This is a genomic window from Cupriavidus sp. GW821-FHT07C08 (assembly GCF_059419025.1).
Map to the genome: position 1 here is coordinate 1 of NZ_JBWKQZ010000006.1, position 90,284 is coordinate 90,284.

Genomic DNA, 90,284 nt, shown 5'->3' on the forward strand with positions numbered 1-90,284 from the left:
TCTGTGTGGAAGCCTCGCGGCTCCCTCGCTCTTTCGAGCGGTCGCTCACTCTCAGAAAACTGACTGACCAGATCCGAAGACCCAGTCACGTTTTGCTGTGCGAGCACTGTATAACTTGTGAAGCAACACTGTCCGAAGACAGCGGCGTCCGCTACCCAGCGCCCACACTTATCGGTTGTTTGGTTGTTAAAGAACTTCGCTGCCGGCTTTGCCGTTCAGCGCTGCTGCGTTGTCTGCAGCAGAGAAACGAGATTATGCAGAGCTTTCTTCGTTTCGTCAACCGTTTCAGCAACTTTTTTCGCTGCGGTCAGCGCTGCAAACTTCGCTGCGCCAACCTACCCGGTCGACCCCGCAACCCTTGCTGCGTCTGCTTTGCAGCGCTGCGTTGTGTTGCGAGGGGGCGAATATTAAGTGACCGCGGCGGGGTTGGCAAGGGGTTTTTGAAAACTTCTTCGTGCCGCCGTCAGCGCGCCCTTAAAATCGGCAGATGCCTGACATGCCTACCTACCTGCCGTCGCGCCTGCCAGCGGACGGTGCGCGCCTGCTCGACGCCCAGTCTCTCGCCGCGGCGCTGTCGCGCCCTATTGTCTTTGTCGACCTGGAGACCACCGGCGCGGACGCCCAACGCGACCGCATCACCGAGATCGGCGTGGTCGAAGTCGGCCCGGACGGCATCATTGAATGGGACACCCTGCTCGACCCCGGCATGTCGATCCCGCCGTTCATCCAGCGCATGACCGGCATTACTGAGGAGATGGTACGCGGTCAGCCGACCTTCGAGTCACTGGCGGAATCGCTTGCCGAGCGCCTGCAAGGCCGCTTGTTCGTGGCGCACAACGCGCGCTTCGACTATGGCTTCCTGAAGAACGCCTTCCGGCGTGCCGGCGTGACCTTCCGGGCCGACGTGCTGTGCACGGTCAGGCTGTCGCGCTCGCTGTTCCCTTCCGTGGAACGCCACGGCCTGGACGCACTGATTGCACGCTTCGGCCTGACGCCCAAGGGCCGCCACCGCGCGCTGGCCGATGCCGAGCTGCTGTGGCAGTTCTGGCAGAAGATCCATGCCACGTATTCCGTCGAGCTGGTGGAATCGGCCGTGCGCACGCTCGTGCGGCGGGCCAGCCTGCCGGCCGGCCTGGACGAAACCGCGCTGGAAGACGTGCCGGCGGCGCCCGGCGTCTATATCTTCTATGGCGACCAGGACGTGCCACTCTATGTCGGCAAGAGCGTGCACCTGCGGCAACGGATCGGCGCCCATTTCTCCGGCGACTACCGGTACGGCAAGGACATGCGGCTGGCCCGGCTGGTTCGCCGCGTGGAATGGCGCGAGACCGGCGGCGAGACCGGCGCGCTGCTGCTGGAAGCCCGGCTGGTCAAGGCGATGCAGCCGGTGCACAACCAGCTGTTGCGCCGCAATGCCCGACTCTTTGCCTGGGAACTGCCGCAGCAGTTGCCGGTGCCACGGCTGCGCTCGGATCGCGATACGGACTTCTGCCGGCATCGCGACCTGTTCGGCGTGTTCGGCAGCCGCGGCGCGGCCGAGGCTCGCTTGCGCGCACTGGCGCAAGAGCACGGCCTGTGCCTGGCCATGCTGTCGCTGGAGAAAACCACCCGTCGTGGCAGCCCCTGCTTTGCGCGCCAGGTCCATCGCTGCGCCGGTGCCTGCGTCGGCGCCGAGCCGTCGAGCGCGCACCGCGCCCGGCTAGCCGCCGCGCTGGCGCCGATCGCGCTGATGCCCTGGCCCTTCGATGGCCCGGCCGCCTGGCGCGAGCAGCACGACGGACGCGCCTGGTGGCATGTCGCCGACGACTGGTGTTACCTGGGCTGCGCAGCCACGCTGGAAGAAGCGCAGGCGCTGGCGGCGGCACCAGCGCATTTCGACCTCGATACGTACCAGATCCTCGCGCCGCGGCTGGCGCAATGGATGCCACAGGCGATGCCGCTGTCCGTGCACAGACCGTTCACGCTGACCGCCCCCGAGGCCCCCACCGAGGCACCGCGCCCGGCACGCATCCCGGCCGGGCAGACTGCCCGCAAGGCGCCGCCGGCTGCCGCACAGCAACCCCTGGGCTTGTTCGCCGACTGAAGCCGGCCACGCTCTGTGCGTCATCGCGCAGAGCGCGCTTGCAGCGAGACGCGCGGCTCCGTTAGCCTGCACAGGCCGGCCATTGCAGCCGGCCGCGCCGACGCGGAGCCTACATGCCAGCCAACCCAGTCCCTCCTGCCGAAACGGCCCACGGCGCCGCCAGCGTGCGTACAAGCCTGGCCGTCTTGTGGGCGGCAGCCATCACCGGTGCCTGCGCCGGCCTGGAGGCCAGCGCCATGCAGGACGTCTTCGATTCCTGGAAAAACGTCCCCATCGATGAGGCGAAACGCCAGTGGGGTCCGCCGCAAGCGGTGCAGGCGCTGCCCTCCGGCACGGCCTATGTCTGGAACGATTCGGTTGCGCCCGCGCGCGCGCCGGGCAGCGGCCCGCGCGATGCCGGCATGGAGCGCACGCCGGTGCCGGGTCAATGCCAGCGCAAGCTGGTGACCGGCCAGGACGGCATCGTGATCGGCGGCGAGTGGCGCGGCGATGCCTGCTGCATCACCACGCTCATCGGCCACTGCGCCAGCCTGAAATATCGGGGGCACAGCTGAGCCACGGCGCCCGCGGGTGCCAGCCCGGCTCAGTCGATACTCGCGCCCGACGCCTTCACTGCCTGCCCCCAGCGCTTCTGCTCCGCCGTGATCGTGGCGGCAAATGCCTCCGGCGACTGCCATGCGGGCTCGGCACCCTGCTGCTCGAGCTTCGCCTTGGTGTCGGGGTCGGCTAGCACCGTGTGCAAGGCACCGGACAGGCGTGAGACCACGTCCCTGGGCGTGCCCGCCGGCGCCAGCATGCCGTAGAACCCGACCACCTCGAAGCCCTTCAGCCCGGCCTCCTGCATCGTCGGCACATCCGGCAGCGCGGGCGAGCGCTGCGGCGACGTCACCGCCAGCGCACGCACCTTGCCCGCCTTGATGTACTGCGTGAACAGCGGGATCGAGTCGGCCATCATCTGCGCCTGGCCGCCCATCACGTCGGTCAGCGCCGGCGAGCTGCCCTTGTATGGGATATGGACGATGAACGTGCCCGAAGCCTGCTTGAACATTTCCGGCATCAGGTGCGAGATGCCGCCATTGCCGCCTGACGCAAAATTCAGCTTGCCCGGGTTGGCCTTGGCATAGCTGATGAACGTCTTCAGGTCGCGCGCCGGCACGTTGTTGTTGACCACCATCACCAGCGGGATCAGCGCGGTGCGTGCCACCGGCGCGAAGTCCTTCGGCATGCTGTAGGGCAGCTTGGGATAGAGCGAATTGTTGATGGCCATCTGCCCGGTGTTGGCCAGCAGCAGCGTGTAACCGTCCGGCGCGGACTTGGCGACGTTGTCCGAGCCGATATTGCCGGCCGCGCCGGCCTTATAGTCGATCACGATCGTCTGGCCAAGGATCGGCTGCAGCTTTTCGGCCAGCAGGCGCGCGTGCGTGTCGACCGGACCGCCGGGCGGGAATGCCACCACCAGCCGGATCGGCTTTTCCGGCCAGGCTGCTTGCGCGGTCCCCGCCGCCAGCGCCAGCGGCGCGGCGGCCAGGGCCAGCAGTGCGTGTTTCAGGATGTCCCGGCGGGCTTGCGGCTTGTTCTTCGTCTTGTCCACGGTTGATTTCTCCTTGATACAGGGCTGCCCGCCAACGCCCTGGTCGGCGTGCTACGGACAGTCGCCAACCGCCATTGTGACTCTTTTGTGACTTTTTGATGTCATTTTTATGACAGCCTCCTGGCCTGGACCACCGGACTCAACGCGCCGGCCACGCGCCCGTGTTCGCCAGCACCGGCGAATATTCGCGAAAACCGAAGCGCAGCGGCAATACCGCCGCACGCCGCACCACGCGCTCGACATGCAGGCGCACCAGCCGTTCGGCGCCGGTGAACGAGGCCAGTTCCTCGCCCTCCCAGATCACCTCGGCGCGCCCGCCCACATGCAGCAGCGAGCCATCGGCAAAATCCGGCACCAGAATCCCGGCACGCGGATTGGCCAGCAGGTTGCCGACGGTGTTGAAGAAGTTGTTGCCGTTGAAGTCCGGGAACGTCAGCGTGCCGGCCTCGTCCACGCGGATAAAGCCAGGCTTGCCGCCGCGGTGCGAGACATCGGCGCCGCCGGTGTGCTCGCCCTCGTCCTGCGGCGATGCGGCGTGGCTGGTGGCGATGAACAGAGTATCGGCGCCGCGCAGCCAGGCCACCGCCTGCTCGTCCAGCGCGTCACCGTGCCAGGCGGGCGGCGCGGGCGCCGGCTCGGCAAGGCTCACGTCGCGCAACTGGATATAGCGCGGGCAGTTGCCAAAGCTCTGCTCGACTTCGACCGTCATCCCGCCCTCGTCGCGCGCCACGATGATCCCATTCATGCGGTTGCGCCGGCGCGTAGGCAGCTCGATCCCGAGCAGGCCGATACGCGCGCCCTGCGCCAGTGCCGGGGCCGCCGGATCGCCGGGCAGCGGCACGGCGTCGATGCGCAGGTGCGTGGCGTCAGGCGTATGCGCAAACCCCGGCGTCCCGGCCAGCATCGTGGCCCAGGGCTGTCCGTCGGCATCGACGGCGCCAACCAGCAGGAACGGCAGCTGCGCAAAGAACGTGCGGTGCTGCTCCGGCATCTCGCCACGGATCACCCGCGGACCGGACGCGGCCATGCGTTCGCGCTTGCCGGCGCGCTCCTGGGCGGCCAGTTCGCCGGCGTGGAATGGCAGGCCGGCGTGCGGCCATGTGGGCAGATCCATGACGGGCTCCTTATCCTTGTCCGATAGATTGTCGATACGCGGGACCGGCAGGCGCTACGCGGCCAGGCCGACTTTAGAGACCAGCATCGGCACGAAGCCGGGCAAGGCTTCGATGCGGCGCAGCCAGGCGTTCAGCGCGGGGTACGGCGCCAGCGGCACGTTGCCTTCCTCGGCGCGGGCGATATAGCTGTAGGCCGCCACGTCGGCGATGGTGGCATGGTCGGCCGCCAGGAACGGCTGCCCGGCCAGCAGGGTTTCCATCAGCGTGAGCAGCCGCTGCGCGCGGGCGATGGCATCGTCCATCGCCACCGGCCTGCCGAACAGCACGCCCAGACGCGCCGCCGCCGGCCCGAAGGCAATGTCGCCGGCGGCCACCGACAGCCAGCGCTGCACGCGCGCCGCGCCTACCGGGTCGCGCGGCAGCCAGCGGCCGTCGTCATAGCGCGTGGCCAGGTAGACCAGGATGGCGTTGGAATCGCCGACGACCACGCCGTCGTCGTCCAGCACCGGCACCTGGCCGAACGGGTTCAGGCGCAGGAAGGCCTCGCTGCGCTGCTCGCCGCCGCGCAGGTCAACGTCCACCAGACGGTAAGGCAAGCCCAGCAGCCCCAGGAACAGTTCTGCGCGATGGGCGTGGCCGGACACCGGCGAGCGGTACAGCACCAGCGGCTTGGCGGGGCGGTTGGTCTCTTGCATGGCACTCTCCTCAACGGTTGGGATAGCCGGATTCTGGGCGCCGAACCCGTTGCAATAAATAGGGCAATTGATATTTGACTACTCCAAAAAATGGAGTAATGTGTGGCGCCATGGACAAGCTACGCGCGATGCAGACCTTTGTGCGGATCGTCGACGAGGGCAGCCTGACGGCAGCCGCCACGACGCTGCATACCTCGTTGCCGGCGGTGGTGCGCACGCTGGCGGCGCTAGAATCCGAACTGCAGGTCCGGCTGCTCAACCGCACCACGCGGCGGCTGTCGCTGACCGGCGAGGGGCGCAGCTACCTGGACAGCTGCCGGCGCATCCTGGCCACCATCGACGAGGTCGAGGCCGGCCTGACCGCCAGCCATGTCGAACCCAGCGGCCAGCTCACGCTGACCGCCTCGGTGCTGTTCGGGCAGATGTATGTGGCGCCGGCGGTCACACGTTTCGTGCAGCGCTATCCGCGCGTGCGCTGCCGCATGGAATTCACCGACCGCGTGGTGAACCTGCTTGAAGAAGACCTGGACGTGGGCGTGCGCATCGGCCCGCTGGCTGATTCCACGCTGGTGGCGCAGACCGTCGGCCGCATCCGCCGCGTGGTGGTGGCCACGCCCGCCTACCTGCGCAAGCACGGCGTGCCGCGCCATCCCGAGGAACTGGCCAGCGCCAACTGCGTGCGCTTCACCGGCAACCACGCGCACTGGTGGACCTTCCAGGAAGACGGCCGGGAGTTCCACGTGCAGGTGTCCGGCAATCTGGAATTCAACCAGACCGCGCCCGCCGTGGCTGCCTGTGCCGAAGGCGCGGGCTTCGGCCACTTCCTGTCTTACCAGGTCGCGCAACTGGTCGAGGCGCGCAAACTGCGCATCGTGCTGGAGGGTTTCGAGCAACCGGCATGGCCGCTGTCACTGATCTATCCCCATGCACGGCTGTTGCCGGCACGCACGCGCGCCTTTATCGAATGGATGCGGGATGACCTGAGCCCGCGCTTCAACTGACAACGTTCCATCGCAAAAAGGACCATGCCCCTGTCGAGCGCCCCCACTCCAACCGGCTTCGGCACCCGCGTGCGGCGCCTGCTCCATCGACCGAGCGGCAACGCCTTGCGCGCAGCCGTGCTGGGCGTCAACGACGGGCTGGTGTCCAGCTTCTGCCTGGTGATGGGCCTGGAGGGCGCGGCGGCCTCGCGCGAGGCCGTCATCCTGGCCGGGCTGGCGGGCCTGACCGCGGGCGCTTGCTCGATGGCGCTGGGCGAATGGCTGTCGGTGACCAACAGCCGCGAGATGAACAACAAGCGCCTGCGCGACATGGCGCACGAGCTCGCGCATGATGCCGCCCGGGCCCGGCAGCGGCTGGTCGCGGTGATCGAGGGCAAGGGCGTGCTGCCAGCCGATGCCGGGCGCGCCGCCGACGAGATCATGCGCAACCCGCGCGCGGCCCTGGACACCTTTGCGCGCGAAGTGCTGGGCATCAACCCGCAGGAGCGCGGCGGCAACCCGGTGCAGGCGGCGGTGATTTCCTTCGTGCTGTACAGCAGCGGTGCGCTGGTGCCGTTGCTGCCGTTCTTCGTGACCGCAGGGCCATCGGCGCAGCTCGGCAGCATCGTCGCGTGCCTGGCCGGCCTTGGCCTGGTGGGCTGGGGCACTTCGTCGTTCAATGGCCGCCCGGGGTGGTTCTCGGCGCTGCGGCAGGTGCTGATCGGGGGCATGGCGGCAGCCTTCACCTACGGACTGGGCACCGTGTTCGGCTCGCTCTGACCCACGCTGAGGCAAGCGGCACAGCTTGCGCACCGCACCGCCATCTCCGGCGCTGCCCACCCACCCGCCACGCCGGGCCACCACCCGACAAAACCCTTGACGCGTCGCGGCGCGCACCGGTATTTTCAAATTCGAATCAGATTTCGAATACGGAGTGCCTATGTCAGCGACCCAATCCGGCTTCACCGCCAACGCCTCCTTTCCCCGTATCGATACCCCCTCGATCCTGCAGCCGCCGCGCCAGCGCCGTGCGCGCGAGACCGAGCAAGCCTTGCTGGGCGCGGGCCGCGAACTGCTTGCCTCGCGTGACTTTGCCGCCGTTTCCGTGGCGCAGATCGCCGCGGCGTGCCAGGTATCGGTGGGTGCCTTCTATGGGCGCTTCCGCGACAAGATGGCCTATTTCGAGGCCTTGCGCGCGCTGGTCATGGAAGAAACCGCCGCGTCGACCGAGCGCTACCTGGCGCAGGAGCGCTGGGAGGACGTGCCGACACCGGTGCTGCTGGAAAAGGCCACGCGCTTCATGGTGCTCGGCACCCTGGCCAACCGCGGCGTGATCCGGGCATCGCTGCGGCATGCGTCCACACGGCCCGAGGAATGGGTGCCCCACCGCCAGAGCGGCGAAGCCATCGTGGAGCGCATGGTGCAGTTGCTGGTGCCACGGCTGGCGATGCCTGCCGAGACCGCCGAGCTGCGCGTGCGCTTTGCCATGCAGGCGGTGTTCAGCGTGCTGGTCAATGCCGTACTCAATGATTCCGGCCCACTGCACCTCGACGACGAACAGATGATCCCGGAACTCAACCGCCTGATGGCCGGCTATCTCGGCATCACCTGCGCAGAGCCGGCCTGAGCACACCACCGGCCCACGCCACCCGCGGTAATGCAGCCAGGCCATGGCTGCCATGAATTGCGCAGCGCTTGCTTGGCTCGCGCGCCGGACCTCCCTAGAATGTGCCCACGCCGGGCGCCGTGCCCGGCGCCCCCGGCCTGCCGCAAAACGGCGCGCCGGGCGCAGCCCTATCCGCCTCAACGTTCACCGGGACCGCTCATGGCCACGCTTTTCCTCGTCCGGCACGGACAAGCCTCGTTTGGCGCCGCCAACTACGATTGCCTGTCGCCGACCGGCCGCCAGCAGGCGCGCTGGCTGGGCGAGTATTTCCAGGAGCGCGGCGTCAGCTTCAGCCGCGTGGTAGCCGGCACGCTGGTGCGCCAGCAGGACACCGCCAGCGAGATCCTGGCCGGCATGGGTCAGCCGCAGGCAGCGATCGTCTCGCACGCGGGCCTGAACGAATACGACGGAGAGGCGCTGTATCGTTGCCACACCGGCGGCGCCGACCACCGCGCGCACCAGAACGGCGACTACAACGATTACTGGCGCACCTTCCGCGCGGCCTACGCCGCATGGACCCAGGACGGGCTGGCCGACATGCCCGAGAGCTGGGCCGATTTCGGCGCCCGCATTGCCGGCGCCCTGGCGCACGCGAGCGAAGGCACCACGCGCGAGGATGCCATCCTGGTGGTAAGCTCCGGCGGCGCCATCGGCCGCGCCACGGCCGACCTGCTTGGCGCACCGGCCCAGGCCGCCATCGAGATGAACCTGCAATTCCGCAACACGGCGTTCTGCGAGATCATCGTCGGCCGCGGCGTGCAGCGGCTGCTGAGCTTCAACAACGTGCCGCACCTGGAACGCGCCGACCGGCGCAGCGCAGTGACGTTCGCCTGAGGCGCGACACACCGCAAACAAGTAAGGCCGCGAATATCGCGGCCTTTTTTCCGGCTGCAGGCGCGGGCACTCTGACATGCCCGCGCCGCGGTCCTTCACCTTTACTACCTCTTGCTGCAGCAATCCTTGCGCGGCATGCCTGCGCGGCACGCCCCGCCTTCCACAGCTTTACAGACGCTCGACGATGGTCACGTTGGCCAGCCCGCCGCCTTCGCACATCGTCTGCAGGCCGTAGCGCTTGCCGTGCGTATGCAGCGCATGCACCAGCGTGGTCATCAGCTTGGCGCCCGAGCCGCCCAGCGGATGGCCCAGCGCGATCGCGCCGCCATGCACGTTCAGGCGCTCCGGATCGGCGCCGGTGGCCTTCAGCCAGGCCAGCGGCACCGGGGCGAAGGCTTCGTTGACTTCGAACAGGTCAATATCGCTGATACGCAGGCCCGCCTTCTTCAGCGCGACTTCCGTGGCCGGCAGCGGCGCTTCCAGCATCACGACCGGATCATGGCCAATCACCGTCATGGTGTGCACGCGCGCCAGCGGCTTGACGCCGAGCTTCTTCAGTCCGGCCTCGTTGACCACCATCAGGCCGGCGGCGCCGTCGCAGATCTGGCTGGCGGAGGCAGCCGTCACGCGGCCGCCTTCGGCGATCAGCTTGACGCTGCCGATGCTTTCCAGCGTGGCGTCATAGCGGATACCTTCGTCAGTGGTGTGCATTTCGCCGTTGGCACCGTCGGCCGTGCGCACTTCCACCGGCAGGATTTCGGCAGTGAAGCGGCCCGCCTTGGTGGCGGCAATGGCGCGCTGGTGGCTCTGCAGGGCATAGGCATCCAGCTGCTCGCGCGACAGGTCGTACTTGCGCGCGATCATCTCGGCGCCGGTGAACTGGCTGAACTGCACGCCGGGGTAGCGCGCCTCGACACCGGGGCTCTTGGGCACGCCGAAACCGTTCTTGGCCGGCAGCTGCGACGACAGGCCCATCGGCACGCGCGTCATGCTTTCCACGCCGGCGGCGATGACGATGTCCATCGCGCCCGACATCACTGCCTGCGCGGCAAAGTGCAGTGCCTGCTGCGACGAACCGCACTGGCGGTCCACCGAGGTGCCGGACACGCTTTCAGGCAGGCGCGAGGCCAGGATGGCATTGCGCGCCACGTTGCCGGCCTGCTCGCCGATCTGGCTCACGCAGCCCATGATGACGTCTTCGACCAGCGCCGGGTCGGCGCCGGTGCGTTCCACCAGTGCGTCCAGCACCTGTGCGGCCAGGTCGGCCGGATGCCAGCCCGACAGCTTGCCGCCCTTGCGGCCGCCGGCGGTACGGACCGCCGCGACGATATATGCCTCTGCCATGTGATCTCCTTGGTTCGGTGCAGGCTGCCGGGGCAGCCATGGTGTTGTCCGGAGTGCCGGCATCTGGCGCCGGCAGTGTCGCTTGGCATTGTTGCGCCGCGGGTGGCGGCAAGCGTCGTCGGAAGCGACGAAGTTTGCCGCAGGCCTCAGGTGCGCGGCGCCAGCACTGCAAAGATTGCGGTCGCGCGCAGCAGGCAGCGCTCGCCGCTGACCAGCCGGCAGGTGCCATAGCGCAGGCGCGAGCCGAGCTTGTCGAACTCCACGCGGGCCTCGACCCAGTCGCCCAGGCGCGCGGAATCCAGGTAGTCCAGGCTCAGGTTGACGGTCACCGCGCTTTTGGAGCGCCCGGTTTCCAGCGACATCATCATGCCGATGGCGGTATCGGCCAGCGTCGCCAGCATGCCGCCGTGCGGGATGCCCAGGTTATTCAGGTGACTCTCGTCGATGCGCACCGCCAGCGTGCGGCGCTCCGCATGCAGGTAGAGCTGGCCGAAACCTGCCATGTAGCCGCTCATGCTGCGCAGCGGGACGAAGCCCTCCGGCACGTCCCCGCCGGCAGCTTCGCCCGGCGCGGCGATGGCCTGGGTCATCGCCGCCTCGATTTCAGCCTCGGCCATGGCGTCAGGCAAAGAAGCGCGAGGCCACGCTGAGGTGCTCGCGGCAATCGGCCACCATGCGCGTGATCAGCTCTTCGCAGCTGGGCACGTCGTCGATCAGGCCCACGCACTGGCCGGCGCTGATGATGCCGCCGTCGGTCTCGCCCGCCTTGAGCGCCGCCTTGCCGCGCACGCCGGCGACCAGGTGCTTGACGTCCTCGAACTGCGCGCCGCCCGGGCGGCGTTCAATGCTCACCACCTCGTCCGACACGGCGTTCTTGAGCACGCGCGCGGTGTTGTGCAGCGTGCGGAAGATCAGGTTGGTGTCGCGCTCGCTGGCCTGCACCAGCGCCTTCTTGACGTTGTCGTGGATCGGCGCCTCGCGCGTGGCGCAGAAGCGCGTGCCCATGTTGACGCCCTCGGCGCCCAGCACCAGTGCCGCTGCCATGCCGCGTCCGTCGGCGATGCCGCCGGAGGCGATCACCGGGATCGACAGCTTGCGCACCGCCTGCGGGATCAGCACCATGCCGGGCACGTCGTCCTCGCCGGGGTGGCCGGCGCACTCGAAGCCGTCGATCGACACCGCGTCCACGCCCAGGCGCTCGGCCGACAGCGCATGGCGCACCGCCACGCACTTGTGAATCACCTTGATGCCGGCGGCCTTGGCGCGCGCGATATGTTCCTTGGGGTTGTTGCCGGCGGTTTCCAGCACCTTGATGCCGCTTTCGATGATGACGTCGAGGTAGCGCGCGTACGGCGGCGGGTTGATCGACGGCAACAGGGTCAGGTTCACGCCGAACGGCTTGTCGGTCATCTCGCGGCAGCGGCGGATCTCTTCGGCCAGGTCCTCGGGCGTGGGTTGCGTCAGCGCCGTGAGGATGCCCAGCCCGCCGGCGTTGGAAACGGCGGAGGCCATCTCGGCGTAGCCAACCCATTGCATGCCACCCTGGATGATCGGGTAGCGGATGCCAAGCAGTTCGGTGATTCGTGTCTTCATGGTTGTTCCTTTGCTGTCTGCGCCGGCAGGCGCGCGGTAGTGCCGGCCCTGCCGCTTGATCGGGGTCAGTCTACGGCCAGGTGCCAATTCCAGGCCTCGTCGGAAGCGACGATTGCGGGCGGCGCATTCTGCACTAGTGTTGACCGAGCCCCGTGCCGGCGGCCCGCGCCGGCACCCTTCCTCCCTTGTTCGCAGCAATCCCGGCAGGAGCCCCCCAATGACGCAAGCCACGCCTTCGTTCGAAACCCTGCGCTACGCCGTTGAAGACGGTGTCGCCACCATCACCCTGCACCGCCCGGACCAGCTCAATGCGTTCACCGCGCAGATGATGCATGAGCTGATCGCCGCGTTCGACGCCACCGATGCCGACGACAACGTGCGTGCCGTGATCGTCACGGGCTCGGGCCGGGCCTTCTGCGCCGGCGCCGACCTGTCCGGCGGCAACTCCACCTTCGACTTCGAGAAGCGCTATGGCGCCAGCCCCGATACCGCGCACCGCGATGGCGGCGGGCGCGTGTCGCTGCGCATCTTCCGCAGCCTCAAGCCGGTGATCGCCGCGGTCAACGGCGCCGCGGTCGGCGTGGGCGTGACCATGCAGCTGCCGATGGATATCCGGCTGGCATCGACCGACGCCAAGTTCGGCTTTGTCTTTGCGCGCCGGGGCATCACGCCCGAAGCGGCGTCGTCGTGGTTCCTGTCGCGCGTGGTCGGCATCTCGACCGCGCTGGAATGGTGTTATACCGGCCGCGTGTTCTCGGCCCAGGAAGCGCATGAGCGCGGCCTGGTGCGCTCGCTGCACGCGCCCGAGGACCTGCTGCCTGCCGCCCAGGCCATTGCCCGCGAGATCGCCGCCAATGCCGCGCCGGTCTCGGTGGCGATCTCGCGCCAGCTGATCTGGCGCATGGCCGGCGCCAGCCACCCGATGGAAGCGCACAAGCTCGACAGCCGCGCGATCCAGTCGCGCGGGCGTTCCGCCGACGTGAAGGAAGGCGTCAGCGCCTTCCTGGAGAAGCGTCCCGCCGCCTTCCCGGAAACCGTGTCACAGGACATGCCAGACTTCTTCGACTGGACCAGCGAGCCGCCCTTCATCTGAAGCGCGCCCGTCGATCAACTTTTCCGGAGTTCGCATGAAAGTCAGCCAAGCCGTCGCCAGCCGCAAGTCCGTCCGCGGCTTCCTGCCCCGGGCCGTTGCGCCCGACACCATCCGCCGCGTGCTCGACGCCGCCGCGCGCGCCCCCTCCGGGGGCAACCTGCAGCCCTGGCATATCCATGTCATCGGCGGCGAGGCCCTGGAGGGGCTGCGCGCCATCATGCGCGAGCGCATCGCCCAGGCGCCCGCGGGTGAAGAGCGCGAGTACGACATCTACCCGCGCGAGCTGGTCTCGCCCTACCGCGACCGCCGCTTCCAGGTGGGCGAGGCGCTCTACCACTACCTCGGCATCCCGCGCGAGGACAAGGCGCGGCGGCTGGCGCAGTTTGCCAACAACTTCACCTTCTTCGGCGCGCCGCTGGCGCTGTTCTGCACCGTGGACCGCCGCATGGGCCCGCCGCAATGGTCGGACCTGGGCATGTACCTGCAGACGGTGATGCTGCTGCTGCGTGAAGAAGGGCTGGACAGCTGCGCGCAGGAATGCTGGGCGATGTACCCGCAGACCCTCGGCAAGTTCCTGTCGCTGCCGGCCGAACGGATGCTGTTCACCGGCATGGCGATCGGCTACGAAGACCCCGAGGCGCCCGCCAACCAGCTGCGCGCCGTGCGCGCGCCGCTGGACGAATTCACGGAGTTCATGGGCATCTGAGCCGCAACCGCGCGCGCAGGCTGGCCTGCGGCGCGGCCTCAGAGCAGCCCGAGCTGGCGCGCGATGGCCACTGCCTGGGTGCGGTTGCTGGCGTGCAGCTTGGCGCTGATATTGCGCAGGTGCGTGCGCACCGTGGTTTCGGACACGAACAGGCGCTCGGCCATGGCCACATTGGAATAGCCCTCGGCCAGCAGCTGCAGCACCTTCTGCTCCTTGGGCGTCAGCGGCTCCACCAGCGCGGCCGGTGCGGGCCGGCCCGCACCGGCGGCCTGCTCGCCCCCGGCCTGGCCGCAAGCCTGCAGCAGCTTTTCCACGTAGGGGGCAGGCAGGCTGGCCGACTGGCGCGAGCAGGCATCGGCCACCAGCCTGCGCACATCGTCGCCCTCGTCGGCAAAGATGCGGACAAAGCCTTCGGCAGCGCCGAAACGCAGCGCCTCGCCCATCACCACCAGCGCGTGCGCGCCGTCACCAGTGCGCTGGCACGCCTGCGCCAGCAGGATGCGCAGCTTGAGCGCGCGGCGCATCAGCTGGTTGCCCGCGGCAGCCGCCAGCTCGCGCTCGATGGCCTCGCGCACCGGCGTGCCCGGGCGCGCATACAGGTCCAGCCGCAGCCGGCCAAGGGTGATGTCCTCGACATCGCTGGCAAAGGAGCTGACCCCGGGCCGCGTGCGCCACAGCGCCGGATCGGCGGCGCGTTCAATCGCCTCCTGCGCCGCGTGGACATTGCCCTGGCGCAGTGCCAGCCGTGCGCGCTCCAGCATTGCCGCCATCACCAGCCGCGTCAGCCCGCGGTGGTGCCCCAGCGCTTCCAGTTGCGCCAGCCATTCATGCGCCTGGTCAGCTTCGCCGCGCTCGAAGGCAATGCGGGCCAGCACCGTGTGCCCGGTGATGATCTGGTCAGGCAGCCCGAGGTCGCGCGACAGCGGCAGGTAAACGTTGAGCAGGCGGCTGGCGCGCTCGGAATCACCGCTTTCGTACAGGCCTTCGGCCAGCAGGATGCCGGCCATGGCGTTGCCGTTGGTGGGCCCGAAGCGGTTCGGCAGCATCGTGCTGGCGGCGATGCGAAACCGTGCCAGTGCCTGCTGCAGCCGCCCCTGGCGCAGGTCGATCAACCCTTCGACCGACTCCGAGAAGATCTTGTTGAAATTGCTGTCCGAGCCGCGTACCGCATGCCGCGCCACCTGCAGCAGCCGGCGTGCCTCCGGGTAGTCGCCGGCGACTGCGGCCAGGCGCGCCATCGACGTGCCCAGGATCGCATCGGGGAAGGCATAACCCATCGGCAACGGCGGCAGCTCATTGCGGGCGAAGGCGCGCGCATCGTCGAAGCGGTCCATCATGTTCAGCAGCATGTGGCGCAGCGCGCGGATATGCGCCAGCAGGTCGCCGGCCGCGCCCTCGGTGGGGATCTGCTGCAGCAGGGCAATGGCTTCGGCCGGGCCGCGCGTGAACGACACCGCCCAGACGCGCGCGATCTGCAGCTTGGGCCAGCGCGCCAGTTCTTCCGCCGGCACCGCCTCCAGCCAGCGCGTCAGCAGGCGCATGCGGCCCTGCGCCAGCAGGTCGTCCGCGGCGCCGTCCAGCAACGGCAGCGCGCGCGCCAGCGCACCGGCCGCGAAGGCATGCTCGATGGCGGGCACCGGGCGCCCCTGCGACTCATACCAGCGCGATGCCGACAGGTGCAGCTGCGGCACGGAGTCAGGCATGGCCTGCGCCAGCTGGCCGCGCAGGAAGCCGGAAAAGAGGCTGTGATAGCGGTACCACTGTTCCGATGCCGAACCGGAGCCACGTTCGCCATAGCGCTCGCTCTCCAGCGGCAGCAGGAACAGGTTGGCGCGCTCCAGCCAGGCCAGGATCTCGTCGCTGCTGCCAGCGGTCGCGGGCTCGCACACGGCGTCGCACAGCGGCCCGCACAACTGGTCCAGAATCGACGTGCGCAGTAGGAAGTCACGCACCGGCTCGGGCAGGTGCAGGAATACGTCTTCGACCAGGTAGTCGGCGATCGCCGCGTTGGAGCCGGAGAAGCCGGCGATAAAGCCCTCTGGCTGGCTGCGCCGCTCCAGCGCCACCGACGCCAGCCACAATGCCGTGGCCCAGCCCTCGGTACGCCGGTGCAGCGCGCTGATGGCCGCCTGCTCCAGCTTCAGCCCGCGCGCCTGGCGCAGGAAGGACGCGGTTTCGCTGGCAGAAAAACGCAGCTGCGCGGGCTCGATCTCAAGCAGCTCGCCGCGCGCGCGCAAGCGGCCCAGGCCGGATTCCGGTACCCAGCGCGTGCCGATCACCACGCGGCAGCCGGGCGGCAGGCTTTCCACCAGTTGCCAGACCAGTCCGGTCACGGCGGCGTTCTGGATCGCTTCGAAATCATCGAGGAACAGCGTGAAGGCGCCGTTATGACTGGCCAGGCGGTCGATCAGGGCGAGCGCCTGCTCGCCGGGATCCTGTGCCAGCGTCGTGTGCGCGGACCGGCCGGGGCCGCCGCCGCCCAGGCCCTGCGCGATGGCAGCTTCGACCGAACCCAGAAAGCGCGAGGCATCATTGTCCGAACGGTCCAGCGTCAGCCAGGCGGTGCGCCCGCCCGCGGCCTCCAGCCGCGCGCGGCACTGGAGCATGGCCGTGGTCTTGCCGAAGCCCGCTGGTGCGCGCACCAGCACAAGCTTGACAAAGCCCGCCGCGCACACGGCCTCGCAGATCGCCGCGCGCTCGACCTGGAACGGGGTCAGCAGCGGCGGACGCAGTTTGGCCGCCAGCGATGCGGCGCCGGCGGGCGGCGGCGTGCGCCGCCCGGTCTCCTCGATACTTGCCATTGGCTGTTGTCGTCTCCCGCACATCGCTGCCGTTGCAGGCCGCGCGATGCGCCGCCCGCGCTGCGGATGCAGCCGGGCGGCCGTGGCTGTGATGTAACGGAGGATTATGACGTAAACCGCCGCACTGGCGAAAATGCGGGCGGCGGCAAGCGGCCTACACCAGCTTGTTGGCGTGGCCGGCCCAGTAGCGGTCGCGCAGTAGCCGCTTGAGCAGCTTGCCGGTCGGAAGGCGCGGCAGCTCGGAGGCGAAGTCGACCGAGCGCGGGCACTTGATGGCCGACAGGTTGGCGCGGCAGAACGCGATCAGTTCCGCGGCCAGCTCGGGCCCGGCCTGGCCCATGTCGGCCGGCTGCACCACGGCCTTGACCTCTTCGCCGAAGTCCTCGTTGGGCACGCCGATCACGGCCACGTCCATCACCTTGGGATGCGTCATCAGCAGGTTCTCGGCCTCCTGCGGGTAGATGTTGACGCCGCCGGAGATGATCATGTTGGCCTTGCGGTCGGTCAGGTACAGGTAGCCGTCCGCATCCGCGTAGCCGACATCGCCGATGGTGCTCCAGTCCGGCTGCTGCGGGTGGCGCGACTCCGCGGTCTTGGCCTCGTCGTTGTGGTACGCAAAGGCGCGGCCTTCGGCAAAGTAGATCGTGCCCGATTCGCCCGGCGGCAGCAGCGCGCCGTCCGGTCCGCAGATGCGCAGCTTGCCGACCATGGCCCGGCCCACCGTGCCCTTGCGCTCCAGCCACTCCGGCGTGCTGACCACGGTCACGCCATTGCCTTCCGTCCCGGCGTAGTACTCCCAGATCACCGGCCCCCACCACGCGATCATGGCTTCCTTGACCTGCACCGGGCACGGCGCGGCCGCGTGGATCGCCACGCGCAGCGACGACACGTCATAGGCCTGCCGCTGCGCCTCGGGCAGCTTGAGCATGCGGGAGAACATCGTCGGCACCAGCTGCGTATGCGTGATGCGGTGCTGCTGCACCAGCTGCAGGTAGTGCTCGGCATCGAAATGCTCCATCACTACCGCGGTCCCGCCCAGCGCCTGCACGGTCATGTTGTAGCGCAGCGGCGCCGCGTGGTACAGCGGCGCAGGCGACAGGTAGCGCGTCTCGGCATCGAAGCCATAGAGCCGCTGGCACAGGCTGGTCAGGGTCGTGGGATCTTCGATACTCGCGCTCGACGGCGGCGCATACACCCCCTTCGGCCGACCCGTGGTGCCGGACGAATACAGCATGTCGCCACCGGTCACTTCGTCATCGATGCGCGTTGCCGGGCAGCGCGCCAGCGCGGTCTCGTACGCGTCATAGCCTGGCACGGTGCCATCCAGCATCAACCTGCCACGCAATGCCGGCGTCTGCCCGGCCAGGGCTGCCGCGACCTCGGCCTGCGCGTGCGTGGTGACCAGCAGCTTGGCGCCGCTGTCATTGATGATGTAGGCGGCATCGGCCACGTTCAGCCGCGTGCTCAGGCAGATATAGACAATGCCGCTGCGCTGCGCGCCCCAGCACAGTTCGAACAGGCGCGGATGATTCTCGACCATGAACGCCACGCGGTCACCGGGCTGCAGTCCCTGGCTGCGGAACAGGTGGGCGACCTGGTTCGAGCGTTCGTCCAGTTCGCGGTAGGTAACGACTGCGCCGCTGCTGCCCATGATGACGGCTGGTTTGTCGGGCGTGCGCTGCGCGTGGATGTGCGGATGCATGGCGTTGAACTCCTCGACGGGTGTCGGTGTGTTGGCGGATGCCGATCCCGCATTCTCGGAACGTCGGCCGGTTCAACAATCGTCGGAAGCGACGAAGCGACACCGCCGCCGTTTTGCCGCAGTGCCGCAAAAAAGGGCTTCGGGTGCACCAGGGACAGCTTCGTCCGATGCGACGATGCGCCACCGGGCGGCCTGGCATGATGATGCCCGCCAGACTACCGCAATCACGCCTCACCCCCATTCCGAAGGAGCCAAGGTGGATTTCCAGTTCAGCGAAGAACAGTCGATGCTGCGCGACACGCTCGCGCGTTACCTGGCCGACCACTATGATTTCGAAGCCCGCCGCACTGCCGTGCAGTCCGCCGCGGGCTGGCGCCCGGACTGCTGGCGCGCATTCGCCCGCGAGCTCGGCATTCTCGGCGCGGCCTACCCCGAGACGCTGGGTGGCCTCGGTGGCGGCGCGGCCGAGCACATGATCGTGATGGAGCAACTGGGCCGCCACCTGGTGCTGGAGCCCTACCTGGGCACCGTGGTGCTGGGCGGCGGCGCGCTGATGCACGGCAGCCCCGAACTGGCCGCGCAGTGGGTGCCGGCCATCATCGGCGGCGAAGCCACCGCCGCCTGGGCCCACGCCGAACCCGCCAGCCGCTACTGCCGCCACGACGTGCAGACCAGCGCCACGCGCCAGGGCAACGGCTACAAGCTGAGCGGGCACAAGCAGGCCGTGGTCGGCGCGCCGTTCGCCACCCACCTGGTGGTCAGCGCCCGCACCTCCGGTACGCGCCGCGACCGGGACGGAATCAGCCTGTTCTGGATTGCACGCGACACGCCGGGCGTGACGCTGCGCGAATACCCGACCTTCGACGGCCTGCGCGCTGCAGAGGTGCTGCTAGACAATGTGCAGGTGCCGGCCAGCCAGCGCATCGGCGCGGAAGGCGAGGCCTTTGCCCTGATCGAACAGCTGTGCGACGAAGCCATGGTCGCACTCTCTGCCGAAGCCAATGGCGCCATGGCGCGCATGCTGGCCGACACCATCGACTATGCGCGCCAGCGCAAGCAGTTCGGCGTGCCGATCGGCACCTTCCAGGTGCTGCAGCACCGCATGGCCGACATGTACATGCAGCTGGAGCAATCCGTGGCGCTGACCCAGGTGGCGGCGATGCAGGCGGCCAGCGCGCCGCAGGCACGCGCCCAGGCGGCGTGCGCGGCCAAAATCCAGGCCGGCCAGGCCGGTGCCTTTGTCGGCCAGGCGGCGGTGCAGATCCACGGCGGCATGGGCGTCACCGAAGAGCTGGCCGTGGGCCACTACTTCAAGCGCGTCACCGCGATCGACCTGCAGCTGGGCTCGGCCGAGCACCACCTGCGCCGCTACGCCGACCTGCTCTACCCCGCCCAGGCCGCGGCCTGAAGCCGGCATCCCCGAACACAGACGATTACCCAGCGAGGCCCGTCGATGAATCTCGATTTCTCCCCGCAAGACCAGCAGTTCCGCGAAGACGTGCGCGCCTGGATCGCCCAGGCCTATGACGCCGACCTGCGCGCGATGATGGCGCAGTCCAAGAACGGCTACCTCGACAAGGCCGCGCAGCTGCGCTGGCAGAAGGCGCTGCACGCGCGCGGCTGGGCCGCACCGAACTGGCCCAAGGAATACGGCGGCCCGGGCTGGACCTCGACCGAGCGCTTTATCTTCCAGTCCGAACTGGCCGCCGCCGGCTGCCCGCCAGTGTCGCCGATGGGCCAGAAGATGGTGGCGCCGGTGATCATGAAGTACGGCACGCCCGAACAGAAGCAGCGCTTCCTGCCGCCGATCCTGAGTTCGGATGTGTGGTGGTGCCAGGGCTATTCCGAACCCAACTCCGGCTCCGACCTGGCCTCGCTGCAGATGCGCGCCGACCACGGCACCGACAGCAACGGCGAGCACTACATCCTGAACGGCTCCAAGACCTGGACCACGCATGCGCAATGGGCCGACTGGATGTTCTGCCTGGTGCGGACCAGCCGCGAATCGAAGCGCCAGGAAGGGATTTCGTTCCTGCTGCTCGACATGCATACGCCCGGCATCACGGTGTCGGCGCTGCCGACGCTGGACGGTCCCATGACCGGGCAGCAGGAAGTGAACCAGGTCTTCTTCGAGAACGTGCGCGTGCCGGTGGCAAACCGCATCGGGGAGGAAGGCAAGGGCTGGACCTATGCCAAGTACCTGCTGGAGTTCGAGCGCGGCGGTACTTATAGCCCGATGCTGCGCAAGCAGCTGTCAAAGATTGCGGACATCGCCGCGGAGCAGCCTGCCGACGACGGTGGCCGCTTGCTGGACGATCCCGCCTTCCGCCGCAAGCTGGCGACGCTGCACCTGCGTGCTGCCGCGCTTGAAGCGGTTGAGTTGCGGGTGTTCTCAGGCGTGGAATCCGGGACCTCGATCGGGGCTGCGTCGAGCATGCTGAAGCTCACGGGCACTGAGACGCTGCAGGCGGCCAGCGAACTTGCGGTGGAAGCTGCAGGCCCGGCGGCGTTGCCGTTCGTGCAGGACACCTGGGCTCAATTGCAGGGACGCGAGGCCGCGCCGCGTGTCGGGCCTGAATATGCTGCCGTGCTCGCGCCGCGCTATTTCAACTATCGCAAGGCGTCGATTTACGGAGGGTCCAACGAGATCCAGCGCAATATCATTGCCAAGCTCGTGCTGGGGCTTTGAGCGTTCGTGTACCAGTGATGGTTTCAAGAGCAGCCGCCGTGTGCGGCTGCTTTTTTTTGGGCCGGCGATATCGCATCAACGCCTTCGGCTGCGCCCCGCGCAAACGCAGAAAAAACCGACAGAGCACTTTGAGCCTGCGCAGCAGCCGTAGGCGTCCCCGCAATGCCGTTTGCAGCAGGCGGCCTACGCCCTGCATGGGGATCGTTCAATAGTGGGTTGACGCAGGCACCGCCCCACACTCACATGGCGTAGCAGGGTCGAACGGGCACCCACGCCAGAACGGCAAGCACCACCGCCCGAACCACCAACGCCGTGGAATTTATTGCCAGCCGCATAGGCGACGCGTTTTTTGGTTACTTTTTGTCGCTCGGACAAAAAGTGACTCGCCGGCTACGCCGGCGAAACAGCCACGCCTGCCAAGAGCCACAAGCCAACCGCATTCCCCCAACCCCACCCCCACCAAAAGCTGAAAGCCATCCCTCCTAGGGGTTCACCCTTAATTGACGGATCACCCCTCACACTAATATATTTTTATGAACATATAGTACATTTTTGAACACAAATCTAGCCAGCAGGCAGACAAAATGCCCCTCAAGATCGGAATCAACGGCGCCGGCATCGGCGGCCTCGCCGCAGCCATCGCACTGCGCAAGCTCGGCATGAACGCAATCGTCTACGAACAAGCCCCCCGCTTCGCCCGCGTAGGCGCCGACATCAACCTGACCCCCAACGCCGTGCGCGCCCTCGACGGGCTAGGCATCGGCGACACCCTGCGTGAAACCGCCGCACGCCCCAGCCACCGCATCAGCCGCATGTGGGACACCGGCGAAGAAACTTCCCGCCTGCCGATGCAGGAAGACGCCGAGCGCCGCTATGGCGCCCCGCAGCTGACCATGCACCGCGCCGACCTGATGACCGCACTGGAGGCAGCAGTGCCGGCCGAATGCGTGCGCCTTGGCCACAAGGCCGTGGCCATCGAGCCGCATGCCGATGGCGCCACGCTGCGCTTCGCCAATGGCGCGGAGGAGCGCGTCGATGTGCTGGTCGGCGCCGACGGCATCCACTCGACCGTGCGCACCGCCCTGTTCGGCCAGGAAAGCCCGATCTTCACCGGCGTGGTGGCCTACCGCGCGGTCGTTCCGGCCGAGCGCCTAGCCGGCGTGCCCAACCTGGGCGCCTTCACCAAATGGTGGGGCCCGGAGGCCGCCACGCAGATCGTCACCTTCCCGCTCAACCGCGGCCGCGACATCTTTATCTTCGCCACCGTCGCGCAGGAAGCCTGGCGCCATGAGTCCTGGACCACGCCGGGCCGCGTGCAAGACCTGCGCAGCGCCTATGCGGGCTTCCACCCCGAGGCGCGCGCACTGCTGGATGCCTGCGACGAGGTGCTGATCTCCGCGCTGTACGTGCGCGACCCGCTGCCGGCATGGTCCGCCGGTCCGGTCACGCTGATGGGCGACGCCTGCCACCCGATGATGCCGTTCATGGCGCAAGGCGCCGGCATGGCGATTGAAGACGGCGTGGTGCTGGCGCGCTGCCTTGCCGATGCCGCAACCGGCGGTGCCGCTGGCGTGCCCGCCGCGCTGGCGCGCTACCAGGCCGCGCGCCACGAACGCACCAGCCGCATCCAGATCGGCTCGCGCAGCAATGCCTGGCTGAAGGAAGGCGGCAATGCCGACTGGGTGTACGATTACGACGCCTGGAACGTCGCCCTCGGCTGAGGCCGCGGCAATCGTTTCCGCCAGCACGGCCGCCTGCGCGGCCGTTTTCCGTTGACAGCAGACACCACCATGCCCAAGTCCCGCCCACAGCCTGACCTTGCCGACGATGGCGATACTGAGGACGCCCGCGAAGCCCAGCTGGTCTCGCCGGTGATCCGCGGCCTGCGCCTGCTGCGCTTCATCGCCGAGGGCGGCGCCACCGCCAACCTGAGCGAGGTGGGTCGGCGCATCGACGTGAACCGCGTCACCGTGATGCGGCTGCTGGACACACTGGAGCATGAGGGCATGGTGGAACGCCTGCCGCAAGGCGGACACCAGGTCGGCTTCAACTTCCTGAAGCTGGCCTCGCGCGTGCTGGCCAGCAATGACCTGACCAGCTTTGCCGCACGCGTGCTGGCCCGGCTGAGCGCATCGCTGCAGCTGTCGGCCTACCTGGCCGTGCGCGATGGCGGCGATGCGCTCTACCTGCTGCGGCAGATGCCCGCGGCGTCGCTGGTCAGCAATATCCAGGTGGGCAGCCGCGTCGCCGCGCACCTGACCACGCCGGGGCGGATGCTGATTGCCGAGCTGCCGCCGGAGACGCTGCGCGAGCTGCTGGGGCCCGATCCGCTGCCGACGGTCACCGGCCAGAGCCCGGCCACCCACGCGCGGCTGGCCGATATCCTTGCCGCCGACCGCGAACGCGGCTGCGCCTGGAGCTTCTCCGCCTATGAACCGGGCATCGATTCCTGCGCGGCACCGGTGCGCGGCGCCGACGGCGACGTGATCGCCGCCATCAGCGTGGCGGGACCGCAGCAGCGCTTTGAAGCCGATGGCGCGCTGCGCGAGCGCGTGGAGAAGGAAGTCAGGCAGGCGGCACGCGACCTGTCGGGCCTGTTGGGGTACCGCTCCACCGCTACTCGGCGGTAATCCCGTACGCCTTGATCAGCTTCGCCCACGCCGCGGTTTCCTCGCGGATGCGGGCCTCGAGCGCCTGCGGCGTGCTGCCCACCGGCTCCATGCCCTGGCGCTGCAGCTCGGCGCGCACCGCGGGCGTGGCCAGCAGCGCGCGCACGTCGGCACTGAGCGCATCGGCCGCCGGCTGCGGCGTGGCCTTGGGCACCAGCAGCGCATACCAGGAACTGACGTCGATGCCGGGCACGCCCTGCTCGGCCAGCGACGGCACGTTCGGCGCGGCCGGCGAGCGCCTGGGCTGCGTCACCGCCAGCGCGCGCAGCGCGCCGGACTGGATAAACGGCGCCAGCGTCGGCCACGTGCCGAACAGCGCCGGCACCTGCCCGCCCACCACGTCGTTGAGCGCCTGCGTGGTGCCTTTGTAGGGCACGTGCAGCAGCGTGATGCCGGCCTTGTTGCGGAACAGTTCGCCGGCCAGGTGCAGGCCGCTGCCGACACCCGGGCTGGCGTAGCTCAGCGGCTTGCCGGACTTCTCTGCCTGCTGTGCCAGCCTGACCAGGTCCTGCACGGAATTCGCTTTCACTGACGGATGCACCGCCAGCACGTTGGGCGAGCCCGCCAGCAGCGACACCGGCCGGAAATCACGCTCGACGTTGTAGCTCAGCGCCGGCATCAGCGTCGGGTTGATGGTCAGGTTGCCGGCCGGGGCCACCAGCAGCGTGCAGCCGTCGCCCGGTGCGCGCCGCACCGTGTCAATGCCGATATTGCCGTTGGCGCCAGGCTTGTTATCGACCACGAACGGCGTGCCGCGCCGCTGCTGCAGCCCGTGCGCCAGCGTGCGCGCGAGCTGGTCGGCCGGGCCGCCGGCGGGGAACGGCACCACGATGCGCACATTGGCGCAGCCGGCGGCTTGCACCGCCTGCCACGGCACGCACGCCGCCAGCGCAGCGGCCAGCGCCGTGCCGGCCAGCCATTGCCGCCGGCGCGACGGCCTGTTGTTTGTCTTGCGTTGCTGCATATTGCTTCCCATCGGATGGCAGGCGGCGCGCGTCGCCGTCACGCGAACGGCTTCGGCACCTCCGGCCGGTAGTCGAGCAGGCGCGACAGCTCGGCCGCCGCCCGCCTGACCTGTTCCACCACGTTGTCGAGCTGTTCCGGATCGATGCGCGAGGCCGGGATGGTCGCGCCCAGCGCCGCCACCACCTTGCCGCTGCGGTCGCGCACCGGCGCCGCGATGGTGGAGATGCTGGCCTCGAAGAACCCTTCATGCAGCACATAGCCGCGCTGTCGGTCGCGCTGGACCATGTCGTACAGCTCTTCTACGGTGCGCGGGGTGCTTTCGGAATACACCTCCAGGCGCTCCTCCGGATACAGCGCGCGCAACTCCGCCAGCGACAGATCCTCCAGCAGCACGCGCCCCAGCACGGTGGCATGCGCCGGCAGCCGTGTGCCGACATTGACCGTGCTGGCAAACGGGCGCGAGGCCACCGACTTGGCCACATAGACGATGGAGCGCCCGTCGCGCACCACCAGGTTGCACGGATAGTGGATCTCGTCGCGCAGCCGGTCCAGCAGCGGGCGGCCCAGCTCGGTCAGCTCCAGCGAGGCCAGGTAGTCAAAGCCCAGCCGCAGCACCGCCATGCCCAGGCGGAACTCGCGCCCGCCGTCGGTGCGCTCGACGAAGCCCATCATTTCCAGCGTGGCCAGCAGCCGGAACACGGTCGAACGCGGCACCTTGAGCCGGCGCGCCAGCTCGGCCGCCGACAAGGTGCGCTCACGGCTGCTGAATTCGGCCAGCAGCCGCAGGCCGCGCTCCAGCCCCGGCACGATGTACTTGTCCTGGGCGCTCTCCTGGGCGCCCTCCTGGCCGCTTTCCTGCGTGTCTTCCTGCGGCGAATCGGTCGTCATGGTCTGTCTCTGCAATATTCGGTCTTGGCGTAACGCTCTCATATATCACGCCTGCACCCCGTAGGGTACCCGTATTGCCGGCAGACCCCGCCCTGGGCCTGCCTATGCCCCCGGGCGCAGGTAGTCGCGCAGCCAGGCCGCGCATTGCTCGCCCTGGGCGGCGGGCCAGCGCACCACGATGGTCTCGTCGCGGCGGCGCAGCTCGACGCAGATGTCTGACAGCGGCCCGCGCGCGGCCTCGCCACGCCCGAACAGCCGCGAGAAAAGCCCGCCGGCGGCGGGTGCGGGCGGCGCGGACCGCGTCGGCAGCACCGCATGGCCGTTGACCGCCGCGGCCGATACCACCGGTGCCGCAGGTGCGGACTTCGCCGCCGGCTCGGGAGCTGCCTGCGCCCCCTGCGGCGACAGCCGTGCCAGCAGGTTGGCGCCGAACTCGTCCCACATGCGGTCGGCCTTGGTCTTCATCACGCTCAGGCCGAAAGTGCCCAGCCGGCCCAGCACGTCCACCTGCACCCTGATGCGCAGCTGCGTGCCGCCATCGTCCAGCGCGGTCAGGAAGAGCTCGCTCGACTGGCGCAGCGAGCTGGCCACCGAGGCATCCTCGCCGGTGCCCTCGGTGCGCAGGTAATGCGGCGCGCGCGTCTCGACGATCTTCGTATGCAGCCGGAAGCGCGCGTTGATGAAGGCGATCTTGACCGCCATATGGGCGATGTACTCGACATCGCTCAGCACTTCGATCGATTCCATTCCGGGCACGCAGGCGCCCATCACGTTGGGGTCGAGCAGCAGTTCCCACACGCGCGCCGGCGGCGCCGCGGTGACCAGGGTCTTTTCAATTTCCACGCATTTTCTCCGCGGCGGACAGGACCGATTCAACGATGCCGACATAGCCCGTGCAGCGGCACAGGTTGCCGTTCAGGCCGTGGCGGACTTCGTCTTCGGTCGGGTTGGGGTTGTTGGCAAGCAGTGCGCACGAGGCCATCAGGAAGCCCGGGGTGCAATAGCCGCATTGCAAGCCGCCGTTGTCCATGAAGCACTGCTGCAGCGGATGCAGCTGGCCGTCGGCGGCCAGCCCCTCCACGGTCATCACATCGCGCCCGCGCGCCTGCACGGCGAGCATCAGGCAGGACTTGACCACCTCGCCGTCGACCAGCACGGAGCAGGCGCCGCAGATGCCGGTCTCGCAGCCGCGCTTGGTGCCGGTCAGGTTCAGGTCGTCGCGCAGCAGGTCGGACAGCAGGCGCCGCGCCGGCACCTCCACCTGGTGTTCTTCGCCGTTGACGGTGAGTTCGATGCTGACTTGGTTCATGAGGGCTCCTTACTCCGATGCCACGCCGAACAGCTCGGCGATGGTGCGGCGCGCGACTACCCGCACCATCTCGCGCCGGTAGCTTTCGGACCCGCGCATGTCCGAGACTGCATTGATATCCGAGGCGACAATGGCGGCCGCTTCCTCGGCCAGTTCCGCGGTGACGGCCGTGCCGGCGAGCAGCGCTTCGGCGCGGCGCAGCCGGGCCGGAATCGGCGTGGACGCGCCCACCGCCAGGCGGGCCTCGACGCAGAACGCGCCCTCGCGCCGCACCGCCAGCGCCACGCTGGCGAGCGGCCGGTGCTCGGCTGCGGTGCGCAGGAAGCGCGCATAGCGGCCATCGGCGCCTGCACCCGGCGCCGGCACGCGGATCTGCGTGACGATCTCGTCGGGCGCCAGCGCCGTGACGTAGTAGTCGACGAGGAAGTCCTCGATATCGATCTCGCGCTCGCCGCCGCGGCCGCTGACCACGATCCGCGCGCCCAGCGCCATCAGGCAGCCCGGCGGATCGGTGGCGGGGTCGGCATAGCAGAGGTTGCCGCCGATGGTGCCCTGGTTGCGCACCTGCGGGTTGGCCACGCGCGAGGCCATGCCGGCCAGCATCGGGTAGTGCGCCTGCACCAGCGGCGAGCGCGCCACCTCGGCATGCAAAGTCAGCGCGCCGATGCGCAGGCCCTCGCGCGCATCGAAGGTGATGCCGCGCAGCGCATCGAGCCGGCCCAGCGAGACCAGGTGGCCAGGCGTCAGCATGCGCTGGCGCATGCCGAGCATCAGCGCGGTGCCGCCGGCAAGGATGCGGCAACTGTCGCCCAGCTCGGCCAGCATCTGGCTGGCCTCGGCCACGGTAGCCGGCTCAAGGAATGCAAAGTCACGCATGGGCGGCCTCCTTCTGCTTCAGTTCGCGCAGGCCAGCCAGCACCTTCTCCGGCGTGATCGGCAGCGACTGGATGCGCACGCCCACGGCGTCGAACACGGCATTGGCGATCGCCGCCGCGCCCGGCAGGATCGCGGTTTCGCTGGCGCCCTTGGCGCCATAGGGGCCGTTGGGATCGTTCGATTCCACCACGTCGGTGCGCAGCATCGGCACCGCGTCGGCGGTAGGCATGGTGTAGTCGGCAAAGTTGCCGTTCATCAGGCGGCCATCCTCGTATTGCAGGTTCTCGTACAGGGTCCAGCCGATCGCCTGCACGGTCGCGCCGTGGGTCTGGCCGTGCACGGCGAGCGGGTTGATGGCCTTGCCGCAGTCGTCGGCGACAAAGCTGTCGATCACGGTGACCTGGCCGGTGCCGGTGTCGACTTCCACTTCCACCGCCTGTGCCGCGAAGGAGTGCGCGGGCGCGACGTTGCCGTAGTAGTCGGCGTCATGCATCACCGTGGGCGCGTCATAGGTGGCGCGCACATGGATGCCCTCGCCGCCGTGGCGGAAGATATGCAGCCGCGCGATCTCCGCCAGCGTGGCGGACTTGTCGGGCTGGCCCGGCGCGGCGATGCGGCCATCGGCAATCTCCAGTTGTTCCGCGTCCACGCCGAGCTTCTCCGCCGCGAGTGCCAGCAGTTTCTGGCGCGCCTCGCGCGCAGCGCGCAGCACGGCGTTGCCGGCGATGATGGTCACGCGCGACGCCAGCGAGCCCAGGCAGAATGGCGCGGTATCGGTGTCGGGCGCCATCACGGTCACGTGCGACAGCGGGACGCCCAGTTCCTGCGCGCAGATCTGGCTGAGCATGGTGTTGGCGCCCTGCCCCATGTCGCACTCGCTGGTCTGCAGCATCGCGCGCCCGTCCTCGTTGACCTTGAGCAGGATGGTCGAGCCGTCCCAGTTGCCCAGCGTGCGGTTGCCGCTGACGTGCATGGCCGCGGCAATGCCCACGCCGCGCCGGCGCGTGCCGGTGCCGCGCGGGGCGGCGCGCTTCTCGTCCCAGCCGATGGCCTTGCGGGTCATGTCCAGGCACTCGGCCATGCCGGTGCTGCTGATCTTCCAGCCATGCACGCTGGTCTCGCCGGCGCCGATCGCGTTGCGCTTGTGCACCTCCACCGGGTCCATGCCGACCATGCCGGCCAGCACGGTCAGGTGGCAGTTCAGCGGAAACTGCATCTGCTGCCCGCCAAAGCCGCGGAAGGCGCCGCGCGGCGGGTTGTTGGTATAGGCCATCACCGCATGCGAGCGCACGTTCTGCACGCGGTGCATGTTGTCGCTACGCATGGCGGTGACATGCATCACATCGCCGGCAAGCCCGGAGTAGGCGCCGCATTCGGCCGTGATGCGCACATCCTTGGCCAGGATCACCCCGTCCGCCGACAGCCCCATGCGCAGCCACACTTTCATCGGCACGCTGGCGCGCGCGCCATGGAAGTCTTCCAGCCGGTTGTTGACCAGCCGCACCGGGCGCTCCAGCCGGCTGGCCAGGAAGGCGCAGATCAGGCTGTTGTTCTCCTCGACGATCTTGGCGCCGAAGCCGCCGCCGGTGGTGGCCTGCACCACGCGGATGGTCGAGACCGGCCGGTCCAGCGCCTCGGCCAGCCGCGCGCGCGCGAGGAACACGGACTGGGTCGAGGCCCACAGCGTGAGCCGCCCGTTGCCGTCCTGCGCCGCCACCGAGGCCATCGGCTCCAGGTAGCCCGGGTACTGCGAGTGCATGTCGTAGGTGGCCTCATACACCGCGGCGCAGGCTTCGAACGCGGCATCCACATCGCCCCGCACGATGTGCATCTCGTGGCCGATATTGCGCGTGCCGGCATGGATCTCAGGTGCGCCATCGGCCAGCGCCGCTGCGGGCGTCAGCAGCGCGGGCAGCGCCTCGTACTCGATGCGGACCAGGTCCAGCGCGTCGCGCGCGATTTCCTCGCTGACCGCCACCACCGCGGCCACTTCCTCGCCGACGTGGCGCACCACGCCGCAGGCCAGGATGCGCTGCTCCTTGCGGTGCGGGCCCCAGTTGCGGGTGGGCACATCCTGCCCGGTCACCACCAGTTTGACGCCGGGCAGCGCCTTCGCCGCGGAGGTGTCGATGCGCACGATGCGCGCGTGCGGGTGCGGGCTGCGCATCACCTTGGCGTGCAGCATGCCGGGCAACTTGATGTCGCCGGCATACTGCGCGCGCCCCATGACCTTTTCCCGCGCGGTCACCTGCGGCGTGGAGCTTCCCACGATGGCCTTGCTCATGCCGGCCTCCTGCTTGTCTGGTTGCATGAATGCGATGCGGTGCCCTGCGTCATTCCGCCGTGATCGCGAGGTCGCGGATCACCTTGCCCAGCCGCTCGTAGTCGGCCGCGTTGACCTTTTCCAGCGCGGCCGGGGCGCCGCCCACCGGGCTGGCGCCGAAGGTGGCCATCTTCTCGGTCACGTCGGGCAGGCGCAGCACGTCGTTGAGCTGCTGGTTCAGCACCTTGACCACCTCGGGCGGCGTGCCCTTGGGCGCCATCACGCCATGCCAGGCGCCGACCACTACGTCCTTGTAGCCAAGCTCGGCCAGCGTCGGCACGTTGGGCAGCAGCGGCGAGCGCTTTGCGTCCGTGATCGCCAGCGGGATCAGCCGGCCGGTGTTGATGTACTGTGCCACCGGGCCCAGCGTGACGTAGGCAAAGTTCACGTGCCCCGCCACCACGTCGTTGACCGCCGGCGCCACGCCCTTGTACGGTACGTGCTGGATCTTCACGCCCGCGGCGCGGTTCAGCATCTCGCCGGCGATATGCATCGGTGAACCCGCGCCCGGGCTGCCATAGGTCAGCGTCTTCCCGCCCCTGGCCGCGGCAATCATCTCGCCGACGGTCTTGATGCCCGCCTGCGGGTTGGCCACCAGCAGCACCGCCTGCACCGCGGTCTGGATCACGGGGGTGAAGCCGTGCAGCGGGTCATAGCTGGCCGACGGCGCCAGCCTGAGCACCATCGGCGTCAGCGTGAAAGGGTTGGGCGTGTACAGCAGCGTGTAGCCGTCCGCCGGCGCGCGGCTGACGAAGCTGGCGCCGACCACGCCGCCGGCGCCGGGGCGGTTCTCGACAATGACCGGCTGCTTCAGGCGCGCCGACAGTTTGTCGGCATAGAGCCGGGCCATGGCGTCGGTGTCGCCGCCGGGCGGATAGGCCACGACCATGGTCACGGTCTTGGCCGGATACGCGGCGGTGGCCAGCGCGCTGCCCGCGGCAAGCGCGAGCGCGGCCATGGCAGTGGCGGCAAGGAAAAGGCGGCGGGGGCGTTCGTGTCTCATCAACAGCTCCTGTGGGGGCGCGTTCGCGGTTGGAGTGGGCTGTTGTGCGCACCGCGAAAACAGCGTTGGCTTGGTTACAACACTTTCGGTTGTTTTATTAGTAAAACGTACGTTCACATCAGGAACATGAGTAATCCTAGGTCGTAAATATTGACAACTCAACTTACGTTAAACCCCAATTGACATTACTGACCTTATTGAAATCTCTTTCATGGCGTGAAAGCGACACCCCGTGGCGGAATTGGCGAGCGCCTGTGAGACAATCGGGCCCGCCAACCGGCCCGAACTCGGCGGCCGGCAAACCCTGACCAAGAGGAACGCATGCCCCGTGACGCCGCGCCCGCCAACGGCCAGCCCGCGCCAGAGACCGACAACACCAGCCCGTGGACCGACCTCGACGAGGCCGGCAGCGGCCTGACCGTCGACAATTTCCTGACCACGATGCTGAGCCAGCTGGTCACCGCGCTGCGCAGCACGGTGACCAAGCCCTATGCGGAACAGTTCGGCCTGACCGTGCCGGAGTGGCGCATCCTGGCGCTGCTGGCGCACGCGCGCGAGCTGCCGTTTGCCGAATTGGTGATGCAGTCGACCTCGGACAAGGCGCTGGTGAGCCGCACGCTGCGGCTGTTGGAGGATCGGGGATTGGTGCGGCTGACCTCAGCCGGCAACACGCCGCGCAAGAAGCTGATCTGCGCGATCAGCGAAGCCGGCGCCGCGCTGCACGACCAGGTGATGCCGCTGGCGCGGCGGGGGCAGGCGCAGGTAATCCGGCAGTTGTCGCCGGAGGAGCGGGAGGCGGTTTACCAGGGGCTGCGCAAGCTGTTGCGCACGCAGGAATAGGAAAAAGGGCCGCACCGGATTGCGGAGCGGCCCTAAGGGTACGGGACGAGCACGCGCCCGTTCAGACCTCCAGTTCTTCCAACACCTTCCCCTTGGTCTCGATGCCAAGGAAATGCACGGTAACAGCCGCCAGTGCCGGCACCACAGACAGCGCGAAGAAGGCAACGCTTAGGTCACCACTGCCGATGGTGCTGGCAATCAGCCCCGGCGCGAAGATCGCCGCCAGCTTGAGCCACGCCCCACCCAGCCCACACCCCATCGCCCGCACGCTGGTCGGATACAGCTCCGGCGTATAGACATAGGCGGTGATGAAGCCGCTGGCCAGGAACCCCATCGCCAGCGCGCAGAGGGTCGCGACCACATACACGTTCGACGCGTGGAACACCCCCGCCAGCACCAGCGACAGCGCGCACAGCAGGAACGACACATTGATCACCGGCTTGCGCCCGACCTTGTCGACGATCATCGCGCACACCAGCGAACCGACCACGCCCAGCACCGAGGCGCCGGCGGCGAGGTTCAGCGCCAGTTGCAGCGGCGCGTGGTAGACGGTCTTGTAGACCGTCGGCAGCCACGTCGACAGCCCATACTGGATAAAGCCGCAGGTTGCCCACAGCATCCACACCGCCAGCGTGCGGCCGATATAGGGCCTGCTGACCAGGTCGCGCACGCGCCGGCGCGGGTGCTGGGCCATGCGTTCGTAGGCGCTGGTGTCGCCCAGCGGCGGCAGCGGCGTCCTGGCGCGCGCCTCGAAGGCCCGCAGCGCGGCGTCGGCCTCTTCCAGCCGGCCTTTCTCGGCCAGCCAGCGCGGCGATTCCGGGATCACGCGGCGCAGGATGAAGAACAGCACCAGCGGCACGCCGCCGATGAAGTACATCACCTCCCAGCCGTAGTGCGGCACCAGCCAGGCGCCGATGCCGTTGGACACCATCAGCCCGATCGGGAACACCACTTCGTACAGCAGCACGAAGCGCCCGCGCCCATGGGCGCGCGTGACCTCGTTGATATAGGTGGCCGCCACCGGCAGCTCGCCGCCCAGGCCCAGGCCCTGTACGATGCGCAGCAGCGCGAAGATCTCGAACGACGGGGCAAAGCCGCAGGCCAGGCTCATCAGCCCGATGATGCCCGCGCTCCAGCCGATCGAGCGCAGCCGGCCGAAGCGCTCGGCCAGCCCCGGGAACAGCAGCGCGCCAACCAACTGGCCGACCGACGGCGCCGCGATCAGGAAGCCGATCTGGCCCGGCGTGAGCGACCACTGCGCGATCAGCAGCGGCAGCGTGGCGGCAATGGCGATGACGTCGAAGCCATCGAAGAAGGTGGCCAGGCCGATCAGCAACCGGGCGCGGATATGCATGGCGTTGCCCGGCATGCGCTCGATGCGGGCAACGATATTGCCGCGCGTGAGCGGGCCGCTGCGGGCCGCCGCCGCGCTCTGGCCGGCGCTGTCAGCCGTAGTCACGATACCTGCGGTGGCGGCCACCGGTGCGCCGGGGGACGCTGCGTCTTGTCTCTGGGTCAGCACGGGATTTCTCGGTTTGATTCTGGGGCGGCCCGGCATGCGGGAGGTTTGCTCCCCTCTCCCACATGCGGGAGAGGGGCCGGGGGTGAGGGGCGGCGGTTCTGGCGGCGTGGTGCCTTGCCAAACCACCCCTCACCCTGCCCTCTCCCCATGAGGGGAGAGGGGAACACCATCGGTGTCCAAAGGCTGTGCGGCAGGATTACAGGTCGAGCACCAGCTTGCTGCCCTTGCACCCCGACACGCACACCATCATGGTCTTGTTGCTGGCGCGCTCGCTGCTGCTGAGCACGCTGTCGCGATGGTCGGGGCAGCCTTCCAGCACCGCGGTCTCGCACGAGCCGCACACGCCTTCGCGGCAGCTGTAGTCCATCTGCACGCCGGCATCGAGCAGCGCGTCCAGCAGCGACTTGCCGGAGGGCACCTTGACGGTGGTGCCGGTGCGCGACAGCGACACGGTGTACTCGCCCTCCTGCACCGCCTCGGTCGAGGGGTCGGCGGCAAAGCGCTCGATGTGCACGTTCGGGTAGCCATGCGCTTCGCAGGCCGCCTCGAACGCCTTCAGCATCGGGCCGGGGCCGCAGCAGTAGAAGTGCGTCTGCGCGTCCTGGCCGGCCAGCATCGCGTTCAGGTCCGGCGGCACGCCGGCCTCGTCGTCGAAGTGAAAGCGCACGGCATCGCCATGGGCCGACAGCTGTTCGACAAATGCGGCCTCGGCACGCGAACGGGCGCAGTAGATCAGCGTGAACGACTTGCCCAGCTCGGCCAGCCGGCGCGCCATGCACACGATCGGCGTGACGCCGATGCCGCCGGCGACCAGCACTGTGTGCGCGGCGCTTTCGTCCAGCGCGAAGTTGTTGCGCGGCGCCCCCACGGTCAGCGTGGCGCCCACGCGCAGCTGCTCATGCACGTAGCGCGAACCGCCGCGGCTGCCGCGGTCCAGCAGCACGCCCACGGTATAGCGCTGGCGCGCTTCGGGCGCGCCGCACAGCGAGTAGCTGCGCACCAGGCCGTTGCCCAGGTGCAGGTCGATATGGGCGCCCGGGCTGTACTCGGGCAGGGTCTTCGCTTCGGGATCTTGCAGTTCGATGCTGACCACGCCACGCGCTTCATAGCGCATGGCGTGGACGCGCAGGGTCAGGGACTGGTGGGCACTCATTGCTGCTTCCTTCGATTGCTGCTGACTTACCGCTTCTCGGTCAGGAACTTGCCTGCCGGTCCGCCCGCGTTCTTCTGGCGGCGGGTGTTGCCGTCGATGCCGCCCTCGATCGCCCATTCGGCGAACATGGTCGGGCCCGGCTCGAAAGCGCGCGGCTCCCAGTGTTCGTCCAGCTGGTCTTCGTCGGCGTAGTACTCGATCAGGCCGCCGGCCGGGTTCTTGAAGTACCAGAAGTAGGCCGACGAGATCGGGTGCCGGCCCGGGCCGAGCTGCGTATCCCAGCCCTTGCGCGAGACATGCATGCCGCCACCAAAGACTTCATGGATGTCGCGCACGGTGAAGGCGACGTGGTTCAGGCCGCTCTTCGGTTCCGGCAGCTGCAGCAGGAACAGGTCGTGGTGGCCGCCCTCGGGCGTGCAGCGCAGGAAGGCGCCGCGGTCCGGATAGCGGTCCGACGGCACGAAGCCGAACTTCTCGACATAGAAGCGCTCCGTGGCCTTGACGTCCTTGACGAAGAACACCACGTGGCCCACCTCGATCGGGGTGGCGTGGTCGTAGATCGGGCTGCGCTGGTTCAGGCGCGGCTTGTCGTTCCACGTGTTCATCAGTGCGCATTCGACCTGCACGTCATGCTTGCGCGTGACCTGGAAACGCACGGCCAGGCCGTTCGGGTCGGTGCAGCCGATGCGCAACGTATCACCCTCGCCTTGCTTCACGAAGCCCGGTGCGTCGGCGATCGCGTCCGCGAGATGGTCGAGCGATGCCTGCGAGTCCACGCCCCACACCACTTCGCGCAGCGTCGGGCCGGCTTCGATCGCGGGCGGCAGCGTGGCGTCGTCGATGCGGCGCACCAGCACGCGGCAGCCGTTGAGCGTTTCGAAATCCAGGCCCTGCGCGTCGTCGCGCTTGATGGCCAGGCCCCAGTCGGTGAAAAAGCCACGGCAGGCGTCAAAGTCATCCGCGCCGTAGACGATCTCGTCGATCCCCAATACCTTGATCATTGCTTCTCTCCAGCCTGCCGGGTTCAGTGGTTGGCCCACGGCAGCGGTTGTTCGTTCAGGCCCCAGTACACGCTTTTCTGCTCCATGTACTGCAGGATGCCAAGCCGTCCCTTCTCGCGGCCCAGGCCGCTGTCGCGCCAGCCGCCGAACGGCGTCGCGATCGAGAACTGCTTGTAGGTGTTGATCCACACATTGCCCGCCTGCACGGCCCGTGCCACGCGCCAGGCGCGCTTGTAGTCGCGCGTCCAGATGCCGGCGGCGAGCGCATAGACGCTGTCGTTGGCCTGCGCGATCAGGTCGTCCTCGTCGTCGAACGGGATCGCCACCAGCACCGGCCCGAAAATCTCTTCCTGGCAGATGCGCGCGTTGTTATCCAGCCCTTCGATGATGGTCGGCGTGTAGAAATAGCCGTTGGGCAGGCCGGCCACGTCGGGACGCAGGCCGCCGGTGCGCAGCTGGCCGCCCTCTTCCACGCCTGCGGCGACGTAAGACTCGATGCTGTCGCGATGGCGGTCGGTGATCAGCGGGCCCATCTGGGTACGCTCGTCGGCGGGGTCGCCCACGCGCAGGTGTGCGGCGCCGGCGGCCAGGCGGTCGATAAAGGCTTCGTACTGCGAGCGCGCCACAAACAGGCGCGAGCCGGCGATGCACGACTCGCCCGACGAGCTGAAGATGCCGTACAGCACGCCGTTGACCGCGTGGTCCAGGTCGGCATCGTCGAACACCATGGTCGGCGACTTGCCGCCCAGCTCCAGCGACACCGGCATCATCTTGTCGGCGGCGATATGGGCGATGTGCTTGCCGGTGGTGGTGCCGCCGGTGAACGACACGCGGCGCACCAGCGGATGCTTGGTGATGGCGTCGCCGATGACCGAGCCCTTGCCCGGCAGCACGCTGACCAGGCCCTTGGGCACACCTGCCTCTTCGCAGATGCGCGCCAGTTCCAGCGCCATCAGCGGGGTGACTTCGGCGGGCTTGACCACCACGGCGTTGCCCGCGGCCAGCGCCGGCGCCATCTTCTGCGCCTCGCTGGCGATCGGCGAGTTCCACGGCGTGATCGCCGCAACCACGCCCATGGGCTCGTACACGCTCATGGTCAGGCAGTCGCCGCGCTGCGGCGTGATGGTTTCTTCCAGCGTCTCGCAGGCGGCGGCAAAAAACTGGAAGGTGCCGGCGGCACTGGCCACCAGGGCGCGCGTCTCGCTGATCGGCTTGCCGTTGTCCAGGCGCTGGCGCTGGGCCAGTTGCTCGCCCTTGGCGCGGATCAGCTCGGCCACGCGGTACAACACGGCGGCGCGCTCATGCGGCTTGCGCTGGGCCCAGCCGCTGGTGAGAAAAGCCTGGTGGGCGCCCTGCACGGCTTCTTCCACGTCCGCCAGGCTGGCGGCGTTGAGTTCGGCCACCACTTCGCCGGTGGCCGGGTAGCGCGTGCCGTAGCGGTCGCCGGTCCCCAGGCGCCATTCGCCCGCGATGCAGATGGGGAGTACTTCTTGCGTCTTCATTGTCGTTGCCTGCTAAGTCTGTGGGGCGTGGCTGCCGGGACTAGATCGATACCGCGTGCGCGCGGTTGCCCAGTGCGCGCACCACGCTGAACACGGTCAGCGCGGAAGTCTTGGGGTTGGCCGCGAGCGGCTTGCCTCGCATGGTCAGTTCGAAGCCGCCGAAGGCGCCGCGCGCCTCCACGTGATGTACGTTCTCCACCGCATGCGGGTCGGCCAGCAGCTTGACCGAGGTGCGGTCCAGGCCAAGGCCGGCCAGCGACACCGTCGCGGCCACGTTGGCGTTCTTGGGATACAGGCGCGCCGCGTCACGGGCCGTGCCTTCGAAGATCACGGTCGCCTCGGTCAGCGCATTCAGGTCGAAGAGCTGCTCGGCCGGCGTGCCGGCCCAGGCGCGAGCCGGCTTGCGGCCGGTGTAGATGACTTCGTCCAGGCCGCCGACACGCGCTGCAGCCAGCGCATCGATGGCCCCGATCGCACCCGACAACAGCTGCACCTGCGTGCCGCCGCGGCGCGCGGCCGCTTCCAGCCGCTCGGCCATGCCGGGCTCGGACAGCGCGCCCACCGACACCACCATGCACGGGATGCCGCGTTCCAGCGCCGGCACGATGTGCTCTTCCAGCGCATGGTGGCCGGCGCACTCGACCAGCAGGTCGGGACGCTGGTCGTCCAGGTGCGTCGCCACGCGGGCCCCCGGCGCCAGCGCGCAGACCGCGTCGCGGGCCTCGTCCATCGTGTGCTCCGGCACGATCACCACGTCGAACACCACGTCAGGATCGCTCTTGAGCAATTCCATCACGCCGCGGCCGATCGCGCCGCAGCCAACCATGGACACATGCAGCATCTCCGGTCTCCCTCAGGCGGTGACAGTGGTTTGTTCGCGCGCCGGCTCTTCGTTGTCCTTGTTCACCGGGGGGCCGGCAAAGATGGTCTTGAAGGAACCGATCGACAGCATGTCGATCTCCAGCAGGAACGGGCCCGACTCGGCCGTGGCCGCTTCCAGCGCGGTGCCGACCTCGGCCAGGTTGCTCACGCGGGCATGGCGCAGCGACAGCGACTTTGCCAGCGTGGCGTAGTCCGGCGTATGCAGGTCCACGTAGTGGCGGCGGCCGCCGTACTGCGCGTCCTGGATGTTCTTGATCACGCCGTAGCCCTTGTCGTTCATCAGCACGATCACCATGTCGGCGCGTTCCTGCACCGCGGTGGCCAGTTCGCCCAGGTTCAGGATAAAGCCGCCGTCGCCGGCCAGCGTGAAGGTCTTCTTGCCCGAAGCGGTCGCCGCAGCACCGATCGCGGCGCCGATGCCCATGGCCAGGCCCTGGCCGATGCCGCCACCCAGCGCGTGCACGCCGGCACGCGAATCGAAAATGCGCAGATGGCGGTTGCCCCAGGTGCTGTTCGACACGGTCACGTCACGCACCCAGTTGAAGCTGCGGCCGACCGCGCCCTGCAGCGCCTGCACCAGCGCCGAGTACGGGCCCAGGCCGTCGACCAGGCTGTTGACGGCGGTGTCGTGGGCGCGGCGCAGGTCGGCGGCGAAGGCCGGGTCGATCTGCATGCGCTTTTCAAGCCGATCCGCCAGGGCGTCCAGCGCCAGCGCGGCGTCGCCGCTGACAAAGTAGTCGCTCAGGTAGCAGCGGCCTTCGGCGGCCGGGTCGGCGTCGATGCGCAGCAGCGGGCGCGGCAGCTTCAGCTCGTACTTCAGGGTTTCATTGCCGCGCAGGCGCGAACCCACCACCAGCATCGCATCGCAGGTCTGGTAGAAGTTTTCGACCGGCTTGTGCAGGTTGTAGGCGCCAAGCGTTCGGGGATCGTCTTCCGGCACAATGCCGCGGCCCTGCGTGCTGGTGACCACGCCGAAGCCCAGGTCCAGCAGGCGCTGCACCTCCTTGCTGGCGTGGCGCGCACCGCCGCCCAGCCACAGCAGCGGGCGCTTGGCCTTGACCAGGCGCTCGGCCAGCGCGTCCAGCGCATGCGCCGACGGTACGTGCTGCGGCACCGGCAGCGGCTGCAGGTCGGCCGGCATATCGATCAGCGCGGCCTGGATGTCGATGGGGATCTCCACGCTGACCGGGCCGGTCGGCGCCGTCAGCGCGGTCTGCACGGCCAGCTTGATGGTGCTGATGGCGGTGTCGGCGCTGCGGATGCGGAAGGCGGCCTTGGACACGGCTTTCAGCATGGTGAGCTGGTCCGGGGCTTCGTGGATGTAGGCGAGGCTCTGGTCCAGGTACGGCGTTTCGATCTGGCCGGTGATGTGCAGCATCGGCGTGCCGGCGGTCAGCGCTTCGACCATGGCGCCGGCGGCGTTGCCCGCGGCGGTGCCGGTGCTGGTCAGGCATACGCCCAGGCCGCCGGTGGTGCGGGCATAGGCGTCGGCCATATTGGTGCCGCCCGCTTCGCCGCGCGCCGGCACGAAGCGGATCTTGCCGCGCTCGCCCATGGCATCGAGGATCGGCATGTTGTGGATCGAGATCACGCCGAAGGCGGCCTTGACGCCGCACTGCTCGAGAAACGCCGTGATGGCGCAGCCAACGGTGACCTGCTGTTGTTCGTACTGGTGTTGATTAGGCATGACGGGAGTGTCCTCCGGAGATATCGATATGGCTGCCCGTGGTGTACGAAGACAACGGCGAGGCAAGGAACAGGATGGCGCGGGCTGCCTCGACCGGCAGGCCCAGGCGGCCAAGGGGAATATGTTTCTGCTGGGCCAGGCGCGCGGTCCATGCGGCCCAGTCCAGGTTGCGGTCTGCTTCGGGGCGCGCCTCGAAGCGGCGGCGCCACTGGCCCGATTCGACCAGCCCGATCAGGATGCCGTTGACGCGGACGCCCTTGGGCGCAAACTCGGTGGCTATCGAGCGCACCAGGTTGAGCACGCCGGCACGCGCGGCGGAGGTGGCCACCATGTGCGGCTCCGGCTGCTGCGCCAGCAGCGAGTTGACGCAGACGATGGCGCCCTGGCCTGACTTCTCCAGTTGCGGCAGGAAGGCGCGCGTCGGGTGGATCACGGAGAAGAACTTGAGCTGCAGCTCTTCCATCCAGGCAGCGTCTTCGGTGTTGGCAAAGGTCGACACCCGACCCTGGCCGGCATTGTTGACCAGCATGTCGACGTTGCCCAGCGTGGCCTGCACGCTGGCGGCAAAGGCGGCGACCTGTTCAGGCTTGAGCACGTCGCAGGTGGCGGCATAGAGCCGGCACCCGGGGAATTTCTCGCGCAACTGCGCCTCGGCGCTGCGCAGGCGGTTCTCGTCGCGGCCGCACATGGCCACGGCGGCGCCCGCTTCGAGCAGCAGCTCGACGGTCGCCAGCCCGATGCCGGAGGACCCGCCGGTAACGACGGCAACCTTGCCGCCGAGTTCAATCATGGACATTGTCCTCACTCCCGATACAGATTCAACACCTTGGCGCCGCTGGTGTGCAGCGACGGGCGGTAGTCGAGCAGGCGCGACAGCTCGCCCGCGGTATCCCTGACCTTCTCCACCATCGCATCCAGCTGCGCCGGATCGATATGCGCGGCGGGGATGGTGGCGCCCAGCGCCGCCACCACCTTGCCGGTACGGTCGCGCACCGGCGCGGCAATGGTCGAAATGCTGGCTTCGAAGAAGCCTTCCTGCAGCACGTAGCCGCGCTCGCGGTCGCGCTGGACGATCTCGTGCAGCTCGTCGACAGTGCGCGGCGTGCTCTCGGAGAACACCGCAAGCTGCGTTTCCGGGTACAGCGTGCGCAGCTCCGCCAGCGACAGGTCTTCCAGCAGCACGCGCCCCAGCACCGTGGCATGCGCGGGCAGGCGCGTGCCGACGTTGACCGAGCTTGCAAACGGCCGCGGCGACACCGCCTTGGCCACGTAGACGATCGAACGCCCGTCGCGCACCACCAGGTTGCTGGGGTAGCCGATCTCGTCGCGCAGCCGCTCCAGCAGCGGGCGGCCCAGTTCGGTCAGCTCCAGCGACGCCAGGTATTCAAACCCCAGGCGCAGCACGGCCATGCCCAGCCGGAAATCCCGGCCGCCATCGGCGCGTTCCACAAAGCCCAGCATTTCCAGCGTGGCCAGCAGGCGGAACACGGTCGAGCGCGGCACCTTCAGACGGCGCGCCAGTTCCGCTGCCGACATGGTGCGGTCCTTGCTGCTGAACTCGCTCAGCAGGCGCAGGCCGCGCTCCAGGCCCGGGACGATGTACTTGTCCGGGGTCTCGTTGGCGGCGGGCGTGGCGGGGATGGGGTTGCTGCTCATGGCTTCGGTGGATGCGTGCTGACGGACGTTCGCCGGCATCAACGCTTGATCTTCGTCAGCGGATGCTCGGGCGGGTAGGTCGGCGTGATCGGCTTCTTGGCACCCAGCATCACGCACATCAGCGCGTCTTCCTCGCCGATGTTGATTTCCTCGCGGTAGACGCCAGGGGGCACCGAGACCAGGTCACGGTCAGTCAGGATGGTCTCGAAGCGCTCGCCGTCCTTTTCCAGGATCAGCTTGACCTTGCCGCGCAGGATGAAGAACACCTCTTCCACGTCGGTGTGGATATGCGACGGGCCTTCATGGCCGGCCGGGATGATCATCGTGGAGAAGGTGAAATGCTCGCTCGGCACGGTGTTGGTGTCGGCGGCCACGCCGGTGCCGCCGGTGCCCAGGTAGCGCATCTGCGCGCGGCGGTACTTGGGGTCGTAGTCGGCCTGGAACTTGAGCGCGTCCCAGTCGTACTTGCGCGTGGAGAAGCGCGCCACGCGGCTTTCCATCCACTGGTCGAACGAGGCGTCTTCCGGCTGGTCCCAGGAACGCTTGATGTTTTGTGGTTGAGAAAGATCGCTCATTTGGATTCCTTCTGTTTTCAGTGGATCGGTTGGTTCAATGCATGACAAAGCCGCCGTTGACCGCCAGCGTCTGGCCGGTCACGAAACGGGCGAGGTCGGACAGTGCAAACAGCACCGCGCCGCAAACATCGTCGGGCAGTTGCTCGCGCGTGATCGCGCGCTGCTCGCGGTACAGGTCGTGCCGGTGCTGCGGCACGTATTCGGTGGCTTCCACCAGCGTCAGGCCCGGGGCCACGGCGTTCACCGTGATCTGGTCCTTGCCTAGTTCACGCGCCAGCGAACGGGTCATGCCGATGATGGCGCTCTTGCTCGCCACATAGGCCAGCAGGTTGGGCGCGCCCCACAGCGGCGTGTCCGAAGCCAGGTTGACGATGGCGCCGCGGCCGCTGGCGCGCAGCGCCGGCAGGCAGGCGGTGGTCATCAGCCAGGTGCCGCGCACGTTGACGTTCATCACGCGGTCCCAGGTGGCGATGTCGATGGCGGCGGCGTCACGGCCGCCGGAATCCGTCACGGCGGCGTTGTTGACCAGGCCGTCGAGCCCGCCCAGCGCCTTGACCGCGGCCTCGGCGCAAGCCTGCACCGAGGCCGGATCGGACAGGTCCAGCGTGACCGGCACCACCTTCAGGCCGCGGGCGCGCAGGGCGTCGGCTTCCTGCTGCAGGCGCTCGGCCAGGATGTCGGCCATGGCCACGGTGGCGCCGGCTTCGGCCAGCGCCTTGACGAAGGCCAGGCCCAGTCCGCGCGCGGCGCCGGTGACCAGCACCTTGCGCCCGGCCAGCAAGGTGTTGTTGGTGTTTGCCTCAGGCATGGCTGGCGGCTCCGGCGGGTTGCAGCATGGCGACGGGCTCGTCGGCCACTTCCTGCTCGGCGCGGCGCTTGAGCAGGCGGCGCACGCGGGTGATGCCGGCGTCGTGCTGGTACAGCATCTCGTGGTCGCGCGCGTTCGGGGCCATCATTTCCAGCACCACGCGGTCCTGCTCCAGCACGTCCCAGTGCAGCTGCTCCAGGCGGTTGCGATACAGGAAGCGCCACACGTCGCGCTCCCAGCCCTGCACGTGGCGGGTACGCCAAAAGAACACCATGCAGTGGTCTTCATCCACCGGCGTGGCCATGCCGACGATGCCGAACGGGCCGCCCGGGCCGACACTGGCGCGGTACGGAATCGCCAGGCGCAGCCACAGCGTGCCGGTCTCGCCGAATTCGACCCAGTCGAAATTGACGCCGCGCTGGCCGGTCTTCTCGAACACCAGGCCGTGCTCGGTCTCGCGCACCTGCATCACGGCGGACTTCTCGCCGCTGGCCATCGAGTGCGACACCGCATGCAGGTAGGCGCCGTGCATCGGGTCCATCACGTTGTCGATGGCGTAGCGGTAGTTGCAGTTCCAGTGCGCCACGCACAGGAAGTTGCTGTGCTCGTCGCTGACCAACTCTTCCGGCAGGCGCAGTTCGTCGGGGCTGCCCTCGCCTTGCGGGGCCTGGTCGCCGAACCACAGGAAGATGGCGCCGGCCTTCTCCTGCACCGGGTAGCTGCGCACGCAGGTGCGGCCTTCCAGCGGGCAGCTTTCCACCGCCGGCACGCTCTTGACCTGGCCGTCGCCGCCCACCTCGACGCCGTGGTACCAGCAGGCAACGCGGTCGCCCAGGTTCCAGCCCATCGACAGGCGCGCGCCGCGGTGCGGGCAGCGGTCTTCCAGGGCGTGGACCTGGCCTTCGCCGTCGCGCCACAGCACGATGTTCTGGCTCAGGCGGGTAATGCCGATCGGGGCATGGGACACCGCCCACGAGGCGGCGACCGGGTACCAGTAGTTGCGCAGGCCGGTGTTCAGGCGGGCTTCGGTGCGGGCTTGCTTGTTCGATTCCATGGTTTTCTCGCTTCGAGGCTGGACTTGGACTGGGGCGGGCTCAGGCACCCAGCCGGCGCATTTCGGACAGGAAGCGCTCTTCGGTCCAGGGCTGGCCGTCCACGCCCAGGAAACCGGCGTCGTTGAAGGCGCGCACGATGTCCTGCGGGTTCTGCGCGCCGCCTTCGAACGCGGCTTCGAGGGCATCGCCCAGCGCGTTCTCATAGGCGGTCGGTGCGGCGGCGCGGGTCTGCCAGACGATGTTGGCGACCTTGCCGGGTTGCTCGATATGGCCCTTGCCTGCCACGTTGTTCGGCGCCGGACGCTCCCAGGGCACCAGGTTCGGGTTGTACGAGAGGCTTTCCATTGCGCTTTGCTCCATGTCTTGCAGCGGGGGGGACCGTGTTCCGCGTGCCGCGTCGACCGGTCTTGCGATCGCCTGGCTACGTTTTACTAATGAAACACTGGTTTAGATATTGAACACAGGTACGACTATAGACAACGCGGCCGCAAAAATTGACTGGGGTTAACCCGCGATCAGCACTACGAAATCTGGAAGGGGTGGCGCAAGGTGCGCGCCACCACGTGGGATGCGGCGGCAGGCGCCGCCGCGGTGGCTTCAGGTGACGTCGTCCAGCACCGAGCGGATCAGCCGCGCGGTGGCGGCGGCCTGGTCGATATAGCAGGCATGGCCGGCATCGGGGATCAGCGAGAACGGCAGGCCGAAGCGTTCGGCCAGCGTGCCGCAGGCGGGCGGCGTGGTGACGACATCGCGGCTGCCGCAGGCGATCTGCGTGGGCAGTGCCTCCGGGCGCCGCGCCAGGTAGGCGTGGATGTCATCGCCGCACAGCATCGCCACCGCCTGCCGGTAGCCGTCCGGGTTCAGCCGCTGCATGTTCCAGCGCACCCATGCCTGGGCGCCGGGGTCGGCCTCCTCGCTCAGCAGCCGGGCCGGGCCGCGTTGCGCCAGCCCGTCCACACCAAGGGACTCCAGCGCCTCCAGCCGTTGGCGCGCAACCTCCCTTGCCTGGGCTTCCCTCCCCGCGCCGCCGTAGCCTTGCGCCACGCTGAGCAACAGCAGGCGCGCGGGCAGCTGGCGTGCGTTGGCGACATAGGCCGCCGCCATCAGCGCGCCCAGCGAATGCCCGACGATCAGCGCCGGCTGCACGCCCAGCGCCTGCAGCAGTCCGTCCAGCCGCTGCGCGTAGTCAGACGCCAATGGCCGCGCCTGCGCCAGCGGCGACGAATCGCCGTAGCCCGGTGCATCCCAGGCGATCACCCGCGCGTGCGCGGCCAGCAGGCTCGCGCACGGCAGCCACGACGCCGCGCCGGAACTGATGCCGTGCAGCAGCACGACCGCCGGGCCCGTGCCCCCGCCGCAGCGGTAGGCCACGCGCTCGCCGCCCGCGCCCACCTGTACCACGCGCTGGGCAAACCCGCTGTCGAGGGCTTCCAGCAACTGCCGGTCTGGCTCGGCTGGCTTGCGAGGCTGATTTTGTTCCATATATAAAACTTAGGTTTGGTAATAAAACTTTTGAAGCATAGGCGTGTCGGGGCGCAACCGGGATGAGGGTTAACGATAAAAAGGTTGAAAACCTCCGCGCAGAGCCGGTGTTAGCCGTCGTGGCGCTGCCTCACTAGGGATAACCCTCCTCACATCTTGTGGAAACTCGCAGCTATATTTTGCCTGACGTTTCTTATGTTGTTTGATGTTTCATATATAAAACACAAAAGAGACCGAAACAGCATTCGCGGCCGCCATCCGTAGTGGCAGCGGACAACAAGACGACAAAACGGAAAACGGAAGGAAACTGGTAGATGAAACTTGCACGAATCGCCGCAGGCCTGGCCGCGGCTTTCCCCCTGCTGGCCTCGGCACAATCCTCGGTCACCCTGTACGGGGTCATCGACACGGGCGTCGAGTATGTGAGCAATGTCGGCGCCAACGGCAACGGCCTGGTGCGCATGCCCAACCTGACCGCCACCGTGCCCTCGCGCTGGGGCATCCGCGGCACCGAAGACCTGGGCGGCGGCCTGAAGAGCATCTTCGTGCTGGAGTCGGGCTTCTCGCCGGATTCGGGCACCTCCAACCAGGGCGGCCGCCTGTTCGGGCGCCAGGCGCTGGTCGGGCTGACCAACCAGTACGGGACGCTGTCGTTCGGCCGCCAGTACACCATGCTGTTCTGGGCCACGCTCGACAGCGATGTCCTGGGGCCCAACGTGTACGGCTCGGGCTCGCTCGACAGCTACCTGCCCAATACGCGCGCCGACAACGCGGTGTCGTACAAGGCCAATTTCAACGGCTTCGTGGTGGGCGCCACCTACAGCTTCGGGCGCGACGCGGTCAACGCCGGCCCCAGCCCCTCGGGCACCAACTGCGCCGGCGAGAACGCCGCCGACAAGAAGGCGTGCCGCGAGTGGTCGGCAATGCTTGGCTACGACAACAAGACCTGGGGCGTCACCGCCGCGTATGACTCGCAGCGCGGCGGCCCGGGCGCCTTCGGCGGCCTGACCAACAGCAACCTGACCGACGACCGCCTGTCGCTGGGCGGCTACATGCTGTTCCAGCGCGCCAAGATCGGCGCCGGCTGGATCCGCCGCGACAACGAGGGCAGCCGCACGCCGATCAGCGACCTGTACTACGCCGGCGCGTCCTACGACATCACCCCCGCGGTCAACCTGGCGGGCCAGGTCTACTTCCTGAACTTCCACGGCAGCGACAACCAGGCCATGCTCTATACGCTGCGCGCGATGTACAGCTTCAGCAAGCGCACCTCGGTGTACGCCACCGCCGGCTTTATCAACAACGGCGGCCAGCTGGCCATGTCGGTCAGCGGCGGCTCGCCTGGCTCTAACCCGCGCCCGGGCGAGAACCAGTGGGGCTCGATGATCGGCATCAAGCACGTTTTCTGATTTTCTCCGCGCCCCCCGGCGGTACCGTCCGGCGCATGCAACGCGCCGGACGCCAACACAGCCATTGGCCCCGGCCCGTCCGGGCGCCACGTCTTACAGAGGTCTGCACATCATGAAGTCCGTACGCCGCAAAGTACTCGCCACGCTGGCCGCCGCGACCGCCCTGGTCGCTGCCACCGGCGGCACCGCCCTGGCCCAGGGTGCGTACCCGAACAAGCCCATCACCATCGTTGTGGCCTACCCGGCCGGCGGCGACGTCGACGTGCTGGCGCGCATGTTCGCCGAAAAGCTCGCCCCGCGCCTGAAGCAGTCGGTGGTGGTGGAAAACCGCACCGGCGCCGCCGGCACCATCGGCAGCGCCTACGTGGCCCGGGCCAACCCGGACGGCTACACGCTGCTGCTGGCCCCCAACACCGTCGCCATCGCGCCGCTGGTGCTCAAGGCTGGCGCCGGCGCCAGCTATGACGTGCAGCACGACTTCACGCCGATCAGCCAGATCGGCACGCAGTCGCTGTTCGTGGTCGTCAACAAGGGCACCGGCATCACCAAGGTCAGCGACCTGGTGGCGCGCGCCAAGGCCGGCAAGGTGGAAACCTATGCCACGCCCGGCAATGGCTCGCCGATGCACATCATGGGCGAACTGTTCAACAAGTCCGCCGGCATCAAGATCAGCCAGGTGCCCTACCGCGGCCTGGCCCCTGCCATCGTCGACGTGATCGGCGGACAGGTGCCGGTGACCTACATCACCTACGGCGCGATCTCGCAGTACGTCGGCAACGGCAGCCTGGTGCCGCTGGCGGTGGCGGACCAGAAGCGCTCGCCGTTCGCGCCCAACGTGCCGACGCTGGCCGAGCTGGGCTACAAGGACGTGGAGATCGGCGCCTGGCAGGCCCTGCTCGGGCCCAAGGGCATGCCGGCCGACCTGGTGCGCACGCTCAACACGCACGTCAATGAGATCCTGAAGATGCCCGACGTGGTGGCGCGCATGGCCACCATCGCGGTCACGCCTTCGGGCGGCGAGCCGGCGGTGCTGTCGAAGCTGATCGCCGCCGACACGGCCCGCTATACCAAGGTGGTCAAGGAGTTCGGCATCCAGGCCGACTGACTTCGCCCGCCGCGCCGGGGGACTCCCCCCGGCGCCCTCTATTTGAGGTCCGCAAACTTGCGGCCCTGCGCCACCAGTTCCTGCAGCAGCGGCGCCGGCGCGAAGTCCGCGCCATAAAGCGCCTGGTAGCGCCGCATCGCCGCCAGCACCTTGTCCAGGCCGATGGTGTCGGCATAGAACATCGGGCCGCCGCGATACACCGGCCAGCCGTAGCCGTTCACCCAGATCACGTCGATATCCGAGGCGCGGATCGCCTTGCCTTCCTGCAGGATCTTCGCGCCTTCGTTGATCATCGGATAGATGCAGCGCTCCAGGATCTCCTGCTCCGACACCACGCGGCCGGTCCTGCCCTGTTTCGCGGCGAAGTCGCGAATGACCTGCTCGACCACCGGCGACGGCTTCGCGTTGCGCTGTTCGTCGTAGTCGTAGTAGCCGGCGCCGGCCTTCTGCCCGCGACGGTCCATCTCGCACAGCACCTCGCGCAGCGTCGAGCCGCCGGACTTCTCGCGCACCCAGCCAAGGTCAAGCCCGGCGAGATCGCTCATGGCGAAGGGGCCCATCGGAAAGCCGAAGTCATACAGCACGCGGTCCACGTCCCACGGCAGCGCCCCGTCCAGCACCAGCTTCTGGGCCTCGCGCTGGCGCTGGGCCAGCATGCGGTTGCCGACAAAACCCGGGCACACCCCGACCAGCGCCGCGACCTTGCCGATCTTGCGCGCCAGTTCCATCGCGGTGCGGATCACCGGCTTTGCAGTCTTGTCGCCGCGCACCACTTCCAGCAGCTTCATCACGTTGGCGGGCGAGAAGAAGTGCAGGCCGATGACCGCCTCCGGGCGCGAGGTCGAGGCTGCAATCACGTTCACGTCCAGCGCCGAGGTATTGGTGGCAAGGATGGCGCCCGGTTTGGCGATTCGGTCCAACTTGCCGAACAGCTCTTGCTTGACCTCCATGTTCTCGAACACCGCTTCGATGATCAGGTCGACATCGGCCAGTTGCTGCAGGTCCAGCGTGGGCGTGAGCAGCGCCATGCGGGCATCGACATCGGCCGCGCTCAGGCGCCCCTTGCGCGCGGTATTTTCGTAGTTGCCCCGGATCGTCTTCAGGCCGCGGTCAAGCGCCTGCTGCGAGGTCTCGACGATGGTCACGGGGTAGCCGGCGTTGAGGAAGTTCATGGCGATGCCGCCGCCCATGGTGCCGGCGCCGACGATGCCGATGCGCTTGACCGCAAGCGTGGGCGTGTCGGCGCCCACATCGGGCACGTTCCATACCTGGCGCGAGGCAAAGAAGTAGTAGCGCTGCGCCGCCGACTGCGTGCCGTTGAGCAATTCTGTGAACAGTTCGCGCTCGCGCTTCAGGCCGGCTTCGAACGGCTGCTCCACCGCCGCCTCGATGCAGCGGATATTGAATTCGGGCGCATCGAAGCCGCGAAAGCGGCGCGCGTTGGCCTTGCGGAAGGCAGCGAACAGTTCCGGCTTGCCGCGCGCGGCCGCCACCTTGTCATCGGATTCGCGCACCTTGCGCAGGGGCCGCTTCTCGGCCACCACCTTGCGCGCGAACGCCACCGCGTCGGCACGCAACGAGGCGTCGTCGGTCAGCAGGTCGACCAGGCCCATCTCCGCCGCAGCGCTGGCCGCCACGTGCGTGCCCGAGGTGACCATCTCCAGCGCCTTTTCCGGGCCCACGATACGCGGCAGCCGCTGGGTGCCGCCCGCCCCGGGCAGCAGGCCGAGATTGACTTCCGGCAGCCCGCACCTTGCCGAGCGCGTGGCGATGCGGTAATGGCACACCAGCGCCAGCTCCAGCCCGCCGCCGAGCGCGGTGCCGTGGATTGCGGCCACCACCGGCTTGGGCGCGTCCTCGATCATGGCCTGCACCTCTGCCAGCGACGGGCCCGCCGGCGGCTTGCCAAACTCGGTGATGTCCGCGCCCGCGACAAAGGTCTTGCCGGCGCAGATCAGCACCACGGCCTTGACCGCATCGTCGGCAAGTGCGCGCGCCACGCCGTCGCGGATGCCGCTGCGCACGGCGGCGGACAATGCATTGACGGGGGGCGAGTCGAGGGTCAGGACGGCGATGTCGGCGTCCACCGTGAGGTCGGTCACGGCGTTGATGGCGGTCATGGATCGGTTCTCCTGGATTGAATCGGTGTAGGGTGCCGGTGCAGCCCCGGCGGATGCTCAAGCGCGGCCCTGCGCCGGCGCGGGTCGACAATGCGCAGGGCCAGCACGAAGGCGGCGCACTTGACCAGGATGGCCAGCGCGAACACCACCCAGAAGCGCACGCCCTGGGCCAGCAGGCCGCCGCAGACGGGGCCGATGGCCATCATCGCGTAGGTGGCGGTATCGGACACCGCCAGCAGCATGGGCCGGTCCTTGCGGCTGCCGAACTCCATCACGAGGTTGTCAGCGGAGATGAAGAAGCCGCCAAAGGCAGCCCCCAACCCACAGAAGGCAAGCAGGAAACCGGGCAGCGTCGTGCCGCATAAGAGCAGCAGTGTTGCTGCCACCCACAGCGCGATGCTGGCCAGGAACACCCGCCGGTAGCCATGGCGGTCGGCGATGCGGCCCCAGGCCAGGCTGCTGGTGGTCTGCGCCAGCAGGTAGGCCAGGCTCATGTAGCCCAGCACCACGCCGGACAGGTCGATATGCGTGCCGGCATAGATCGCATAGAACGGCATCGCCATCATGCCGAACGCCACCAGCGCACGCGCCACGAAGAAGCGCACGAAATCGCGGTCCGCGCGCAGCAGCGCCGGCACCTCGGCCAGGCGGCGCAGGAAGCCCGCCGGCAGGCGCACGTCGTGCAGGGTCGGCTCGCGCATCTGCGTGAGCGCTGAAATGCCGATGCTGGTCAGCACGAAGGCCGCCAGGAAGGTGGCGGCATAGCCGTTGCCCAGCACCTGGTTGCCCACCAGGTAGCGCCCGCCCAGCCACGCCACCGCGGCCGCCGTGAGCCCGCCGCAGAAATTGCGCAGCGCGGTCAGCCGGCCGCGGCGCGCCAGCGGGATGATCTTGGAGGTCAGGTAGTTGAAGCTGACGTTCTGCACGCCGTTGAGCAGCCCGAACAGCAGCAGGAAGATGCCCGCCGCGACCAGCGCCGCCTCGCCCGACAGCCACAGCGCCGACAGCGCCAGCCCCAGGATCTGCGCGCGGACCAGCCAGCCCACCAGGTAGATCAGCGGCATCACGCGCGGGCGGTGCTCGATCAGCGTGGCGCCCCAGATCGACGACGCGGCCATGCCCGCGTACTGCGCCGACAGCACGATGCCGACGGTCAGCTTGGAGCCGGACAGCAGGTACAGGTAGGCCGGCACGAAGGTGGGCGCGGTCACCAGCCGGAACCCGGTCATGCCCAGCATGCCGTGCGCCAGGTACGCGCGGGCGTTGCGCGGCAGATGCTGGTCGACATGCCGGAGATAGCACCGTTCAGCCTGTTCATGCGCGCTCAGGTCAGGTCCCTCGTCGGGGCCGGCTACCCGCTCGGGGGTCCGCTCGCCTGTCATGCGCCGGGACCTGTGCCGCCTGAATCCACCCGGCGCACGCGGTCCGGCGCACCGGCACCGGGATACGAAACCGTTCGCTGGTCGAGCGAAGGCATGACGACGGGCACGGCTTGGTCTCCCTATGGCACCGGTCTGCGTTGGCAACTTGCCTGTCCGGCATCTCACGCAATCGGTGTATCCCCGCTTTTTCGTGATAGCGGTATGTTTTGAATGGATGCTACCACAGGAAACGCCTTCGACGCGCGGCCTCCTTTTCACCGGGGGATTACGAAAAATTACCCCTTAATTTCCTAGATATTTCGTGCTGCAGCGCAACCTCGGAGATGGGCCAGGGCCTGCAATGCGTGCACTTTGCAGCTCCGGCCACTGCACCCGCCACATCCGTTTTAGGTAATTGAGTATTGACGCTGCCAGATGCGACTTGTATAACGGGATACGCCGCCTGGCCGACCAGCCAGGTGCGGGCGACCTCACCGGCAGCGCGCCAGAGAAAGAGGCGTCCAGCGACAGGCACCTGAGAACAAGGAGACACGCGTGGACGAGTTGGAGACCTTCCGTCAGCAGGCGCGCGCCTGGCTGGAGCAGAACTGTCCGGCCGAGATGCGGCAGCCGGTGCGCAACGAAGACGACATCTGCTGGGGCGGGCGCAGGTTCCGCTTCCAGTCCGAGGCCCAGCGCCAGTGGCTTGGGCGCATGACCGACAAGGGCTGGACCGTGCCCGAATGGCCCACGGAATACGGCGGCGCCGGCCTGCCGCGTGAGCAGGCCAAGGTGCTGCACGAGGAAATGGCCCGGCTCGGCTGCCGCGTGCCGCTGCAGAGTTTCGGCATCTCGATGCTTGGCCCCGCCCTGCTCCGCTACGGCACCGAAGCCCAGAAGCGCGAGCACCTGCCCCGCATCGCCCGCGGCGAGATCCGCTGGTGCCAGGGCTACTCCGAGCCCAACGCCGGTTCCGACCTGGCCGCGCTGCAGACCCGCGCAGAGGACCGCGGCGATCATTTCCTGGTCAACGGCCAGAAGGTGTGGACGTCCTATGCCGACCAGGCCGACTGGATCTTCTGCCTGGTGCGCACCGATGCTGCGGCGCAGAAGCACACCGGCATCAGCTTCCTGCTGTTCGACATGGAAACGCCGGGTGTGACGACCCGGCCCATCCTGCTGATCTCCGGCAAATCCCCGTTCTGCGAGACCTTCTTCGACGACGTCGCGGTGCCCCGCACACAACTGGTCGGCGAGCTCAACGGCGGCTGGGAGATTGCCAAGTACCTGCTCACCCACGAGCGCGAGATGATCAGCGCCATCGGCAGCCGCGGCATGCGGCAGCCGCTTGGCGCGCACGCGGCAAAGGCCATCGGCCTGGACGCCGCCGGCCGGCTCGACCAGCCGATGCTGCGCGCGCACATCGCACAGTTCGAGATCGACGAGGCCGCCTTTGCCGCGGCCGGCGAGCGGGTGCGCGACCTGGCCCGCCAGGGCGAGGGCATCGCGGCGTTCTCGTCGGTGCTCAAGTACTACGGTGCGGAACTGAACAAGCGCCGCTACGAGCTGCTGATGTCGATCGGCGGCAGCGACGCGCTGGAATTGGAAAGCGAGCGCAGCCAGCAGGGTGCGCTGGCACGCGCGTGGCTGCGCAGCAAGGCGAACTCGATCGAGGGCGGCACCAGCGAGGTCCAGCTCAACATCGTCGCCAAGCGCCTGCTAGGACTGCCAGGCGCCTGAGCCCGGCCCCGTGCGCTTCCCCCCGCTGCCCCGTACCCAGACACGAGTCCGCCCATGCCCATCGTACTGAACCAAACGCAGGAAATGCTGCGCGACAGCGCCCTGACCTTCCTGCGCGAATCCGCCCCGATCTCCGCGCTGCGCACGCTGCGCGATACCCGTGACGAGACCGGCTTCTCCCGCGCCTTGTGGCAGCAGTTCGCTGAACTCGGCTTCGCCGGCGTGCTGGTGCCCGAGCAATATGGCGGCAGCGGCCTGGGCGTGGTGGAGGCCGGCGTCATCATGGAAGCGATCGGGCGCACGCTGGCGCCCTCGCCGTTCCTGTCCACCGCCGTGCTGGGCGCGGCGCTGCTCACCCACTACGGCAGCGATGCGCAGCGCACGGCGATGCTGCCCGCCATCGCCGCCGGCCAACACCTGACCGCGCTGGCACTGGAAGAGAGCGCCAGGCACCGGCCCACGCGCCATGCCCTGCGCGCAAGCGCCGACGGCGACGGCTTCCGCCTCGATGGCGACAAGGTCTTTGTCGTCGATGGCCACGTCGCCGACACCCTGATCGTGGCGGCGCGCACCGCCGGCGCGCCCGACGACCGCGACGGCATCACCCTCTTCCTGGTGCCCGCCGGCAGCGCCGGCCTCTCGATCGAGCGCACGGTCATGGCCGACGCCACCAATGCGGCGCGCGTGACCCTGCGCGAGGTCCGGCTGCCGGCCGCCGCCGTGCTGGGCACCCCCGGCAATGGCGCCGCCATGCTGGAGCGCGTGCTGGACGTGGGCCGCGCCGTGCTGGCATCCGAACTGCTCGGCATCGCCGACGAAACCTTCGAGCGCACGCTTGCCTACCTGAAGGAGCGCCGCCAGTTCGGCCGCATCATCGGCGAGTACCAGGCGCTGCAGCACCGCGCCGCGCACCTGTTCACCGAGATCGAGATCACCCGTGCCGCCGTGCTGCAGTGCCAGCAGCGGCTCGATGCCGGCATGGACGACGCCGCCGGTCTGGTCTGCGTGGCCAAGGCACGCGCTGGCACCACCGCAACCCTGGCCGTGCAGGAGGGCGTGCAGATGCATGGCGGCATCGGCATGACCGACGCACTGGAGATCGGCTTCTTCATGAAGCGGGCACGCACCGCCGAGGAACTGCTCGGCGATGCCAACGTCCAGTTGCAGCGCTGGGCGACGCTGCGCGGCTACTAGCCGGCGCGCGTCCCGCACACCGCCGCGAGGCCATGGAAAACCACTAGCGTTTCCGCGCGGCAATCGGGTTGTTTTCGTTTCGAACGATCAGTATGCTGGGATCACGGCCTCGCAAGACCACCCGAAACGGTGTTTCGCCACCGGCGAAATACCAATAATCACTCCCACTCAGCAGCAGAATCCTGTGCTGGCGGATATAGAGGGGTCGGGAGACAGGAGACGACATGTACCAAGCATCATGCAGATTCGTGTTGCCGGTATCTACCGTTTCGGCTAGCCGCGCCAAGGCAGGGCTGCGATGAGCGCCTACGTGCTGCGCCGGCTGCTGGCACTGGTCCCCACGCTCTTGTTCGCCAGTCTGATCGTCTTCACCATCGTGCGCATGGTGCCCGGCGATGTAGTCGACCTGATGCTGAGCCAGAACGACATCAGCGCCGATACCCGTACCCGCGAAGACCTGGTCCGCGCCCTCGGCATGGACCGCCCGATGTGGCAGCAGTATGTGCACTGGGTCGGCGGCATCGTGCTGCGCGGCGACCTGGGCCAGTCCCTGTGGCAAGGCGAGCCGGTGCTGTCGATGGTGACCGCGCGCATCCCCGCCACCTTCTCGCTGGGCGTGATCGCGCTGGTGGTGGCGCTGTCGGTGGCGCTGCCGATCGGCGTGCTGTCTGCCATCCGCCAGGACAGCGCTGCCGACTACATTGCGCGCTCGTTCTCCATCCTGATGCTGGCCATCCCCAGCTTCTGGCTCGGCACCATGGTGATGGTGTTCCCCTCGGTCTGGTGGGGCTGGTCGCCCGAGGCCCGCTACGTGCCCTTCCATGAAGATCCGGTGCAGCATGTGCGCAACATGCTGATCCCCGCCATCGTGCTGGGCATGGCGCTGTCCGCCATCACCATGCGCATGACGCGCACCATGATGCTCGAGGTGCTGCGCCAGGACTATATCCGCACCGCCTGGGCCAAGGGCCTGAGCGAGCGCCTGGTGGTGCTGCGCCACGCCCTGCGCAATGCGCTGATCCCGGTGGTGACGCTGATCGGGCTGCAGGCGCCGCTGCTGATCGGCGGCGCGGTCATCATCGAGCAGATCTTCGCGCTGCCCGGCATGGGCCTGCTGCTGCTCGACGCCGTGCACCAGCGCGACTATCCGGTCATCACCGGCGTGTTCCTGGTGGTGGGTGTCGCGGTGATGCTGATCAACCTGCTCGTCGACCTGAGCTACGGGCTGTTCGATCCCAAAGTGAGGCACCGCTGATGGCCAAGCCCACCCTGCACCCCAATCCCGCCGCCCCCGCTGCCGCACCGGCCCGGCGCGCCGTGCCCGGCCGCGGCCTGCTCAGCCGGCTGTTCCGCGACAAGCCGCTGGGCGCCGCCGGCGCGGTCATCTGCGCCATCTTCCTGTTCTGCGGCGTGTTTGCCGACCTGCTGGCGCCGTACGGCATGAACGAGATCAACATGCTGCAGCGGCTGCAGGCGCCCTCCTGGGCGCATCCGTTCGGCACCGACAACCTTGGCCGCGACATGCTGTCGCGCTGCCTGTATGGCGCGCAGCTGTCGGTGGTGATCGGCCTGAGCGCGGCCACGCTCGCCACGGCGATCTCGGTGCTGCTCGGCATCCTGACCGGCTACCTCGGCGGCAAGCTGGACCTGATCGTGCAGCGCATGGTCGATGCCTGGATGAGCTTCCCGGACCTGGTGATCCTGATCGTGGTGGTCTCGGTGCTGGGCCCGGGCAGCTGGCAGATCGTCTGCACGCTGGGGCTGCTGCTTGGCATCGGCGGCTCGCGCATCGTGCGCAGCGCGGTGGTCTCGGTGCGCGAGAACATGTATGTCCACGCCGCGCAGTCGATGGGCGCGTCAACCACGCGCATCCTGTGGCGCCATATCCTGCCCAATGTCCTGCCCCCGGTGATCGTGCTGTTCACCACACGGGTCGGCACGGCAATCCTGGCGGAATCGGGCCTGTCCTTCCTGGGCCTGGGCGTGCCGCCGCCCGCGCCCACGTGGGGCGGCATGCTGTCCGGCGACGGGCGCACCTTCATGTTCCAGGGCCCCTGGCTGGCGCTGGCGCCGGGCATCTGCCTCACCATCGTGGTCTACGCGATCAATATCTACGGCGACGCCCTGCGCGACCTGCTGGACCCACGCATGCGCGGCACGCGCTAGCGCCCGCCCGAATTGCAGTCCCTGCCGGCGCTGGCGCGGCGGGGCACGGATTTCCCGCGCGGCCATGCCGCCGGGCCAACGGCAGTCGACCACGGAGGGCTTCGGTTTGAACACACAGGCATCCTCGATGTTGGCGGGCGTGGTGCTCGCCTTGTGCGCAGCCACGGCGGGCGCGCAGAGCGACGCGCCCAAGTACGGCGGCACGCTGGAGATCGGCTCGGTCTACCCGACCATCTCGGCGCTGTCATGGGACCTCGCCGACTGGAACTGGAAGCAGAACTACGACACCGGCCAGGTCTACGAGCAGCTGTTCGTGGCCGACCTGTCCAAGTCCAGGCGCCTCGGCGGCAAGTACAGCTTCCAGGCCGACGCGTGGCTGCCCGAGGACGCCATCCGCGGCGAACTGGCCGAAAGCTGGAAGTGGCTCGATCCGCAGACGCTGGAAGTCAGGCTGCGCAAGGGCGTCAGGTTCCCGGCCAAGCCCGGCGTGATGGAAGAGCGCGAACTGGTTGCTGACGACGTGGTCTTCAGCTACACGCGCCAGGCCGAAAGCGCGAAGAAGATCCCCACCTATTTCGACCACCTGGCCAAAGTGGAAGCGAAGGACAAGCATACGGTGCTGTTCCGCTTCAGCAAGTACAACGCCGAGTGGGACTACCGCTTCGGCTGGGGCTACTACTCCGGCATCATGCCGAAGGAGGTGGCCACCGCCGGCGCCGGCAACTGGAAGCATGTCAATGGCAGCGGCCCGTTCCAGCTGACCCAGTTCGTGCAGGGCAACGCCAGCACCTATATGCGCAACGCCTTGTACTGGGATACCGAAAAGATGGGCGGCAAGGATTTCAAGCTGCCCTTCGTCGACAAGATGGTGCTGCGCACCATCAAGGACGAAGCCACGCGCAACACCATGCTGCGCACGGGCAAGCTCGACGTCATGGAAGGCATACGCTGGACCTCGGTGGAAGAGCTGAAGAAGAGCGCGCCGCAGCTGCAGTGGTCGCGCTGGCTGTCCTTCACCGGGCAATACCTGGCCATGCGCGTTGACACCAAGCCCTTCAACGATATCCGCGTGCGCCGCGCGCTCAACATGGCGGTCAACAAGCAGGAGATCGTCAAGCAATACTACGGCGGCAACGCGGAACTGTTCGCCTATCCGCAGCACCCGGACTATGTGGGCTACTTCGAGCCGCTCAGCGCCATGCCGGAGAACGTGAAGGAACTCTTCACCTACAACCCCGACAAGGCCCGCAAGCTGCTGGCCGAGGCCGGCTACCCCAAGGGCTTCAAGTTCAAGGTGCAGGTGTGCGCATGCGCCCCGGACCATATGGAGCTGCTGCCGCTGATCGCCGCGTACCTGGAGCAGGTCAATGTGCGCATCGAAATCCAGCCGATGGAGTACGGCGCCTTCCTGTCCGCGATGACGACCCGGACCAATGCGCCCGGCTACATGATGGCCAACGGTCATACCAATCCCACCACCACGATCCGCAAGAGCTTCGTGCCGGGACAGGTATGGAACGCCGCGCAGTGGGGCAACGACGCTTACACCAGGCGGGTGGAAGCCGCCTTCGAGCTGCGCGATCTCGGCAAGCGGCAGGAAGCGCTGCGCGGGCTCACGCGCGACATCCTGGCCGAGGCGCCCTATATCTGGCTGCCCACGCCCTACATGTACACCGCCTGGTGGCCGTGGGTGCGCAACTACGGCGGCGAGCTGCGCGCGGGCGCGGTGCGGCCCGGGCCGATCTATGCACGCATGTGGATCGACCAGGACATGAAGAAGAAGCTTGGCTTCTGAGCCGCGCCACCCGAGGAGACACGCATGACGCAGCCCATCCTGCAGGTCAGGGACCTCACCACGCGCTTTCGCACCGATCGCGGCGTGGTGACCGCCGTCGACCAGGTCTCGTTCGACGTGGCCCCGGGCGAGACCCTGGCCATCGTCGGCGAATCCGGCTCGGGCAAGAGCGTGACTGCCCTGTCGATACTGGGCCTGATCCCCGCCCCGGGCGGCTCGATCGACGCCGGCGAGATCGTGTTCGAGGGCCAGGACCTGCTCAAACTCGGCCCCCGCGGCATGCGCGCCATCCGCGGCAACCGCATCGCGATGATCTTCCAGGAGCCGATGTCGTCGATGAACCCGGCGCTGACCATCGGCAAGCAGATTGCCGAGCCCATCCACCTGCATCGCGGCCTGCCCTGGAAGACCGCGCTGGGGATGGCCGGCGAGCTGCTCGGCAAGGTCCAGATCCCCGAGCCCCAGAGCCGGCTTTCAGCCTATCCGCATCAGTTCTCTGGCGGCATGCGGCAGCGCGCGATGATTGCCATGGCGCTGGCCTGCGAGCCGCGGCTGATCATCGCCGACGAGCCCACCACTGCGCTCGACGTCACCGTGCAGGCCCAGATACTGGACCTGCTGAAGGACCTGGCCGAGCGCATGGGCACGGCACTGATCCTGATCACGCATGACCTGGGCGTGGTGGCGCGCTATGCCGACCGGGTTGCCGTGATGTACGGCGGCAGGCTGGTGGAGACCGCCTCCGCCGAGGCCCTGTACCGGCAGCCCGCCCACCCCTATACGCGCGGGCTGATGGCCTCCGTTCCGCGCATTGACGGCGACACCGGGCAGCCACTGGTTCCCATCGAAGGCCAGCCGCCTGACCTGACGGCGCTGGGCCCGGGCTGCGCCTTCCTGCCGCGCTGCAAGCAGGCGATCGACCAGTGCCGCAGCGCCCGGCCGCCGTTGCGCGGCGTGCCGGACGCGGCCACGCGGCAGCTCTCCGACCAACATTTCAAGGCATGCTTCCTCCATGAACTCCATTGAAGCGATAGCGGAGCCGGCAACGGGCAACGGCGGTGTGCAGGCGGGCGTGCAGCGTGAGGTGCGGGCTGACGTGCAGAGTGGCGATGAGATCCTGCGCGTCGACGACCTCAAGGTGCATTTCCCGGTCACACGCGGCGTGCTGTTCAAGCGCCAGGTGGGCTCGGTCAGGGCGGTCGACGGCGTGTCGTTCACGCTGCGCCGTGGCGAGACCCTGGGCCTGGTCGGCGAAAGCGGCTGCGGCAAGTCCACCACCGGGCTTGCCATCCTCAAGATGCTGGCCGCCAGCGCCGGACGCATCGCCTTTCGCGGCGACGACCTGGCCAGCTTCACGCGGGCGCAGGAGAAGCAATTCCGCCGCAGCGTGCAGATGGTCTATCAGGATCCCTTCGGCTCCCTGAACCCGCGCATGAAGGTCAGTGACATTATCTGCGAACCGCTGGAGGTGCATGACTTCCCCGGCGGGCGCAGCGCCCGCCGAGCGCGCGTGGCGGAGTTGCTGGACATGGTCGGGCTGCTGCCCTATATGGCGGACCGCTACCCGCACGAGTTCTCCGGCGGGCAGCGCCAGCGCATCGGCATCGCCCGCGCGCTGGCGCTCGGTCCCAGCGTCATCGTCTGCGATGAGCCGGTGTCGGCGCTGGACGTGTCGATCCAGGCGCAGGTGGTCAACGTGCTGATGTCGCTGCAGCGGCGGCTTGGCCTGTCCTACCTGTTCATCGCGCACGACCTGGCCGTGGTGCGGCATATCAGCGACCGCATCGCGGTGATGTACCTGGGCCGCATCGTCGAGATCGCAAGCCGCGAGGCGCTCTACGCCCGCCCCCGCCATCCCTACACCCAGGCGCTGCTGTCGGCGGTGCCGGTGGCCAGCGTGGAAGGCGAGCGCAGCCGCAAGCGCATTGTGCTGCAGGGCGAGGTGCCGAGCCCGATGAATCCGCCGTCGGGATGCCGCTTCCATACCCGCTGCCCGGTGGCGATGGCGCGTTGCCGCAGCGAAGACCCGGCGCTGCAGGCGCAGCCGGATGGCCAGATGGTGGCCTGCCACCTCTACACTTGAGCGTGTGCTAGCGCTCAGGGCTCCGACAGGATCCCCATCAGCAACGGCCGCACGAACAGGTCAGCGGCGTTGTCCGCATGGGCGTCGCGCACCCAGCGGGACAACTCCACCGCGGCATTGATCATGCCGTTGACCTGCAGCGCGGCAATGGACTGGTCCAGTGCCCGGATCGAGCCATCCTGCATGCCCAGCACCAGGAAGCGCACGATCCGCGCCGACAGCCGGCTCATGGTCAGCATCTTCTCCTTGCGCATGTCCTCGGGCAGCGCGCCATAGATGGTCAGGCGCAGCAGCGGCCCCTGGCTGGAGAACTGGTATTGCACCAGCGCCCGCGACACCGCGCACAGCTTGTCCCAGCCGGTGCCGGGGCCGTTCTCCACCAGCGTCTGGGTATTGCGGATCACTGCGAACATGCGGTCGACGCAGGCCGAGATCAGGTCGTCCTTGTTCTCGTTGTGGTGGTAGAACGCGCCCTTGGTCAGGTTCAGCCGCGCCGAGATGCGGTCGGCCGACGCGCCGCGATAGCCCTGCTCGTTGAGCAACTCGGTCGCCGCGCGCAGGAAGGCCTCCTGCGTGGTCTCGGGCTTGTCCGGCGCCGGCAGCAGCGCGGATACGTCCATCTGCGCATGCCAGCGGGCCGACGGCGCGGCAATGCCGTGCAGCAGCACGTCGACCACGGTCTGCGCCACCTTCGGATAGTCCTCAGGCTCATAGCGCTCCACCCATGACATCGCGCCGGTCGCCAGCGACAGCAGCAGGTGGGCGCGCGCGCTCAGCGCACTGCGCTGCGCCGGATCGGCCGGCGGGCGCTCGCGCAGCAGCTGGCGGATGCGGCGGAACATGTCGGTGTAGGCGTCGAATGCGATATCGGCATGGCTGTCCGGCAGCGCCCGGATCTCGCGAAAGCTCATCAGCTCAGGCCGTTCGCCGGTGGCGGTACGCGCCAGGCGCTCGAAGAACAGCGCGATGAAGGCCTCCACCCGGTCGCGCGGCGCCGGCTGCTGCTGGGCCGCGCTGGCAATGTCCACCATCTCGCCGATGGCGCGCAGCAGGCACGCCACCACCAGGTCTTCCTTCTTGCGGTAGTAGTACGTGATGCTGTTGGTGCTCAGGCCCACGTCCTCGGCGACATCCGACAAGGTGGTGCCCCGTACGCCCTGGTGGTTGAAGCGCCGCGCGGCGGCGTCCAGGATGGCCTCGCGCTTTTCGACATAGCGGCGGGTCAGGCGGGCTTGCGCGGGGTCCTTGGACATGGCTGGGGGGAGTTGTCGCGCAATATTGAGGGTGACGTGGTGAGGCGGCACAGTGCCTGCGCGGATTATAGCGGGCGCCCCGCTCCCTGCCCGCCAAAGCAAAAGCCCGCCAGTGACGGCGGGCTCTTGCTTGCTGCTTGCCGGCGTCAGTTCACCCGCCGGTTCATCCCTTCCCAGAACGGCTCGCGCAGCTTGCGCCGCAGCAGCTTGCCCGACGGGTTGCGCGGCAGCGCCTCGACAAACTCGATGCTCTTGGGCACCTTGAAGCCCGCCAGGCGCTGGCGCGTCCACGCGATGATGCCGGCCTGGTCCGGCGCCTGCCCCGGCTTTAGCACGATGATGGCCTTGACCGCCTCGCCCCACTTCTCGTCCGGCACGCCGATCACCGCCACGTCGGCCACCTGCGGGTGGCCGTAGATCGCGCTTTCGACCTCGGCCGGATAGACGTTCTCGCCGCCGCTGATGATCATGTCCTTGACGCGGTCATGGATGTACAGGTAGCCCTCGGCATCCATGTAGCCCGCGTCGCCGGTGCGCAGCCAGCCTTCGGCGTCGATGGTGCGCGCGGTCTCTTCGGGCTGCTTCCAGTAGCCGGCCATGTTGTGCTGCGAGCGCACTACGAGCTCACCGACCTCGCCCGGCGCGAGCTGGCGGCCTTCATAGTCGACCACCTTGATCTCCACGCCAGGCAGCGGCTTGCCCGCGGCACGCATGCGCGGCACTTCCTCGGTGGTGTGGTCCTCGGGCGGCAGCGCCACGACGGTGCCGGTGGTCTCGGTCATGCCGTACTGCTGCACGAAGCCGCAGCCGAACACCTCGATGCCCTCGCGCAGCAGCGCCGCCGGAATCGGCGCGGCGCCGTACAGCAGGTACTTCAGGCGCGAGTAGTCCACCTGGCGCGCGCGCGGGTCGCGCAGCACGATCTGCATCGCGGCGGGCACCAGGAACAGCTTGCTGATGCGCTCCTTCTCGATAAAGTCGAGCACCGCGCGCGGATCGAACTCGCGCGCGACCACGCCCTTGGCACCGGACAGCAGGTTGCGCAGGCCCCAGCCGGACCCGCCGATATGTGCCACCGGCATCGCCACCAGCGAAACATCGTCGGCGACCCAGTGCGACCAGCGCACGTTCTCGCGCTCGCTGACTTCGGTGCCGATGGTCAGGTTGCGGTGCGTGAGCATCGCGCCCTTGGGCCGGCCGGTGGTGCCGGATGTGTACAGCTGCAGCAGCACGTCATGCGCGGCGGGCTGGTGCGCGGGCGGCGTGTCCGGCTGCGCGTCGCGCCAGTCGGTGTAGCACTGCCAGTCGCCTTGCTCGGCGCACGGCTCCATCACCACCACCTTGCGCACCATCGGCAGCGTGGGCAGCAGGTTCCGGACCATCGCCGCCGATTCCGCCCCGACGAAGAGCACCACGGCATCGCAATGGCCAAGGATGAACTCCACCTCGGGCGGCGCCAGGCGCCAGCTGGCCGGCGTCATCACCGCGCCGATCTTGGACGCGCCAAGCAGCAGCTCGAAATAGTGGTCGCTGTTCTTGCCGATATAGCCGATGCGCTCGCCGACCCCGGCGCCTTCAGCCAGCAGGGCCTGTGCCACGCGATTGGTGTTCCGCTCGAACCCGGCATAGGTGGTCTGCCGGCCTTCGAACGCATACGCCACCGCCTCGGGCCGCAGGCGCGCGAAGTGGCGTACCGCGTGGGGCAGTGTCGTCAGATAGCTGAAGTCCATCCGCGTCTCCTGGTTTTGATGGTGTCCGGACCAGTGGTGCGCGGGCCCGGACACGACGATGTGCTGGCGCTACGCTCAGCGCGGCGCCATGCGGATGGCGCCGTCCAGGCGCACCGACTCGCCGTTGAAATAGCCGTTGCGGCACATCTCGACGGCCAGCGAGGCAAACTCTTCCGGCTGCCCCAGGCGTTTGGGGAACGGCACCGAAGCGGCCAGCGCGGCCTTGACGTTCTCTGCCGCACCCTGCAGCAGCGGCGTATTGAAGATGCCCGGCAGGATGGTGTTGACGCGGATGCCTTCACCCGCCAGGTCTCGCGCGATCGGCAGCGTCATGCCGACCACGCCAGCCTTCGATGCCGAGTACGCGGCCTGGCCCATCTGGCCGTCCTGCGCCGCCACCGACGCGGTATTGATGATCACGCCGCGCTCGCCGCCGGCGCTGTCCAGCGTCAGCATGCCCGCGGCCGAGCGTGCGATGCAGCGGAAGGTGCCGATCAGGTTGATCTGGATGATGCGCTCGAAGGCATCGGTCGGGAAATGCTTGATCTGGTCCGGCGCTTCCTTGGAACGCGAGGCGGTCTTGATGGCGTTGCCGGTGCCGGCGCAGTTGACCAGGATGCGTTCCTGGCCGATGGCGGCGCGCGCCTTGGCAAAGCCGGCCTCGACCTCGGCCTCCGAGGTGACGTTGACCTGGCAGAACACGCCGCCCAGTTCACGCGCCAGCGCTTCGCCCTTCTCCACGTTGAGGTCGAACAGCGCCACGCGCACGCCCTGCGCTGCCAGCGCACGTGCCGTCGCCGCGCCCAGGCCCGAAGCGCCACCCGTCACCACTGCCGATACCGATGCATTGAGTTCCATATCGTCTTCCCCTTGTCTCTTGTTCCTGGCCCGGCCGGATCCAGCGCGGCCCCGCGGTTTGATGAAGCCGGCAGGCGCAAGAATCGCCTGTACCGGAGTGGGCTCGAGATTCGTGGATCGGCCGTTGCGACGCATCGTCCGAAGCGACGAATGAGGTTGGCGCGTGCGTGCGGCGCGCTCCGGCACCCGGCGCGACCAATGCGCTACAGTGACGCGATCGACGGCCATTCCGGCGCCGCCCGGCACCGGCAACCGACTACGAACCATGCACAAACCCGAACACCACGCCCCCACCCCTGCGCCCCGCTGGCATGCCGCACTGCAGCCGGTGCTGCGTGCGTTCGCCGTGCTGGCCGCGCTGTTGACGCTGCTGTGCGCCATCCCGGCGCACGCCGCCCCGGCCGGCTCCCTCGCCGCACTGCTGGGCAAGGCGGAGAAGCCCGCGGCGCCGGCCAGCGCACCCGCCGCCAGCGTGCCGCTGGCGCAGTCGCTGGACCAGGTGATCGCCACGCTGCAGAACGACGGCGAGCGGCGCGCCCTGGTGGGCCAGCTGCAAACCATGCGCCAGGGGCTGGGTGCCTCCGGGGCCGCGCCCGCCTCCGCCGCGGCAGCCCCGGCCGGCGCCTCCGCGCCCGGCCTGATCGGTGCCGTCGCTGAAGTGCTGGACGAGGTCGATACCCATCTGCGCAAGGATCGCGGCCCGTGGCAGTTCTGGCGCTGGCGCACGCGCTTCGCGGGCGAGGAATGGCACGCCGCGCTCACCCACAACGGCACCCGCACGACGCTGGCCTCGCTGCGTGAATTCGCGCTGGTGCTGGCAGCCTGGGCGGTGAGCGGCGGGGTCTTGTGGGAGATCGGCCACCGCATCCGGCGCCGGCGCGCGCGCAAACCCACGCGCGCCGAGCGCGGCAAGCTGCCCGAGCTGCCATCGTGGGTCGACGTCGGCGTCTTCATGCTGCGCCATATCGGGCCCTGGGTGGTGGCATTCGGGCTGACCTCGCTGCTGGCCCAACGCGTATTTGCCCAATCGCCGGCCAGCGTCGCCGCCGTGCTGGTGGCGTATGCGATCGTGGCGGGGGCGATTGCGGCAGCGGTGTGCCAGGTCATCTTCACGCTGTTCCGCAGCGCGCACCGGCAGCTGGCGGTGCGGCAGCTGCTGGCGCGCTCACCGTGGCTGCTGATCTGCACGGGGGCGCTGGCGGCGCTGGGCGACGGCGCCACGGACAGCCGCGTGATCGCCGTGCTCGGCACCAACCTGTGCGCGCTGGTGGCCACCGTGGCCAATATCGCCGCGGCCCTGGGCATCGGCGCGTTCGCGCTGTGTTTCCGCCGGCAGATCGGCCAGCTGATCAGCCAACGGCCGCTGGCCTTCCGCCAGGCCCACCCGGCCGCGACCGACCTGCTGCGGCTGGCCGGCCAGGCCTGGCACCTGCCGGTGCTGGCGGTGGTGGTGGCATCGGTGGTCGGCACCATCCTGGCCACCGGCCATGCGGATGTGTTCCTGCGCCGCACGGTGGCATCGGTGGCGCTGTTCCTCGCCGGGCTGCTGCTGACGATGGTGGCGGGGCACTCGCCCAAGGCCACCGCGCGCGCGCCGCGCATCCGCGACCGCCGCCGCTCGGCCTACCTACAGCGCTTCGGCCGCTTTGCGCTGGCACTGGTGCGCGTGCTGATCTGGGCGGTCTTCATTGAGATGGTGATGCGCGTCTGGGGCACGTCGCTGGTGCGCCTGGCCGAGTCGTCCGCCGCGGGCCGGCATCTCACCGAGACCGTCTTCAGCGTCACCAGCACCGTGCTGCTGGCCTGGCTGGTCTGGCTGCTGATCGACACCGCCATCATGCAATCACTGTCGCCGGCGCACGGACGCGGCGCGCAACCCAGCCTGCGGGTCAAGACCATCCTGCCACTGGTGCGCAACGCTTCGCTCATCGGCCTGCTGGTGATCACGGTGATCGCGGTGCTGGCCAACCTGGGCGTCAACGTGACGCCGCTGCTGGCCGGCGCGGGCGTGGTCGGCCTGGCCATCGGCTTCGGCGCGCAAAGCCTGGTGCAGGACCTGATCACGGGGCTGTTCATCGTGGTCGAGGACTCCATCGCCATCGGCGACTCGATCGAGCTGCCGGACCACGCCGGCGTGGTCGAAGCCATGACCATCCGCACTGTCAGGCTGCGCGACGGCCGCGGCGCGCTGCACACGCTGCCGTACAGCCAGATCAAGGCAGTCAAGAACCTGTCGCGCGGCTATGCCTACGCGGTCTTCAACATCGGCATCACCTACCAGAGCGACCTGGACCAGGCGCTGGAGCTGATCCGCACCACCGGCGCCGAACTGGCGCGCGACCGTCACTACGCGCGCAACCTGATGTCGGGGCTGGACATCCTGGGGCTGGACCGTTTCGACCCCAACGGGCCGGTGGTGATGGCACAGTTCAAGACCCGGCCACTGATGCAGGCGGAGATCACGCGCGCCTTCAATGCGCGGCTCAAGCGCAATTTCGACGCCAGCGGCATCCGCATGGCATCGCCGAGCCTGACGATTCAGGTGGGTGGCGGGGTCGCGCAACTGGCGGGCAAGGAGGACGTGAGCCCTGCGCCACAATAGCCAGCGCTGCTGTGGCATGGGAGAAACGCTGGACTATTTCAGCGTTGAAAATCTTGAAGTTTTCCTCAAGCGTATTACCATCGCGCCGCGGCACGATCACGCCCCTGCCCGGCTGGGGGGGAGTTACGCCGCGCAATCCGGGTTTCCCCCCCCCGATACGGGGGATAAAACAAACAACATTGTTTGGCATGATTGCAGTACGGCGGACATGACGGGACAATGCGCGCCGCCAGCAGCATCCGTATCGGCGCAGATACAGAACGCCAGAACGGAACCGATAACACAAAAAGATGTAGCCACTTGCCGTGGCGCAGAGCAATAGGCGTTTGCCACCGGGGGGATCTGAACATGGGCGAACACCCGACTACGGACGAGGACTTCCATCGTCTGGTCGACTCAATCTACGAGTCTGCGCTGGACGTTGCGGCCATGCCCGCCGCCCTCGACCTCTTTTCCCGATACACCTGCACAGGCAGCCCGCGTTACCTGATCTGGGACAAGCTTGCCGGCCATGCCCGCCTTGGCGTGACCCCGCACGGCTGCTTCACCAGCGGCGTCAGCATGCCCGACTGGCTGCCCGGTCCGCTCGACCTGCCCCATGCGGGCGCTTGCTGCCCCCCCAATGACGCCCCCGCGCTGGCCTGCGACGGCACGTCCGCGCTGGCGGCCTCGCACGATGGCGCCATGGCGGATGCGGCCACGGCTGCGCTGGCCTGCAGCGGACTGGAACAAGGCATCCGCCTGATCGAGAACGCCGAGGTTTGCGTGCTGATGAGCGGCACCAGCGCGGGCAGCATCAGCACAGGCCAGCGCGAGCGGCGCCTGGCCCACGTGATGCCGCACTGGGTGCGCGCGGCACGGATGCAGCAGCGCAACTTCGAGCTGAGCGGGCTGGCCAGCCTGGGCCTGGCCGGGCTGGATACGCTGGACTTCGGCGTGATGGTGCTGCAGGCGGACCTGCGCGTGCGCTATGCCAACAGCTGGGCCGAGGCGCTGGTGCAGGCCGACGGCCACCTGTCGCTGCAGGGCGGCGTGCTGCGCGCCCACAGCGACACGCTGCAGGCGGTGCTGCGCAAGCTGCTCGACGGTGCCATGCGTGCCCGCGGCACGGAAGCGGCCTCCGGCTCGTGGATGCACATTACCTCTGGCGGACAGCCGGTGCCGATCATCGTCACGCCGCTGGTGTCGCGCCAGCCGGTGGAAGGCCCGTGGCAATTGCCGGCCGCGATGATGCTGTTCGGCAATTCGGAATCGCGCTCGGTGCTGGATGCCGGCGTGCTGACCTCGCTGTTCGGGCTGTCGCGCAAGGAAAGCATTATCGCGATCCGCCTGGCTGCCGGCGAAACCCTCAACGAAATTGCCGAGCGCGAATTTCTTTCGCCCCACACCGTGCGCGTGCATATCCGCGACACGCTGCGCAAGACCGGCACGCATCGCCAGTCAGAACTGGTGCGGCTGCTGCACCTGCTGCCGGGCGTGAACTTGGAGCGTGCCGGCGTCACCCCGCCCGCGCGGCCGCGCAAGCCGCGCACGCGCGCCGCCTGAGACGCTGCACCACCCGCCTTCGCATCAGTTCACCGCCGCCTGCGCCGCCGCCAGGAAGCGCTGCACCTGGCGGTCGCCGTCATCGGGCCGCGCCGCCAGCGCAATGCCGATGCGCCCGGCCGCCCGCGGGCTGGACAATGGCAGGAAGCGCACGCGCTGGTTGGCGTAGCGCGCCGCCACGCTCGGCACCAGGGCCACGCCAAGCCCGCTCTCGACCAGGCTGACCTGGGTCTGCACCTGCACCGCCTCCTGCGTAACGCGCGGCACAAAGCCCGCCTGCTGGCACAGCAGCATGGCCACCGCGTGCAGGTTGGGCACCTGCGCCGCCGGATACATGATGAAAGGCTCGTCCGCGAGCGCGCGCAGCGGAATGGCGTCTGCGCTTGCCAGCGGGCTGTCAGCCGGCACCGCCGCGACAAAGACGTCGTTTTCCAGCGGCGTCAGCGAATAGTTGCCGGTGTTCAGGATTGGGAAGCGCACCAGGCCGGCGTCGATCTGGTGCTTTTCCAGGCGGTCCAGGATCGCGGCGGTGGTGGATTCATGCAGGATCAGCTCGATGCCGGGATGCGCCGCGCGGAACGCCGGGATCAGCTTGGGCAGCAGCGCATACGTCGCCGAGCCGATAAAGCCGATGCGCAGCGCGCCGCGCTCGCCCTGCCCCGCGGCAATCGCCGCGGCACGTGCCTGCTGTGCGTGGAACAGCGCACGGCGCGCATCGTGCAGCGCGGCCTCGCCCGCCTGCGTCAGCCGCACCCCGCGCGAGGTGCGCACGAACAGCGCCGTCCCAAGCTGGTCCTCGAGCTTGCGGATGGAAATGGAAAGCGGCGGCTGCGCCATGTGCAGGCGTTCGGCGGCGCGGTGGAAGTTGCCCGTCTCGGCCAGGGCGACGAACTGCTGCAACTGGCGGAAGTCCATGGCTCGTTAATATCCTCTGAATATCGATTTCTAAAAAACTAATATTAGACCAAGCCTCGCCTGCTGATCTACCCTGTGCCCCACAGTCAACAAGATCGGAGACAACATGCTGCCGCTTGCAGGCATCCGCGTGGTCGACCTGTCCACAGTGGTGATGGGGCCGTATGCCAGCCAGTGGCTGGCCGACCTTGGCGCCGAGGTGATCAAGGTCGAGCCGCCCGAGGGCGATTCCACGCGCCGCACCGGCCCCGCCGCCGAGCCCGGCATGGCGGCCATTTTCCTGGGTGTGAACCGCAGCAAGCGCAGCGTGGTGCTGGACCTGAAGCAGCCGGCCGCGCAGGCCGCCCTGGACCGCGTGCTGGCCGGCGCCGACGTGCTGATGCACAGCATGCGCCCGCAGAAACTGGCCGCACTGGGGCTGGCGCCCGACGACGTGCGGGCGCGCCATCCGGAGCTGGTCTTTGTCAGCCTGCTCGGCTTTGCCGAGGATGGCCCCTATGGCGGCCGCCCGGCGTACGACGACATCATCCAGGGCCTGTCCGGCAATGCCGCGCTGATGGCGGCGCAGACCGGCGACAGCCGCTACTTCCCCACCATCGCCGCGGACAAGACCAGCGGGCTGGTGGCAGCGCTGTCGGTCTGCGCGGCGCTGGCCGGGCACGCGCGGCGCAATGCCGATGGCAGCACCGGCCACGGCACGCTGGTCGAAGTGCCAATGTTCGAATCCATGGTCGCCTTCAACCTGGTCGAGCACTTCTACGGCCGCCATTTCGAGCCGCCGCGCGGCCCCAGCGGCTACCCCCGCGTGCTGGCGCCGCTGCGCCGCCCGTACCGCAGCGCCGACGGCTATGTCTGCATGATGCCGTACACCGACGCGCACTGGCGCGACTTCTTCCACGCCGCCGAGCGCCCCGCGCTGGCCGCGGATGCGCGCTTTGCCGACATCGCGGCACGCACGCGGCATATCGAGACGCTGTACGAGCTCACCGGCGAAATCGTGCAGGGACAGACCACGGCGCACTGGGTGGAGCTGTGTGAACGCCTGCAGATCCCGGTGGCGCGCATCAATGAACTCGACGACCTGCCGGACGATCCGCACCTGGTCGCCACCGGCTTCTTCGAAACCGTCGAAGACCCGGCCATGGGCACGTTGCGTTTTCCCGGCGCACCGGTGCGCTTCGACAGCCAGCGCGCGCCGCTGGGCATCCCGCCGCGGCTGGGCGAGCACACCGGGAGCGTGCTGGCGCAGGCAGGACTATCCGCAGAAGCGATCGCGCAATTGCAACAAAGCGGTGCCGCACGCTGCGCACCCGCCAAGGAGACACCATGACGCATGCAGAACTGCCCCGCCTCGGCCAGGGCTTCTACTGGCAGGACCTGCAGGAAGGCCAGGCCTTCCGCACCTTCGCCCGCACCGTGACCGAGACCGACCTGGTCAATTTCATCTCCGTGACCGGCATGGTCGAGGCCATCTTTATCGAAGCCGGCTATGACGGTGGCGCCATCCAGGGCCGGCCGGTGCCGGCGGCGCTGACCTACACGCTGATCGAGGGCTTCATCCTGCAGACCATGATCCAGGGCACCGGGCTGGCCATGCTGGAACTCACGCAGCAGATCCACGCCCCGGTGGTGGTGGGCGACACCATCCACGCCACCGTGACCGTGACCGGCATCCGCCCCACGTCGCGCAACGGCCGGGCGGTGGTGGATTCGCGCATCGAGGTGTTCAACCAGCGTGGTGCGCAGGCCATGACCTATACGGCGCGCCGGCTCCTGGCGGGGCGCTGAACCAACGGCTTCGCAATTTCCAGCTACAGGATTTCACCGTGACCGCATTGCTTTCCACCTTCGGCCTGACCTTCCTGCCGCCGCACGCCGTGGCGTTCCGCGGCGAGGTGCGGGCCTTTCTCGATGCACACCTGCCCGCGCTGCCGCCGGAAACGCGCGCGCGCTCGTGGATGGGATTCGATGCCGCCTTCAGCCGGGCGCTGGCCGCGCGCGGCTGGGTCGGCATCACGCTGCCGGCGCAGTTCGGCGGCGCGGGCCTGGACCCGTTTTCGCGTTTCGTGCTGGTGGAAGAACTGCTGGCCTGCGGCGCGCCGGTGTCGGCGCACTGGATCGCCGACCGCCAGAGCGGCCCGCTGATCCTGCGCTACGGCAACGACGCGCAGAAGGCGCGCTACCTGCCCGCGATCAGCCGCGGCGAGGCCTTCTTCTGCATCGGCATGAGCGAGCCAAACTCCGGCTCGGACCTGGCCAGCGTGGCCACGCGCGCGGTGCGCCAGGCGGACGGCAGCTGGCGCCTGAACGGCCGCAAGATCTGGACGACCAATGCCGACCGCTGCCATTTCATGATCGCGCTGGTGCGAACCTCGGGCACGCCGCAGGACCGGCAGGCCGGGCTATCGCAGTTCATCGTCGACCTGCACGCACCGGGCGTCACGGTGCGGCCGATCCACGACCTGGCGGGCGATGCGCACTTCTCCGAAGTCACCTTCGACGACGTGGCGCTGGCCCCGGACGCGCTGGTCGGCCAGGAAGGCAGCGGCTGGGAGCAGGTCAACGCCGAGCTGGCGTTCGAGCGCAGCGGCCCGGAGCGCCTCTATTCCAGCGTGGTGCTGCTCGACACCTGGCTCGACGCCATGCGCCGGCTGCCGCCCGCACGGCGCGACACGGTGACCGTGGGCCGGCTCGCCGGCCACCTGGCGGTGCTGCGCGCCATGTCGCTGGCAGTCACGTCGCGGCTGGCCGCCGGTGAAAGCCCGGTGGTGGAGGCCGCGCTGGTGAAGGACCTGGGCACGACCTTCGAGCAGTCGATCCCCGCGCTGGTGGAAGCCGCGCTCGGTGACGAACCCGCCTTGGCGGCCGATGGGACGCTGTACCGCACCCTGGCCTATGTCACGCAGATCGCGCCGTCGTACTCGCTGCGCGGCGGCACCCGCGAAATCCTGCGCGGCATGATCGCGCGCGGACTCGGCCTGCGTTGAATCCGCCCCCGTCGATCGCCATCCTGAACGAGATACCCCATGCATAACGCCTACTCCGACGCCCTAGACGCGCTGCTGCGCGACTGCTGCCCGCCCGCCACCGTGCGCGCGCTGGAACAGCAGGCCGACCCGCAGCCGCTGTGGCAAGCGCTGCTGGAAAGCGGCTTTGCCGATTGCCTGCTGCCCGAATCCGCCGGCGGCGCCGCGCTGCCGCTGCGCGAGCTGGCGCCGGTGCTCTTTGTCACCGGCCGCCACGCCTTGCCGCTGCCGCTGGCGCAGACCATCTTTGCGCGCGCGCTGCTGCAGGCGCACGGCATCGCCCTGCCCGCCGGCCCGGTCGCACTCGTCGGCTTTGAAGACAGCCCCGGCGCGGCGCTGGTGGCGGATGCCCGCCATGCGCAGTGGTTCCTGCTGCAGGATGGCGAGCGTTGCCTGCTGCTGTCGGCGGCCGACGCCCGCGCCGAAGCGACCGGCGCCCATCATGACCTGACGCTGCGCGTGCCGCGCCCTGACGCCGCGGCGCCAGGGGCCTTTGCACTGCCCGCCGGCACCCTGCGCACGCTGGGCGCCTGCCTGCACACGGCGCAACTGGCCGGCGCGCTGTCGCACGTGCTTGACCTGACGCTGCAGTACGCCAACGACCGCCAGCAGTTCGGGCGCGCCATCGGCAAGTTCCAGGCGATCCAGCACCAGGTCAGCGAGATGGCCGAGCACGTTGCCGCGGCACGCGTGGCCGCACAGCTGGCCTGCGACAGCGGCACCGGCACGCCCGACCGTCTGCGCGCAGCCATCGGCAAGCTGCGCGCCAGCGACGCGGTCACGCCGGTGGCCGCCATCGCGCACGCCGTGCACGGCGCCATCGGGATCACGGAGGAATACGACCTGCAGCTCTATACGCGCCGGCTGCATGCGTGGCGCGTGGCGGACGGGTCGGAGCGCTGGTGGAGCCGGGTGCTGGGCGAGGCGGTGTGCGCCAGCGCCGGCCGCAACGCGGTGGAACTGGTGCGCGAATGGTGCGAGCCCGCGCCCGCCGCCTGAGCGGCGGGGCTTAACCCCCGCAATTGCGGGATCAGGCAGCCAGGCTGAGGCCGCCGCCGTGCGGGCGGCGGTGGCGCCGTTCCGGCTTGCACTCGTACTTCAGCTCGGTGCGGCCGTCCTCATAGGCCACCTCGAGCCGCACGGTGAAGCCCCACAGCCGGGTCACGTGCCGGATCACCTCATCGAAGTTGTGCGCCAGCGGCCGGCGGTCGTTCTGCAGGTGCCGCAGCGTCAGCGAGCGGTCGCCGCCGACATCGACATTGGTGACCTGGATATTGGGCTCCATGCTGGAGAGGTCATATTGCGCCGCCATCAGCTGGCGGATCGCGCGGTAGCCTTCATCGTTGTGGATCGCGGTGACGCGCAGCTTGCCTTCGCGGTCATCGTCCAGCACCGAGAACAGCTTCAGCTCGCGGATCACGCGCGGCGACAGGAACTGCAGCAGGAAGCTCTCGTCCTTGAAATTTTTCATGGCAAAGTCCAGCGTCTTGCGCCAGTCGCTACCTGCGAATTCCGGGGCCCAGCGGTAGTCCTCTTCGGTCGGGTTTTCGCACATGCGGCGCAGGTCCTGGAACATCAGGAAACCGATCGTGTAGGGGTTTATGCCGCTGTAGTAGGGGCTGTTGTACGGCGGCTGGTAAATCACGTTGGTATGCGCCTGCAGCAGCTCCATCATGAACGCATCGTTGACCAGCTTTTCCTCGTACAGCTGGTTGATGATGGTGTAGTGCCAGAACGTGGCCCAGCCTTCATTCATGACCTTGGTCTGGCGCTGCGGATAGAAGTACTGCGCGATCTTGCGCACGATGCGCACGATCTCGCGCTGCCACGATGCCAGCTTGGGCGCGTTCTTCTCGATGAAGTACAGCAGGTTCTCCTGCGGCTCCGGCGGGAAGATGATTTCCCCCTCGGACGCGTCGTCGTCCGACGCCAGCGCATGCGGCCGGCTCTTGGGCAGGGTGCGCCACAGGTCGTTGACCTGCATCTGCAGGTAGTTCTCGCGATCGGCCTGGCGCGCCTTCTCTTCGGTGATGGACAGCTTCTTGGGGCGCTTGTAGCGGTCCACGCCATAGTTCTGCAAGGCGTGGCAAGAGTCCAGCAGCAGTTCCACCTCGCGTTCGCCGTAACGCTGCTCGCACTCGGCCACGTAGTTCTTGGCAAACAGCAGGTAGTCCACGATGGCGTCCGCGTTGGTCCAGGTGCGGAACAGGTAGTTGCCCTTGAAGAAGGCGTTGTGGCCGTAGCAGGCGTGCGCGATCGTCAGCGCCTGCATCGGCATGGTGTTCTCCTCCATCAGGTAGGCGATGCAGGGATTGGAGTTGATGACGATCTCATAGGCCAGCCCCATGTGGCCGCGCTGGTAGCTGCGCTCGGACGCCAGGAAGTGCTTGCCGTAGGACCAGTGGCTGTAGCCGACCGGCAGCCCCGACGACGCGTAGGCGTCGAGCATCTGCTCGGCGGTGATGATCTCGATCTGGTTGGGATAGGTATCCAGCCCGAATTCGCCGGCGATGCGGGCGATCTCGCGGTCATACCGTTTGATCAGCTCGAAGGTCCATTCCGAACCCGTGGAGAGATAAGCCATCTTCGCCCCTTGTTGCCCGGGCAAGGCGCCAGACCAGTCCGGCGCGCACGGCATCGCCGCGCCGCGTGGTCCGCGTTGCCTCGCCATTTGCCTTCACTGTGGCCCGCCGCAAGGAAGGCCAGGATCGGCGCCACCCTATGCTGCGCGCTTCTGGAACAGGTCGTGCAGCACCGGGTAGATCTCGTCCGCGCCGATGATGCGCTGCATCGCAAAGTGGTCGAACTGTCCCTTGACCGTCAGATACTCTTCCCAGAGGTTCTGCGGCTCTTCCGATGCGACTTCAACATATGCATAGTACTGCACCAGTGGCAGGATCGAATCGCGCAGCAGGCGTCCGCACAACTCGGAATCACCGGCCCAGTTATCACCGTCTGACGCCTGCGCGCAGTAGATGTTCCACTGGCTCGGCGGGTAGCGGTCGTGGATCACTTCCACCATCAGCTTCAGCGCACTGGACACCACGGTACCACCGGACTCGCGCGAGTGGAAGAAATCTTCCTCATCGACTTCCTTCGCCACCGTGTGATGGCGAATGAACACCACGTCGATGCGCTCGTAGTTGCGCTTCAGGAACAGGTACAGCAGCATGAAGAAGCGCTTGGCCAGGTCCTTGCGGCTCTCGTCCATCGAGCCGGACACGTCCATCAGGCAGAACATCACCGCCTGGGCCTGCGGGCGCTTCTTCAGCACGCGGTTGTTGTAGCGAAGGTCGAGCTTCTCGATAAAGGGCACGCGGTCGATGCAGGCACGCAGGTGCCGCATCTTCTCCATCACCTCGAGCGTGCCTTCGGCATAGGGGCCGTCCTTTTCCAGCGCCTCGCTGTATTCCAGCTCCAGTTCGCGCAGGCGCTTCTGGTAAGGACTGGACAAGGCGATGCGCCGCCCCAGCGAACTGCGCATGGTGCGCAGGACCGACAGGTTGGCAGGCGTGCCGTCGATGGAAAAGCCGGCGCGCACCTTGCGCACCTCGGCGATCTTGGCGAGGTGGCGCTTGGCCAGGTCCGGCAGCGCCATGTCCTCGAAGAAGAAGTTCAGGAAATCCTCGCGCGACAGCGTGAAGACGAAATCGTCTTCGCCTTCGCCACTGTCGCTGGCCCGCGAACCGGTCCCGCCACCGCCCTGCTGCTGGCGGTCGAAGGAATCACCCTTGACGAACTTCTTGTTGCCAGGGTGAATCCACTCGCGCCGCCCGCCCGGGCCGTGGTGGAAGATCGGTTCGGAGATGTCCTTGACCGGAATGGACACCTGGCCGCTCTGCTCGATGTCCATGATCTTCCGGCCGGACACCGCCTTTGCCACCGCCTGCCGTATCTGCTCGCGGTAGCGCTTGATGAAACGTTGCTGGTTGACGGCACTCTTGTTGCCGCCGTTCTCGCGCCGATCGATGACCGTAGCCATAAGTTTCCCTCGTTGAGAGACCTGTTCCGCGGCGCCGTTACGATGACTTTCTTACGCGCAGATACCACTCCACCAGAAGTCTCACTTGCTTGGGCGTGTACCCCTTCTCGACCATGCGGTTGACGAAGTTCTCGTGCTTGTCCTGGTCTTCGCGCGAAGACTTGGCGTTGAACGAGATCACCGGCAGCAGGTCCTCGGTGGTGGAGAACATGCGCTTCTCGATCACCATCCGCAGCTTTTCATAGCTGGTCCAGACCGGGTTCTTGCCACTGTTGTTGGCCCGTGCCCGCAGCACGAAGTTGACGATCTCGTTGCGGAAGTCCTTCGGGTTCGAGATACCCGCGGGCTTCTCCACTTTCTCAAGCTCGTCATTCAGCGCGTTGCGGTCGAGGATCTCGCCGGTGTTGGGATCGCGGTACTCCTGGTCCTGGATCCACAGGTCGGCGAACACCACATAGCGGTCGAAGATGTTCTGCCCATACTCCGAATACGACTCCAGGTAGGCAGTCTGGATTTCCTTGCCGATGAACTCCACGAACGGCGTGGTCAGGTACTCCTTGATGTACGACAGCAGCTTGGATTCCTGCTCCGGCGGGAACTGCTCGCGCTCGATCTGCTGCTCGAGCACGTACAGCAAGTGCACCGGGTTGGCCGCCACTTCGGTGTTGTCGAAGTTGAAGACCTTGGACAGGACCTTGAACGCAAAGCGCGTCGACAGCCCGTTCATGCCTTCGTCGATGCCGGCATAGTCGCGGTATTCCTGGTACGACTTCGCTTTCGGATCCACGTCCTTCAGGCTTTCGCCGTCATAGACACGCATCTTCGAGAAGACATTGGAGTTCTCGGGCTCCTTGATGCGGGTGAGCACCGCGAACTGCGCCATCATCTTCAGCGTGTTGGGCGCGCACGGCGCCGCCGACAGCGAACTGCTGCGCAGGAGCTTGTCGTAGATCTTCACCTCGTCGGACACGCGCAGCACGTATGGCACCTTGACGATATAGATCCGGTCCAGGAAAGCCTCGTTGTTCTTGTCCGCCTTGAAGGTCGTCCACTCCGCCTCGTTCGAGTGCGCCAGGACGATGCCGTCGAACGGGATCGCGCCGAAGCCCTCGGTGCCCTTGTAGTTGCCTTCCTGCGTTGCCGTCAGCAGCGGGTGCAGGACCTTGATCGGCGCCTTGAACATTTCAACGAACTCAAGCAGGCCGCGGTTGGCCAGGCAGAGCCCGCCGGAATACGAGTAGGCGTCCGGATCGTCCTGCGGAAAATCTTCCAGCTTGCGGATGTCGACCTTGCCGACCAGCGAGGAAATATCCTGGTTGTTTTCGTCGCCAGGCTCGGTCTTCGAGATCGCAATCTGCGACAGCACCGAAGGGCGCAGCTTGACCACCCGGAACCTGGTGATATCGCCGTTGAACTCGTGCAGGCGCTTGACCGCCCAGGGCGAGGCAATGGTGTTCAGATACCGGAGCGGAATACCGTAGTCCTCTTCCAGGATCTTGCCGTCTTCCTCTGGCGCGAACAGCCCCAGCGGCGATTCATGGATCGGCGAACCCTTGAGTGCGTAGATGGGAATCTCCTCCATCAGCGCCTTGAGCTTTTCAGCGAGCGAGGACTTGCCACCGCCCGGGGGCCCGAGCAGGTAGAGGATCTGCTTGCGCTCTTCCAGGCCCTGCGCCGCGTGCTTGAAGAACGAGACGATCTGTTCGATCGTGTCCTCCATGCCGTAGAAGTCGCGGAAGGCCGGATAGATGCGAATGACCTTGTTGAAGAACAGGCGGGACAGCCTGGGGTCGTGGTGGGTATCCACCAACTCAGGCTGGCCGATGGCGGCAAGCATGCGCTCAGCAGCAGTCGCGTAGGCAGTCGGATCCTTCTTGCAGATCTCCAGGTACTCCTGGATGCTGTATTCCTCTTCCTTGCGAGCTTCGAAGCGCGTAGCGTAATGGCCAAAAATGTCCATACCTCACTCCCGTCAGAGTTCACGTCCGAGGCGTGCTACCCCTAAGGCTTCGCGCAACGTTCGCGGCACACCACCCCGGCCTGGCGACCTGTCATGTTGCGAAGTCTTTACTTCATCATAGTCAAATAACGGCGATGGTGGAGTCCGAGTTGACGTATCTTGCATCGATGCAACGTCTGTTTCGTTGCTGCATTTTCTGCATGATTCCGCTTCAGCTTTTGGCTGGATTTCCGCTCGGGCCTTGCCCCCGCACGCGACGGGCCATTGACCATGCTTGTGAAACACCTTACACCTTTCCCGCCATCCGTGCACATCCGGTTTTGTAACCATACGCACGAAAACCGGCACTGGTGCCGGCTTTCGTTTTTCCGCATTTTCTTACGCGTTTGCGCGCACTAGCACACGCACACTGCTGATAGCAGACGCGTCAGAGCGTGCGCGCGACCAGCTCCTTCATGATCTCGTTGGAGCCGCCGTAGATCTTGCTCACGCGTGCGTTCGCATACATACGCGCGATCGGGTATTCAAGCATGTAGCCGTAGCCGCCGTGCAACTGCAGGCACTCGTCGATGACCTGGCAGTTCTGCTGCGTGCACCACCACTTTGCCATGGCGGCCGTGGCAGCGTCGAGCTTGCCGTCCATCAGGCGCAGCATGCAGTCGTCGACGAAGGTCGCGGCAATGGTGGCGACCGTCTTGCACTCCGCCAGCTTGAAGCGCGTGTTCTGCAGATCGGCCAGCGGCTGGCCAAACACCTTGCGCTCGCGCACGTATTCGGTGGTCAGCTCGATGGCGCGCTGCATGGTCGCCACGGCCCCGAGCGCAATGATCATGCGCTCTTGCGGCAGTTGCTGCATAAGCTGGTAGAAACCCTGCCCTTCCTGCGTGCCCAGCAGGTTGGCGCACGGCACCAGCACGTCGTCGAAGAAGAGCTCGGCGGTGTCCTGCCCTTTCTGCCCGATCTTCTCGAGAATGCGGCCACGACGGAAGCCCGGCAGGTCGCGCGTCTCGACCATGACCAGCGACACGCCGCGCGAACCGGCTTCCGGATCGGTCTTGGCCACCACGCAGACCAGGTCGGCGTGATAACCGTTCGTGATGAAGGTCTTTGCACCGTTTATGCGATAGCAGTCTCCGTTTTGGGTCTGTTCACGCACCGCGCGGGTGCGTATCGCTTTGAGGTCAGAACCGGCGCCAGGTTCCGACATGGCAATGGCCGCCACCATTTCGCCGCTGGCCATTTGCGGCAGCCATTTCTTCTTCTGCGCTTCCGTGCCGTAGTTGAGCAGGTAATGTGCCACGATGCCGCTGTGCACATTATTGCCAAGGCTGGTGCAGACGGCGCGCGACATTTCCTGGGTGATGACGGCCTCGTGGGCAAAGGTGCCGCCACCGCCGCCGTATTCCTCGGGGATGCTGGCGCACAGCAGCCCGATCTGGCCGGCGCGGCGCCAGACCTCGCGGTCGATATAGCCCTGGTCGGCCCAGCGGGCCTCGTTGGGCGCCAGTTCGCGCTCGATGAAGCGGCGCACGGTTTCCTGGAACATCCCCAGGTCTTCGGTCATCCAGGGGGTCTGGCGTACGGCGGGCGCCGTGTGCTGGTCGTGGGATCCCATATGGTGTGCGGATATCAGGGTAAACGAGAGGAAAAACAGGCGCGCGATGCCGTCCGGCTGGCGCCCGCCTATATAAGTAAACGACGGCAGCCGGATGCTGCGGGGCAGCATGACCGGCGCCGCCGCTCAGTCCGGCCAGCGGTAGCGCAGCGGCTGCTTGGCCATGAAGCGGTCGGCAGCCTCGCGGCGATAGGCGGTCGAGAACGCAATGCCCTGCCCGTCCGCCTCCATCGCCAGCATGGTGTGCAGGTCCTGGTTCAGCGAGGCGTTCAGTGCCTGCTTGGTCAGGCCCACCGCCACCGGCGAGGCCTCGATGAAGGCCTGCGCCAGCGCCCGCGCGCGTTCCTGCAGGCTGTCCGCCGGCATGATTTCCATGACGATGCCAAGGTCTTGCGCGGCCTGGGCGTTCAACTCGCGCATCGAGAACATCAGCGCCTTGGCCCGCTGCAGGCCGATCATCCGCGGCAGCGTGTAGAACACGCCACAGTCTGGGATCAGCCCCATGCGCAGGAACGGCAGCCCGAAGCGCGCGCGCGGCGTGGCCAGGATGATGTCGGCCGTCAGCGCCAGGCTGAAACCCGCGCCATAGGCCGCGCCGTCCACCGCGGCGATGACCGGCACGTCGAGCTGGATCAGGTCTTCCAGCCAGCCGTGCACCTTCTGCAGGCGCTTGCGGCCCTGCTCGGCATTGATCTCGACCTGCATCGAGCTGATGTCGCCGCCCGACGAGAAATCGGTGCCGGCCGCGGTCAGGATCAGCGCGCGCACGCTGTCGTCGGCGCGTACCCGGCGAATCACTTCGCCGATCTCGTCGCGCATCGGCAAGGACAGCGCATTCTTGCGTGCCGGCGAGTCCAGCGTCAGCGTAGCGACGCCGTCCTCTACGGCAAAGCGGATGGTTTCCATCGGTGGGCTCCGGGAGGCGGGTTTCAGTCGAGCTGGATATTGGCGTCGCGTACGATCCTGGCCCACTTGGGTGTGTCGCCGGTGACCACGGCTGCCAGTTCCTGCGGCGTGGACCCGACCGGCTGCAGGCCCATGCCGGCCAGCTTCTGCGTCACTTCGGGCAGGCGCACGATGCGCGCGGTCTCGGCCGCCAGCTTCGCCGTCACATCCTTGGGCGCATTGGCCGGCAGGAACAGCCCGTACCAGCCGTTGGGCTCGAACCCCTGCAGGCCCAGTTCAGTGAAAGTCGGCACATTGGGCAGCGCCTTGTAGCGCTGGGTGCCGGTGATGCCGAGGATCTTGAACTTGTTGCTGCCGAGGTACGGGTTGGCCGAGGTCACGTCGACAAAGGCGCTGTCCACCTGGCCGCCGAGCAGGTCGCTCATCAGCGGCGCCGCGCCCTTGTAAGGGATGTGTGCGAGATCGATGCCTGCCTGCTGCTTGAGCAGTTCGCCGTGCAGGTGCGACGAGGTGCCGTTGCCGTAGGACCCATAGCTGAGCTTGCTGGCCTTGGCCAGCGCCAGGAACTCGCGCATATTGCTGGCCGGCACGCGGTTGGGCACCACGAACAGGTCGGACGACTTGGCGATCAGCGAGACCGGCGTGAAGTCCCTGGCCACGTCGTACGGCGTGCGCTTGTACAGGGCCGGCGACTGGATCAGCGCGGTGATCGCCAGCAGGATGGTATAGCCATCCGCCGGCGCCTTGGCGACGGTGTCGTTGCCCAGCATGCCGCTGGCGCCGGGCTTGTTTTCCACCACCACCGGCTGGCCCAGGCTTTCGGCCAGGCGCTGGCCGATCAGGCGGCCCACGGTGTCGGTGCCGCCGCCGGCCGGGTACGGCACGATCATGCGGATCGGCTTGCCGGGATACGGCTGCTGCGCGAAGGCGCTGCCCGCGCCGCCGAGGATGGCCGCGCCGGCCAGGGTGCCGGCCTGTGCCAGCCAGTTGCGTCTGCTTTGCTGCATGCTGTCTCTCTCTTTGCTGAATTCGCCGCTGGCGTCACGCGCTCGGGTTGTCCGCCTGCATCTCGCGCTCCTGCAAGGCGCGCCACAGGATCTTGCCGGTGGCCGACTTGGGCAGCGCATCGACCACGTCGACGATGCGCGGCACCTTGTACGCGGCCATATGCTCGCGGCACCAGGCCATGATGCGTTCGGGGTCGGCTTCGGCCGTGCCGCGCGCTTCCGGGCGCAGCGCCACCACGGCCTTGACGGTCTCGCCGCGGCGCTGGTCGCGGGCGGCGATTACGCAGGCTTCGTGGATGGCCGGGTGCCCGTACAGCAGGTTCTCCACCTCGGCCGGCCAGACCTTGTAGCCGGACGCGTTGATCATGCGCTTGAGGCGGTCGCGCATGAAGAAGTAGCCTTCCTCATCCATGAAACCGAGGTCGCCGGTTCGCAGGAAGCGCTTGCCGCCGATCTCGATGAAAGTGGCCGCGTTGGCTTCCGGGTTGTGCCAGTAGCCCTGCATCACCTGGCCGCCGTGGACCACGATCTCGCCGGTCTCGCCGTGGGGCAGTTCCTGCAGCGTCTCGGGATCGACCACGCGCGCGTCCACGCCGAAGGTAGCGATGCCCAGGCATTCGCGCTTGGGCTGGTTGCGCGGGTTGGACAGGATGAAGGCCGCGGTCTCGGTCATGCCGTAGGCCTCGACGTAGGGCAGGCCAAAACGCTCCTGCAGCATATTGGCCACCGCTTCGGGCATGGCCGCGCCGCCGCCGCCGACGTAGGCCAGGCTCGACAGGTCGCGCGCATCGATGCCCGGCTGCGAGAAGAAGTCCACCATCATCGCCGGCGGCGCGCCCCAGACCGAGACGCGGTAGCGCTCGATCAGGTCCGCGGCCAGCGCGCGGTCCCAGCGCGGCATCAGCACCACGGTGGCGCCCAGGTAGAGCGGCGAGTTCATGCAGTTCTGCATGCCCAGCAGGTGGAATATCGGCGCCACGGCCAGCACCACGGATTCGGGTGTGGCGCCGCGCCAGATCACCGATCCGGCCGCCGCGGTCATCAGCGTGCCGTGGCTATGCATGCAGCCCTTGGGATGTCCGGTGGTGCCGGAGGTATAGGCCAGCATGCACAGCGTGTCGTAGCCGGCCTGGTGCGGCAGCGGCCGGTGCCCGGCGGCGCTGGCCGCGTCCCAGGCCACCGGCTTCGCGCCGGAGGGCGCTGCCTGCGGCGCGGGCGGCGCTTCGCGCAGCCAGGCCGGCACCGCCAGGCCGCCGTCGTCACGCAGCATGCCGGCATAGTCGTGCAAGATCACATGGCGCAGCGCCGGGCCGTGCAGCGGTGCCACGCGCTGGTACAGCTCGCTGCCGGCAAAGGCGGCCACCGCGCCGCTGTCCTGCACCACATGGGCAAGTTCGGCCTCCAGCCACATCGGGTTGGCCGGGACCACCACGCCTTCGGCGCGCAGGATCGCGTAGTAGGCGATGATGAACTGCGGGCAGTTCTGGCTGAACAGCAGCACCCGGTCGCCCGGCCGGATGCCGCAGGCCTGCTGCAGGTAGCCCGCCATCCGTTCGATCTCGTCCTGCAGCTGGGCATAGGAGATCGCGGTGCCGAAATACTGGATCGCGGTCTTGTCCGGATAGCGGTGCGCCGCCGCCTCGACGTTATAAAACAGGCTGGTGCGAGGCGTATGCAGCGTGGCCGGCAGGCCGGGCGGCCAGGCGGGGGAACGAAACGGCTGATTGGTACTAGTAGCAGGCTTCATTTGCAGCAATCGAAACAGGTCAGTCGGGAAGAACTCAGTCCAGGCGGATGTTGTTGGTGCGGATGACCTTGCCCCAGCGTGCGTAGTCAGCCTGGACGGTCTGCGCGAACGCATCCGGCGTGCTGCCGGTCAGGACGATGCCCATGTCGTTCATGCGCTTGCGGATCTCTGGCTGGGTCAGGACGCGATTGACGTCGACCGAGTACTTGTCGACGATGGCGCGGGGCGTGGCGGCAGGCAGGAACAGGCCGAACCATCCCAGCCCGTCCATGCCGGCAACGCCCGCCTCGCGGAAGGTCGGCACATCCGGCAACTGCGGCGAGCGGGCGCCGCCGGTCACGGCCAGCGCGCGCAGGCGGCCCGAGGCGTTGTGCGGCTTGGCGCCCATCACCGAGATGATGGCGGCCGGCACCTGCCCGCCCAGCAGGTCGTTCAGCTCCGGTGCCTCTCCCTTGTATGACACATGGACCATGTCCAGTCTGGCGGACTCCTTGAAGATCTCGCCGTACAGGTGGCCGCTTGAGCCGGTGCCGTAAGACCCGTAGGAGAACTGCCTCGGCTTGGCGCGGACCAGCTCGATGAATTCCTTCAGGCTGGTGGCCGGCACCGAGTTGTGCACGGCAAAGACCAGGTTGGTGGTGCCCAGCTCCGACACCGCCGCAAAGTCCTTGACCGGGTCCACCGGCGGCTTCGCATACAGGCTGGGCGCCTGCACGAGGGTGGTGATCGTCAGCAATGCGGTATGGCCGTCAGGCTCGGCGCGGGCCACGGCCTCGGAGCCGATCATGCTGCTCGCGCCGGGGCGGTTCTCTACCACCACCGGGCGCGACCAGGCCTTGCCAAGCCCGTCGGCAATGGCGCGCGCGAGCACGTCGGTGGCGCCGCCGGCCGGGTATGGCACGACCAGCCGGACCGTCTTCGACGGGAATTGCCCCTGGGCGAAGGCGGCACCCCCACCGAGCACCCCGGCCACGGCCAGCAACCCGACGCCAAAGCGCCACAACGCACTACGACGATCTGCCTGCATGTGTTGTCTCCATTGTCTTTTTCTGAGGCGGGAACGGGTCTTTGCCCCGGTTCTGGTCCCGTCCGGGCCGGTGCGCCGGCCTTGTATCGGTATCAGCCGCAGAGTGCGCGATGCTGCGGTGCGTGGACAATGACCAGACAGGCCAAAATGATTGGCCGAATCGCTCAGATGGAAGGCAGCCTTTGGCAAATCCCGATTGTGCGGTGCGGTCGCGGCTTGCTAAGGTGGCGGGACGATGTGGCGAAACGTGCGGGAGCGCCCGCGGAACCAGCCGTTCCGCGGTGCTGGCGCCGACGCGTCACCGTGATGAGGAGACCCATGCATACCGCTGTCCTGTCATCGCTGCGCCCGCCCGTGCCAGGCAAGCCGCACCTCGCCGGCAGCGCGCTGCCACCGGCGCTCGGGCACGGCCATGCCCCAGGCTGTGCCGAGGCCCCGGCCACCCCGGCGCAGGCCGCGCCACAGGCTTCGGCGCGCCACACCATTGCGATCCAGCATGTGGATCACATCCTGCTGGGCCCGCGCCGGCTGGGCCACGACATTGCCGCGCTGCTGCGCCGGGCCGGGATTTCACCGGCGCTGCTGGCCTCGCCCAATGCGCGCGTCACCCAGGGCCAGTACGCGGCGCTGATCCGCACGCTGCGCCGCGTCATGCGCGATGAACTGTGGGGGCTGCTGGACCGGCCCGTGACCCCGGGCGTGTTTGCGCAGGCGTGCCGCAACCTGATCCATTGCGCCACGCTGGAAGACGCCATCCGCGCCGGGCTGCGCCTGTACCGCCTGCATATCGACGCCTTCGCGCCACGCCTGCATGTCAGCGCCGACGGCAAGACCGCCTCCGTGGTGCTGCATCCGCGCGCGCCGGAGTCGGCCTGCCGCAGCTTTGCCGAATCGACTTTCGTGTTCCATGCCTACGCGCTGCTCAGCTGGCTGGTCGCCGGCCATATCCCGCTGGCGCGGGTCGACCTGAGCGCCGCGCCGTCGCAGGGCGGCCCGGAGACCGAGCGCGTCTTCAAGACCGCCGTGCATTACGGCCAGCCTGTCTCCGTGCTGCATTTCGATGCCGCCAGCCTGCGCCTGCCGGTGATGCAGGACGCCGCCAGCCTGCGCGAGTTCCTGCGCGAGACGCCGCGCAACCTGCTGATCCGCTACCGCGACAACAGCTGCCTGGCCGAGCGTATCCGGCAGCACTTGCGCTCTCATCTGGATGACGAACTGCCGTCGCTGGAACAGATGGCGCAGATGCTGCGGCTCACGCCCCAGACGCTGCGCCGCCGGCTGCGCGACGAGGGCAGCGGCTACCAGAGCATCAAGGACAGCCTGCGCCGCGACGTGGCCATCGGCATGATGGAGCGCCCCGGCATGACGCTGCAGGACGTGGCGCTGCGGCTTGGCTTCTCGGAGCCGAGCACGTTCCACCGGGCCTTCAAGAAGTGGACGGGCGTGGCGCCGGGAGAGTATCGGATGCGGGGATTGCGGGGAGAGGCTGTGCCCGGCTGATGCGGGCCGGGTCAGGATCTCCGGTGGCGTGCGGCTGAAGCATGGCTGCCGGACTGCCCGGCACCGTCCCTCCCCCCTACCTCTGTCCTACCGGTGGCACTGCCCTCTGCCCCACCTGCACCATCCCCGTCTGGGGCGGCGGCACCTGCAGGGTCGCCAGCAGCAAGCCCATGCCGGCAAGGATGCGGTACTGGCTGGCCAGTTCGTTGTACTGGCCGGTCACGTAGGCCGTGCTGGCGCTGAAGTACTCGTTCTCGGCATTCAGCAGGTCAAGCAGGCTGCGCTGCCCGATCCGGAATTGCTTGCCGTAGCTGACGCGCGTGGCATCGCTGGCCTCCACGTATTGCTTGAGGCTCACCAGCCGGTCCTTCGCCGTCAGGTGGGCGTTATAGGCCTGCGATACGGCCTCCTGCACCTGTCTGCGCAGACGGTCCAGATTCTGCTCTGCTTCCTGGACCTGGTAGCCGGCCTCGTTGATGCGCGCCTTGTCGGCGTTGCCTCGAAACAGGTTGTAACGCACGCGCAGCATAACGCTGCGCTCGTCGGTGGTGCCAAGCACGCGGTCGCGGTCGCGCGCCACGCCGACCTCGAGATCCAGCCTTGGCCACAACGCGGCCTTGGCCAGCGAACGCCCGGCCTGGGCTTCGGCGATATCGGCCTGCCCGGCACCCAGCGCGGGATGATTGGCGTTTGCCACCTGCTGCGCCTCCCGTTCGGTGGCAGGCAGCAGCGTCGACAGCGAGTCCGGCCTGGACAAGACCTCCGGCGGCGCGCCGACCACGCGCAAATAGGCTGTCATGGCGTCCTGCAAGCTGCCCTGCTCCGCCCGCAGGCTGGCCTTGGCCAGCGCCAGGCGGCTTTCGACCTGATAGAGATCGGCGCGGCGCAGCACCCCGTTGTCGGCGCCAAGCCGGATCTGGTCATAGATGTGCTGGTGCGCTTCCAGATTGGCCAGGCCGATGGCCACGGTTTCCTGACGCCGCAGGACCTCCACATAGACGCCGACCGTGCGCAGCGCGATGTCTTCGGCAGTCGCGCCGACCCGATAGGCCGCGCCGTCGATCCGTGCGCCCTGGCGCTCCACATCGCTGCTGGTGGCAAAGCCGTCGAACAGCATCTGCGAGATCGTCACGCCGGCCGCGTGGCTGGCATAGGAAGAGTCGGACAGGCCCATCAGCCGGGTGCTGTGGCTGTCCAGGCGTACGCGACCGGTGGCGGCATTGACATCGACCCGCGGCAGGTAACCGGCGCGCGCCTGCGTCAGCCCCTCGTCCGCGGCCAGCCGGCGGCTGCCCGCCGCCAGCACTTCGGGATTGGTATGCACGGCTTGCTCGACTGCCTGGCGCAGCGCCTGGGCTGCCGCGTGATGCGGCACCACCATGGCGGCCCATAGCAGTACATGTGCCAGCCGGCACCATGTCGTTGTCATGCTTCCCCCACTCGGGCGCACCCGCTGCCGCGTATCGCGCTGGCCGGTGCCTGCGCGATACGGGAAGCGGTGCGCTACCCGTTTATTATGGTTTTCAACTACGCCGGATTCCGGCTTTACTGCCGCCCTGCATTTCTCTCTCTGAATCCGCCACCGATCGCCCGCCTCAGGCGGTGTGGATATTGCCGTTGCTCAACAGCGTGTTGAGATCGAGCCCGACCACGCCCTGCAGCACCGCCACGTCCTGGAATGCAGCCGCCGTGCCACTGCCATCCCGGTCCAGGCTGACCACGGTATCGCCACCCACCTCCGAAAGCCGGACGAACTGCGCCGCATTGGCAGTGGTCACGCCAACACCGGAAAGCAGGTCGGAAAGATCCAGCACATCGCCACCGGAAGCCACGGGCGCCACACCGAAGTCGGTGATGGTGTCGACCGAGGCGGGGTCCGCGCGCAGAAAGCGGAAGGTGTCGCTGCCGGTGCCGCCGGTCAGTGTGTCGGCGCCGGCGCCGCCGGTCAGTACGTCGTTGCCGGCGCCTCCGACCAACACGTCGTTGCCCGCGCCGCCACGCAGCACGTCGTTGCCGGCAGAGCCGGTGAGGTTGTCGTTGAAGGCGGAGCCGATGACGCCTTCCATGTTGCTGTAGCTGTCGGCACCGAGGCCAGTCACGCCCGGGCCTGCCGTGGTGGGGCTGCCGCTCTGCGTCAGCGTGAACACAACCCCGCCGGTGGCATCGGAGAAATCAAGCAGGTCGATGCCGTCGCGGCCGTCGATGATGTCATTGCCCGCGCCACCGCGAATGATGTCGTTGGCGGTACTGCCGGTGAGCGTGTCACCGTTCGCCGACCCGATCACGCCCTCCATGTTCTTGTATTGGTCGGCACCGAGCCCCGCCACGCTCGGGATGACCGTTGTCCCGTCGCTGCTTTGTATCAGCGTGAAGGTAACCACGCCAGTTGCATCGGAGAAGTCCAGCAGGTCGATACCGGCACCGCCGTCGATAATGTCGTTGCCCGCGCCACCCCGCAGCACGTCGTCGCCGCCACCGCCACTGAGCGTGTCGACACCCGCTCCGCCAATAAAGACGTCGGCAATGCCGGCGCCCGTCAGCGAATCGTTCTGGGTGCCGCCATCCAGGTAGGAAGCCTGGTAGTCCTTGCCCGCCAGGGACACCGTGGCATTGTTTTCCGTCAACAGGACGTTGACCGCGACGGTCGCCGTACTGGTGCCGCCAGCGCCATCGGAAACGGTATAGCTGAAGCTCCCCGAGGTCTTGTCGACATCGAACTTGATGTAGGTGCGATTGGTTTCTTCTACCAATGCCACGCTGCTGCCGACGCCGCCTGTCGCATTCCCCACCGCGGTGACTGACAGCGCCATCCCGTCGATATCGCCATCGTTGCCAAGCAGTGCGCTGACCGGAATCAGAATGGTGCTGCGGCTGTTGCCATTGCTGTCGTTCGAGACATAGATCACGTCAGAGGCCGCCACCGGTGCATCGTTGACAGGGTTGAGCATGATCGCCACCGCGCTGGTAGCGGCGGAAATGGCATCGCTTGTCTGGATTTGGACCGATGTCGCGCCCGCGTAGTCCTTGTCGCCAAGAAACGTCATCCCGTCCAGCGCGGCGTTGATCGCCGCGTCCGTCCCCGTGAACGTCATGGTGCCGTCCGCGGTCCCGTCGCCAGCCTGGAACTGGAGCCCGGCGGTACCGTGGAGCGTGATCGTGCCCGCGGCCGCGGTCAGCGTCACGGTATGGCTGGCGTTATCCACATCGGTGATGCTGAACGCATTGCCATTGGCCGAGCTGAACACCAGCGGCGTATCTTCATTGACAGCCTGCGCAGTGGGCACGGTGTTCACAACGGTATCGTTGGCACCGGTGATATTGACCGTGATCAACCGGCTGGCGGTGAGGTCCGACGATTGCACGGTCAACGTGTCGCTCACTTGCTGGCCTGCCACCAGCGCATCTGCCTTGCCCTGGTCAAGCTGGTAGGCCCAGGCGCCGGTCGTGCTGTCGAAAGTGAAGGTGCCGTACTTCCCCACCAGACTCTGCGGTGGCACATCGGCAAAATGCGCTTGCCCGGCATCGACATCGCTGACGGTCAGCGTGCCGCTGGCGAAGGCATCGCCTGCAGCGCCATTGGCCACACCGCCCGCTTCGGTCACCGCTGTGTCCGCACTTGTCGACGCCGTGATGGTCGCATTATCGTTGGCACCGGTGATGTTGACCGTGATGGTCTGCGTGGCGGTGAGGTCCGCCGACGATACCGTCAGCGTATCGGTGACTTGCTGGCCGCCGGCCAGCGCATCGGCCTTGCTGTTGTCGAGCGTGTAGGTCCAGGCGCCGGTGTTGGTGTCGAAGCTGAAGGTACCGTACTGTCCTGCCAGACTCTCCGGCGGCACTGCGGCAAAGTGCGCTTCACCGGTATCGACGTCAGTGACCGTCAGCTTGCCGCTGGCGGATGCGTCGCCAGTTTCAGCATTGCTTGCGCCGCCGGCTTCGGTCACTGCCTTGTCTTCGTTGGCCGAGGCCGAGATGGTGGCGTGGTCGTTGGCACCGGTGATATTGACCTTGATGGTCTGCTGCGCGGTCTGGTCGGCGGAGGACACCGTCAGCGAATCACTGACCTGCTGGCCCGCGATCAGCGCATCGGCCTTGGTGTTGTCCAGCGTATAGGCCCAGGCGCCGGTGTTGCTGTCGAAGGCGAAGGTGCCGTACTGCCCGACCAGGCTCTCCGGCGCCACCGCGGCGAAGTGCGCTTCACCGGTATCGACGTCAGTAACCGTCAGCTTGCCGCTGGCGGAGGCGTCGCCGAGGTCGGTGTTGCCTGCGCCGCCGGCTTCGGTCACTGCCTTGTCCTCGCTGGCCGAGAACGTGATGGTGGCGTGGTCGTTGGCGCCAGTGATGTTGACCTTGATGGTCTGCTGCGCGGTCTGGTCGGCGGAGGACACTATCAGCGAATCACTGACCTGCTGGCCCGCGATCAGGGCATCGGCCTTGGTGTTGTCGAGCGTGTAGCTCCAGGCGCCGCTATTGCTGTCGAAGCTGAAGGTGCCGTACTGTCCGGCCAGGCTCTCCGGCGCCACCGCGGCGAAGTGCGCTTCCCCGGTAT

General features: G+C 67.9%; 73 protein-coding genes. 29 read left to right on the forward strand and 44 right to left on the reverse strand.

Going from position 1 to position 90,284, the window contains the following annotated elements; translation table 11 throughout:
- Window positions 1–487: 487 nt before the first annotated feature.
- Complete coding sequence (locus AC07UK_RS09750; RefSeq protein WP_436223880.1) at window positions 488–2,083, forward strand: exonuclease domain-containing protein; 1,596 nt, start codon at window positions 488–490, stop codon at window positions 2,081–2,083.
- Between the two features lie 113 nt (window positions 2,084–2,196).
- Window positions 2,197–2,637, forward strand: a complete 441-nt coding sequence (locus AC07UK_RS09755) for a hypothetical protein (protein ID WP_436223881.1) — start codon at window positions 2,197–2,199, stop codon at window positions 2,635–2,637.
- A 29-nt stretch (window positions 2,638–2,666) separates the two neighbouring features.
- Here the strand turns inward: AC07UK_RS09755 and AC07UK_RS09760 are convergent, their stop codons facing one another.
- From AC07UK_RS09760 to AC07UK_RS09770, 3 genes are all read right to left on the reverse strand, one after another.
- Window positions 2,667–3,674, reverse strand: a complete 1,008-nt coding sequence (locus tag AC07UK_RS09760) for a Bug family tripartite tricarboxylate transporter substrate binding protein (RefSeq protein WP_436223882.1) — start codon at window positions 3,672–3,674, stop codon at window positions 2,667–2,669.
- Window positions 3,675–3,813: 139 nt separating this feature from the next.
- Window positions 3,814–4,788, reverse strand: a complete 975-nt coding sequence (locus AC07UK_RS09765; RefSeq protein ID WP_436223883.1) for a pyridoxamine 5'-phosphate oxidase family protein — start codon at window positions 4,786–4,788, stop codon at window positions 3,814–3,816.
- Window positions 4,789–4,842: 54 nt separating this feature from the next.
- On the reverse strand, window positions 4,843–5,484 hold the full coding sequence (locus tag AC07UK_RS09770) for a glutathione S-transferase family protein (protein WP_436223884.1): 642 nt from the start codon (window positions 5,482–5,484) through the stop codon (window positions 4,843–4,845).
- A gap of 98 nt (window positions 5,485–5,582) precedes the next feature.
- On the opposite strand from AC07UK_RS09770, the gene AC07UK_RS09775 reads away from it, so the two are divergent.
- The 4 genes from AC07UK_RS09775 (at window position 5,583) to AC07UK_RS09790 (ending at window position 8,964) form a co-directional block, all read left to right on the forward strand.
- A complete protein-coding gene (locus AC07UK_RS09775) occupies window positions 5,583–6,485 on the forward strand; it encodes a LysR family transcriptional regulator (RefSeq protein WP_436223885.1) in 903 nt (300 codons plus the stop codon).
- Window positions 6,486–6,509: 24 nt separating this feature from the next.
- Window positions 6,510–7,244: a VIT1/CCC1 transporter family protein gene (locus tag AC07UK_RS09780; RefSeq protein ID WP_013952397.1), complete on the forward strand. Its 735-nt coding sequence runs from the start codon at window positions 6,510–6,512 to the stop codon at window positions 7,242–7,244.
- A 160-nt stretch (window positions 7,245–7,404) separates the two neighbouring features.
- Window positions 7,405–8,091, forward strand: coding sequence for a TetR/AcrR family transcriptional regulator (locus AC07UK_RS09785; RefSeq protein WP_035815832.1), 687 nt, complete (start codon window positions 7,405–7,407; stop codon window positions 8,089–8,091).
- Between the two features lie 198 nt (window positions 8,092–8,289).
- On the forward strand, window positions 8,290–8,964 hold the full coding sequence (locus tag AC07UK_RS09790; protein ID WP_436223886.1) for a histidine phosphatase family protein: 675 nt from the start codon (window positions 8,290–8,292) through the stop codon (window positions 8,962–8,964).
- 168 nt (window positions 8,965–9,132) lie between these two features.
- Here the strand turns inward: AC07UK_RS09790 and AC07UK_RS09795 are convergent, their stop codons facing one another.
- The 3 genes from AC07UK_RS09795 to AC07UK_RS09805 all read right to left on the reverse strand — a co-directional run bounded on the left by AC07UK_RS09795 (window position 9,133) and on the right by AC07UK_RS09805 (window position 11,901).
- Window positions 9,133–10,308 (reverse strand): acetyl-CoA C-acetyltransferase, encoded by a 1,176-nt coding sequence (locus AC07UK_RS09795; protein WP_494685641.1) that lies wholly within the window; start codon window positions 10,306–10,308, stop codon window positions 9,133–9,135.
- Between the two features lie 146 nt (window positions 10,309–10,454).
- Window positions 10,455–10,925, reverse strand: a complete 471-nt coding sequence (locus AC07UK_RS09800; protein WP_436223887.1) for a PaaI family thioesterase — start codon at window positions 10,923–10,925, stop codon at window positions 10,455–10,457.
- Between the two features lie 4 nt (window positions 10,926–10,929).
- A complete protein-coding gene (locus tag AC07UK_RS09805; RefSeq protein WP_114131210.1) occupies window positions 10,930–11,901 on the reverse strand; it encodes an NAD(P)H-dependent flavin oxidoreductase in 972 nt (323 codons plus the stop codon).
- 217 nt (window positions 11,902–12,118) lie between these two features.
- On the opposite strand from AC07UK_RS09805, the gene AC07UK_RS09810 reads away from it, so the two are divergent.
- Together AC07UK_RS09810 and AC07UK_RS09815 are read left to right on the forward strand one after the other, a co-directional pair.
- Entirely contained in the window at window positions 12,119–12,994 is an 876-nt protein-coding gene (locus tag AC07UK_RS09810; RefSeq protein WP_436223888.1) for a crotonase/enoyl-CoA hydratase family protein, read from the forward strand.
- Between the two features lie 34 nt (window positions 12,995–13,028).
- A complete protein-coding gene (locus AC07UK_RS09815) occupies window positions 13,029–13,700 on the forward strand; it encodes a nitroreductase (protein ID WP_436223889.1) in 672 nt (223 codons plus the stop codon).
- 38 nt (window positions 13,701–13,738) lie between these two features.
- Here the strand turns inward: AC07UK_RS09815 and AC07UK_RS09820 are convergent, their stop codons facing one another.
- Together AC07UK_RS09820 and AC07UK_RS09825 are read right to left on the reverse strand one after the other, a co-directional pair.
- On the reverse strand, window positions 13,739–16,501 hold the full coding sequence (locus AC07UK_RS09820) for a winged helix-turn-helix domain-containing protein (RefSeq protein WP_494685642.1): 2,763 nt from the start codon (window positions 16,499–16,501) through the stop codon (window positions 13,739–13,741).
- A gap of 154 nt (window positions 16,502–16,655) precedes the next feature.
- Window positions 16,656–18,203, reverse strand: coding sequence for an AMP-binding protein (locus AC07UK_RS09825; RefSeq protein WP_436223891.1), 1,548 nt, complete (start codon window positions 18,201–18,203; stop codon window positions 16,656–16,658).
- 256 nt (window positions 18,204–18,459) lie between these two features.
- On the opposite strand from AC07UK_RS09825, the gene AC07UK_RS09830 reads away from it, so the two are divergent.
- The 4 genes from AC07UK_RS09830 to AC07UK_RS09845 all read left to right on the forward strand — a co-directional run bounded on the left by AC07UK_RS09830 (window position 18,460) and on the right by AC07UK_RS09845 (window position 23,522).
- Window positions 18,460–19,611, forward strand: coding sequence for an acyl-CoA dehydrogenase family protein (locus AC07UK_RS09830; RefSeq protein WP_436223892.1), 1,152 nt, complete (start codon window positions 18,460–18,462; stop codon window positions 19,609–19,611).
- Window positions 19,612–19,656: 45 nt separating this feature from the next.
- On the forward strand, window positions 19,657–20,892 hold the full coding sequence (locus AC07UK_RS09835; RefSeq protein ID WP_494685643.1) for an acyl-CoA dehydrogenase family protein: 1,236 nt from the start codon (window positions 19,657–19,659) through the stop codon (window positions 20,890–20,892).
- Window positions 20,893–21,476: 584 nt separating this feature from the next.
- On the forward strand, window positions 21,477–22,613 hold the full coding sequence (locus AC07UK_RS09840) for an FAD-dependent monooxygenase (protein WP_436223894.1): 1,137 nt from the start codon (window positions 21,477–21,479) through the stop codon (window positions 22,611–22,613).
- A 69-nt stretch (window positions 22,614–22,682) separates the two neighbouring features.
- Window positions 22,683–23,522, forward strand: a complete 840-nt coding sequence (locus tag AC07UK_RS09845) for an IclR family transcriptional regulator (RefSeq protein WP_436223895.1) — start codon at window positions 22,683–22,685, stop codon at window positions 23,520–23,522.
- On the opposite strand, the gene AC07UK_RS09850 is transcribed toward AC07UK_RS09845, so the two are convergent.
- The 7 genes from AC07UK_RS09850 to AC07UK_RS09880 form a co-directional block, all read right to left on the reverse strand.
- Complete coding sequence (locus AC07UK_RS09850) at window positions 23,509–24,525, reverse strand: Bug family tripartite tricarboxylate transporter substrate binding protein (protein ID WP_436223896.1); 1,017 nt, start codon at window positions 24,523–24,525, stop codon at window positions 23,509–23,511. The genes AC07UK_RS09845 and AC07UK_RS09850 overlap by 14 nt on opposite strands.
- A gap of 38 nt (window positions 24,526–24,563) precedes the next feature.
- Complete coding sequence (locus AC07UK_RS09855) at window positions 24,564–25,415, reverse strand: IclR family transcriptional regulator (protein WP_114131200.1); 852 nt, start codon at window positions 25,413–25,415, stop codon at window positions 24,564–24,566.
- A gap of 102 nt (window positions 25,416–25,517) precedes the next feature.
- Window positions 25,518–26,258 (reverse strand): SRPBCC family protein, encoded by a 741-nt coding sequence (locus tag AC07UK_RS09860; RefSeq protein WP_436223897.1) that lies wholly within the window; start codon window positions 26,256–26,258, stop codon window positions 25,518–25,520.
- Window positions 26,248–26,724, reverse strand: coding sequence for a (2Fe-2S)-binding protein (locus AC07UK_RS09865; RefSeq protein WP_436223898.1), 477 nt, complete (start codon window positions 26,722–26,724; stop codon window positions 26,248–26,250). Before AC07UK_RS09865 ends, AC07UK_RS09860 begins: the two co-directional genes overlap by 11 nt.
- Before the next feature lie 9 nt (window positions 26,725–26,733).
- Entirely contained in the window at window positions 26,734–27,600 is an 867-nt protein-coding gene (locus AC07UK_RS09870; protein WP_436223899.1) for an FAD binding domain-containing protein, read from the reverse strand.
- Entirely contained in the window at window positions 27,593–29,884 is a 2,292-nt protein-coding gene (locus tag AC07UK_RS09875; RefSeq protein ID WP_436223900.1) for a xanthine dehydrogenase family protein molybdopterin-binding subunit, read from the reverse strand. The genes AC07UK_RS09870 and AC07UK_RS09875 overlap by 8 nt, the downstream gene beginning before the upstream one ends.
- 49 nt (window positions 29,885–29,933) lie before the next feature.
- Window positions 29,934–30,926 (reverse strand): tripartite tricarboxylate transporter substrate binding protein, encoded by a 993-nt coding sequence (locus AC07UK_RS09880; RefSeq protein WP_494685644.1) that lies wholly within the window; start codon window positions 30,924–30,926, stop codon window positions 29,934–29,936.
- A 321-nt stretch (window positions 30,927–31,247) separates the two neighbouring features.
- Here AC07UK_RS09880 and AC07UK_RS09885 point away from each other — a divergent pair, with 321 nt between their 5' ends.
- The gene (locus AC07UK_RS09885; protein WP_436223902.1) at window positions 31,248–31,766 is read left to right on the forward strand and encodes a MarR family winged helix-turn-helix transcriptional regulator; all 519 of its coding nucleotides are present in this window, start codon (window positions 31,248–31,250) and stop codon (window positions 31,764–31,766) included.
- Window positions 31,767–31,827: 61 nt separating this feature from the next.
- Here the strand turns inward: AC07UK_RS09885 and AC07UK_RS09890 are convergent, their stop codons facing one another.
- The 13 genes from AC07UK_RS09890 to AC07UK_RS09950 form a co-directional block, all read right to left on the reverse strand.
- On the reverse strand, window positions 31,828–33,246 hold the full coding sequence (locus AC07UK_RS09890) for an MFS transporter (protein ID WP_436225325.1): 1,419 nt from the start codon (window positions 33,244–33,246) through the stop codon (window positions 31,828–31,830).
- A 238-nt stretch (window positions 33,247–33,484) separates the two neighbouring features.
- Window positions 33,485–34,441 (reverse strand): PDR/VanB family oxidoreductase, encoded by a 957-nt coding sequence (locus AC07UK_RS09895; RefSeq protein ID WP_436223903.1) that lies wholly within the window; start codon window positions 34,439–34,441, stop codon window positions 33,485–33,487.
- 26 nt (window positions 34,442–34,467) lie between these two features.
- Window positions 34,468–35,442, reverse strand: a complete 975-nt coding sequence (locus tag AC07UK_RS09900; RefSeq protein WP_436223904.1) for a VOC family protein — start codon at window positions 35,440–35,442, stop codon at window positions 34,468–34,470.
- Between the two features lie 23 nt (window positions 35,443–35,465).
- Window positions 35,466–36,944, reverse strand: a complete 1,479-nt coding sequence (locus AC07UK_RS09905) for an aldehyde dehydrogenase (protein ID WP_436223905.1) — start codon at window positions 36,942–36,944, stop codon at window positions 35,466–35,468.
- Window positions 36,945–36,984: 40 nt separating this feature from the next.
- Window positions 36,985–37,785 carry an aspartate dehydrogenase gene (locus tag AC07UK_RS09910; protein WP_013952368.1) on the reverse strand — a complete coding sequence of 267 codons (801 nt, stop codon included), beginning with the start codon at window positions 37,783–37,785 and terminating at the stop codon, window positions 36,985–36,987.
- Between the two features lie 12 nt (window positions 37,786–37,797).
- Complete coding sequence (locus AC07UK_RS09915) at window positions 37,798–39,513, reverse strand: thiamine pyrophosphate-binding protein (RefSeq protein ID WP_436223906.1); 1,716 nt, start codon at window positions 39,511–39,513, stop codon at window positions 37,798–37,800.
- Window positions 39,506–40,309 carry an SDR family oxidoreductase gene (locus tag AC07UK_RS09920; protein WP_436223907.1) on the reverse strand — a complete coding sequence of 268 codons (804 nt, stop codon included), beginning with the start codon at window positions 40,307–40,309 and terminating at the stop codon, window positions 39,506–39,508. The genes AC07UK_RS09915 and AC07UK_RS09920 overlap by 8 nt, the downstream gene beginning before the upstream one ends.
- Before the next feature lie 5 nt (window positions 40,310–40,314).
- Window positions 40,315–41,169, reverse strand: coding sequence for an IclR family transcriptional regulator (locus tag AC07UK_RS09925; protein ID WP_436223908.1), 855 nt, complete (start codon window positions 41,167–41,169; stop codon window positions 40,315–40,317).
- A 38-nt stretch (window positions 41,170–41,207) separates the two neighbouring features.
- Window positions 41,208–41,744, reverse strand: coding sequence for a cupin domain-containing protein (locus AC07UK_RS09930; RefSeq protein WP_013952364.1), 537 nt, complete (start codon window positions 41,742–41,744; stop codon window positions 41,208–41,210).
- Between the two features lie 34 nt (window positions 41,745–41,778).
- Complete coding sequence (locus tag AC07UK_RS09935; RefSeq protein ID WP_010811687.1) at window positions 41,779–42,552, reverse strand: SDR family oxidoreductase; 774 nt, start codon at window positions 42,550–42,552, stop codon at window positions 41,779–41,781.
- Window positions 42,545–43,606, reverse strand: a complete 1,062-nt coding sequence (locus AC07UK_RS09940; protein ID WP_436223909.1) for an aromatic ring-hydroxylating dioxygenase subunit alpha — start codon at window positions 43,604–43,606, stop codon at window positions 42,545–42,547. Before AC07UK_RS09940 ends, AC07UK_RS09935 begins: the two co-directional genes overlap by 8 nt.
- Window positions 43,607–43,646: 40 nt before the next feature.
- On the reverse strand, window positions 43,647–43,952 hold the full coding sequence (locus tag AC07UK_RS09945) for a recombinase-like helix-turn-helix domain-containing protein (protein WP_010811689.1): 306 nt from the start codon (window positions 43,950–43,952) through the stop codon (window positions 43,647–43,649).
- Window positions 43,953–44,204: 252 nt separating this feature from the next.
- Window positions 44,205–45,089, reverse strand: a complete 885-nt coding sequence (locus AC07UK_RS09950) for an alpha/beta fold hydrolase (protein WP_436223910.1) — start codon at window positions 45,087–45,089, stop codon at window positions 44,205–44,207.
- A gap of 314 nt (window positions 45,090–45,403) precedes the next feature.
- Here AC07UK_RS09950 and AC07UK_RS09955 point away from each other — a divergent pair, with 314 nt between their 5' ends.
- Together AC07UK_RS09955 and AC07UK_RS09960 are read left to right on the forward strand one after the other, a co-directional pair.
- Entirely contained in the window at window positions 45,404–46,498 is a 1,095-nt protein-coding gene (locus AC07UK_RS09955; RefSeq protein ID WP_436223911.1) for a porin, read from the forward strand.
- A 112-nt stretch (window positions 46,499–46,610) separates the two neighbouring features.
- Complete coding sequence (locus AC07UK_RS09960) at window positions 46,611–47,603, forward strand: Bug family tripartite tricarboxylate transporter substrate binding protein (protein WP_013952358.1); 993 nt, start codon at window positions 46,611–46,613, stop codon at window positions 47,601–47,603.
- A gap of 38 nt (window positions 47,604–47,641) precedes the next feature.
- Here the strand turns inward: AC07UK_RS09960 and AC07UK_RS09965 are convergent, their stop codons facing one another.
- Entirely contained in the window at window positions 47,642–49,723 is a 2,082-nt protein-coding gene (locus AC07UK_RS09965; RefSeq protein WP_436223912.1) for a 3-hydroxyacyl-CoA dehydrogenase NAD-binding domain-containing protein, read from the reverse strand.
- Entirely contained in the window at window positions 49,720–51,105 is a 1,386-nt protein-coding gene (locus AC07UK_RS09970) for an MFS transporter (RefSeq protein ID WP_436223913.1), read from the reverse strand. Before AC07UK_RS09970 ends, AC07UK_RS09965 begins: the two co-directional genes overlap by 4 nt.
- Window positions 51,106–51,639: 534 nt before the next feature.
- On the opposite strand from AC07UK_RS09970, the gene AC07UK_RS09975 reads away from it, so the two are divergent.
- The 7 genes from AC07UK_RS09975 (at window position 51,640) to AC07UK_RS10005 (ending at window position 60,062) form a co-directional block, all read left to right on the forward strand.
- Complete coding sequence (locus AC07UK_RS09975) at window positions 51,640–52,824, forward strand: acyl-CoA dehydrogenase family protein (protein WP_436223914.1); 1,185 nt, start codon at window positions 51,640–51,642, stop codon at window positions 52,822–52,824.
- A 54-nt stretch (window positions 52,825–52,878) separates the two neighbouring features.
- The gene (locus tag AC07UK_RS09980; RefSeq protein WP_436223915.1) at window positions 52,879–54,018 is read left to right on the forward strand and encodes an acyl-CoA dehydrogenase family protein; all 1,140 of its coding nucleotides are present in this window, start codon (window positions 52,879–52,881) and stop codon (window positions 54,016–54,018) included.
- A 298-nt stretch (window positions 54,019–54,316) separates the two neighbouring features.
- Entirely contained in the window at window positions 54,317–55,273 is a 957-nt protein-coding gene (locus AC07UK_RS09985; RefSeq protein WP_035825039.1) for an ABC transporter permease, read from the forward strand.
- On the forward strand, window positions 55,273–56,184 hold the full coding sequence (locus tag AC07UK_RS09990) for an ABC transporter permease (protein ID WP_436223916.1): 912 nt from the start codon (window positions 55,273–55,275) through the stop codon (window positions 56,182–56,184). Before AC07UK_RS09985 ends, AC07UK_RS09990 begins: the two co-directional genes overlap by 1 nt.
- A gap of 127 nt (window positions 56,185–56,311) precedes the next feature.
- Complete coding sequence (locus AC07UK_RS09995) at window positions 56,312–57,979, forward strand: ABC transporter substrate-binding protein (RefSeq protein ID WP_436225326.1); 1,668 nt, start codon at window positions 56,312–56,314, stop codon at window positions 57,977–57,979.
- 24 nt (window positions 57,980–58,003) lie between these two features.
- Complete coding sequence (locus tag AC07UK_RS10000) at window positions 58,004–59,005, forward strand: ABC transporter ATP-binding protein (RefSeq protein ID WP_436223917.1); 1,002 nt, start codon at window positions 58,004–58,006, stop codon at window positions 59,003–59,005.
- Window positions 58,992–60,062 (forward strand): ABC transporter ATP-binding protein, encoded by a 1,071-nt coding sequence (locus AC07UK_RS10005; RefSeq protein ID WP_436223918.1) that lies wholly within the window; start codon window positions 58,992–58,994, stop codon window positions 60,060–60,062. The genes AC07UK_RS10000 and AC07UK_RS10005 overlap by 14 nt, the downstream gene beginning before the upstream one ends.
- Before the next feature lie 14 nt (window positions 60,063–60,076).
- On the opposite strand, the gene AC07UK_RS10010 is transcribed toward AC07UK_RS10005, so the two are convergent.
- The 3 genes from AC07UK_RS10010 to AC07UK_RS10020 all read right to left on the reverse strand — a co-directional run bounded on the left by AC07UK_RS10010 (window position 60,077) and on the right by AC07UK_RS10020 (window position 63,903).
- Complete coding sequence (locus tag AC07UK_RS10010; protein WP_436223919.1) at window positions 60,077–61,315, reverse strand: TetR/AcrR family transcriptional regulator; 1,239 nt, start codon at window positions 61,313–61,315, stop codon at window positions 60,077–60,079.
- Between the two features lie 146 nt (window positions 61,316–61,461).
- On the reverse strand, window positions 61,462–63,045 hold the full coding sequence (locus AC07UK_RS10015; RefSeq protein ID WP_436223920.1) for a fatty acid--CoA ligase: 1,584 nt from the start codon (window positions 63,043–63,045) through the stop codon (window positions 61,462–61,464).
- 75 nt (window positions 63,046–63,120) lie between these two features.
- Complete coding sequence (locus tag AC07UK_RS10020) at window positions 63,121–63,903, reverse strand: SDR family NAD(P)-dependent oxidoreductase (protein WP_035825028.1); 783 nt, start codon at window positions 63,901–63,903, stop codon at window positions 63,121–63,123.
- A gap of 265 nt (window positions 63,904–64,168) precedes the next feature.
- On the opposite strand from AC07UK_RS10020, the gene AC07UK_RS10025 reads away from it, so the two are divergent.
- Window positions 64,169–66,505: a mechanosensitive ion channel family protein gene (locus tag AC07UK_RS10025; protein WP_436223921.1), complete on the forward strand. Its 2,337-nt coding sequence runs from the start codon at window positions 64,169–64,171 to the stop codon at window positions 66,503–66,505.
- A 348-nt stretch (window positions 66,506–66,853) separates the two neighbouring features.
- On the forward strand, window positions 66,854–68,050 hold the full coding sequence (locus AC07UK_RS10030; protein ID WP_494685645.1) for a helix-turn-helix transcriptional regulator: 1,197 nt from the start codon (window positions 66,854–66,856) through the stop codon (window positions 68,048–68,050).
- 24 nt (window positions 68,051–68,074) lie between these two features.
- On the opposite strand, the gene AC07UK_RS10035 is transcribed toward AC07UK_RS10030, so the two are convergent.
- On the reverse strand, window positions 68,075–68,965 hold the full coding sequence (locus AC07UK_RS10035; RefSeq protein WP_436223924.1) for a LysR family transcriptional regulator: 891 nt from the start codon (window positions 68,963–68,965) through the stop codon (window positions 68,075–68,077).
- Window positions 68,966–69,071: 106 nt separating this feature from the next.
- Here AC07UK_RS10035 and AC07UK_RS10040 point away from each other — a divergent pair, with 106 nt between their 5' ends.
- Genes AC07UK_RS10040 through AC07UK_RS10055 form a run of 4 tightly spaced genes read left to right on the forward strand, consistent with a single transcriptional unit; the run spans window position 69,072 to window position 72,990 of the window.
- Complete coding sequence (locus tag AC07UK_RS10040; RefSeq protein WP_494685646.1) at window positions 69,072–70,295, forward strand: CaiB/BaiF CoA transferase family protein; 1,224 nt, start codon at window positions 69,072–69,074, stop codon at window positions 70,293–70,295.
- Window positions 70,292–70,753 (forward strand): MaoC family dehydratase, encoded by a 462-nt coding sequence (locus tag AC07UK_RS10045; protein ID WP_494685647.1) that lies wholly within the window; start codon window positions 70,292–70,294, stop codon window positions 70,751–70,753. The genes AC07UK_RS10040 and AC07UK_RS10045 overlap by 4 nt, the downstream gene beginning before the upstream one ends.
- A 38-nt stretch (window positions 70,754–70,791) precedes the next feature.
- Window positions 70,792–71,952, forward strand: coding sequence for an acyl-CoA dehydrogenase family protein (locus AC07UK_RS10050; RefSeq protein WP_436223927.1), 1,161 nt, complete (start codon window positions 70,792–70,794; stop codon window positions 71,950–71,952).
- Window positions 71,953–71,991: 39 nt separating this feature from the next.
- Window positions 71,992–72,990, forward strand: coding sequence for an acyl-CoA dehydrogenase family protein (locus tag AC07UK_RS10055; protein WP_436223928.1), 999 nt, complete (start codon window positions 71,992–71,994; stop codon window positions 72,988–72,990).
- Window positions 72,991–73,021: 31 nt separating this feature from the next.
- Here AC07UK_RS10055 and AC07UK_RS10060 read toward each other — a convergent pair whose 3' ends face one another.
- From AC07UK_RS10060 to AC07UK_RS10095, 8 genes are all read right to left on the reverse strand, one after another.
- Window positions 73,022–74,575: a SpoVR family protein gene (locus tag AC07UK_RS10060; protein WP_436223929.1), complete on the reverse strand. Its 1,554-nt coding sequence runs from the start codon at window positions 74,573–74,575 to the stop codon at window positions 73,022–73,024.
- A 135-nt stretch (window positions 74,576–74,710) separates the two neighbouring features.
- The gene (locus tag AC07UK_RS10065) at window positions 74,711–75,973 is read right to left on the reverse strand and encodes a YeaH/YhbH family protein (protein WP_013952343.1); all 1,263 of its coding nucleotides are present in this window, start codon (window positions 75,971–75,973) and stop codon (window positions 74,711–74,713) included.
- A gap of 37 nt (window positions 75,974–76,010) precedes the next feature.
- Complete coding sequence (locus AC07UK_RS10070) at window positions 76,011–77,933, reverse strand: PrkA family serine protein kinase (RefSeq protein ID WP_013952342.1); 1,923 nt, start codon at window positions 77,931–77,933, stop codon at window positions 76,011–76,013.
- A gap of 427 nt (window positions 77,934–78,360) precedes the next feature.
- Window positions 78,361–79,548 carry an acyl-CoA dehydrogenase family protein gene (locus AC07UK_RS10075; protein WP_436223930.1) on the reverse strand — a complete coding sequence of 396 codons (1,188 nt, stop codon included), beginning with the start codon at window positions 79,546–79,548 and terminating at the stop codon, window positions 78,361–78,363.
- Between the two features lie 126 nt (window positions 79,549–79,674).
- A complete protein-coding gene (locus AC07UK_RS10080; RefSeq protein ID WP_494685648.1) occupies window positions 79,675–80,454 on the reverse strand; it encodes an enoyl-CoA hydratase/isomerase family protein in 780 nt (259 codons plus the stop codon).
- 23 nt (window positions 80,455–80,477) lie between these two features.
- Window positions 80,478–81,461: a Bug family tripartite tricarboxylate transporter substrate binding protein gene (locus AC07UK_RS10085; protein ID WP_436223932.1), complete on the reverse strand. Its 984-nt coding sequence runs from the start codon at window positions 81,459–81,461 to the stop codon at window positions 80,478–80,480.
- Between the two features lie 34 nt (window positions 81,462–81,495).
- Window positions 81,496–83,208 carry a long-chain fatty acid--CoA ligase gene (locus AC07UK_RS10090; RefSeq protein ID WP_436223933.1) on the reverse strand — a complete coding sequence of 571 codons (1,713 nt, stop codon included), beginning with the start codon at window positions 83,206–83,208 and terminating at the stop codon, window positions 81,496–81,498.
- A gap of 34 nt (window positions 83,209–83,242) precedes the next feature.
- Window positions 83,243–84,235 (reverse strand): Bug family tripartite tricarboxylate transporter substrate binding protein, encoded by a 993-nt coding sequence (locus tag AC07UK_RS10095; protein WP_436223934.1) that lies wholly within the window; start codon window positions 84,233–84,235, stop codon window positions 83,243–83,245.
- A gap of 318 nt (window positions 84,236–84,553) precedes the next feature.
- Between AC07UK_RS10095 and AC07UK_RS10100 the strand changes: the two genes are divergently transcribed.
- Window positions 84,554–85,735 (forward strand): AraC family transcriptional regulator, encoded by a 1,182-nt coding sequence (locus AC07UK_RS10100; RefSeq protein ID WP_436223935.1) that lies wholly within the window; start codon window positions 84,554–84,556, stop codon window positions 85,733–85,735.
- A gap of 76 nt (window positions 85,736–85,811) precedes the next feature.
- On the opposite strand, the gene AC07UK_RS10105 is transcribed toward AC07UK_RS10100, so the two are convergent.
- Both AC07UK_RS10105 and AC07UK_RS10110 read right to left on the reverse strand, forming a co-directional pair.
- Window positions 85,812–87,164 (reverse strand): TolC family outer membrane protein, encoded by a 1,353-nt coding sequence (locus AC07UK_RS10105; RefSeq protein WP_494685649.1) that lies wholly within the window; start codon window positions 87,162–87,164, stop codon window positions 85,812–85,814.
- 166 nt (window positions 87,165–87,330) lie between these two features.
- The coding region (locus tag AC07UK_RS10110) for a beta strand repeat-containing protein (RefSeq protein WP_494693871.1) at window positions 87,331–90,284 on the reverse strand (2,954 nt) is incomplete at its 5' end.

Bases quoted from the DNA above. Each gene is read 5' to 3' on its own strand.
- AC07UK_RS09810 (WP_436223888.1), top strand. From the start codon at position 12,119: ATGACGCAAGCCACGCCTTCGTTCGAAACCCTGCGCTACGCCGTTGAA.
- AC07UK_RS10040 (WP_494685646.1), top strand. From the start codon at position 69,072: ATGCTGCCGCTTGCAGGCATCCGCGTGGTCGACCTGTCCACAGTGGTG.
- AC07UK_RS10030 (WP_494685645.1), top strand. From the start codon at position 66,854: ATGGGCGAACACCCGACTACGGACGAGGACTTCCATCGTCTGGTCGAC.
- AC07UK_RS10005 (WP_436223918.1), top strand. From the start codon at position 58,992: ATGAACTCCATTGAAGCGATAGCGGAGCCGGCAACGGGCAACGGCGGT.
- AC07UK_RS10090 (WP_436223933.1), bottom strand. From the start codon at position 83,208: ATGAAGCCTGCTACTAGTACCAATCAGCCGTTTCGTTCCCCCGCCTGG.
- AC07UK_RS09925 (WP_436223908.1), bottom strand. From the start codon at position 41,169: ATGAGCAGCAACCCCATCCCCGCCACGCCCGCCGCCAACGAGACCCCG.
- AC07UK_RS09900 (WP_436223904.1), bottom strand. From the start codon at position 35,442: ATGATCAAGGTATTGGGGATCGACGAGATCGTCTACGGCGCGGATGAC.
- AC07UK_RS10105 (WP_494685649.1), bottom strand. From the start codon at position 87,164: ATGACAACGACATGGTGCCGGCTGGCACATGTACTGCTATGGGCCGCC.
- AC07UK_RS10100 (WP_436223935.1), top strand. From the start codon at position 84,554: ATGCATACCGCTGTCCTGTCATCGCTGCGCCCGCCCGTGCCAGGCAAG.
- AC07UK_RS09970 (WP_436223913.1), bottom strand. From the start codon at position 51,105: ATGACAGGCGAGCGGACCCCCGAGCGGGTAGCCGGCCCCGACGAGGGA.
- AC07UK_RS09800 (WP_436223887.1), bottom strand. From the start codon at position 10,925: ATGGCCGAGGCTGAAATCGAGGCGGCGATGACCCAGGCCATCGCCGCG.
- AC07UK_RS09960 (WP_013952358.1), top strand. From the start codon at position 46,611: ATGAAGTCCGTACGCCGCAAAGTACTCGCCACGCTGGCCGCCGCGACC.
- AC07UK_RS10045 (WP_494685647.1), top strand. From the start codon at position 70,292: ATGACGCATGCAGAACTGCCCCGCCTCGGCCAGGGCTTCTACTGGCAG.
- AC07UK_RS09895 (WP_436223903.1), bottom strand. From the start codon at position 34,441: ATGAGTGCCCACCAGTCCCTGACCCTGCGCGTCCACGCCATGCGCTAT.
- AC07UK_RS09770 (WP_436223884.1), bottom strand. From the start codon at position 5,484: ATGCAAGAGACCAACCGCCCCGCCAAGCCGCTGGTGCTGTACCGCTCG.
- AC07UK_RS10080 (WP_494685648.1), bottom strand. From the start codon at position 80,454: ATGGAAACCATCCGCTTTGCCGTAGAGGACGGCGTCGCTACGCTGACG.
- AC07UK_RS09945 (WP_010811689.1), bottom strand. From the start codon at position 43,952: ATGGAAAGCCTCTCGTACAACCCGAACCTGGTGCCCTGGGAGCGTCCG.
- AC07UK_RS09825 (WP_436223891.1), bottom strand. From the start codon at position 18,203: ATGCATCCGCACATCCACGCGCAGCGCACGCCCGACAAACCAGCCGTC.
- AC07UK_RS09880 (WP_494685644.1), bottom strand. From the start codon at position 30,926: ATGAGACACGAACGCCCCCGCCGCCTTTTCCTTGCCGCCACTGCCATG.
- AC07UK_RS10070 (WP_013952342.1), bottom strand. From the start codon at position 77,933: ATGGACATTTTTGGCCATTACGCTACGCGCTTCGAAGCTCGCAAGGAA.
- AC07UK_RS09910 (WP_013952368.1), bottom strand. From the start codon at position 37,785: ATGCTGCATGTGTCCATGGTTGGCTGCGGCGCGATCGGCCGCGGCGTG.
- AC07UK_RS09855 (WP_114131200.1), bottom strand. From the start codon at position 25,415: ATGACGACCGATTCGCCGCAGGAAGACACGCAGGAAAGCGGCCAGGAG.
- AC07UK_RS09870 (WP_436223899.1), bottom strand. From the start codon at position 27,600: ATGCGTGACTTTGCATTCCTTGAGCCGGCTACCGTGGCCGAGGCCAGC.
- AC07UK_RS10060 (WP_436223929.1), bottom strand. From the start codon at position 74,575: ATGGCTTATCTCTCCACGGGTTCGGAATGGACCTTCGAGCTGATCAAA.
- AC07UK_RS09920 (WP_436223907.1), bottom strand. From the start codon at position 40,309: ATGTCCATGATTGAACTCGGCGGCAAGGTTGCCGTCGTTACCGGCGGG.
- AC07UK_RS09980 (WP_436223915.1), top strand. From the start codon at position 52,879: ATGCCCATCGTACTGAACCAAACGCAGGAAATGCTGCGCGACAGCGCC.
- AC07UK_RS09775 (WP_436223885.1), top strand. From the start codon at position 5,583: ATGTGTGGCGCCATGGACAAGCTACGCGCGATGCAGACCTTTGTGCGG.
- AC07UK_RS10065 (WP_013952343.1), bottom strand. From the start codon at position 75,973: ATGGCTACGGTCATCGATCGGCGCGAGAACGGCGGCAACAAGAGTGCC.
- AC07UK_RS09840 (WP_436223894.1), top strand. From the start codon at position 21,477: ATGCCCCTCAAGATCGGAATCAACGGCGCCGGCATCGGCGGCCTCGCC.
- AC07UK_RS10055 (WP_436223928.1), top strand. From the start codon at position 71,992: ATGCATAACGCCTACTCCGACGCCCTAGACGCGCTGCTGCGCGACTGC.
- AC07UK_RS09955 (WP_436223911.1), top strand. From the start codon at position 45,404: ATGAAACTTGCACGAATCGCCGCAGGCCTGGCCGCGGCTTTCCCCCTG.
- AC07UK_RS09790 (WP_436223886.1), top strand. From the start codon at position 8,290: ATGGCCACGCTTTTCCTCGTCCGGCACGGACAAGCCTCGTTTGGCGCC.
- AC07UK_RS09875 (WP_436223900.1), bottom strand. From the start codon at position 29,884: ATGAGCAAGGCCATCGTGGGAAGCTCCACGCCGCAGGTGACCGCGCGG.
- AC07UK_RS09765 (WP_436223883.1), bottom strand. From the start codon at position 4,788: ATGGATCTGCCCACATGGCCGCACGCCGGCCTGCCATTCCACGCCGGC.
- AC07UK_RS10075 (WP_436223930.1), bottom strand. From the start codon at position 79,548: ATGGGATCCCACGACCAGCACACGGCGCCCGCCGTACGCCAGACCCCC.
- AC07UK_RS09755 (WP_436223881.1), top strand. From the start codon at position 2,197: ATGCCAGCCAACCCAGTCCCTCCTGCCGAAACGGCCCACGGCGCCGCC.
- AC07UK_RS09915 (WP_436223906.1), bottom strand. From the start codon at position 39,513: ATGCCTAATCAACACCAGTACGAACAACAGCAGGTCACCGTTGGCTGC.
- AC07UK_RS09965 (WP_436223912.1), bottom strand. From the start codon at position 49,723: ATGACCGCCATCAACGCCGTGACCGACCTCACGGTGGACGCCGACATC.
- AC07UK_RS09995 (WP_436225326.1), top strand. From the start codon at position 56,312: ATGTTGGCGGGCGTGGTGCTCGCCTTGTGCGCAGCCACGGCGGGCGCG.
- AC07UK_RS09820 (WP_494685642.1), bottom strand. From the start codon at position 16,501: ATGGCAAGTATCGAGGAGACCGGGCGGCGCACGCCGCCGCCCGCCGGC.
- AC07UK_RS10000 (WP_436223917.1), top strand. From the start codon at position 58,004: ATGACGCAGCCCATCCTGCAGGTCAGGGACCTCACCACGCGCTTTCGC.
- AC07UK_RS09950 (WP_436223910.1), bottom strand. From the start codon at position 45,089: ATGGAACAAAATCAGCCTCGCAAGCCAGCCGAGCCAGACCGGCAGTTG.
- AC07UK_RS09795 (WP_494685641.1), bottom strand. From the start codon at position 10,308: ATGGCAGAGGCATATATCGTCGCGGCGGTCCGTACCGCCGGCGGCCGC.
- AC07UK_RS09865 (WP_436223898.1), bottom strand. From the start codon at position 26,724: ATGAACCAAGTCAGCATCGAACTCACCGTCAACGGCGAAGAACACCAG.
- AC07UK_RS09935 (WP_010811687.1), bottom strand. From the start codon at position 42,552: ATGCCTGAGGCAAACACCAACAACACCTTGCTGGCCGGGCGCAAGGTG.
- AC07UK_RS09780 (WP_013952397.1), top strand. From the start codon at position 6,510: ATGCCCCTGTCGAGCGCCCCCACTCCAACCGGCTTCGGCACCCGCGTG.
- AC07UK_RS09985 (WP_035825039.1), top strand. From the start codon at position 54,317: ATGAGCGCCTACGTGCTGCGCCGGCTGCTGGCACTGGTCCCCACGCTC.
- AC07UK_RS09805 (WP_114131210.1), bottom strand. From the start codon at position 11,901: ATGAAGACACGAATCACCGAACTGCTTGGCATCCGCTACCCGATCATC.
- AC07UK_RS10010 (WP_436223919.1), bottom strand. From the start codon at position 61,315: ATGTCCAAGGACCCCGCGCAAGCCCGCCTGACCCGCCGCTATGTCGAA.
- AC07UK_RS10015 (WP_436223920.1), bottom strand. From the start codon at position 63,045: ATGGACTTCAGCTATCTGACGACACTGCCCCACGCGGTACGCCACTTC.
- AC07UK_RS10035 (WP_436223924.1), bottom strand. From the start codon at position 68,965: ATGGACTTCCGCCAGTTGCAGCAGTTCGTCGCCCTGGCCGAGACGGGC.
- AC07UK_RS09835 (WP_494685643.1), top strand. From the start codon at position 19,657: ATGAATCTCGATTTCTCCCCGCAAGACCAGCAGTTCCGCGAAGACGTG.
- AC07UK_RS09785 (WP_035815832.1), top strand. From the start codon at position 7,405: ATGTCAGCGACCCAATCCGGCTTCACCGCCAACGCCTCCTTTCCCCGT.
- AC07UK_RS09990 (WP_436223916.1), top strand. From the start codon at position 55,273: ATGGCCAAGCCCACCCTGCACCCCAATCCCGCCGCCCCCGCTGCCGCA.
- AC07UK_RS10095 (WP_436223934.1), bottom strand. From the start codon at position 84,235: ATGCAGGCAGATCGTCGTAGTGCGTTGTGGCGCTTTGGCGTCGGGTTG.
- AC07UK_RS09885 (WP_436223902.1), top strand. From the start codon at position 31,248: ATGCCCCGTGACGCCGCGCCCGCCAACGGCCAGCCCGCGCCAGAGACC.
- AC07UK_RS10020 (WP_035825028.1), bottom strand. From the start codon at position 63,903: ATGGAACTCAATGCATCGGTATCGGCAGTGGTGACGGGTGGCGCTTCG.
- AC07UK_RS09845 (WP_436223895.1), top strand. From the start codon at position 22,683: ATGCCCAAGTCCCGCCCACAGCCTGACCTTGCCGACGATGGCGATACT.
- AC07UK_RS09930 (WP_013952364.1), bottom strand. From the start codon at position 41,744: ATGAGCGATCTTTCTCAACCACAAAACATCAAGCGTTCCTGGGACCAG.
- AC07UK_RS10025 (WP_436223921.1), top strand. From the start codon at position 64,169: ATGCACAAACCCGAACACCACGCCCCCACCCCTGCGCCCCGCTGGCAT.
- AC07UK_RS09850 (WP_436223896.1), bottom strand. From the start codon at position 24,525: ATGCAGCAACGCAAGACAAACAACAGGCCGTCGCGCCGGCGGCAATGG.
- AC07UK_RS09815 (WP_436223889.1), top strand. From the start codon at position 13,029: ATGAAAGTCAGCCAAGCCGTCGCCAGCCGCAAGTCCGTCCGCGGCTTC.
- AC07UK_RS09750 (WP_436223880.1), top strand. From the start codon at position 488: ATGCCTGACATGCCTACCTACCTGCCGTCGCGCCTGCCAGCGGACGGT.
- AC07UK_RS09905 (WP_436223905.1), bottom strand. From the start codon at position 36,944: ATGAAGACGCAAGAAGTACTCCCCATCTGCATCGCGGGCGAATGGCGC.
- AC07UK_RS10085 (WP_436223932.1), bottom strand. From the start codon at position 81,461: ATGCAGCAAAGCAGACGCAACTGGCTGGCACAGGCCGGCACCCTGGCC.
- AC07UK_RS09940 (WP_436223909.1), bottom strand. From the start codon at position 43,606: ATGGAATCGAACAAGCAAGCCCGCACCGAAGCCCGCCTGAACACCGGC.